The organism is Akkermansiaceae bacterium, from assembly GCA_024233115.1.
Lineage (GTDB): Bacteria > Verrucomicrobiota > Verrucomicrobiia > Verrucomicrobiales > Akkermansiaceae > Oceaniferula.
On the sequence record JACKQB010000006.1, the window covers coordinates 1 to 115,343 of the forward strand.

At 56.2% G+C, this 115,343-nt stretch carries 96 protein-coding genes, 2 tRNA genes and 1 other RNA gene (1 of these 99 running past the window's edge); 41 read left to right on the forward strand and 58 right to left on the reverse strand.

What is annotated here, in order from left to right:
• From H7A51_16145 to H7A51_16155, 3 genes are all read left to right on the forward strand, one after another.
• Positions 1–1,435 (forward strand): tyrosine-type recombinase/integrase (locus H7A51_16145; protein MCP5537751.1); only part of this gene is annotated, 1,435 nt, incomplete at its 5' end.
• A 13-nt stretch (positions 1,436–1,448) separates the two neighbouring features.
• Positions 1,449–1,973, forward strand: a complete 525-nt coding sequence (locus H7A51_16150; GenBank protein MCP5537752.1) for a hypothetical protein — start codon at positions 1,449–1,451, stop codon at positions 1,971–1,973.
• Between the two features lie 121 nt (positions 1,974–2,094).
• On the forward strand, positions 2,095–2,370 hold the full coding sequence (locus H7A51_16155; GenBank protein MCP5537753.1) for a hypothetical protein: 276 nt from the start codon (positions 2,095–2,097) through the stop codon (positions 2,368–2,370).
• A 64-nt stretch (positions 2,371–2,434) separates the two neighbouring features.
• On the opposite strand, the gene folP is transcribed toward H7A51_16155, so the two are convergent.
• Positions 2,435–3,268, reverse strand: coding sequence for a dihydropteroate synthase (gene folP / locus H7A51_16160; protein MCP5537754.1), 834 nt, complete (start codon positions 3,266–3,268; stop codon positions 2,435–2,437).
• Between the two features lie 53 nt (positions 3,269–3,321).
• Between folP and H7A51_16165 the strand changes: the two genes are divergently transcribed.
• Positions 3,322–3,978 carry a hypothetical protein gene (locus H7A51_16165; protein ID MCP5537755.1) on the forward strand — a complete coding sequence of 219 codons (657 nt, stop codon included), beginning with the start codon at positions 3,322–3,324 and terminating at the stop codon, positions 3,976–3,978.
• 18 nt (positions 3,979–3,996) lie between these two features.
• Here H7A51_16165 and H7A51_16170 read toward each other — a convergent pair whose 3' ends face one another.
• The 6 genes from H7A51_16170 to H7A51_16195 form a co-directional block, all read right to left on the reverse strand.
• Positions 3,997–6,390: a tetratricopeptide repeat protein gene (locus H7A51_16170; GenBank protein ID MCP5537756.1), complete on the reverse strand. Its 2,394-nt coding sequence runs from the start codon at positions 6,388–6,390 to the stop codon at positions 3,997–3,999.
• A gap of 99 nt (positions 6,391–6,489) precedes the next feature.
• Positions 6,490–6,960: a biopolymer transporter ExbD gene (locus H7A51_16175; protein ID MCP5537757.1), complete on the reverse strand. Its 471-nt coding sequence runs from the start codon at positions 6,958–6,960 to the stop codon at positions 6,490–6,492.
• A gap of 71 nt (positions 6,961–7,031) precedes the next feature.
• The gene (locus H7A51_16180; GenBank protein ID MCP5537758.1) at positions 7,032–7,451 is read right to left on the reverse strand and encodes a biopolymer transporter ExbD; all 420 of its coding nucleotides are present in this window, start codon (positions 7,449–7,451) and stop codon (positions 7,032–7,034) included.
• Positions 7,452–7,470: 19 nt separating this feature from the next.
• Entirely contained in the window at positions 7,471–8,391 is a 921-nt protein-coding gene (locus H7A51_16185) for a MotA/TolQ/ExbB proton channel family protein (protein MCP5537759.1), read from the reverse strand.
• Between the two features lie 99 nt (positions 8,392–8,490).
• Positions 8,491–10,902 carry a HEAT repeat domain-containing protein gene (locus H7A51_16190; protein ID MCP5537760.1) on the reverse strand — a complete coding sequence of 804 codons (2,412 nt, stop codon included), beginning with the start codon at positions 10,900–10,902 and terminating at the stop codon, positions 8,491–8,493.
• An 8-nt stretch (positions 10,903–10,910) separates the two neighbouring features.
• Entirely contained in the window at positions 10,911–12,164 is a 1,254-nt protein-coding gene (locus H7A51_16195) for a hypothetical protein (GenBank protein MCP5537761.1), read from the reverse strand.
• A gap of 93 nt (positions 12,165–12,257) precedes the next feature.
• Here H7A51_16195 and H7A51_16200 point away from each other — a divergent pair, with 93 nt between their 5' ends.
• Entirely contained in the window at positions 12,258–13,748 is a 1,491-nt protein-coding gene (locus H7A51_16200; GenBank protein MCP5537762.1) for an excinuclease ABC subunit UvrC, read from the forward strand.
• 30 nt (positions 13,749–13,778) lie between these two features.
• Positions 13,779–14,708, forward strand: coding sequence for an N-acetylmuramoyl-L-alanine amidase (locus H7A51_16205; GenBank protein ID MCP5537763.1), 930 nt, complete (start codon positions 13,779–13,781; stop codon positions 14,706–14,708).
• A gap of 89 nt (positions 14,709–14,797) precedes the next feature.
• Here H7A51_16205 and H7A51_16210 read toward each other — a convergent pair whose 3' ends face one another.
• The 4 genes from H7A51_16210 to bioA all read right to left on the reverse strand — a co-directional run bounded on the left by H7A51_16210 (position 14,798) and on the right by bioA (position 18,239).
• On the reverse strand, positions 14,798–15,211 hold the full coding sequence (locus H7A51_16210) for a SufE family protein (protein ID MCP5537764.1): 414 nt from the start codon (positions 15,209–15,211) through the stop codon (positions 14,798–14,800).
• Positions 15,212–15,219: 8 nt separating this feature from the next.
• Positions 15,220–15,531, reverse strand: a complete 312-nt coding sequence (locus H7A51_16215; protein MCP5537765.1) for an HU family DNA-binding protein — start codon at positions 15,529–15,531, stop codon at positions 15,220–15,222.
• 98 nt (positions 15,532–15,629) lie between these two features.
• The gene (locus tag H7A51_16220) at positions 15,630–16,580 is read right to left on the reverse strand and encodes a 2-dehydropantoate 2-reductase (GenBank protein ID MCP5537766.1); all 951 of its coding nucleotides are present in this window, start codon (positions 16,578–16,580) and stop codon (positions 15,630–15,632) included.
• A gap of 291 nt (positions 16,581–16,871) precedes the next feature.
• The gene (gene bioA, locus H7A51_16225; protein MCP5537767.1) at positions 16,872–18,239 is read right to left on the reverse strand and encodes an adenosylmethionine--8-amino-7-oxononanoate transaminase; all 1,368 of its coding nucleotides are present in this window, start codon (positions 18,237–18,239) and stop codon (positions 16,872–16,874) included.
• A gap of 70 nt (positions 18,240–18,309) precedes the next feature.
• Between bioA and H7A51_16230 the strand changes: the two genes are divergently transcribed.
• From H7A51_16230 to H7A51_16240, 3 genes are all read left to right on the forward strand, one after another.
• Entirely contained in the window at positions 18,310–19,671 is a 1,362-nt protein-coding gene (locus H7A51_16230; protein ID MCP5537768.1) for a transposase, read from the forward strand.
• Positions 19,672–19,957: 286 nt separating this feature from the next.
• Positions 19,958–20,269: a hypothetical protein gene (locus H7A51_16235; protein MCP5537769.1), complete on the forward strand. Its 312-nt coding sequence runs from the start codon at positions 19,958–19,960 to the stop codon at positions 20,267–20,269.
• A 127-nt stretch (positions 20,270–20,396) separates the two neighbouring features.
• Positions 20,397–21,083 carry a hypothetical protein gene (locus tag H7A51_16240; GenBank protein ID MCP5537770.1) on the forward strand — a complete coding sequence of 229 codons (687 nt, stop codon included), beginning with the start codon at positions 20,397–20,399 and terminating at the stop codon, positions 21,081–21,083.
• A gap of 12 nt (positions 21,084–21,095) precedes the next feature.
• Here H7A51_16240 and argS read toward each other — a convergent pair whose 3' ends face one another.
• Complete coding sequence (gene argS, locus H7A51_16245) at positions 21,096–22,811, reverse strand: arginine--tRNA ligase (GenBank protein MCP5537771.1); 1,716 nt, start codon at positions 22,809–22,811, stop codon at positions 21,096–21,098.
• 50 nt (positions 22,812–22,861) lie between these two features.
• Complete coding sequence (locus H7A51_16250; GenBank protein ID MCP5537772.1) at positions 22,862–23,341, reverse strand: PTS sugar transporter subunit IIA; 480 nt, start codon at positions 23,339–23,341, stop codon at positions 22,862–22,864.
• Between the two features lie 200 nt (positions 23,342–23,541).
• Between H7A51_16250 and H7A51_16255 the strand changes: the two genes are divergently transcribed.
• From H7A51_16255 to H7A51_16270, 4 genes are all read left to right on the forward strand, one after another.
• On the forward strand, positions 23,542–24,324 hold the full coding sequence (locus tag H7A51_16255; GenBank protein MCP5537773.1) for a hypothetical protein: 783 nt from the start codon (positions 23,542–23,544) through the stop codon (positions 24,322–24,324).
• 56 nt (positions 24,325–24,380) lie between these two features.
• Entirely contained in the window at positions 24,381–24,815 is a 435-nt protein-coding gene (gene mntR, locus H7A51_16260) for a transcriptional regulator MntR (protein MCP5537774.1), read from the forward strand.
• A 94-nt stretch (positions 24,816–24,909) separates the two neighbouring features.
• On the forward strand, positions 24,910–28,098 hold the full coding sequence (gene secA, locus H7A51_16265) for a preprotein translocase subunit SecA (protein ID MCP5537775.1): 3,189 nt from the start codon (positions 24,910–24,912) through the stop codon (positions 28,096–28,098).
• Between the two features lie 106 nt (positions 28,099–28,204).
• Entirely contained in the window at positions 28,205–29,011 is an 807-nt protein-coding gene (locus H7A51_16270) for a hypothetical protein (GenBank protein MCP5537776.1), read from the forward strand.
• 15 nt (positions 29,012–29,026) lie between these two features.
• Here the strand turns inward: H7A51_16270 and H7A51_16275 are convergent, their stop codons facing one another.
• On the reverse strand, positions 29,027–29,308 hold the full coding sequence (locus H7A51_16275) for a hypothetical protein (protein ID MCP5537777.1): 282 nt from the start codon (positions 29,306–29,308) through the stop codon (positions 29,027–29,029).
• A gap of 148 nt (positions 29,309–29,456) precedes the next feature.
• Here H7A51_16275 and serS point away from each other — a divergent pair, with 148 nt between their 5' ends.
• Complete coding sequence (gene serS, locus H7A51_16280; GenBank protein ID MCP5537778.1) at positions 29,457–30,731, forward strand: serine--tRNA ligase; 1,275 nt, start codon at positions 29,457–29,459, stop codon at positions 30,729–30,731.
• A 27-nt stretch (positions 30,732–30,758) separates the two neighbouring features.
• On the opposite strand, the gene H7A51_16285 is transcribed toward serS, so the two are convergent.
• Together H7A51_16285 and H7A51_16290 are read right to left on the reverse strand one after the other, a co-directional pair.
• Positions 30,759–31,016, reverse strand: a complete 258-nt coding sequence (locus H7A51_16285) for a GlsB/YeaQ/YmgE family stress response membrane protein (protein MCP5537779.1) — start codon at positions 31,014–31,016, stop codon at positions 30,759–30,761.
• A gap of 39 nt (positions 31,017–31,055) precedes the next feature.
• Positions 31,056–31,349, reverse strand: a complete 294-nt coding sequence (locus H7A51_16290) for a hypothetical protein (GenBank protein MCP5537780.1) — start codon at positions 31,347–31,349, stop codon at positions 31,056–31,058.
• 179 nt (positions 31,350–31,528) lie between these two features.
• Between H7A51_16290 and H7A51_16295 the strand changes: the two genes are divergently transcribed.
• On the forward strand, positions 31,529–32,569 hold the full coding sequence (locus tag H7A51_16295; protein ID MCP5537781.1) for an A/G-specific adenine glycosylase: 1,041 nt from the start codon (positions 31,529–31,531) through the stop codon (positions 32,567–32,569).
• An 80-nt stretch (positions 32,570–32,649) separates the two neighbouring features.
• On the opposite strand, the gene H7A51_16300 is transcribed toward H7A51_16295, so the two are convergent.
• Entirely contained in the window at positions 32,650–33,042 is a 393-nt protein-coding gene (locus H7A51_16300) for a PIN domain-containing protein (protein MCP5537782.1), read from the reverse strand.
• Between the two features lie 305 nt (positions 33,043–33,347).
• On the opposite strand from H7A51_16300, the gene H7A51_16305 reads away from it, so the two are divergent.
• The 6 genes from H7A51_16305 to H7A51_16330 all read left to right on the forward strand — a co-directional run bounded on the left by H7A51_16305 (position 33,348) and on the right by H7A51_16330 (position 39,473).
• Positions 33,348–34,223, forward strand: a complete 876-nt coding sequence (locus tag H7A51_16305) for an NTP transferase domain-containing protein (protein ID MCP5537783.1) — start codon at positions 33,348–33,350, stop codon at positions 34,221–34,223.
• A 59-nt stretch (positions 34,224–34,282) separates the two neighbouring features.
• Positions 34,283–35,248, forward strand: coding sequence for a phosphotransferase (locus tag H7A51_16310; GenBank protein ID MCP5537784.1), 966 nt, complete (start codon positions 34,283–34,285; stop codon positions 35,246–35,248).
• Entirely contained in the window at positions 35,245–36,573 is a 1,329-nt protein-coding gene (locus H7A51_16315; protein ID MCP5537785.1) for a hypothetical protein, read from the forward strand. Before H7A51_16310 ends, H7A51_16315 begins: the two co-directional genes overlap by 4 nt.
• A 72-nt stretch (positions 36,574–36,645) precedes the next feature.
• Entirely contained in the window at positions 36,646–37,524 is an 879-nt protein-coding gene (gene argB, locus H7A51_16320; protein MCP5537786.1) for an acetylglutamate kinase, read from the forward strand.
• Between the two features lie 215 nt (positions 37,525–37,739).
• Positions 37,740–38,741: a hypothetical protein gene (locus H7A51_16325; GenBank protein ID MCP5537787.1), complete on the forward strand. Its 1,002-nt coding sequence runs from the start codon at positions 37,740–37,742 to the stop codon at positions 38,739–38,741.
• 42 nt (positions 38,742–38,783) lie between these two features.
• Positions 38,784–39,473, forward strand: a complete 690-nt coding sequence (locus H7A51_16330) for a PEP-CTERM sorting domain-containing protein (GenBank protein MCP5537788.1) — start codon at positions 38,784–38,786, stop codon at positions 39,471–39,473.
• A gap of 154 nt (positions 39,474–39,627) precedes the next feature.
• Here the strand turns inward: H7A51_16330 and H7A51_16335 are convergent, their stop codons facing one another.
• Complete coding sequence (locus tag H7A51_16335) at positions 39,628–40,782, reverse strand: prepilin peptidase (protein MCP5537789.1); 1,155 nt, start codon at positions 40,780–40,782, stop codon at positions 39,628–39,630.
• A 158-nt stretch (positions 40,783–40,940) separates the two neighbouring features.
• On the opposite strand from H7A51_16335, the gene H7A51_16340 reads away from it, so the two are divergent.
• Entirely contained in the window at positions 40,941–42,260 is a 1,320-nt protein-coding gene (locus H7A51_16340; protein MCP5537790.1) for a CCA tRNA nucleotidyltransferase, read from the forward strand.
• A 62-nt stretch (positions 42,261–42,322) separates the two neighbouring features.
• Here H7A51_16340 and H7A51_16345 read toward each other — a convergent pair whose 3' ends face one another.
• Positions 42,323–42,775 carry a bifunctional nuclease family protein gene (locus H7A51_16345; GenBank protein ID MCP5537791.1) on the reverse strand — a complete coding sequence of 151 codons (453 nt, stop codon included), beginning with the start codon at positions 42,773–42,775 and terminating at the stop codon, positions 42,323–42,325.
• Between the two features lie 66 nt (positions 42,776–42,841).
• Positions 42,842–43,369 carry a gamma carbonic anhydrase family protein gene (locus tag H7A51_16350; protein ID MCP5537792.1) on the reverse strand — a complete coding sequence of 176 codons (528 nt, stop codon included), beginning with the start codon at positions 43,367–43,369 and terminating at the stop codon, positions 42,842–42,844.
• A gap of 152 nt (positions 43,370–43,521) precedes the next feature.
• On the opposite strand from H7A51_16350, the gene H7A51_16355 reads away from it, so the two are divergent.
• Positions 43,522–44,340, forward strand: coding sequence for a hypothetical protein (locus H7A51_16355; protein ID MCP5537793.1), 819 nt, complete (start codon positions 43,522–43,524; stop codon positions 44,338–44,340).
• A gap of 115 nt (positions 44,341–44,455) precedes the next feature.
• On the opposite strand, the gene glgP is transcribed toward H7A51_16355, so the two are convergent.
• On the reverse strand, positions 44,456–46,111 hold the full coding sequence (glgP, locus tag H7A51_16360; GenBank protein MCP5537794.1) for an alpha-glucan family phosphorylase: 1,656 nt from the start codon (positions 46,109–46,111) through the stop codon (positions 44,456–44,458).
• Between the two features lie 111 nt (positions 46,112–46,222).
• Here glgP and H7A51_16365 point away from each other — a divergent pair, with 111 nt between their 5' ends.
• On the forward strand, positions 46,223–47,116 hold the full coding sequence (locus H7A51_16365; protein MCP5537795.1) for an alpha/beta hydrolase: 894 nt from the start codon (positions 46,223–46,225) through the stop codon (positions 47,114–47,116).
• On the opposite strand, the gene H7A51_16370 is transcribed toward H7A51_16365, so the two are convergent.
• The gene (locus tag H7A51_16370; protein ID MCP5537796.1) at positions 47,113–47,571 is read right to left on the reverse strand and encodes an NUDIX domain-containing protein; all 459 of its coding nucleotides are present in this window, start codon (positions 47,569–47,571) and stop codon (positions 47,113–47,115) included. The genes H7A51_16365 and H7A51_16370 overlap by 4 nt on opposite strands.
• Before the next feature lie 94 nt (positions 47,572–47,665).
• On the opposite strand from H7A51_16370, the gene H7A51_16375 reads away from it, so the two are divergent.
• Positions 47,666–48,205: a hypothetical protein gene (locus H7A51_16375; protein ID MCP5537797.1), complete on the forward strand. Its 540-nt coding sequence runs from the start codon at positions 47,666–47,668 to the stop codon at positions 48,203–48,205.
• 20 nt (positions 48,206–48,225) lie between these two features.
• Here the strand turns inward: H7A51_16375 and H7A51_16380 are convergent, their stop codons facing one another.
• Positions 48,226–49,764 (reverse strand): hypothetical protein, encoded by a 1,539-nt coding sequence (locus tag H7A51_16380; GenBank protein MCP5537798.1) that lies wholly within the window; start codon positions 49,762–49,764, stop codon positions 48,226–48,228.
• Positions 49,765–49,871: 107 nt separating this feature from the next.
• Here H7A51_16380 and H7A51_16385 point away from each other — a divergent pair, with 107 nt between their 5' ends.
• From H7A51_16385 to H7A51_16405, 5 genes are all read left to right on the forward strand, one after another.
• Complete coding sequence (locus tag H7A51_16385; GenBank protein ID MCP5537799.1) at positions 49,872–51,686, forward strand: ATP-binding cassette domain-containing protein; 1,815 nt, start codon at positions 49,872–49,874, stop codon at positions 51,684–51,686.
• A 97-nt stretch (positions 51,687–51,783) separates the two neighbouring features.
• Positions 51,784–52,209: a hypothetical protein gene (locus H7A51_16390; GenBank protein ID MCP5537800.1), complete on the forward strand. Its 426-nt coding sequence runs from the start codon at positions 51,784–51,786 to the stop codon at positions 52,207–52,209.
• A gap of 60 nt (positions 52,210–52,269) precedes the next feature.
• Entirely contained in the window at positions 52,270–54,237 is a 1,968-nt protein-coding gene (locus tag H7A51_16395; GenBank protein ID MCP5537801.1) for a hypothetical protein, read from the forward strand.
• 273 nt (positions 54,238–54,510) lie between these two features.
• Positions 54,511–56,583, forward strand: a complete 2,073-nt coding sequence (locus H7A51_16400) for a sodium-translocating pyrophosphatase (GenBank protein ID MCP5537802.1) — start codon at positions 54,511–54,513, stop codon at positions 56,581–56,583.
• A gap of 81 nt (positions 56,584–56,664) precedes the next feature.
• Positions 56,665–57,165, forward strand: a complete 501-nt coding sequence (locus H7A51_16405) for a hypothetical protein (GenBank protein MCP5537803.1) — start codon at positions 56,665–56,667, stop codon at positions 57,163–57,165.
• A 200-nt stretch (positions 57,166–57,365) separates the two neighbouring features.
• Here the strand turns inward: H7A51_16405 and rpoC are convergent, their stop codons facing one another.
• From rpoC to H7A51_16470, 13 genes are all read right to left on the reverse strand, one after another.
• Positions 57,366–61,580 (reverse strand): DNA-directed RNA polymerase subunit beta', encoded by a 4,215-nt coding sequence (gene rpoC, locus H7A51_16410; protein ID MCP5537804.1) that lies wholly within the window; start codon positions 61,578–61,580, stop codon positions 57,366–57,368.
• 78 nt (positions 61,581–61,658) lie between these two features.
• Positions 61,659–65,531, reverse strand: coding sequence for a DNA-directed RNA polymerase subunit beta (rpoB, locus tag H7A51_16415; protein MCP5537805.1), 3,873 nt, complete (start codon positions 65,529–65,531; stop codon positions 61,659–61,661).
• A gap of 371 nt (positions 65,532–65,902) precedes the next feature.
• Positions 65,903–66,277: a 50S ribosomal protein L7/L12 gene (rplL, locus tag H7A51_16420; GenBank protein ID MCP5537806.1), complete on the reverse strand. Its 375-nt coding sequence runs from the start codon at positions 66,275–66,277 to the stop codon at positions 65,903–65,905.
• Positions 66,278–66,486: 209 nt separating this feature from the next.
• Positions 66,487–66,993, reverse strand: coding sequence for a 50S ribosomal protein L10 (gene rplJ, locus H7A51_16425; protein MCP5537807.1), 507 nt, complete (start codon positions 66,991–66,993; stop codon positions 66,487–66,489).
• Between the two features lie 21 nt (positions 66,994–67,014).
• Positions 67,015–67,713 (reverse strand): 50S ribosomal protein L1, encoded by a 699-nt coding sequence (locus tag H7A51_16430; GenBank protein ID MCP5537808.1) that lies wholly within the window; start codon positions 67,711–67,713, stop codon positions 67,015–67,017.
• A gap of 131 nt (positions 67,714–67,844) precedes the next feature.
• Complete coding sequence (rplK, locus tag H7A51_16435; GenBank protein MCP5537809.1) at positions 67,845–68,273, reverse strand: 50S ribosomal protein L11; 429 nt, start codon at positions 68,271–68,273, stop codon at positions 67,845–67,847.
• A 95-nt stretch (positions 68,274–68,368) separates the two neighbouring features.
• Positions 68,369–68,938 carry a transcription termination/antitermination factor NusG gene (gene nusG, locus H7A51_16440; protein MCP5537810.1) on the reverse strand — a complete coding sequence of 190 codons (570 nt, stop codon included), beginning with the start codon at positions 68,936–68,938 and terminating at the stop codon, positions 68,369–68,371.
• 75 nt (positions 68,939–69,013) lie between these two features.
• Positions 69,014–69,241, reverse strand: a complete 228-nt coding sequence (locus H7A51_16445; GenBank protein ID MCP5537811.1) for a preprotein translocase subunit SecE — start codon at positions 69,239–69,241, stop codon at positions 69,014–69,016.
• Positions 69,242–69,354: 113 nt separating this feature from the next.
• Positions 69,355–69,429: transfer RNA gene (locus H7A51_16450), tRNA-Trp, on the reverse strand.
• Between the two features lie 171 nt (positions 69,430–69,600).
• Complete coding sequence (tuf, locus tag H7A51_16455; protein MCP5537812.1) at positions 69,601–70,785, reverse strand: elongation factor Tu; 1,185 nt, start codon at positions 70,783–70,785, stop codon at positions 69,601–69,603.
• Positions 70,786–70,856: 71 nt separating this feature from the next.
• Positions 70,857–70,931, reverse strand: a tRNA-Thr gene (locus tag H7A51_16460).
• Positions 70,932–71,069: 138 nt separating this feature from the next.
• Complete coding sequence (locus tag H7A51_16465) at positions 71,070–71,231, reverse strand: hypothetical protein (protein MCP5537813.1); 162 nt, start codon at positions 71,229–71,231, stop codon at positions 71,070–71,072.
• 16 nt (positions 71,232–71,247) lie between these two features.
• Positions 71,248–73,641: an MMPL family transporter gene (locus H7A51_16470; GenBank protein MCP5537814.1), complete on the reverse strand. Its 2,394-nt coding sequence runs from the start codon at positions 73,639–73,641 to the stop codon at positions 71,248–71,250.
• Between the two features lie 148 nt (positions 73,642–73,789).
• Between H7A51_16470 and H7A51_16475 the strand changes: the two genes are divergently transcribed.
• Positions 73,790–74,182: a hypothetical protein gene (locus H7A51_16475; protein ID MCP5537815.1), complete on the forward strand. Its 393-nt coding sequence runs from the start codon at positions 73,790–73,792 to the stop codon at positions 74,180–74,182.
• Here H7A51_16475 and H7A51_16480 read toward each other — a convergent pair.
• Entirely contained in the window at positions 74,160–75,368 is a 1,209-nt protein-coding gene (locus H7A51_16480; protein ID MCP5537816.1) for a DNA cytosine methyltransferase, read from the reverse strand. The two genes, H7A51_16475 and H7A51_16480, sit on opposite strands and share 23 nt — an antisense overlap.
• Positions 75,365–76,000 carry an Eco29kI family restriction endonuclease gene (locus H7A51_16485; protein MCP5537817.1) on the reverse strand — a complete coding sequence of 212 codons (636 nt, stop codon included), beginning with the start codon at positions 75,998–76,000 and terminating at the stop codon, positions 75,365–75,367. Before H7A51_16485 ends, H7A51_16480 begins: the two co-directional genes overlap by 4 nt.
• A gap of 148 nt (positions 76,001–76,148) precedes the next feature.
• Here H7A51_16485 and H7A51_16490 point away from each other — a divergent pair, with 148 nt between their 5' ends.
• The gene (locus tag H7A51_16490) at positions 76,149–76,781 is read left to right on the forward strand and encodes a hypothetical protein (protein ID MCP5537818.1); all 633 of its coding nucleotides are present in this window, start codon (positions 76,149–76,151) and stop codon (positions 76,779–76,781) included.
• 186 nt (positions 76,782–76,967) lie between these two features.
• Here the strand turns inward: H7A51_16490 and H7A51_16495 are convergent, their stop codons facing one another.
• The gene (locus tag H7A51_16495) at positions 76,968–77,447 is read right to left on the reverse strand and encodes a transposase (protein MCP5537819.1); all 480 of its coding nucleotides are present in this window, start codon (positions 77,445–77,447) and stop codon (positions 76,968–76,970) included.
• A gap of 415 nt (positions 77,448–77,862) precedes the next feature.
• Between H7A51_16495 and H7A51_16500 the strand changes: the two genes are divergently transcribed.
• A complete protein-coding gene (locus H7A51_16500; GenBank protein MCP5537820.1) occupies positions 77,863–79,539 on the forward strand; it encodes a Na/Pi cotransporter family protein in 1,677 nt (558 codons plus the stop codon).
• 34 nt (positions 79,540–79,573) lie between these two features.
• Here H7A51_16500 and H7A51_16505 read toward each other — a convergent pair whose 3' ends face one another.
• The 4 genes from H7A51_16505 to H7A51_16520 form a co-directional block, all read right to left on the reverse strand.
• Positions 79,574–82,531 (reverse strand): discoidin domain-containing protein, encoded by a 2,958-nt coding sequence (locus H7A51_16505; GenBank protein MCP5537821.1) that lies wholly within the window; start codon positions 82,529–82,531, stop codon positions 79,574–79,576.
• Positions 82,532–82,680: 149 nt separating this feature from the next.
• Positions 82,681–83,364, reverse strand: a complete 684-nt coding sequence (locus H7A51_16510; GenBank protein ID MCP5537822.1) for a DedA family protein — start codon at positions 83,362–83,364, stop codon at positions 82,681–82,683.
• 18 nt (positions 83,365–83,382) lie between these two features.
• Complete coding sequence (sucB, locus tag H7A51_16515) at positions 83,383–84,846, reverse strand: dihydrolipoyllysine-residue succinyltransferase (GenBank protein MCP5537823.1); 1,464 nt, start codon at positions 84,844–84,846, stop codon at positions 83,383–83,385.
• Between the two features lie 33 nt (positions 84,847–84,879).
• A complete protein-coding gene (locus H7A51_16520; GenBank protein ID MCP5537824.1) occupies positions 84,880–87,720 on the reverse strand; it encodes a 2-oxoglutarate dehydrogenase E1 component in 2,841 nt (946 codons plus the stop codon).
• A 156-nt stretch (positions 87,721–87,876) separates the two neighbouring features.
• On the opposite strand from H7A51_16520, the gene H7A51_16525 reads away from it, so the two are divergent.
• Positions 87,877–88,809, forward strand: a complete 933-nt coding sequence (locus H7A51_16525; protein ID MCP5537825.1) for an ATP-binding cassette domain-containing protein — start codon at positions 87,877–87,879, stop codon at positions 88,807–88,809.
• A gap of 113 nt (positions 88,810–88,922) precedes the next feature.
• Here H7A51_16525 and H7A51_16530 read toward each other — a convergent pair whose 3' ends face one another.
• The 3 genes from H7A51_16530 to H7A51_16540 all read right to left on the reverse strand — a co-directional run bounded on the left by H7A51_16530 (position 88,923) and on the right by H7A51_16540 (position 93,305).
• On the reverse strand, positions 88,923–90,326 hold the full coding sequence (locus H7A51_16530; GenBank protein ID MCP5537826.1) for a Gfo/Idh/MocA family oxidoreductase: 1,404 nt from the start codon (positions 90,324–90,326) through the stop codon (positions 88,923–88,925).
• A 236-nt stretch (positions 90,327–90,562) separates the two neighbouring features.
• The gene (locus tag H7A51_16535; GenBank protein MCP5537827.1) at positions 90,563–90,964 is read right to left on the reverse strand and encodes a hypothetical protein; all 402 of its coding nucleotides are present in this window, start codon (positions 90,962–90,964) and stop codon (positions 90,563–90,565) included.
• A 139-nt stretch (positions 90,965–91,103) separates the two neighbouring features.
• Entirely contained in the window at positions 91,104–93,305 is a 2,202-nt protein-coding gene (locus H7A51_16540) for a glycosyltransferase (GenBank protein MCP5537828.1), read from the reverse strand.
• A 170-nt stretch (positions 93,306–93,475) separates the two neighbouring features.
• On the opposite strand from H7A51_16540, the gene queA reads away from it, so the two are divergent.
• Both queA and H7A51_16550 read left to right on the forward strand, forming a co-directional pair.
• Entirely contained in the window at positions 93,476–94,468 is a 993-nt protein-coding gene (gene queA, locus H7A51_16545; protein MCP5537829.1) for a tRNA preQ1(34) S-adenosylmethionine ribosyltransferase-isomerase QueA, read from the forward strand.
• 200 nt (positions 94,469–94,668) lie between these two features.
• Positions 94,669–95,673 (forward strand): PEP-CTERM sorting domain-containing protein, encoded by a 1,005-nt coding sequence (locus H7A51_16550; protein ID MCP5537830.1) that lies wholly within the window; start codon positions 94,669–94,671, stop codon positions 95,671–95,673.
• 434 nt (positions 95,674–96,107) lie between these two features.
• Here H7A51_16550 and H7A51_16555 read toward each other — a convergent pair whose 3' ends face one another.
• The gene (locus H7A51_16555; protein MCP5537831.1) at positions 96,108–96,578 is read right to left on the reverse strand and encodes a DUF4405 domain-containing protein; all 471 of its coding nucleotides are present in this window, start codon (positions 96,576–96,578) and stop codon (positions 96,108–96,110) included.
• Between the two features lie 132 nt (positions 96,579–96,710).
• Between H7A51_16555 and H7A51_16560 the strand changes: the two genes are divergently transcribed.
• The 4 genes from H7A51_16560 (at position 96,711) to H7A51_16575 (ending at position 99,095) form a co-directional block, all read left to right on the forward strand.
• Entirely contained in the window at positions 96,711–97,043 is a 333-nt protein-coding gene (locus H7A51_16560) for a hypothetical protein (protein ID MCP5537832.1), read from the forward strand.
• A gap of 45 nt (positions 97,044–97,088) precedes the next feature.
• Positions 97,089–97,181: signal recognition particle sRNA small type (ffs, locus tag H7A51_16565), an RNA gene on the forward strand.
• A gap of 63 nt (positions 97,182–97,244) precedes the next feature.
• Positions 97,245–97,811, forward strand: coding sequence for an orotate phosphoribosyltransferase (pyrE, locus tag H7A51_16570; protein ID MCP5537833.1), 567 nt, complete (start codon positions 97,245–97,247; stop codon positions 97,809–97,811).
• Positions 97,812–97,850: 39 nt separating this feature from the next.
• Positions 97,851–99,095 carry a competence/damage-inducible protein A gene (locus H7A51_16575; protein MCP5537834.1) on the forward strand — a complete coding sequence of 415 codons (1,245 nt, stop codon included), beginning with the start codon at positions 97,851–97,853 and terminating at the stop codon, positions 99,093–99,095.
• On the opposite strand, the gene H7A51_16580 is transcribed toward H7A51_16575, so the two are convergent.
• From H7A51_16580 to H7A51_16630, 11 genes are all read right to left on the reverse strand, one after another.
• A complete protein-coding gene (locus H7A51_16580; protein ID MCP5537835.1) occupies positions 99,088–100,020 on the reverse strand; it encodes an EamA family transporter in 933 nt (310 codons plus the stop codon). The genes H7A51_16575 and H7A51_16580 overlap by 8 nt on opposite strands.
• Before the next feature lie 15 nt (positions 100,021–100,035).
• On the reverse strand, positions 100,036–102,129 hold the full coding sequence (locus H7A51_16585; GenBank protein MCP5537836.1) for a TonB-dependent receptor: 2,094 nt from the start codon (positions 102,127–102,129) through the stop codon (positions 100,036–100,038).
• Positions 102,101–103,861, reverse strand: coding sequence for an iron hydrogenase small subunit (locus tag H7A51_16590; protein ID MCP5537837.1), 1,761 nt, complete (start codon positions 103,859–103,861; stop codon positions 102,101–102,103). Before H7A51_16590 ends, H7A51_16585 begins: the two co-directional genes overlap by 29 nt.
• 37 nt (positions 103,862–103,898) lie before the next feature.
• On the reverse strand, positions 103,899–105,719 hold the full coding sequence (locus H7A51_16595; GenBank protein ID MCP5537838.1) for an NADH-quinone oxidoreductase subunit F: 1,821 nt from the start codon (positions 105,717–105,719) through the stop codon (positions 103,899–103,901).
• Between the two features lie 139 nt (positions 105,720–105,858).
• The gene (locus tag H7A51_16600) at positions 105,859–106,374 is read right to left on the reverse strand and encodes an NAD(P)H-dependent oxidoreductase subunit E (protein MCP5537839.1); all 516 of its coding nucleotides are present in this window, start codon (positions 106,372–106,374) and stop codon (positions 105,859–105,861) included.
• Between the two features lie 220 nt (positions 106,375–106,594).
• Entirely contained in the window at positions 106,595–107,260 is a 666-nt protein-coding gene (locus H7A51_16605) for an SDR family oxidoreductase (protein ID MCP5537840.1), read from the reverse strand.
• Positions 107,261–107,281: 21 nt separating this feature from the next.
• Entirely contained in the window at positions 107,282–108,682 is a 1,401-nt protein-coding gene (locus H7A51_16610; GenBank protein MCP5537841.1) for a 2-oxo acid dehydrogenase subunit E2, read from the reverse strand.
• Positions 108,683–108,880: 198 nt separating this feature from the next.
• Positions 108,881–109,246 (reverse strand): hypothetical protein, encoded by a 366-nt coding sequence (locus tag H7A51_16615; GenBank protein ID MCP5537842.1) that lies wholly within the window; start codon positions 109,244–109,246, stop codon positions 108,881–108,883.
• Positions 109,247–109,390: 144 nt separating this feature from the next.
• Positions 109,391–111,895: a sulfatase-like hydrolase/transferase gene (locus H7A51_16620; GenBank protein ID MCP5537843.1), complete on the reverse strand. Its 2,505-nt coding sequence runs from the start codon at positions 111,893–111,895 to the stop codon at positions 109,391–109,393.
• On the reverse strand, positions 111,892–113,697 hold the full coding sequence (locus H7A51_16625; GenBank protein ID MCP5537844.1) for a hypothetical protein: 1,806 nt from the start codon (positions 113,695–113,697) through the stop codon (positions 111,892–111,894). Before H7A51_16625 ends, H7A51_16620 begins: the two co-directional genes overlap by 4 nt.
• Positions 113,694–114,263 (reverse strand): sigma-70 family RNA polymerase sigma factor, encoded by a 570-nt coding sequence (locus H7A51_16630; GenBank protein MCP5537845.1) that lies wholly within the window; start codon positions 114,261–114,263, stop codon positions 113,694–113,696. Before H7A51_16630 ends, H7A51_16625 begins: the two co-directional genes overlap by 4 nt.
• Positions 114,264–114,588: 325 nt before the next feature.
• Between H7A51_16630 and H7A51_16635 the strand changes: the two genes are divergently transcribed.
• A protein-coding gene (locus tag H7A51_16635; protein ID MCP5537846.1) for a PEP-CTERM sorting domain-containing protein crosses the window boundary here: on the forward strand, positions 114,589–115,343 show its 5' portion. Its footprint extends 58 nt past the window's final position; the window shows 755 of its 813 coding nt (coding positions 1–755); its start codon is at positions 114,589–114,591; the stop codon falls past the right edge of the window.

Below are 115,343 nucleotides of genomic sequence, written 5' to 3' on the forward strand. Positions count from 1 at the left end.
CGCCATGTTCCTGAGCGGTTACGGAACCCGGATCACACCCGCCTACCTCGGCACCTGGGTCGCCGCACAGATGAAACTCGCAGGGATCACCACCAAAGGCTCCTGTCACTTGTTCCGCCACTCCTGCGCCACCGCCATGCACATCGGCGGAGCCGACATCCGCTATGTGCAGGAAATGCTCGGTCACGCCCGTATGGAAACCACCCAGATCTACACCCATGTGCACATCGCCGCCCTTGCCGAAGTCCATGCCCGCTGCCACCCGCACGGGCGCATGCCCGCCACTGAAATAGCGGAGGAATCCACATCCGGGCCAATTTCTGCTTCCAATCATCCCTCCATTCCGGTAAGCGTGGACAAGGAAATGTTCAATGTGTGTCCAGCAAAGCCGACGGCCCGGGTAAAGCCGGCAAGCCATCCCGGCAAAGACGCCGGTGACGGTCAGGACGGGCCATCGGCCCCAGCTTGCCCCAAACCCGAAGTCACTCCCCCACCGTCAGGAAACGGGTCCGGTTTCTTAAACGAAAGTCCGTCAGAATCGTCATCTGATGGGGAAAACCCCGGCCATCTTAATTACTACGGATACCGTTACTACGACGCAGCCGTAGGCAGGTGGTTAAGCCGTGACCCCATTGGGGAAAGGGGGGGATACAATCTTTATGGGATGGTCAAAAATGACGCGATTAACAAAATTGATATTTTAGGACTTAAAAATAACATTGGAAGTTGGAAGCGTGCGACTGCGAAAAGTGAAGGAAATAATCACTATAGTTTAAAACTTGTTGGAAAATCTTATATTGGGCGAATAGGAGGTAATTTGTATCGAAAAGGTGAACGTCCGCCGTCTAATCACTGGGCGATTTTTTGGGCCGCTTTCAAAGCAGATTCTGATTACTCAGAAGATCCTCCAAATGATGACGCATCAGGAGGAGATTTCAGATTGTATACTGAGGCATCGGTACGATGGTGTTGTGAAGGAAACAAGGTAAAGAAAGCCCGCAGGTCTTCTACAAAAAGTGATTTTGGTAAAGAATATATCGAAATTGGCTATGGTGATGGATTGACTTACACAAAAGAATTAACAGCAGAGGGAGGATTGTTCGATGATTCAATTTACGCAGACGAAAGCTCAATTTATGGGCGCGTTGGTGTGTGGGGTAAACCGCATTGGGCCGCTAATACGTTCCTATGGATAACTGAACCAAGGTGGCAATCAAAAATTTGGCATACTACTGAATATGATATAAGATGCAGAGGTGGGAAACCTATTGTGAGTATTCGGTTGAGTGGATCAGAGTTCCCCTCGCATAGAGCTTGGGCTAACGGGAAATTGATTGATACAAGAGTTCAAGGACCATTCATATCTTTATTTGAATTGGAAGAACCACCGATGGGTGGGTTTAATCCTCATGTAGGTTCATCCTTCAATTTTTAAATTGATTACCATTATGAAGTTAGTTTATTACACAATTATACTGGTCGGCTGTTCTCTGGTTTTTGTTCCATCGTGCAAGGAAAAAAATCATGATGGAGTGGATATCAACAGAGCGAAAGAAAACCAAAGTGAATCATTGCAAAATGCTCGGCGCGCCGCCCTGAAAAAAATAAAAATTGATGAGAGTAATCTAAAAGGTCTAATTTTTTACGATAGTATATCATATTCATCGAAGAGGAAAGGAAATCCGAAATATATAATCAAGTTTTTGATACGGAAAAGCGTAGTTCTGATTGCCTATTATGATTTGGCAAAAGGTTTTGAGGATGGTTACTACGTTATTAGAGAGGTTGATTCTATCGAGAAAGATGTTGATGGCAACCCTACAGGTTATGGCTATGGATTACAGGAAGAAGTGAATGCTGGAATTTTTGGTGAAGTTTTGATAGACCCAATGCGCTTAGAAAACGTGGGGTCATTTAAAACTTTCAAAAAGAGAGGGGTAGTGTTGGGTTTGAAGGACTTGCCGAAAGTATAGAGAGAACAACCATAGTTTCAGCCAACAGAGAGGGGTCAGTTGGCATGAAAGGCGGTAGCGAAGAAGCCCGATAGCTGCGATAATGGTAGTGAAGGCTAACAATCCCTTCGCGACCAAAGCCATGAACCAACAAAACTACTACAGCATGGGCATTGACGCGCATAAGCGTTTTTGCCAAGTCCACGTCCTTGACCCGCACGGAGAAACCGTCTGGAAGGGACGCATCAACAACGAAGACTACGGAACATTCACCGATATTGTTAGAGGTCTTGACCTGCCCTGCAAGGCGGTGTTCGAGAGTTCGACGAACTGGCACGTCCTCTACGATTTACTCGGAGCCATCGAGGGCGTGGAAGAGGTAATGACCGCTTACAGCGATGTGGATTTACGTAGATAGAAAAACCTGGTTACCTGGTGGGTAGGCTGCTCCGGCAGCGTATTGCGGCGGACTCCTCCTTTGTTCAGCTCAACGCTTCAGCACACCTAAGGGCTTGCACGTTGGCGGGGACGTTGTGGACGCGGTGGAGCTTGATGCCGGCTTGATAGGCTAAGGCGGTGATCGTGGCGGTGGCGGTGTCGCGTTTTCCGGGATTGTCTTCGCCGGTGATGGTGCCGATGAAGGACTTGCGGGAAACTCCTAACAAGACAGGACGTTCTTGCTGAAGGTCGCCGAGGTGGCGGAGGAGTTCGAGGTTGTGATCCAGGGTCTTGCCGAAGCCGATACCGGGGTCGAAGCAGATGTAATCGGGGTCGATACCTTGTGATGTTAGAAAAGTCAGGCGTTCTTTAAAAAACGACTGCACAGCGGCCACAACGCCGCCTTTATCCTCATAATGAGGATTTTTCTGCATGGTGCGTGGCTCGCCCAGCATATGCATGATGCAGATGCCGACACCTGATTCGGCGCAAAGCGGGATCATCGCCTGGTCGCGTAAACCGGTGACATCGTTGACGATGTCGGCCCCAGCGTCGATGGCGGCGGCGGCGACTTCAGCTTTAGAAGTATCGATGGAAATCAGGACATCGGATGCGTTCCTGAGGGATCTGACCAGAGGCACCGTCCTTTTTATCTCTTGCTGGGCGGAAATTGTTTGGGCTCCGGGCCGGGTGGATTCACCTCCGATATCGATGATCCGGGCGCCATCCGCCACCATCTGGAGGGCGTGGTTCAGCGCCGCATTCCCTTGTGCATGCTTGCCTCCATCGGAAAACGAGTCGGGTGTGGCGTTCAGAATACCCATGACCACCCCCTCCTGGGTGAGATCGATCGAGTGGCGTCGTGTTTTCCAGATCATAATCTGATGGCTTGAAAAATGGGGATACGCAGGTAGAATCCACGGACACACCCATGAACACAACACTTAAAAACCTCATCCCGGGAACCATATCGAGGGTCGCCCTGGTAGTGATGGCACTTCCGCTGCTCGTCCCGGCGGCGCATTTGCACGCGCAGGCGCCTGAGAACCATGATACCCCGGATACTGCCAAAAACGTGCGTATCATGCGTAACGAGGACGGGTCCTACACCGAATTCCGCCGTAGTGCGGATGAACGCGTGATCGAGCGCCGCACTTATGGCGACCGGCCAGGCGGCAGTGGTGATCGCGTGCTGCGTATGAGTATCATTTACCGCAAAGACGTGTATGGAAAACTCCGCAGCGGGATTGTGTATGATGGCTCCGGGAAAAAACTCTACCGGGTGGTCTACGGATACCACAAGGATACAGGCGTGCTTGTTGCCGAGGACATGTTTGATGCGCGTGTCAAACGCACCACGACCATGACGGACCCCAAAACGGGACAGCCCTATGAAAAAGAATACCCGGTCAGATATCTCAGGCACCGGTATGATGCCCAGGGGCGACAACTAAAGCCGTTGGTTTACTGTATTCCCGAGGGTAAGTTGGCCGAGGATCTTTTTGGCAAAGAGGGATCGACCCATGCCGATCCCTGGGCCGAGAAAACAGGCCGGACGATCAACCCGAACGCACGGCCTACTCGTTAGACCGTTAGACAACCTGGATTACGAGTTCTCCGGTTCGCGTTTCTTCAGGTAGTCAGGGAACTCCTTGTTCAGGGTATCGAGGTAATACCTGGCCTCCTCCGCATCGCCTTTCTTCAGAAGGGCGTTGTAGGATTTGAAAAGAGCCTCCGGGCGTAGCTCCTTGTCGTCGATAAAGAGCTGGACCACCACCACATAATAAGCGGCTGCGGCTGCGTAGTCTTTATTGTTGTAGGAAATATCGCCAAGGATCATACGGAGATCGGCGTTAACGCGGCCTTTGGGCCTGAGTTGCAGGCCTTCCTCGGCACACTTTTTGGCCTCGTCGAGTTTTTCAAGGCCGAGATAGGCCTCGGAGCGGTCCAACAATGTTTCCGCCTTCCAGAATGGCTGTTCGACGACATCGAGGTAATTCTTGGTAGCCTCGAGTGCCTCCTTGTATTTCCCGGTTTCCACACATGCCTTGCCAAGCATTTTCCAGAACGTCTGGGGTGTCTCGCGGGGCTCTTGCAAGGTCACACCAAGGGTCAGGTACCGCTGGCATTCCTCCATCTCGCCGGCATTAAAACACTGCACTCCGAGCCATCTGAAAATAGGGGCGGGTATGTTGTTTTCCTTTTCCATCTTGCGGATGGAATCAATCGCCTTTTGCAAGCGATCCTTGTCCTTCATGGAATAGGCGCTGTAAACAATGAGCATCCCGCTATTGAATCCGTACTTGGCGGGATCCAAGGTGCTGGCCGCTTCCAGACCGGGAATGGCATCGGCGTATTTTTTCAACTGGTAGTTCCCCCAGCCGATCCAATAGCGTGCATTGGCGACGGTGTCCTTCTTCAAGTCAGGAAAGCCATCTAACATCGCCTCGTAACGTCGGATCATATCGTTGTAGTCCTGGTCGTCTTTCCTGATACGCGCGCTGTTCTGCCAGGCCAGGGCCGCCAGCTTATCCTTGGGGAAACGCTGGATCAGCAAGTCAAAGTCCTTGAGCGCAGACACCCGGTCGCCGAGCGACAAATAGGACTTCCCCCGTCGCGCAATGACACTCGGAGCGCGTTCATCCTCGGGGTAATTTTCCAGAAAATGGGTGAAGCTGCGGACGGCACCATTGTGATCACCGGACATCGATAAACACCATCCGCGTTTGTAAAAAAGGTTTGCTTTGTTAGAATCACCAACAAGAGCAGCATCGATCTGGTTATAGGCAGCGGCGGCCTCGCGTTGTTTACCCGCTTCAAAGAGAGTTTCGGCCTTCATCAGAAGTGCCTTATGAATCCGCTCGTGTTTCGGATATTGTTTCTGATAGATTTCCAGAAAAGCGTCCACCTGCATCGGGATGTTGGCACCTTTGATGTTGTAGAAGCAAAGCAGGCGGAAATACCCGGCTTCAAACGCCTCGGCGGACAAGGGCACCTGACGCTCGGCCTGGGCAAACAGCTTGATCGCCTCATGATAGAATTTCAGTTGATAGGCACTTCTACCGGCAATGGCGTATTTAATGGCTTCGGTGGCCGGTTTACCGGGGTAATTGCCACGTTTGATGACATCGAGCACCCCCTGGTAGTCTTTTGCGGTGTACATGCTGTTCATCAAGGCCGCCTGTGCGCTCGGCTTGAATTTTTCCTCGTTCGACATCAATACCGATTTGAAACAACGGTCGGCCGTTACGACATCCTGCTTCTTGAGTGAGAGCAGACCTACATTCAAGGTCGCCTCCATCCTGAGATTATCGGCTACGGCGGGCAACATCAATGACTCGAATTTTTCCAACGCCTTGGCGTCATCCTTTTTCGCCAGGTAGAGGTGCCCAAGCTTCAGCTTGGCATTCTCGCGATAATTTGGCGGTGCGTCCTGGGCACTTTCAATCGAGAGATAAGCCTGGATCGCCTTATCCGTCTGGCCGGAATAACGATAGCAGGAAGCCTCCTGGTAGCGGCCACGGTAACGTTCCTGGGCTGTCGATGCCATCGTGGCCACCCTGCCGAAGTGAATCGCGGCCTGCGCATACTGTTTCTGGGACACCGCATCGTAGCCAAGGCGGTTTGATGCCAGCGCCACGTAGCGGCCTTTCTGGTACCGGTTGATGACACCGTGAAGAATCCGTTTACCATCGTCCAACGAGCCTGAATGGTAATAACACTCGCCCAGGTAGTAGCTGGCGGCATCGGCGTTGGCGTGATTCGGAAAGCGTTCAAGGTAGGCGGTCAAACGTGGAATCACCCGTTGATAGGCCTGGGTCCTGAGTGTGGGGTCCTGGACATTGTTCGCCTGGCGGTAGAGTTGTTTGCAAAACTCGAATTGGTCCTGCCCCGGGTCGGCCACAAGGGGTGCATTCTGGGCCTCGGCCAAGGGGGCCGTCATGGTCACCCAGAGTGACGAACCAACAAAGAGAGCCGTGATGGAAAATAAAATACGCATGAGGGAAAGTGGGGAGGGTTAGGGTATGGACAGACCGAAGCACCGGCAAGTCACGATAAAAAAGCAACCATGGCCAGCGAGCGTGAAATGGGGTGTAGGTTACGGGGTTTCAGGCTTGGAGGTAAAGCTCACATGGTTCAGACCTGCGGCCTTACCCAGCTTCACCGCGCTGGCCACCATCTGGTGTGGTGTCAGAGCATCCGCCTTGATGACCAGTCGGCGTCCGGGCGTGGCCGTCGCCGCCGCCTTGAGTTCCTTGGCCAGCTGGGCTTCGGTGAGCTGTTTACCAGCCAACTGGTATGAGCCGTCGGAGTTCACCGTCAGCTCAAGTGGTGCGAGGGCTTCGGCTGCCTTTTGTGCCGGAACTGGCTGCACTGGCTGGCCCGGTATGACTGGGACCGGCCGGACCTTGGCCTGATCACGCACCGCCTCCGCCGCGCGGACTTCGACTTTTTCGGCGGCATTTTGCTCGACTCTCATACCGGTGAAAAAAAGTCCACCGATAACGATCGCCGCGATTTTAAGGGGTGCCGGCAAGGCAAAAAACAGGGACAAAGTGATGGAGCTCATGACGTGGGGGGGATGTTGTTGGGGAGATGAAATGGCCAGGCCGGCCAGATTGCTTTTCAGGCTACTTCAGGCTATTTTTGCTTACGCTGGACCTGTGTGGCAAACGAAATATTCGGAATACCGGCTTTCTGGCAGACATCGATCACCTCGACGATTTTCTGATAGGCCACTTTGCCATCGCCGCGGATACGGATTGCCTGGTTTTTATGCACTGCGGCGATGCGGGTCAATTTGGCGAAGAGCTGCTCCTGGGTCATCTCGCTATGGTCCACGACCACCCCTCCGTCTTCGCGCACATTGACGATGATTTCCCCCACCGTCTGCTTGGCATCCGCGCCTTCCTCGGCAACCGGGACAGAGACATTGAGCTCACGCTCGCTCTGGGAGAACTGCATGGTGGCGATAAAGAAAATGAGCAGCAGAAAAACGACGTCGATCATCGGAGCCAGCGGGAAGGCGGCTATATCAGGCTCTCTGGTTTGAAATTTCATGACGGGTCGTTGGATTGATTTACATCCCGTGGATCTCGGGACCATCATTCGATGGACGCGATACCGGGACCGGCATCATCCGGGAATCGCGCTCGTCGCGGTCGCGGTGGTGGCTTGAATGGCCGTCGTGGCCATGGCCATGGCCATGTCCGTGGCCCGAGTGTTCGCGGCCTCCCTGGTCATAGTCGTGTCCGTGGGTATCCCCTGAGTAGACGGGCTGGGGAGCCATGCCCCCGCGGCGGTTGTACTGGGCTGCCAACAATGCCATCAGGTGGGTGGCCGCCGCTTCGAGTTCGGCGATGTATTTCTGCACACGACCACGGAAAATGGAGTAGAAAATGACCGCCGTAATACCGATGACCAGACCACTGGCAGTAGTGACCAGTGCCTGGTAAACCCCCTCGGCGAGTTTGTTGGCGTGGACGCCCTCGTAGTTGCCGCTGGCGATTTCCATAAACGCCCGGATCATACCGATCACCGTGCCGAGCAGACCCGCCATCGGGGCGATGGTGCCCACGTCATTCAGATAACTGATCCGGTGGGTCAGGATGCCCGCCTGGCGCGAGCCCTCGGCCTGGGCGACCTCCCGCACCTCGTTAAAGGTGGTGCCTGTGTTCTTGGTCATGAAATCGAGCGTTTTCTCGGTGATTCGCGCCACGCTCTGGTTCTGGCGATTACAATGCGCCACCAGTCCGAGGTAATCACGTTTCCTGATCAAGGCCTCCGCAGCGTTCATGAATTTGTCACTGACAACCGCATTTCTCCGGATGGTGAAAAAATAGAGAAGGATAAGCACCAGGCAGATCACCGACAGCAAAGCCAGCGGATACATCATGAATCCGCCCATCCACAGGATTTCGAGGATGTCTTTGTTACCGGCGGATTCCGGAGCATCTGCCACGACGGGAGCGGCCAACGCGGTGAGTGAGGTGGCCAGCATCACGACAGACGACAGGGCCAGGGTAAGAATAGAGGAGTTCATAGAAATGGGTTGCGCGGCTATTGTAGCCTGATTTTCCACGGGCGCAAGCGTTGGAAATCAGCCATTGATCGACCGGAGCCTGGGGTTTTGCCTGGAGGTTTCGATCACTTTGATGGTTTTGTGGATCAAATCAATGGATTGCTGGATAGGTTTGGATACCTGTGGAGTCGCCAGCTTTTTTTCGAGCTCCCTGAGCCGTGGCAACATTGGCCGGGCCGCCCGTCCGTAAAGTTGCAGTGTTTTCAGGCACCTGTCGATTCTGCTTTTTTTACCCCACTTGTCGATGGCCATGACATCGAAGCACAACGGCATCCCTTCCTTGATGTGGTGTTTGGCAAGGACTTCCAGACCACTTAACTGAATGCCGCTGGCAAACATGATACCGCTGGGAGCTTGTTCCACCACCGCCGCATGGATGGCGGGTAACAAGGGTTCGATTTCCTCATAATCAAGATTCTTGAAAACCGAAGCCAGCGCACCCCGGGCCCGGCCATCCTCGTTGGCAAGGCCGGCTTTGACGGCAGCAAACAGCGCCTTCCGGTCAACGCCTTCCAGCGATCCACGCAGCAGGCCGGTTCTCTGGTCGAACAGGACAAACAACAAGTATCGTTGCTGCATCCCACGCGGGTCCCGCTGCACATCTTGCGCCGTCAGCATGGTCAGCAACTCCGGCACTGCGGGCATCGCCTGCTTGCCGATGGCAGCCAGTGCTTCAGCCGCCTTGACCCGTAGCCAGAGGTCCTCATCCTTGAGGGTTTTTCTGAGCAGAGGCAGGGCAGGGGCAGCCTTTCCTTTGAGTTGGGCCAATGCCTGGCAGGCTCCGAGACGGGTGTAGAGATCCCCCTCTTTGAGCAGCGTGATCAGAGTTGTCACCGGGATATCACCGCGCTTTCCAATGACCGTTGCCGAGCGTTCGCGGACAACCGGCGACCAGCTTTTCAAGCCAGCGAGCAGGGCTTCATCGCTGCGGTCGCGGTAAACCGTATGTTTGTCCTTCGTACTCCACCCCCGCCCGTCGGCGATGAGTCCGGCGGCGTCAGAGGCGGATAGCTGCGGGATGACACCCTGTTTTTTTCCGGTTAGGTAGATTTTCCGTAGTGGCTGGGCATAGGCTAACAAATAGGCGCCGGTACAATCCCAGTTTCGGTATTTATCCGGTTTGGCCGCAGGTGGCCCCTGGTGGAGATAGCTGCCATCCCATCGCCGCGCCAGATCATAATACCACCCGAACTCCTTCATCCACGCACCACTGGCATGCGGGCCCGACACGGCGACCCCCGGCATCGCCCACAGCATATTGAGAAAATTCCCTGTATGACCGTTGTCCCTTTCACCGCCATACGATGCCACACTCATCTTGGAAAAATAGCCAGCGGCCTCAGCATCGCCGAGAAGGTTGAACATAATCGCCGCGATATCATTTTTACCGTTATCGCTGTGCGTTTGAATCCAGGGACTGTGGTCACCGTAGGGCACACTGCCCTTTCCTACGTAAAAGCGGAGGACGCGTACGCTTTTTTCAATCGCCTTGTCCAGCGCCGGGTCCTTGACCCCGGCCGCGCGTGCGAGAATAAGCGAGGTGGTCAGTGGCAGCCCGGGGGCATTCATCATGCCGTAACCACTGAGCCGGCCATCCTCGCCGACAAACCGGTGCCCCCAGGAACCGATCACGCTTTGCCCACGGACAATTTCCATGGTGATACGCTTCATGTCCGGCAAAAATGTCCTGTCCCCGGTGGCCAGGGTGTACTCTGCCAGCAACATATTGACCGGCCCGTAAAACCACGCGTGAAGGCTCTCGCCCTCCGGATCGCTGTATTTTGCCGCCCAGGCCACTTGCTCACGGACCAGTGGCAGATACTCCGCTTTGCCGCTGGAGAGTAACGCAAGAGCATTAAGGCAGCGGGTGATACCGTTACCCTGGTTCGGGTTCGCCTTCATCCGTCGCGCCAGAACCTTGCAGCCTTGCTCGAAAATCCTCCCGGACTTGGCGCAATCGAAGGGGGCTGTCGGGCTGTAGGCACCGAGAGCCAGAAGCTTCAAGGCCACGTTGGTGGTCGCCCCGAGTCTCCACCGAATCAAGGTGAGCGTCCCGTCTGCCGCCTCTGCTGCGCCGATCGCCTTACCCATCGCGGTGCGGGGATCATCGCTGAATGGCTTCCCCGCGATTCCCAGGATCACATCACCCGCTTGCAGCAATCCGGCGGCTGGGGAACCGGCATCTACCTTGGTGATCGCGATCTGGCGGGCCTCGCTGGTTTCCATTTTATTCGAGTAAATCCACCCCCGTGCCCCTGTCGGACCGAGATTCCAATCGTGGGTGGCTCCATGCGGGATTTCATCCCCCTTGGTGAAGTCGGGGTTCGACATCGCCTGGCCTGGCGCGGCGGCATGCAGCACAACAACATTTCCACCCCAGAGAATCGCTGCCGCGAGGGAAGCTGTGAGCCATCGTTTTTTGTATTTCATCGAGTTTTTTAGTTAGGTTGTAAATCCGCCATGGCATCAGCGAAGCCCTTGCCGATCCGCGCCATGATTTTACTTGAGCCGAGATAGTGGTAGGCAGCATTCGAGACACCTTTTTCAAGTATTTCCAATTCCCGTTTTGAGAACTCCTTGTTGCGCAGCTCCTCGCGCAGTGCTTGCGCCGCTTTGCCGCTGAGTTTCCCGGTCGACTGGGCCTTTTTCACCTGCTGTTTGATTTTCGCGTCGCGGGCGACCAGGGCATCGAGCTCCATATCCCAGTAATTCTCGGTGAACACCGCCGCGACATTATCTTTGAACTCCGGCAAACCGGCTGGAGCAGCCATCGCCAGACGAAAATTCTGATGGGTCGATTTATAGCGCTGCTGGTTCGGCCCGTATTTTTCCACCGGCCCGCCAACCCCCAGCACACCGATGACAAAGGGGAGTTTAGGGGCTGAAAGATCCTTTCGGATATCCCGGATAAAATGCCCCATGACCATGCTGTAGTCATCATAACCACCCGGGCTGCCGCGGTCTGGATAAGTGCCACCGTCGACCATGTCATTCCATCCCTGGAACCAGACGCAACCGGCCAGTTTATAACCTTGGCTGGAGTCGTAGTCCGGGTAAGCCTGCTCGATGTTGGCCAGCACCGACTTCACGTGCTCGATGGTAAGCCGGTAATAACGCCCCGTGGCTTGCTGTTTTTCCGCTTTGATCAGCGCGATGTCCTTGCCCCGTTTCTTGAAGCCCAGCAACTGTTTTTCATTAAACCGGTAGGGGCCGGCACTGGGTGGCCGGAAATCGGTGTTCAGACTCTTACCGCCCCAGGCCACCTTGATGATCAGGATCGGCTCGCCGAGGTGTTTTTGCATGGTGATCCCAAATGTGAGCTCCGGACCGATCTTGCTGTCGTCGGCACCAAAACCGGCAGTCAACGCACCCTTTTTCACCAGATTGGTCGACAGATAGGAGATCCATACATCCTTGCAAACCCGGGGTGTGCCGTCTTTATTCTGTATCTCACCAAGCAGGGGTGCTGTTTCAGGGTCCATTCCAATGTGCGCAAAAGTCGAAATACGCGCATGCCCCTGCATATTCGACTGCCCGACGAGGATGAACACCTTGAGTGGCTTTTTGTCAGCCGCATCACAGCGGTTGGTAGAAATCGCCATACTCGCAGCCCATAACACCCATAACATGACCGGCAAACGAGCTAGAATAGAGGGAAAGAGGGTTCTCATATCACTTGCTTTACTGCCCATTCACCCCGATTCTTTCCAACCAATCACCTGATGAGAAAACCAGAGCTCCAGCAAAAACTCAGTCATACCCCGCACAAACCGGGAGTCTACCTGATGAAAGACCGCCTGGGGGGGGTCATCTACGTGGGCAAAGCCCGCGATTTACGCAAACGGGTCGGTAATTACTTCATGCCCTCCAGGAAAATGCGGGCTGATCTGAAAACACGGGCACTGATCGACAGCATCCACGATTTCGACATCCAGATTGTCCGGAACGAACAGGAAGCGCTGATACTCGAAAGCAAGCTGATCAAGGAATACCGGCCGCGCTATAATGTCAGCCTGCGCGACGACAAACGTTTCTACATGCTCAAGGTGCAGCTCGATGTGCCCTTTCCCCGCTTTGTGCTGACCCGGTTGAAGACAGACGACGGCGCGCGTTACTTCGGTCCCTTCGTGCATTCCACCGCGCTCAAGGCAACGCTCGAGTGGATCAACCGTGAGTTCGGACTACGGACCTGCCGACCCCAATTTCCGGGTGAAAAGGATTACCGCCACTGCCACGCCGATGTCATCAGGAAGTGCAGTGCGCCATGTGTCCTGAAGATTTCCGAGGAGGAATACCGCGCCCGGGTCGATGAAGTGATTGGCCTGCTCGAAGGGAAAGGAAGGCGTGACCGACTCCAAGGGCTCCGCGAGGACATGGCCAAAGCGGCAGAAAAACTTCAGTTTGAAAAAGCCGCCCGGCTTCGCGACATCATCGATAATCTGGAAAAGACCCTCAGTCCGGCACGCAGCTTTTCACGGGGGCGGGGCGGGGTGCCCAGCACCGTGAAACCGACCGAGGACTTGATCGAACTCCAGGATGCACTCGGCCTGGCCGACCCGCTCCACATCATGGAATGCTTTGATATTTCCAACGTATCAAGCAACCACATTGTTGCCTCCATGGTCCGGTTTGTGGATGGCTTGCCCGATAACCAGGGCTACCGGCGCTACCGGATCAAAACCGTCGATGGCCAGGACGACTTCGCCAGCATGGCGGAAGTTGTCAGGAGGCGATACTCCCGCATTCTCACCGAAAACAACGTCCCCGGCACCGAGGAAACGCAGGAGTCGCCGCTGGAGGCTCTCCGTCGGCTCGCGCGTGATGGGAAATCACCGCTGCACCTCCCCAATCTCGTCATTGTCGATGGCGGCAAAGGTCAACTGGGCATGGCGGTGAAAGAACTCCAACGGCTCGGTCTACACGATCTTCCCGTGGTAGGACTCGCCAAACAACGTGAGGAAATCTTCCGCCCCGGCATCAGTGCCCCACTCCTGCTCCCCCACGACACCGGTGCCCTCAAGCTGATGCAGCGCATCCGCGACGAGGCGCACCGTTTTGCTAACAACTATAACGAACTCCTGCTACGCCGCCGCGTCACCGAAAGCTTGTTAGACGACTGCCCGGGCATGTCGCCCAAACGCAAGGAGGCGCTGTTACGCCGATTCGGCAGCGTCAAACGCATCCGCAAAGCCACCGTCAAGGAGCTCGAGTCCGTGCCAGGCATCGGCAAGAAATCCGCCGAGGAAATTTTTCAATGGTTGCAGGCCAAGAAGTGAATCGGTATCATGTCCGTTGCTCCTTACTCTATGAAAGCCATATTCTTTCTCTTACTCTTCACCGGAGTCCTGTCCGCCCAGATAGCTCCCCCTGAAAACTTCAAATGGCTGCCCATTCAAATCGGCCAACATCAATACCTACCGCTGGATCAGGTGAAGAAGTTTTATGACTTCGGTAAAATGCAGGTTCAAGACGATGGGAAAACTTTGAGCCTAACAAACCGAACGGTTGAAGCGATTTTCCCCACCGAAAACCATGCTGCGTATTTTAACGGAGTGAAATTCTGGCTCGCCCATCCCATTGTCAAAAAAGACGACAGTTACTACGTTTCCCAGTTTGACCTAACAGCACTGATGGACCCCATCCTGCGTCCCAAGTTTATCAAGAACGCTGGCAAGTTCGATACCGTGGTACTCGATGCCGGACACGGAGGCAATGACCAAGGTTCTGCCAATGAGGAAGCTCAGCACACGCTGAAGCTGGCCAAGAAACTGAAACCGCTGTTAGAAGAGAAAGGTTACAAGGTCATCATGACACGTGAGGAAGACATCTTTGTTTCTCTGGGGGACAGGGTGCGGATGGCGAATGCTCACAAGAACGCCATCTTCGTATCACTCCATTTCAATTCTGGAAACAGGAACGCACAGGGCTTTGAAACCTACATCCTGAGTCGCCGTGTCCCTGGTAAAAACACCCATGCCGCCAGTGTCGCCCTCGCCACGGCCGTCCACTCACGGGCGATTCTCTCGCTGGGCAAGGGGCATATCAAAGACCGGGGAATACGCAGCGCTAAATTCAATGTGCTCAATGGCTGCAAGCACCCGTCGATACTGATTGAAGCTGGTTTTTTGACCCACAAAGAAGAAGCCGCGATGGTGACGGCAGATGATTTCCAGGAATTACTCATCAAGAGTATTGTGAAAGGCATCCATGAGTATCGGGCAGCGGTGACCAAGTAGGCTAGCTTTTCAAGCTGGCGACAACCTTGGTGAGTCAGGCTTACCAAGTTTGATGATTCCCAGGCTAGCCGACAGCTTGCAAAGCTGTCCTACTTTGCATGCTCAAGCGCGCGCTGCTTCATCTGGGTGGCCATCAGGTTCAGCGCATTGGCACGGGTCGGTGCAAGATGCTCCTTGAGTCCTGTCTGGTCAATAAAACCCATGTCTGCCAGCAGGACCGCCTCGGGCGTTTCACCATCGAGCACCCTGACAAAGAGGGCGATCATCCCCTTGGTGATCAGGGAATCGGAATCGGCGCGATATCGCATCACGCCGTCCTCGTAACTGGCATCCAGCCAGACCTGCGACTGGCAACCTTTGATCAGCCGGTCCTCGGTCTGTTTTTCAGCTGGCAAGGGCGCTAGTTTTTTTCCCAGCCCGATGACATACTCGTAGCGCTCGGTCCAGTCCTGGAAAAATCCAAGCTCTTCGAGTAACTCCTGCTGTTTTGCCTCAATGCCCATCGATTCGGTTAGCCTTGCTGGATCAGGGGCAGGATGCGGGCGACCCGCTCCTTCATTTCCTTGCCCGGTTTGAATTTAACCACGGCGCGTGGCGGGATTTTCATATCCTGGCCCGGGTTCTTCGGATTGCGGCCGACCTTGCCTTTCATCTCCCGCACCTGGAACGAGCCGAAATTGCGTATGACCACGGCATTCCCCTTGGCAAGTTCACCCGTGACGGTATCTAACATGGTCTCAAGAACGTTAAGAACCTCAGCCTGGCCGAGTCCGGTTTTGTTACTAAGCTTGGTGACGAGATCGCGTTTTGTTATCGTTTCCATGAGTATGAGAGAGTCAGTGGTTCAGCCTTGCTAGGAACTACGGCTGTGCGCGTTTGGGAAAACCATAGTACGGCGACATTGTCCCGTACAAAATGCTCTTAAATGCCCCTCTGATCCAGTCGGTCCTCGATTTCGGCCAGTAATCGCTCAATTTCAGGCACTTCGACGCCCAGTGCCCGCGCCCGCTTCAACGGCTGCCGCCAGATGGCGTCCACCTCGACCTCGCGACCGTCGACGTAATCGATCATGCTCGACGGACGGTAAGCCTTCATCGGTCGGGTCAGGGCGATCTGTTTTTCCAGAAAATCATCCCCAATCCTGTAGTCCATCGCGGCGGCCACAGCCTGCACTTCGCGCATGATCGCCCGGATCCGGTCCTCCATTCCCGGAGTGGCCAATAAAACGCCCGTGTCCACCCCCCCTTGCGCAATCGCCAGACCATTAAACGGAATATTCCACACCAGCTTCATCCACTGCGCCTGCTCCAGATTCGGAACCGCCTGACAAACCACCCCACCCTGCCTGAGCAGACCTACCAGATATCCAAGTCTATTTGATCCTGCTGTTGATCCGAGACCATCCTGAGCGCGGAACTCACCCACATGCACCATGCCGGAGGCGCTGTGGTCCAGCTCTCCCGGGCCGATACGGTTGATACATACAAAACAGAGTCCGCCAAAAATACGGTCGGCGCCAAAAAGACGTGCCAGCTCCTCCACATTCCCCAGGCCATTTTGCAGGGTCAGAATGACTGTCTCATCATGTAACAGCGGGGAAATCACCTTCCCATAGGATCGATTCGAAGTTGCCTTCCATGCGATGATCACCAGGTCGACCTTACCCATTTCCTCCGGACACCGCGCACACTGCACCGACGGCAAACGGATGTCGCCGGCAACGCTGGTCACCTTCCAACCGTGCGCAGCAATGTGGTCGTAATCACTTCTCAGCAGGAATGTCACATCCATTCCCGACTCCGCCAGGCGTGCCCCGTAATAGCCGCCGACGGCACCGGAACCCACTATCGCTACTCGTTTTACTGCTGTCATTATAGAAAAAACACCTTATATTATAGAAATTATACTTTAAAACGCTGTTTTTATGGAAAATAATCCTTTACTCGTTCTGATTGTCTGGTAACTTACGCCCGTGCGCAAGGGGGAATGGATCGCGCGCGACACACACACATATCCTTCCCCAGATCTGCCCTCCCCCATTGGAGGGCAGATCACTTTTAGGGGATCGCCTTCTTTCCTGGTCCCCTCCTTCCAGGGTTTGCCTTGAAGCCCGTCTGTCGTCATCTCAGGTTTTCCCGTCCGCAGGCAGCTCGCCGTGGCTCCCTACTGCGCATTGTTGAAGTAATCATCCATCGCGTGGGCCAGTGCCGCACACATGAGCCGGATTTCGTCAGCGGAAATACTCAGCGGCGGCATCACCACCAGTGTATCGCGAATAGGCCTTGTTAGCAGCTGGTGCTGTCGAGCTAACAGGGAGACCCTTTCGCCTACTTTGAGCGCCGGGTCAAATGGCTCACCGGTCTTTGTTCTCAATTCCACCCCGGCGACCAGTCCGCACTGCCGGATGTCATGGACCACAGGCCGGTCCGCCGCCAGCCCGGCAAGCAGTTGTCCCAACAGTTCTATTTTACCAGGGAGCTTCTCAAGGGTTTTTTCCTGCTCGAATACATCCAGGCTGGCCAGGGCGGCGGCACAACCGAGTTGATTGCCCGTGTAGCTATGGCCATAGTAAAACGCCCTGTCTGCGCCCCCGAGAAAAGCTCTGTAGATTTCGCCTTTGACCATCGTCGCCGCCATCGGCAGGTAGCCACCGGTGAGACCTTTGGCGAGGCAAAGAAAATCCGGGATGACATGCTCTTGCTGACAGGCAAACATCGTACCCGTTTTCCCAAATCCCGTCATCACCTCATCCAGGATCAGATGAATCCCATACCGGTCACACCACGCCCTCAGATCCGCCAACATTCCCGCTGGCCAAGGTCGGATCTGGTTCACACCCTGGACCAGCGGCTCGATGATCACGGCGGCAGTACGGTCGATTTTTTCCTGGTCCAGACCTGTGAGATCCTCGATCCCCCTAACATGGCTTACGGGGAAACCAAATTGCCTGAACCGGTCGAAAAAAGCCCCCACGCCACCCAGCGAGGCGGCTCCCATGGTATCACCATGGTAGCATTGGTCGAAGGCGATAAACCCGGTCCGCTGCTCCTGGCCGGTTTGAAGCCGGTACTGGATCGCCATTTTTACAGCACACTCAACCGCCGTTGATCCATCATCGGAAAAAAACACCCTTTCGAGGGTGTGGGGAGGGAAATAGCCACACAACCTCTCCGCCAGTTCGCTGGCACGCGGGTTGGCAAACCCGAGGTAGCTGGTGTGAGCCACCTTTCCGAGCTGGGCAACAACCGCGGCATTGATCACCGGGTGTTTGTGTCCATGCACATTGGTCCAGATCGAGGCATTGCCATCCATGTAGCGACGCCCCTCTGAGTCGGTCAGCCAGATACCATCGCCATCAACCAAAACGAGCGGTTCGACAGGCTCTCCCGCCACCCACTCATCCTGTCGGGTAAAGGGATGCCAGCAATGCGCCTTGTCCGCTGATATCCACTGCTCCGTGTTCACGGGTTGATACCGCCACAATCTCCCCTCATTGACAAGCCTGCGAATGGCCGGGGATGCCCTAATCATTAGCGACGCTGGGGATGATTCACCCTGAAGGTGATTTTGCAACTTTGACTGATATTGTGTATAAGGGGGCATGTCACGACACTACTCCCTGAAGCCGCGCAAGTTTGCAATGGAGCTAAGAACCTCGGAATCATGCTCGGTGCATGGAGGGCAACTGGCCATTGTCGGCTTGATCCGGCAAAGCGGACTAATGGGCTGGATCAGTGATTACCCGCAGCTCGAGCACCGCAAGAACCGCAACCGGGGCTTTGATCCCGAAGTCTACATCAGCACCTTTCTCTACAACTTCTGCACAGGAGGAAGCAGCCTGGCGGATGCGGAGGCTCTCAATGAAGACAAGGCACTGCTAAGGCTGTTAGGAATAAAAAAACTGCCCGACCAGAGCGCCCTGGGCGAATGGCTCCGGGCTCTGGACCCCGCGGGCCTTGATGCCCTCAAGGCGATCAACCGCCGGTTTTGCACATGGGTGCTCAAGACGGCTCCGGCCAATACATACAGCTACGGTGGCAACGAACTCGAATGGTTTTTCGATGATACCCAGATCGAAGTCAGCGGTAAAAAATTTGAAGGTGCCGCAATCAACTACAAGGGGGATGTATCGCTTGGTTGGCAGACGTTGTGGGCCGGGCCTCTCATCCTCGAATGCGAACTCGGGGGACAGCGCGGAGTAAGCGAGTGTTTCGGCAGGTTCTGCGCTAACAGCGGTAAGCTGCGTAAAAAAGGAAAACACTATCTCTACGCCGACAGCGGCAGCAGTGACGGGGAGGATCTTGAACACGCGGCCAAACACTTCACCCGCCACAGCATCAGCTACAACAAATGGACAAGTCCCCTGGAACGCATGGCCGGAGGACTTCCCGAGGAAAGTTGGGGCGAGTCCGAACTTACCCACTGGCGTGGAGGAATCAAACATCTCGTATCCTACAGCTGGGTAAGACACCAGCCCTCGGGCTGTAGGCAAGCGCATAACTTTGCGGCCCTGCGTCACAAACGGGAAGACGACATGTTCTGGAGCTACTGCTTCGTCGAAGTTGAAGAAGGACGGGGTCACACAGCGGCCCAATCCAGGGCAGCCTTTGAACGTCACCGGCTCAAGGGTGAGTGTGAACGCCGCTTTGGCGAAGTGCTCAGTGATCTAGGGCTTCACAGGCCGCCCTGCCACAGTCTCAGCGCCAACGACGGATGGTATAGCCTCGGGGCGTTGGCCTACAACATCCTCGGGGCCCTCAAGCTGTTGGTGTTGCCTGAAAAAGACCTGGCCAAGCGTCCGCGCACGGTGATGCAGCGGCTGTTGTTATTGCCCATGGAAATCAAGCGTCATGCCCGCCAACTCAAGGCGGTGGTTTACATCTGTCATGAGAGGATGAAAGCTTGGCGGCAGATCTTTGAGGAATGGATGCCGGATCACCGGCTGATGTATCCAAAGGCCTGAAGCCGCCTTGCGCAAAAAGTTCCGGTTGAAGACCTCCCGTGCCGGGGAGGAGGAAGGACAACGCCGTCGACTGGGAGTTGGGAGCAATCCAGCCTGAGAATGAGCAGGTAAAAACGCCAGAACATCGTTGCTCCATCACCGTAAGCGATCAACGCGATGGATTTACAACCCCTCAGCATGAATATCACACAAAAATTAATCCAGCCCAATCCTCGCTAACGATCAGGGCGGGGATGATGAAAAAATGATTTGCATTCGCCCCGGTTTCGACCGTCAATAAGGTGTCATGAAAGCTATTATACCTATCCTTGCTATCGCAGCACTTATGATGACATCCCTGCCATCCTGTGGCCCTGCTATCATCCCGCCACCCGTCCCCCATCCTCCGGGAGTGGGACTCCGGGTCCTGCCCTACGGATACCGCACCGTGTATGTGGGCGGCGTACCCTATTACTACAATGGCAGCCACTGGTACCGGCGCAGCCATGGTCGCTACATCAGCTGCCCCCGTCCTCGTGGCTATGTCCCGCGCGTACGCGGAATCCCGGCTCCACCAAGGCCCCCCGGATTACCCGGACTGCCACACATCCGGCTGTAAGGCACCGACCCTCATCCAACCACACCGTGAGCCTCACAGCCACGGTGTGGTTTTTTCCACAGGCATAAAAATGTGGTGGTTTGAAAATAAATATGAATTTTCCCCCTTGGTTGGCGTCTATAGAGTCATGAAGACCCCATTGCTCCTGCTGTCATTGAGTGCCGTTTCCCTCCTTCTGCTCTCATCCTGTGTTGATCCCAATTATTATGGAGGCAGTGCTTATTACGGTAGCTCAAGCTACAGTTCAAGTTACACAACCATGCCCTACGGCTACACCACGGTGCATGTCAGTGGTGTCCCCTACTATTATTACGGAAACAGCTGGTACCGCAGAAGTGGCAGCCGTTACATTTCCTGCGCGCGCCCACACGGATACAGCGGCTCGATCGGTCATTCCTCCCGCTACAGCAGTTATCGCAGGCCAGGCCCGAGCTACACCACCCGCGCACATAGTGGTGGCAGCTACAGCCCATCGTACCGCTCCATCAAACCAAGCACCCAGCACTACCGGCCAGGCCCGTCCTACCAGTCGGGCTCCCCACGCCACCCAAGCCCGTCCGGCACCTACCGGAAAGGAAGCCGGTCTGGAGGCCCCAGCATCCGTAGCGGCTCAAGCGGTAGAACCAGTTTCACACCGACGCATACACCTCGCATCCAATCGCCGCAGCCATCCGCTCCACGGATTTCTCCGGAAAATCACTCACCGAGAAGCATCAATCCACCCAGCGCACCCCGTGTTTCACCATCAGGTGGAGGGTCCCGGTCAGGAGGTGAAAACCGGCATCCGCTTTCCAAGCCGGTCAGACACCGCTAACGGAAAACAGATTCACATTCTCTCGGGAACCTCGATTCCTAACAACCCGAGCCCCTTTTGCAATACCCGGCTTGTCAGCTCACAGAGCACGAGTCGGGTATTCTGCGTTTCACCTTCTGACTTCAGCACCGGGCATGCCTCGAAAAACGAGTGGAATGCCCTGGCAAGCTCAAGAAGATAGTTGGCGAGAAGGTTGGGGCGGAAATCGTCGAGCAATGACGGCACAGTTTCACCGAAACGCACTAACATCCGTGCCAGATGAACTTCGGCATCGGCTTCGATTTTCATGTGCTTTCCATCCAGCCGGACGCCGTCATCGAGTTTCCGGAAAATCGACCTGACACGTACGTAACTGTATTGGAGATAGGGTGCCGTGTCGCCCTGCAGGGCTAACATCCGGTCCCAGCTGAAAACATAGTCGGTCATCCGATGCTGGGAAAGCTCGGCAAACTTCACCGAGCCAATCCCCACAATGGCGGCAACTCGCTTTTTCTCCTCCGGGTCCATGTCAGGATTTTTTTCTTCGATCGCCAGACCAGCGCGCTCGACGGCCTCATCCAACACGTCAACCAGTTGCACGTTGTCACCGCTGCGGGTTTTCATCAGCTTGCGATCCTCACCGAGAATCGAGCCGAAGGCGATATGGTGCATCCCGGGATTCAATCCGCGCCTGCGGGTGGCTTCGAATATCTGCTGGAAATGAAGTTGTTGGGGCGCCCCCACGACATACCAGATCTGGTCGGCATTCCATTCCTCCACCCGGAAGTCGATGGTTGCCAGGTCCGTGGTCGCGTAGAGGAATCCACCATCGGCCTTACGCACTACGGTCGGCTTGTCCTCCAGCTTGGGGTCGCCGTCGAAAAAGACACAGACAGCACCATCGCTGACGCGGGCGACCCCGGAGTCCAACATATCGTCGACAAGTGGCGCCAGCCGGTCGTTGTAAAAACTTTCACCATACCAGTAGTCAAAGCCGACATCAAGCCGGTCATAGATCCCCTGCAGCCCCTGTTTTGACAGCTCGACGCATTGTTCCCAAATCGCGAGGTTCTCGACATCGCCGCCCTGGAGTTTGACCAGCTCTTGTTTACAGGTCTCGCGCACTGATTCATCCTCGCCACATTGGGCGTTGACGGTACGATAGACCCGCAGCAACTCGGCCACCGGGTCCGCCTGCAGGTCGGCTTTGTCGAGCACCGTTTTCCAGCCGTGGATGATCATGCCGAACTGGGTTCCCCAGTCACCGATGTGGTTATCGGTAATCACCTTGTGACCAAGAAAACGGGCGATACGGGATAGACTGTCTCCAATGATGGTCGAGCGGATGTGGCCGACATGCATCGGCTTGGCGACGTTAGGAGCTGAGAAGTCGACGACGATGGTCTGGACGGTGCTGGCCAGGGGGACGCCGAGCCGGTCATCGGCTAACAGGCCAGCCACGCGTTGCCCCCATGCCCCGTTGTTGATGCGGAAGTTAATAAAACCGGGCCCGGCGATATCGGCTTCTGCAAGTCTACCAAGGTCAAGAGCTTCGATCAGCTTGGCGGCTAGCTCCCGTGGATTGGCACGTGCCTGTTTTGCAAGAACCATGGCGACATTGCTCTGGTAATCCCCAAATCGTAGGTCCGCGGACGATTCCACCCGCACTTGAAAGCCATGAGGCACTTCCACTACCCCGACCGCACCGAGTGCCGAAACCAATGCCTTTTCCAGTTCTTGAATAATCATTGTCAAAAAAATAGTAGTGCGGCAATCCGGCCACAACGATGAATAAGCGCCTACCGCTCAGTGTGGGTCCGCGATGGGCGGGATGCAAAAATATCGAGTACGTCCTCCACCGTTTCAGCCTCATGAAGCTGCTGCCGGACCTCACAGTTGTTAAACATCCTGGCGATCGCGGCAAGCGTTTGCAAATGGAGGTTATACTCCTTTTTAGGTACTATAAAGAGGATGACAAAATTGACCGGTGCATTGTCGATGGCTTCAAAATCAATCCCCTCCTTCGACCTGCCAAAGGCAGCGACCACTTGATCGATCGAATCAGAAAACGCATGGGGAATCGCAACCCCCGAGCCAATCCCGGTGCTGATTTGTTTTTCACGCTCCTTGAGGGATTCGATCACCTCGTCACGCAGCTCGGCTTTGAGTAAACCCCTCGCGATGAGATGGTCCACGATGTTCCCAATCGCCTCAACACACACCTCCCCCTTCAAATCGAGAATGACTTGCTTTGGGGTGAGTAAACTGGCTAGTTTCATCGTGCTGTATGGGTTACCCTCAGTGGGCAAACGCTGTGTTTTCGTCAGAATCATCCGCTGTGGGGTGAGGCAATTACCCCGAAGTCACCCGGCTTGCAAGCCTATTTGCTGGCAGCCCTGCACGTGCGCCCGCATGGCACCACACCACGGAATTTGATGATGGTGGTTGACGCAGCCAGCAGCCCGTCGATGATTGGCACATGTTGAAAACCTGCCACATCGCTTCAACTGGCATGCTGATAGCCTGCGGCATCCTGATCACCGCAAAAGCGGATGAACCAGGCGCATCCGGGGGGCATCCAGACAATAAATCGTCGACCCACAACCTGATCCGCCACCTGCTCGACCAGGATCTCGGGACACGTAAATTCCCGTTTCCCGACGTGGTTTTGGCCAGCAGCGGAAAAAAAGTCATCCCGGTCGACCCCAACAACCCCGCCCACGATCTCATTCTGGCGACCATTTCCAAAGCAGCCGATAAAGCCATCTCGACCCTCAATGCGCCGGATTCGCCCGTACGAAAACTCCGGCGTATCAACGAAGCCTCCCGGTTTTTTGAAGACAGCCTGCGCGCGAGCATCATGGCGCATCCGGCACTCACCTGCTCCGTCCCTAAAAACACCCAGGGCAACGAACAGCGGTCGGGCTACCCCGATCTCATCATCACCCACACCGACGCCAACGGCACTCTCACCCGGGCCTACCTCGACCCCAAGCTTTTCGAGCAAAAATCCCAGGCATCCTCACTACGCACGTTTTACTATGAGCCCCGCACCCGCACCCATAAAATCCAGTACGACGCCATGCACCTGCTGCTCGGTATCAGCCACGACGGCAAAGATGGCGCATGGACGTTTAGCCATTGGAAAATATGCGACCTCTCCCGCTTTCACGTCCGCTTGAAAGCCGAGTTCCAAGGCTCGAACCGCGACCTTTACCGCCCCCACATCATCATCCGCTCGTCCCCCGCAACTGACAAATAGCGCCATCCGACCTCAATTCTCTTGATTCCCTGCGGCTCCTTTCTATTTCTTTCCTTATGCCCGATACGTCCAGCGCGAGACATCGCACCAGCGGTTCCACAGCTCGCGATGATTACCTCGAACAAATTCTCCATTTAATCGAGGAAAAGGGATACGCCCGCCCGATCGATATCTCCAAACGACTGGAGATTTCGCAAGCAAGCGTCACCAACATGCTGCAGCGGCTGGATGCCGAAGGGCTGGTGACCCATATCAAGTACCGCGGCACGACCCTCACCGATGAGGGGCTGCGTATCGCCCGCGCCATCATTGACCGGCACAACACCCTGACCCGCTTCCTTGAACTCTTCGGTATTGATGAGGACACCATTTACCGCGATGTCGAAGGCATGGAACACCATATTTCCCGCGCCACTCTCGAGGCCATCCGCTCGGTCACGGACTACCTCCAAAACAGCCCCGAGACCCTCGCCGCCATCAGGAAAGCCTAATTGCACCAATACCCGAGCCTAATCCCTTGCCATCGCCTTCAAGCGGGTGTATGGAACCTCCCCGCGCGAAAAACAACCCGCGCCCATATTTCATATGCTTAAGTGGACTCTTCAAAAAATCGTCGGCAGTAAAAATCAACGTGAGGTGAAACGCCTCGCACCTGTCGTCGCCAAAATCAACGAAATCGAAGAAGCCTATCAACGCGATTCCGATGAGCAACTCCGCGAGAGGGTCGCCGCCTGGCAAAAACACCTCCACCGCTACCTGCCCCTGGAGTCAGCCACCATCCGTGAGCTTGAGCTCATGGATGCCGACCAGTTATCCGCCGCCGCCGCCAAGCTCAACGAACGCCTTGACGCCCTGCGCGACGAGTTTCCGATGCTTCCCAATGCCGAAGCAACCGTCGAATCCATCGAACAAGCCAAAGCCGCCTTCCGCGAGGTTGAGGATAATCACTTCGACGGCGCACGCGCCAAATACCTCGATCAAATCATGCCCGAGGCCTTCGCCGCGGTCAAGAACTCCGCCCGCAGGCTCTGCGGCCAGACCATCACCGTCTGCGACCAGCCACTGCTCTGGGAAATGGTCCACTTTGACGTCCAGCTCGTCGGCGGTATTGCCCTCCACCGTGGAATGATCGCAGAAATGCAGACCGGTGAAGGTAAAACCCTCGTCGCGACCCTCCCCGTTTTCCTCAATGGTCTCACCGGCCTGGGGGTTCACGTTGTCACCGTCAACGACTACCTGGCACGACGTGACTCCGAGTGGATGGGCGCTGTCTTTAAATTCCTCGGTCTCACGGTCGGCTGTATTCAGAACCAGCAACCCTCCCAGCTTCGGCGTGAGCAGTACGCATGCGACATTACCTACGGCACCAATGCCGAGTTTGGCTTCGACTACCTCCGCGACAACGGCATGTCATCCTCCAAGGAAGAACAAGTCCAGCGCGGGCATTATTTCGCGATTATTGACGAGGTCGACTCCATTCTGATCGATGAAGCCAGAACCCCCCTCATCATTTCCGGACCGTCCACCGTTTCCAATACCGAGCAATACGGTCGCTACCGCCCACTCATCGAACAACTGGTCAAACGCCAGAACATCCTCTGCAACGAACTTGCGGAGGAAGCCAAAAAAGCGCAGGAGGCCGGAGACGAGGTCGCAGCTGGCCGTGCCATGTTCAAAATCAAACTTGGCAATCCTAGGAACCGTCAGCTGATGCGCTTCATGGAGGACCCGGACACCCGCCGCCTCATTGAAAAAACCGAACTCTCGATGTACCAGGACGCCCAGAAGCGCGACCTGTTCGAGATCAAGGAAGAACTCTACTACACCATCGATGAGAAGGCCCACGACGCCGACCTCATGGAAATGGGGCGCGAATACCTCTCGCCCGATGACCCGGAAGCCTTCGTCCTTCCCGACCTCGGAAGCGCCTACGGCGAAATCGACGCCGATCTCTCGATGTCCGATGAAGATCGCGCCGCGAAAAAGGAAAAGCTGCAACAACGCCTCGATACCCAGGGCGAGAAGATGCACTCAATTTCCCAACTGCTCAAAGCCTACTGCCTCTACGAGAAAGACGTCGAATACGTGGTCGCCAATAACAAGGTCATCATCGTGGATGAAAACACCGGCCGTGAAATGCCCGGACGCCGCTGGTCGGACGGCCTCCACCAGGCGGTCGAAGCCAAGGAAGGTGTCGAGGTCGAAGAGGAAACCCAGACTTACGCCACCATTACCATCCAGAACTACTTCCGCCTCTACCAGAAACTGGCGGGGATGACCGGAACCGCCGAAACCGAGGCCGCGGAATTCCACGACATTTACAAACTCGATGTCCTGCCGATCCCAACCAACGTCCCTAACATCCGCATCGACCACAACGACCAGGTCTTCAAGACGCGCCGCGAAAAATACAATGCCGTTGTCGCCAAGATCCAGGAGGCCCACGACCGGGGCCAGCCGGTCCTCGTGGGAACCGCATCCGTGGACGCCTCCGAGCTGTTAGGCAAGATGCTCAAGCGCGCCAAGATCCCGTGCAACATCCTCAACGCGAAATACCACCGCCAGGAGGCTGAAATCATCGCCAATGCAGGTCAAAAGGGTGCCGTCACCGTATCCACCAACATGGCCGGCCGGGGCACCGACATTAAACTCGCACCCGGCGTCGCCGAGGTAGGAGGCCTCTTCGTCATCGCCACCGAGCGCTACGAGTCGCGCCGGATCGACCGCCAGCTGCGCGGCCGTTGCTCCCGCCAGGGCGACCCCGGTATGAGCCAGTTCTTCATCTCGTTTGAAGACGATCTGATGCGTAATTTCGCCGCCGCCGAACGCATGACCAACATGATGGAACGCTTCGGCATGGAAGACGGCGAAGCCCTCGAACACAAGTGGCTCAACAAATCCGTCGAAACCGCGCAAAAACGCGTGGAGCAACGCAACTACACCTGGCGTAAACGCGTGCTCGACTTCGATGATGTCATGAACAAGCAGCGGGAAGTCGTTTACGGCTACCGCAACGAGGTGATCAACTCGGAGAACCCACGCGAACTTGTTTACGAGGTCATCGAAAAAGCCATCCCCGATGCCGTCTACGGTTATATGGAGGAGCGCGATGAAGGAGCACCCGACTACGCAGAGCTCCTCAACTGGGTGAACACCACCTTCCCCATCCAGCTCACGATGCAAAACAGCGGCTTCCAGGACCGCGATGCAAAGGGCAACGCCGAGTTCCTCGTCGCCAAGGTCAAGCAAGCCTACGAGCTCAAAATGGCTCACGAGAACCCCGAGATGCTCGACATGTTAGAGCGTCACATCATCCTCACCGGGATTGATAAACTCTGGCAAGAACACCTCTACAACATGGACGCCCTGCGCGAGGGGGTGCATCTGCGCGCCCAAGGCCAGAAAGATCCACTCATCGAATACAAAAACGAGGCCTACGCCCTCTTCGAAACCCTGATGGCCAACATCGAAAGCGAGTCCCTCAACAACCTGTTCCGCTCCACCACCAACCTGGAGCAGTTTGAAAACTTCATGCGCGGCCTGCCCCAACAGCTGACCAGCGACGCCACTGCCCAGTCGGGCGCAGGTATCACCCATGCCAACATTGCCCAGACCGGCAATACCAGCAACCTCGCCATGACCCCATCCGACGACGGCAAGCAGATCAAGATCAACCTGCCCAAACGCCGCCCCACGGTCAAAGTCAACCGCAACGACGACTGCCCCTGCGGCTCCGGCAAAAAATTCAAAAAGTGCTGCGGCCGCGAGGCGTAGGTCGACCTTGCCAATTGGCATTGCGTCCTTGTATTGGGCCAATATCTAAGTTAGCCTTCAGTGCTTTCCACAAGTTTCTCAACTTGTGAGCTAGCGATATATCCCTATGAATTATCCCTATCTATCGTCCCAATTAGCCGCATCTAAAAGATTCAATCGCTGGATCTACCTGCCCTTGGTTTGCTTCCTTTTATTAGTGCTAAATCCTGCCGCCCAAATGCATGCACAAACAGAGCCAAGCCCACAGGCTGGCAAATTACCATCCGACAGCCAAAATCTAGTTGACCGACTCAAGGAATACGAAGACCGGGAAAAAACAAAGCTAGACAAGTTACTGAACAGAAAACGGTCAGAGGTCCTCGCCATCCTCAAAAAGCAATTTAAGTTTCGCACCCAAAAAGGTCAGCTTGATCAAGCCCTCGCCATCAGAAAAGAAATTGAGCGGATCGAGGATCTCCTTCCTCAAGCTGCTCCCAGCCGCCTCACCCCAACGAGAAAAAAGTTCGAATTAAACGGACAAATTCTACCAACTTCGAAAACACCTGCTTATTTCGAACTCGATATCGACGAACAAAAAGGAAAAATTTACTTGGAGTTTGAGCATTTAGAAATGGCCAGGTTGTTAGATAAATCTAAAAATGTCTATCTCGAACTCAAGATTGACAAACAAAACCCTGGGGCGGGATCCGTAAACTCAATCATCGTTAAACACGGTGTCAAAATCATTGGAGAACACAGCAAACCGAATCCGGGCGACGTAGTTAAAATCAAGTTAGACGCATGGAAAATCGCTCAAACCGGCAGAACCCTTACGCTGCTTATTGAAAATTCAGGCAAGGACAGGATCGGCATTAGAACAGACATCAAAGATGACTTTGCAGCATTACTATTCAGTGGAGAAAAGTTGAAGTAGTCTTACTCAAGCTCCTCACTCCATTTTCTCCCGTTCTTCCCTCACCACCGCTAACATATCATATACAGCGAGCAGGATCACCATCAGGCCGTAGAGCATCGAAGCCCCCCACCAGGTGAGGAAAAGCCAGACGTTGCTACCCAGCCAATCCGCCAGCGGCCAGGCACCGAGGCAGACAAGCGCCACCAGCACCAGCACCAGCTGAAACAGCATCTTGCGCCGCATCTCGCGCGTATGCAGAATCATCCGCGCCAATCCCACACAGACGGTCGCCCAGCTCGCTCTCTTTCCTGACATGCGGGCACTTTAAGTTTTAAGTTCCAAACGCCAAATACCAAATCACAATTTCTGTGTTTTCCGTGTATTCCGTGGTTGATGAAAAATTCGTCAGTTTCGCAAGATTCGTGGTTTAAAAATCGCAGTATTCCGCTATCACTCCCCCGCCATGCTTGATATCAAAGCCATTCGCGAAGATGCCGCCAGCATCAAGGAACGCCTCAGCACCCGGGGCGGTGATGCCCATTTGCTCATCGATGAAGTTCTCGCCTGCGATGATTCACGTCGAAAAGCCGAGACCGATAAACAGTTGCTCCAGTCCCAGCGCAAACAGCTCTCCAAGCAGATCGGCGCCCTGATGGGTCAAGGCAGGGCAGACGAGGCCGAAAGCATCAAAGAGGAGGTCCGCGTCCTCGGCGAACAGATCAGTGCCATCGACGAAGTCTCTGCAACCGCTGGCAGTCGCCAGACCGAACTCCTGATGAGCATCCCCAACCTTCCTCATGCGGATTGCCCCGTCGGTGCCGATGAGGATGCCAATCCGGTACTCCGTGTCTGGGGTGAAAAACCGGAGATCCCCCATCCCCTCGACCACGTGGCCCTGGCCGAAAAACACGGCCTGATCAGCTTCGACGACGGCATCCGCATCACCGGAGCCAACTACGTGGTTTACCGGGGACAGGGAGCCCGCCTCGAGCGTGCCCTGATCCAGTTTCTGCTCGATACCCAGACCGGGGAACACGGCTACGAGGAAGTCAACGTACCTCACATCATCAAACGCGAATGCATGGAAGGCACCGGCCAGCTACCCAAGTTCGAGGACGATATGTACGGTATCGAAAACAACTCCCTGTTCCTCGCTCCAACCGCAGAGGTTCCCGTCACCAACCTCTACCGTGACACCCTGCTCACAGAGGACCAGCTTCCCATCAAACTCACCGCCTACACCCCCTGCTTCCGCCGCGAAGCCGGTAGCGCGGGCCGCGACAACCGGGGCATCATCCGTATGCACCAGTTCGATAAAGTGGAACTCGTGCAAATCGTCCACCCCGATGACTCAAACAGGCTGTTAGAAGAACTCACCGGACATGCCGAGGCCATTTTACAAAAACTCGGGCTCCACTACCGTGTCATCGAGCTCTGCACCGGCGACATCGGCTTTTCCTCATCCAAGACCTACGACATCGAAGTATGGTCGCCGGGACAAAACAAATATCTCGAAGTGTCCTCCTGTTCGAATTTCGCCGACTACCAGGCACGCCGCATGCGGCTTCGGTTTAAGGACAGCGATGGAAAAAACCAGGTCTGCCACACCCTCAACGGGTCCGGCACCGCACTACCCCGACTCTATGTGGCGCTCATCGAGCAATACCAGCAGGCTGACGGCAGCATCAGGATACCAGACACCCTGGTCCCATACTTCCGATCGGAAAGCATTGGCTAGCTCGACAGCTGGCCGGGCAACACCGGTCTATCCAAAAACCTTGCGGTAAATGGCGAGCAACACGATGGCTCCCACGGTGGCGGTGAAGACACTACCGAGGCTTGGAATCATTCCGCCCGGGTCCTTGCTTGCAAGAAACGGGAGGAATTGGCTCAACCAGCCGCCGGCATAAGCTCCGGCGATACCAATGAGCATGGTGACAATCAACCCACCCGGGTCCTTTCCGGGCATAATGAATTTGGCGAGGGTGCCTGCGATGATTCCTAATAAAATCCAGCCTATCATGTCATTTTAGACGGGGTGCTTCGATGAATGGTCACAAGTTCAACTGTGTTTTCTCCATGGGTGGAGATACTGGTGCCTACCATGCCAATCGGGTAATTCATGCGCGGCCCAGGCCACTCCGAGAATATAAGCGATCGGCACAACAATAATGGCCAACCCGAAGGTCGCCAGGGATAGCAGTGCGGTGACAAGAATCATCAGTAGATTTCCACCGATGAGAATACCACCCCCTGCGAGATAGTGATGTTTATAGAGGTGCCCCGCTCCAGGGAGCACACTCAAGGCTGTCGCGATCAGGTCGCGGTCTTTTTTGCTCAGATGTACCTCTTCCATAATGGTCTCCTTCTTACTTCGCGCCTAATACACTACACCCGCTTGGATCAATCGCCAAGAAATAATCGCACCAAAACGGCCTGCCCAGCGACACCGGCGGGACCATCCAATTCCCAGTCCCACTTCAGTTTATGCAATTTGGTATTTGGAGTTTGGTATTTGGAGTTTACAAATCCGGTATGCCCCCACGCGCGTCATCCGGAGCCAAGGCAAACAAACACCCGCTGCAGAACAAGCGGGCGTTTCAAAACGCACTGGTCAGGTGGTTTGACAAGGAAGGCAAAAGCTACCCATGGCGCGACACCTCCGATCCCTGGGCCATTCTGGTTTCTGAAATCATGCTGCAGCAAACCCAAGTGGCCACCGTCCTGGGCAAGGGGCACTACCAGCGCTTCATGTCACTTTACCCCACGCCCCGCGCGATGGCAGAGGCATCCGGGCAGGAGATTTTAAAAGCATGGGAAGGCCTTGGCTACTACCGGCGGGCCAGAAACCTCCACACCGTAGCACGTGCCATTACCCGGAACCACAAGGGTTGTTTTCCCCGGAAATTCGAGCAACTGCGCGCCTTGCCGGGGATCGGCCCATACACGGCGGGAGCGGTGGCATCATTCGCCTACAACGAGCCCCGCCCGATTGTGGACGCGAATGTCGCCCGGGTGTTTTCCCGCTTGTTTGATTTCCAGGAACGCATCGATACCACCGCCGGCAACAAACAGCTCTGGCAATGGGCGGAAGAGCTGCTCCCTGGCAATGCACCAAGGACTTACAACTCCGCCCTGATGGAGCTGGGACAAACCCACTGTTCTAACAAATCACCCGACTGTGCCTGCTGCCCGGTCAGGCTATTCTGCCATTGTGCCGACCCCACAACTTTACCGGTCAAAAAATCGGCGGCTAAGATCACACGCATCGAAGAGTTCGCGCTCTTCAGCACCGATAGCCATGGTCGGATACTTCTCCAAAAACAGCAAGAGGGAAAACGCCGTGAAGGGATGTGGTCGCTGCCACGTCGTGAGCATGAAGCCACGCTGGACCTCGCCCTGGCTGTTAAAACAACGTATACCATCACGCGTTATCATGTCACCCTGCGGGTATACTCCAGTCATGCGGATCACACGGAACCACTGGAACACGAACAGTGGCACACCCTTGACGATCTTGAATCCATTCCCATGCCCAGCCCCGACAGACGGGTGCTGGAGAGCCTGCTCTTGTAGGGAGGGTGGACACTCTTGTCCACTGGCAACCTAAGCACACAACCCAAGCACGACGCAGTGGACAAGAGTGTCCACCCTCCCTAACAAATATACCGGAAACCTCCCGGCTGGCCATAGCGCTGATCAAAGGAGACTGCCGCCGGGATTTTCTGCCGCTGAATGAGTGCAAACGACATGGCATCCACAAACGACCATGCCTTGTCCTCGTATTCTGATAACCAAGTCAGGACTTGCTCGCGGTCGCGCCGATCGATGCTGTGCACCACCACGACCGGGTTTCCTAACAAGTCGCGCATGATCTGTAATCGTTTCGGCACAGACCTGGCAAAGTAGGCGTGGGTTTCGGCAAAAATATAATCGCTGATCGCCAGTTGCACCCGCGCCGCAAAAAACTCCCCCATCAACTCCCTGGCACGTTGATGATGGGTGTCGCGCTCATCGCGAAAGGCAATCCAGAATGAGCTGTCGACAATATCCCTCCTTGATTACGGCGGGATCGTCTTTGTCGCCCTCGTTCATACATCTATGTGTATATCATATACATAGAGATGCCAATATGTGACTTACCCCTCCCGTTTGCCCGTCGGCCAGAGAATACCCCGGGTCAGTAAATCGAGGAAGACGGGGTCGCCCAAGGTCGCATCGCAGTGGCTCACGACGGCGGGCACGCCGTTTTTATCTGCCTCGGTGATTTTGCGGATGCTGTCGGGGTTCGGGCTTCGCTTTCAAAAATCCCTTTAATCTTGAATCTTGCCTCTTAAATCCAGAGTCTTACCGCGTGATCCACAAGGCATTCATCCTCGGCGCCGGCCTCGGCACCCGACTCCGACCTCTGACCGATGTCTTACCCAAGCCACTGGTTCCCGTTTTCCATGAACCGATGGCAAACTACGCACTGAGACACTGCCAGTCGGCGGGTATCACCCAGTTCGCCATCAACACCCACCATATTCCCGAGGCGTGGCACGAGGCATACCCAGACGGCCATTTCAACGGCTCTCCCCTGCACTTTTTCCATGAGGAGGTTCTTCTGGAAACAGGGGGCGGCATTCGCAACATCGCTACGTTTATCGGCAATGACCCGCTGCTGGTCTACAATGGAGATATTCTCACGGATATTGATATCGGCGCTCTCATCGCAGCTCACGAGGCCTCGGCAAACATCGCGACCCTGGCACTGCGGTCGACAGGAGAAAACCGCAACGTCAATATTTCCGGCAACCACGTATCCGACATGCGCAATATCCTGGGAAACACCCCTGGCACCCACCAGTTCACAGGGATTTATTGTATCGAGCCGGAAATCATCCGTATGCTTCCCGATGAAAAAGTCGTTTCCATCGTGCCCGCATTCATCGAGCTCATCCAACAAGGAAAACTGGGTGCCGTGGTACTGGACGACGGCGATTGGTTCGATATCGGGAACCCGGACGCCTATCGGGCGGTGCATGACCACCTGCGTAAAAAAAGAAGGGACGCCATCCATCCCGGGGCACACATCCACCCCGATGCCGCCGTGAATACCGAGACATGCATCATCGGCCCCGGTGCCACCGTGGAATGTGGCGCCCGGCTCGACAACACCATCGTCTGGCCCGGTGTCACCGTAGCAAAACACAACACCCACCACGGAGACATCCTCACTTCAGGGTAAAAGCGCAAATCCTGCATCTTAAATCTTGAATCTTCCCTCTTAAATCATAAACCCGCCCCATGCCTGCCGATACCCTTCTCACCGCAGTCCGCAACTACCTTGAGCTTGGCCCCACACACACGTGTATCATGGAGCCCATCACCAAGGGGGCGTCCGGTCGGACCATCATCCGCTTGAAACCCGAGGGCTTCCCAACCTACATCGGTATCCACTACACGTTGGACCGGAAGGACAACGCCAACTACCTGCCGGTTTCACGCTTTCTAAGCGAGGCTGGTTTCAACGTGCCGGAAGTCATCTACGACAACCCGGGACGGCGCGTGGCACTGGTCGAGGACCTCGGTGATGTCGACCTGCTCAGCATGAAGGGCGAGCCATGGGAAAAACGGGAACCTATCTACAGGTCAGCCTTCGAGCAGTTGGATAAACTTTTCTACACCCGCCCCCCCAAGGACCTCGAATTCCAACCCGAGTTCGATGAAACCATGTACCGATGGGAACAGGACTATTTCTACGACCAGGTCGCCGATGAATACCTCCAGATGAACCCAGCCGTGGTCGATGAACTCTCCGGGCATCCCGCGCTGGCTCAAATGGCCAAAGACCTCGGCGCCTCGTCACGCAACCTCGTTCACCGCGATTTCCAAAGCCAGAACATCATCGCCCACGAGGGCAAGGCCTGGTTGATCGATTTCCAGGGTATGCGCCGCGGCCGACAGGAATACGACCTCGCATCCCTGGTCTACGATCCCTACATGGACCACTCCGCCGAGGACCGGCAACGACTGTTAGAGCTGTGGGAAGAGGTGTCCGAGGAAGAGCCCATCGCACCCATCCTGCAGAAGTGTGCCACCCAGCGGCTGATGCAGGCCATGGGTGCCTTTGCAAAAATCGGCCGCCAGCCACAGCAAGAGTGGTATCTCCAGCACATTCCGACAGCAGCCAGGATTCTGCGTGAGGTCATCGCAGGTTCCGACCTTGAAGAACCCCTGCTGCCTGTGCTAGATGAGATCGATTCACTTTGAACAAGTCCCAGCTCAAATCCAGTCTCCTGACCGCCACCGTCGCCACGGGAGCGGGTGTGGCTGTGCTTCTGTTTGGGAAATGGATACCTTGGATTGCTCCGTTTGATAGCGCTTGTATCCAGTCGTCCGCAGACACCGAGAACCAGATCTACGATACCGACCCCGGCTCTAACACCATTCTCGTGCGGACACTACTCCCCCAGCCGGACAAGGGGCGGGATATCCAGATCATCCAGGTCACGGATGACCCTGGACAGATTTTCGAACAATGCCCGCCTTCACCACTCGACTATGCCATCATCCTCGAGTCGCTGAAAAACCGCGGCTACCGCCACGTGGTCCTGGCCACCCGCATGACCTGGGACCAGGAGCCAGGCCTCGAAGCCGAGGGGCTGGGTAGTCGGCTCGCCCGGTTTGACCGCTCCGTCATCGCCATACCCGTCACCCGCGGAGCCACCGCCCAACCCATTCCCGCCGCACTGCAACGCGCCCTTATCCGCGACGATCAAGTCCATGGCAGCCATCAGCTCATCCCCATCGTCAACCAGGTCGCCCTACCCGCCCACACCGATGGCGGCGTGAACACACTCGCCGGTTTCCAACGGATCGAAAGCGCGCCCGCCCCCGCCGGAAACACCCCCCTGTTAGCCTACTGGGAAGGTGAGGGGCTTATCCCGTCACTCGACCTGCTCACCGTGATGGCCGCCCACGATACGCGGCCGGCGGATCTGGTCATCCACTGCGGCCAATCCATCCGATTGGGAAAAAACGGCCCCGTGATACCCCTCGACGATTACGGCCAGACCAGGACGCCCACCACACCGGTGACAACATCCCTGCCCCCATTGAAAATCGACGATCTGATCACCCAGCAGCCGTCGACCCCAATGTCCAGTCAATCCCAGCTTTGTGTGATCCATGCCGTGGGAGAAAAAACCTCCACCACCAACGTCCTCCCTGATGACCGACTGACCAGTCTGCTCGCACTTTCCAAAAACTCCCTGGTTCCCGGAAACGCCACCCGTTTACACAGGCTGCCGCTGGCGGCAAGCATCGTCATCCTGGTGGATATCGCCCTGCTCGCATGCTGGTTCGCAGGCTTCAGCCGATGGAGCCGACACCTCGCCTTCGCCCTGACAGCTTCCTTTCTCTTCCCCCTGCTGCTGGCGCTCATCGACCTCACGCAGCATTGGTTCGGCCTGTCCGCACCGCTCGCCACATTGATCGTGGCATGGCTGTGGCCGCCACCATGCCACCATCGAAAACAGACTTCCCCCATGAACCACTACCGCACCACCGATCCCAAACCGAGCCTACGCGTCTAGTCCCAGTTTTCAGAGCTTGGTTTTTTAGAATTTGGTATTTGGATTTTGGAGTTTGGAGTTTAAATAACAACCATGTCCCTGGACGCCACCATCAACAAGGCCTCGGTCCTGATCGAAGCCCTCCCCTATCTCCAATCGTTTCGCGGCCAAACCTTCCTGGTTAAAATGGGCGGTGCAGCCATGGAAGACCCCAATCTGGTGCGCAAGGTAATGCGCGACATCGTGTTTCTCGAAGTCGCCGGCATCAAACCGGTCATCGTCCACGGCGGCGGCAAAGCGATCTCAGCCGCCATGCAGGAGGCCGGACTCGAGGCCCGGTTCATCGGCGGATTCCGCGTTACCACACCCGAGGCCATCAAGATCGTCGACCAGACCCTGCACGGCATCGTGAACGCCGGTCTGGTGGCTACCATCAATGATTACGGCGGCAAAGCCACCTCCATCCACGGCTCATCCATCTTTGCCGCCGAAAAACTCCCGGCCAGGGACGACCAGGGCAATCCCGTCGATATCGGCCAGGTCGGCCAGGTCACCCAGTGCCATACCGAAGACATCCTCTACGCGCTCAGCACCAACATCGTGCCCGTGGTGTCGCCGCTCGGACAAGAACCCGAAACGCGTAACCTGCTCAACATCAACGCCGACCTCGCCGCCGCCGCCCTCGCCTGCGCAATCAAACCGGCCAAGCTGGTCTACCTTTCCGACGTCCCCGGTATCCTTTCGGACCCAAAGGACGAAAACACTCTGATCCACTCGATCAACCGCTCCGAAGCCGCCGAGCTGATTGGCAACGGCACCATCTCCGGCGGTATGCTGCCCAAGATCAATTCCGCCCTCGACGCCCTCTCCAATGGCGTCGGCAAGGTCCACTTCATCGACGGCAGAACACCCCACTCGCTGCTGTTGGAAATCTTCACCCGCTCAGGCATCGGCACCGAGATAGTGTCGTAACACCCATTGACCCATCGGTCGCAACCCCCTGAAAACCAAGGGAATAATCACCCCCCACTTGTGGATTTAGCCCCCCCTGATGGTGGATTTTATGGTTGTCAGCCCACCGGATCCAACCTAGTTTCCCGACAACAAGGCAGCCGATACGAATCATCGCATCACATGCGACCGCACTGCCCTGCCCGCGCCTCGTACACCCCAGACCACCTAACACCATGGCAAAAACATCACTCAAACCCATTGGACTCCTCGTTCTCCCACTACTTTTCAGTGCGTCCCTCCAAGCCCAGACGGTCACCGATCCAGTGGGGGTGGTTAAGATCACGATTGCCGGGGCACCTTCAGTCGGGCAATCCAAGTTAACGGCGATTTCCGCCACACTCAGAGGAGCCATTGAACATCAAGGGACCGCAACTTCTGTTGGAAGCTTTGCTACTAACTCGCAACCCCTGAACACGGGAGTGACCACATGGACCGCAGCCCAGTGGACCACCGTCCCTCACCTCTGTTACATTGAAAACGCAGCCGGAGCAGAAGAAGCCTATCTGATTACAGGTATGGACGAGACGACTGGTGTTTTAACACTGTCAACCACCTTTGACTTCACTGCGCGCTATACTTCGACTCCAACATACCGGATCTGCAAGGCTCAGACACTAGCCGGTATTTTTTCCAATCTAACTATTAATGGCTCACCAGGTAATTTCCATGGGGATGATCGTATTTTTCTATGGGATGGCTCAAGCTGGAATTCCTACTCCTATGATGGGTCGCAATGGGTTAATGTGCTTGATCCATTCACGAGTGCTAATGACACTGTTGTTTTCCCAAGCGAAGGTATTTTCGTTAAGAGAACACAAACTGCAAATATCACAATAACAGTTAACGGCAGCGTTCCTACCACTCCCCAAGTATCTACAATACCAGGACCAGGACTCACGTTCATAAGCTCTAATTATCCAGTTGGCACTACATTTTCCACCATGGCACTGCAAAACACCAATGCTTGGGGTGGAGATGACCGCATGTTTATATGGAATGGCTCAAGTTGGGACAGCTTCTTGTATGACGGATCAAATTGGGTCAATGTCCTCGACCCATTTACCCCTGTTGACAACAACCCAATCGCGCCAGATAGCGCAATATTCGTCAAACGAAACTCTACTTCTACAAAGGTAGATTCCGCTGCTTCGAATCCACTTCCATACACGCCGTAAACATAACTTTCAAACTCCTTCTCTCTCATAGAAATTTAGCTCATGAACAATAAATTATTAATACCACTCTTATCACTAGCATTTTCATTTTCTGTTAATGCCGCTACATACGTAATTAGTGCATCATCAACAACACGCTGGAAAGACTCTGGAGGCAGCGATCTTACTAGAGGAGATGCAGGGATTGATGGTGACGGGGCTGTTATACAGATTGGCTATTTTATGGGGGTATCTTCAACAAAAAACCCTCTAACATACAACTCATCTGACTGGGCTGCATTCACCCCTATTACAGGGCTTGGTTCTCTGAACTCAGGAGCATTTGACACAACTATTGGTGACAATGTTGCAAACCCAGGAACTAATGCTCCCGATGGCATGTATTCTCTTGGTATAACCTATGATGATCAGGCTCATAACGGACTGGCCACACCTATTCCACCAGCGGTAAGGCTAGGTATCCGTGTATATGAATCTACATCTGACACAACTGGCAAATACAATACAGTTACGCGAGCAAACGATGCGTGGGTATTAAGCAAGGTTCATGATGATTTTGCCCCAGGTGACGATCCCCAATTAGTCATCAATGGACTCACTCCAACCAACGAACTATCTTGGGAAGATTCTGCTAATTCATTCAAAACTACCATCGTCCCCGTCCCCGAGCCGTCCTCCTTCGCTTTACTCGGCCTTGGAGCTTTGGCCCTGACCTTCCGACGCAGGAAGTAATTCCAGCCACGGCCAAACATCATTCTTCCAGCGGACGTCACCACGTGGCGTCCGTTTTTTCGTCCACCGTCCACCGTCCACCGTCCACCGTCCACCGTCCACCGTCCACCGTCCACCGTCCACCGTCCACCGTCCACCGTCCACCGTCCACCGTTCACCGCCCACCGTTCACCGCCATCAGGGAGAAATACCAGCCCCACACTGGCCATCCCCAGAAAATCCAGCAGGCGGCACCAAAGGCGAGGCTGGGGCCGAAGGGAAGGCGTTGGCCGAATCCCATCCGGCCGAGAATGGCGAGAAAGATGCTGAACAAACAGGCCGCAAAGATAGTGAACAGCACCGACTGCCACCCGAGACAGGCACCGAGCATCCCCATCAGATAAACATCCCCCATCCCCATGGCTTCTCGTGGGATGGTGACCTTGCTGGCTTTCCCATCAAGCGATTTCATTTCCTCGATCATCAGGGTCTTGCCCTTCAGCTCAACCCTGTCGCCTTTAATCGTCAGGGTCTTAGCCTTGACCTTTTTCCCATCGACCCGGAATCCGCTACCCTCGATCATCAACCGGTCACTCTCGCGGTAGAAAAGGTCCGACCACCCGTGGGCTTCACCATCGATGACAAAACAAAGCTCTTGCTCGGGATCGTTTTCGTCCTCGGGTTCACGCAGCATCCACTCGACGGGCTGGTCAAAAACCATGTTCTTTTTGCCAAAAGCCATCTTGCCCAACAGCACCACCGCCCACAGCCCACCAAAACCGGCCAGGAAGCCTTTGACCGATGCCCACAGACCGTCGAGCCAGCCATGGCTTTGCCCATCGAGGTAAAGATGCTGTTGCACCAACACCGCTGCCAGCACACCAAGGCCGGTTCCTATCCACGTCACCTGCAAGGGGATCACCATCAGCTCGGCATCGACAAATACCACCACCACTAACAGAGCCATCAGGATCATATAGAACAAGGCAAGGCCCGGACTCGATGGAAATGATACCCACATCAGCAAAAACAACAAAGCCGTGAGCAGCTCGACGGCAAAGTAGCGAAATGGTATCCTGCACTGGCACTCGGCGCATTTCCCACCCTGGGCGAGCCAGGTAAACAGCGGGATATTCCGGTACCACGGAATGTCTTTGTTACAGGTCGGACAGAACGATCGTTTGGGTTTGTTGACCGACAAGCCACGTGGCAGCCGGTAAATCGCGACATTGAGAAACGAGCCGACACAGGCGCCCAGAATAAATGCGGAGACAACAAGGATCGGGTGCTGCCAGTTCACAGCCTGCATGGATTCAAGGAAGGTGGGCATGGCTGTGTTTTAAACTCCAAACGTCCAAATACCAAATACCAAAGTAGGACAAGTTTGCAACTTGTCGGCAAGCCTGGGTAATTCCAACCCATGCACGATGCGTTCACATATCCTGCCGACAGCTTGCAAAGCTGTCCTACTCTGTCTAAAAACCAGGCATGCCCGACCTCAAGACATCCGCCCAAGCGACCGCCATGCGTCTTATCGATGCCGGGCATACCGCGTACTTTGCGGGCGGATGTGTCAGGGATACCCTTCTTGGCATCACCCCCAAGGACTATGACATCGCCACATCCGCCACCCCGGACGAGGTCCAGGCACTTTTTTCAAAATCCGATGCCATCGGCGCCCACTTCGGGGTGATCCTTGTCAGGGAAAATGGCATCCCTTTTGAAATCGCCACCTTCCGCCACGATGGCTCCTACAAAGACGGGAGACACCCGGAGTCGGTCACATTCTCCACCCCGGAGGAAGATGCAAGCCGACGCGACTTCACGGTCAACGGACTCTTCCAGGACCCCCGCAGCGGAGAAGTCATCGATTTTGTCTCAGGCCAACAAGACCTGAAGGCCAGGCTGCTCAGGGCGATTGGCCAAGCTGCGGACCGTTTCCAGGAGGACGCCCTGAGACTGGTGCGCGCCGTCCGGTTTGCCACCGTACTGCAGTTTGAGATCGAGCCGACTACCTGGTCGGCTATCTGCGACAACGCCGGCCTGTTAGCAAAAATAAGCGCCGAGCGCATTCGGGATGAATTCATCCGCATCCTGGTTTGCCCGCATCGTGCGCGCGGCTTTGAGCTGCTGACGGAAAGCGGGCTGATGCGTTACATCGTGCCGGAAGTCTACGACCTCATCGGCTGTGAACAACCGCCACAGTGGCACCCGGAGGGAGACGTCTACACACATACACGGATCATGCTGGAGATGCTCAAGGACGACCCGTCACCTGAACTCTCGCTGGCTGTGCTACTCCACGATATTGGAAAACCTGCCACTTTTACTTATGATGAAACGGACGACCGTATCCGCTTTAACGGTCATGACCGTGTTGGCGCGGAAATGGCGGACCTTATTCTGCGGAGGCTCAAATGCTCTAACAAAACAACAGAGGACGTCTGCGCGATGGTGGCCAACCACATGAACTTCATGAACGTGCAAAAAATGCGCACGGCGAAAGTGAAACGATTGATGGCCAGGCCGACATTCGAGGATGAAATGGAGCTGCACCGGGTCGACTGCGCCAGCAGCAACGGCTTTACCGACAACTATGATTTCCTACGAGCCAAAGAGGAAGAGTTCGCCGCCGAACCACTGATTCCAGAGCCACTGGTGACAGGCAAGGATCTGATCGGGCTCGGACTGAAGCCCGGCCCCCGGTTTAAGGACATCCTTGACCAAGTGCAGACCGAACAGCTGGAAGGAAAGCTTATCGACCGGGAAGGCGCCCTTGCTTTTGTTAGAAGCCTTATCGAAAAGTAGGATAGCTTTGCAAGCTGTCGGCAACCCATGCACATATCCTGCCGACAGCTTGCAAAGCTGTCCTACTCTGACCCGCCCGCCTTGTCCTTCAGCTCGGCGAGCACATCGGACATATCACGCAATTCCTCCCAAACCTCCTGGCGCACATACATCGGCGCGCCTTGCCTGACAGCCAGGGCCAGGCAGTCGCTGGGGCGGGCGTCAATCTCCACTACCTTGCGCTCCATGATTTCATTTTCCGCGGTCACAAAGAGCCGGGCGTAAAACACCTCACCCTCGACTTTGATGATCACCGCCCGGTCGACCTTGGCACCAAAGGCGTCGAGCATCTGGGAAAACAAATCGTGGGTCAGTGGACGAGGCGGTTTCACCCCTGACATCACCGCATTGATCGATGCCCCGATCGCCGGCTCGATGTAAAAGACGATCACCTTCTGGCCGTCGCCGAGAAAGACAGCACAACCGGCGGGGGTTGGCATCAAGGCAACGGGTTCAACTCTAACGTGATCTTTCATGGATAGGATTTTTTAAGTCAGGATTTATGAATCGGCATTTGGAGTTTGGAGTTTAAAATTTAGAACTTAAACCCTCCCCCCATTCGGCCTTGCCCGGAAATTACGGGAAACCTTGACGTATTTTAACGCCCACTTTTTGATCCCCTCCTGCTGTTTTTTATCGAGCGTCCTGACCACCCGGGCCGGGCTTCCCAGCACGAGTGAGCCTGGTGGGATCTCCGTGCCACCCGTGACAAGTGCGTGTGCGCCGATGATCGACCTCTCGCCGATGACTGCACCATCGAGGATACAGGCGCCCATGCCGACCAGCACTTCATCCTTCACTGTGCAGGCGTGGATGATGGCGCTGTGGCCGACCGTTACCAACTCGCCGATGTAGGCACCGTAGTCGTCGGCCAGATGCACACAGCAGTTGTCCTGGATGTTCGACTTGGGGCCGACCACGATCTCGTTGATATCTCCGCGTAGCGTGGTGTTGTACCAGACGCTGGCGTCTTCTTCGATTTTCACCCGACCAATCAGATCCGCGCTTGCCGCGACAAACGCACTTTCATGGATATCGGGACAAATTCCTTGGTATGTCTCTATCGCCATGCCGACAACATATCCGGAGACGGTATTTTCACAAGTTGCAATCCTTGCGGGATGGTGGCATATTCCCTCCCGAGATTACCCGGCAATTAGAAGATCACAGATCTTCTCCAGCTCTATTGCATTTTCCCACCTGATTCTTTTACGACTTTCCCATGAAGGAAATCTACACCGTCATCGCCATCATCATCTTTGCTTACGCCCTGCGCTCATGCAAGACCGCCAGATTACGCAAACTGGGGGCACTAGTCATGCTGGTCGCCTCCGGGCTGTGTTTTTATTTTTTAACCGGGTCGGTATTAGCGGGAATCATTGCCATGGCCGCGTGGTTTTTCCTCCCGTGGGTCGAGTTGCTGACGCGTATCCGCAAGCTGCGTATGCCCATTGAAAACAAACTCCAGCAACGTTTTTCATCGAGCCTTGAGGGGTTTCCCAACGCAGAAAAACACATTCACACCCTGGAGCTGGCCGGTTTCGAGCATATCCGCGACTGCGGCTGGACACTCGGGGGCATGGACCAGCTCTACCAGCTCTACTGGAATGCGGAAACCAGGTCGGTGGCGTCACTCTGTCTCTGCGAGCAGTCCAACGTCACCTTTTCCTACCTGACCATCACCTCGCGCGACATCACCGATGGCGTCTGGCGCACCACCAACTTTCCTTTTTCACCGACATTAAAACCCACACCCAGCGTCCATTGGAACCAGATCAGCTGTGTCAACGAGTGTGTGGTCAAACTCCTTGAGCACCATTGCGACTTCCTCGAAAAACAAGGTTTCATCGACGACGACCTGAGTATCCCCGACCCTGACCATCTGGAAGAGGAACTTGAACACGAATTACGCCGGCAAATTGACCACAACCTCAAGCAAGGCATCATCCGGCTCGCCGATGACGGTCACTTCCGCTACACGGTCCGCGGCTTGTTGTATCTCTGGAAACAATTTGTCCGCGATATGATCAGGCTCTGTTGAGCCGTTGCACTGAAGGGGCAAGCCCCCAGGCTGGAGAGTCATTAAAAAAAAGAACCCGGACGCCACATGGATGCCCGGGTTCTTCTGTTTTGTATCTTGAGGTTTTGTAACTCTATTACGAGTAAATCTTGGCGTAATACTCGTCAGCCATACGGTCGGAATCGAAGAAAGGCACAACATCGTTCATGCTGTTGAGCACAATCTCCCACCAACCGTCCGGATTGTCGTAATAGGTGGGAAGGATCTTGGTTTCAAGTATCTGGTAAAACCCGAGCATGTCGTGTTGGTCACGCGCCTCGTCGGACAGGGACCGGTCCGCCTCGGGAATGATGAAGGAGTTGTGTCCATCCTTGGCGAACTCACACACCCAGCCATCGTAGGTCGAGAAATTCACACTGCCGTTCATGGCGGCGGTCATTCCGGATGTGCCGGATGCCTCGCGGGTCACGATGGGGTTGTTCAACCAGATGTCCGAGCCGTCTTTCAGCAGTTTGGAGAGAGAAAGCTCGTAGCCCACCAGCACGGCGGCATTCGAGTATTTCTCAGTCAGGTGAATCAGGCGGTTAAAGGTATCGATGGCACCGTAGTCCTTGGGATATGGCTTACCGGCCCAGATGATCTGGACAGGACGATCTTCATTGCTGAGCATCGCCTCGAAGCGTTCGATATCACGGGTGATGAGATCGGCGCGCTTGTAACCGGCAAAACGACGCGCCCACACGATGGTGAGGTAGTCCGGGTCAAAAAGCCTGCCGGTCTGGTCCGCAACCTCCTTGAACAACAGCTTCTTGAGTTCGCGTTTCCGCTTGGCGAGTGCCTGCTTGTCATTGGCCTCACGGGCGGCCTCAAGCAGGGGCCCCACCCAGTATTTTTTATTCTGGGCATTGGTGACGTGATCGATTTCACAGATGCCTTCGTAGCCTTTCCACATCTCACGGGATACTTCACCGTGAAGTTTGGAAACGGCATTCGCCTTGTGGCTTAATCGCAGGGCTGCCAGTGAGTGGTTGAACTCATCGCCTTCAACACCGCAAATCTCGCGAGCCTCGTCCTGGCTGAGACCATTGAAAAAGGTAAACCTATGCAGCAGGTCGAAACTCGATTTCTCGTTTCCCGCCTCCACCGGTGTGTGGGTGGTAAACACAAAACGTTTTTTCACCTCCTCGATCGATCCGTGTTTTCCATAGACATGGAAAGCGGCGGAAAGCGCGTGCGCCTCATTCATGTGCCAGACGTCAGGATCGACACCGAGCTTGTCAAGCAGTGTGGCACCCCCGATACCTAACAGGATATACTGGGCTGTCCGGGTCAGGAAATCGGAGTCGTAAAGACGGTGGGAAATCGTCTGCGACATGACATCGTTTTCTTCGATATCAGTGGTCATAAGGAACATCGGCGCTGAGCCGAAAACGTCCGCGGGGAGATACATCACCTTCACCCACACATCGTGGTCGTGGATCTTGATGGTGAACTTGATATCGGTCTCCTTGAGGAAATGATACTTCTTACGGCGCTGCTGGATGGCCATCTCACGCTTTTCCCCACGGGTCTGGTTGTAATATCCATACGACCACAGAATGCCGATACCGATGAGGTTCTGCTTGAGATCATAGGCGCTGCGCATGTGGGAGCCCGCCAGGAACCCGAGGCCGCCGGAGTAAATTTTCAAGGTTTGATCAATGGCAAACTCGGAGCTGAAATAAGCCACGCTTTTCTTGTACTTGGGATTGATCTCGAAGGGATGTTTGTAGGGTTCGGGTAAAAAACTCATAGTATTAGGTATATCAGGTAAGTCAGGTAAGTCAGGTATGTCTTCGGGCGGGGGTGGCAGTCAGATACTCTCTCCTTTTCGTTTAGCCAAGCAGGATCTGTACCTTTTTCCGTGCTTGCATTACCCCGGTATAACCGCGAGGTTACGCACGAAATGGGTCAGTGGAAAAAATATCTCATCGGCGAGTGGAATTGGATGCGACCGGTCAAATCGATTGCATTCATCTACCTGGCTCTTCTGGTGGTGGCCCTCGGCTTTGCCGACCAACTCATCCACCGACCACCCACCGCTGGTTATTCAGAGGCATCCCACCCGGTCCGCAGCATTGAAAAATCGGATGGCCGGAAAATCGCCCTGATCCACCTACCCGCAGCCCCCGGGATGCCCACGCTGCTTTGGTCGCACGGCAACGCCGAGGACATCGGCTACCTGGCAGAAAGACACCAGGATTTCCATGCCCGTGGATACGGCATCCTCGCCTATGACTATCCTGGATACGGCCTCAGCGAAGGCCGCCCGGATGAAGACGGATGTTATGATGCCTGCCAATCGGCGTGGAACCACCTGACGGAAACACTCGGCGTCCCCGCCGACCAGATCATCATCTACGGCCAATCCGTCGGAAGCGGCCCGTCGGTCTGGCTCGCCGAGCACCAGTCCTGTGCCGGGCTGATGCTGGTCACCCCCTTTATCTCGGCGTTCAGAACCGTCACCCGGGTGCCTGTTTTCCCGGGCGACCGGTTCAACAATATCGATCGAATCGCATCCATCACCACGCCATTACTCGTCGTCCACGGAGATCAAGACCAGGTGATCGGACAATGGCACGGAAAAAAACTCCATGACCTGCACCCGGGTCCAAAAACCTTTCTCAGTATCGAGGGCGCCGGACACAATGACATCTATCTGCTGGCCACGGACGAGATTCTCGACGCGCTGGATGTCTTCTGGAAAACGACAAGGCCCGGGGAGACCGACCACCAAGGCCTGAAGCCCAAATCCTAAAGTCTGACCTCAAAAAAATCGAGCATCACGGCGCGGTAGACCTGCCTTTTGAACTCGGGCAGCCACTTCAGCTTGAATTTCTCAGGGCGGATCCACTTGTAGCGGCCGAATTCGGGATTCCTCTGGGTATGCAGATCAATGTCCGGTGCCCCTTTTTTCAACTTGCAAAGATAATACGTCTGCACCTGGCCATCGAAGCGCATCTTCTGTTTCTTGACCTGGTCCGAGTAGAGGTAGGTGTAACCGCCCCGTTTTTCCAGCACCTTGTAGCCACTCCTCGGCAAGCCGATCTCCTCCTCCACTTCACGGGCCAGCGCGTGGATCATTTTTTCCTTCTTGTCCACGCCTCCCTGCGGGAACTGCCAGGCACCTTTTTTGTTGATGCGCTCGCAGACCAGTAATTTACCTTCACGATTCAACAACAGCAACGCTACATTGGGTCGATAACTCGCCATAACGAATGCTTAATGAACTTACCGAATTTTTACAATCAAGGTTTTGACGAAACTTTGTTTCTGATGGATAGTTAAAACCCAAACCACATATCCCATGAAAAAAGCCTACACCTACATCGCCACGACTCTTCTCGCCCTCTCTGTCCTGCCCACCTCAGTGAGTGCACAAACAGACGACAGCACTTCGGATGGAAACACCTCGGAAACCACCGGACCCCGCCGGTTCTGGCAAGCCAGCGTTCCCGGTGGAAACTACGTGGTTGCCCTGGACCGTATTTCCTCCGTCAGCAAGCACACCTACATCATCGATGGCAACCTCAGCGTTACTGAAGTGGTTGTCGATACCAACGGCAATTCATTGGTCCGCTTCTACTACATCGAGCCGGTGGGTTCAGACGCATCGAATGTGGGTGCCAGGGTCAAGGCCCGCAGCCAGGAAATCCTTGAACGCGCCGGCCAGCGCACTGGTGTGGATGTGAATTCCGCGGTGATGAAACAATACCCCACCACGACCCACGCCAAAACCGTGGAGTTCCGTGTCTCCGATGCGGGTGATCTCGATAAGCTTTACGGCAGCGTGCTCAATGCATGGGTCAAGGGAACCGGTAGAAAGTTCACCATCAAGATCCAGTGAACCGGCGCCTGCCGCTCACCTCACTTGTCCTTGCTGGACGAGCCGGGGATAAGGTCCAGAACTCCGCCCACCCCCTCGCGGATGATGTCGGTGCCCTCTTTGATGGCACCGCCACCTTCACCCAGTATCCCGGTGCCCGCATCAATGGCGGTCCCGGGTAGCTCCGTGGCCGTCTCGTGAGCAAACTTCAGTGCCATCTTACCCGTTTCAGGAACCAGCTCGAACATCCGTTCACCGGCGGCGGCAATCATCCGGTTGCTTAGATCCTCCTGCGGGTTGTCAATCGTACCGGTGATGCGCAGGGGCGACCATAACAAACCCTTCTCGCCCCGGACAAAAACCTTGGTCTCGGCTCCGGGAATGTGTGCCAGGGTCCCGGGCATGATCCCTACCCGGAACCGCCCATCCAGTCGACCATCCACCACACTGAGGTCTCCCACCACGCGCACCAGCCCCTCGCTAGCCATCACAATATCGGTGAGGTCCAGTCGGTTTCCCTCCTTCGAAAACGTCAACGTGGCTTCAGACAGATTGAGCCGACGAAATCTCTGGGTATTGGCATAGGCTGCAATCCTGTCCAACACCGGAAGAGCCGTCAGCACGCCCTTTTTCAGCTCCAGCTCACCCCGGGTGTGGGTGCCTTGCCCGGTTGACCTCACTTTGAACCTGGCACTCAGGTCGCCAGTGATGCGCTTCTGCCAATCCTCGGGCACCATCTCCTCCGCACGGACATCGGTCAGCGTGCCGTAAAACGCGTATTTTCCATCATCCACCTCCCCTTTCAAGGTGAGCAGACCACGGTCATAGACCCCCGACTTCGATTCCGTTAGAAAGATATGACCATCCTTGTACTTGCCTCTCGCCGATTGCAAGTCCAGCGGTGAACCGAACCATGAGGTGTCTATCACACCACCTGATAGATTGACATCATAAACCTGGCTCGCCTTATCCGTGTCGATTTTCATCGCGACATCGGTCGCCTTCAGATCACCACCGGATGTATTCAGCTTCAAGTTAAAGCTCGTGATCTCTACCGATGAAAGCTCGGCGTGGTCGGGCAGCAGGCTTTCGAGAAATCCCGGCTCGGTGGCGGCTTGCTCCGGCACGGGCTCCTGTTCATCCTCATCTTGATCAACCACGGCAGGCTCTCGGAAAGTGGTATCAAGCACCACATCAAGCCGGTTGGCTCGAACGTCCGATATTTCCCAGGCACCACGGCGAACCCCTGCCAGGCTAAGCGTCGCCTGCACCCCCTCGGCGCGCATCTGCCGGATCACGCCGCCGTTTTCAGCGGAAAACCCCGCCGTGCGCGCATTCATACCTTGCCACTCAAACAGCTCGAACCGGGCGTCCGCACCCATCACCGAACCCACGGTATCATTCATGAAGACGCGGAAATCATCACTGTGCAAGTACGTCTTCATCCAGGAATACAGACCAAATCCTGCAAGAATGATGGCCAACGCGAGTATGCCTAGGATACGAAGCAACCATTTCCCGACGTTACCCCGGACCTTTCCTGACCTGACTGCCTTTCTCCTCTGTGCGCGTCTCGACATAGGGGAAGATTAACCTTACTCCATAAATCCACAAGTTTTCTTCTCGCCTCCGGGCTTGTCTTTCACTAGTTAATTTAGTCGACCAACCTAATCCACCCGATCCTACCGTGCTTGAACTCAAAGACGTCTGCTTCACCATTCAAAAAGAGGGTGAACCCATCAACCTCATTGACAAAGTATCCCTGAAGGTTCCGCGTGGGCACTTCATGGCTATCGTCGGCCCCTCCGGCTGCGGTAAGACCACCTTGTTAAAAACCATCGCCGGCCTCAACCACGAGTCGGGCGGCGACCTCATCTGGGATGGTCGCAATCTCGCCAAGGAAAAGGATTTTGATCCTGCGGAAATCGGCTACGTGCCGCAGTTCTCCATCGCCTATGATCAACTCACCGTGGACGAGTCGATCGAGTCAGCCACACGGCTCAGGGTGAAAATCAAAAACTACTCCGAACTCGATAACCGCATCGACCGCATTCTCGAAGAGACCGGCCTGGCCGCGTTGGCTGACCGACCGGTGAAGGTCCTTTCCGGTGGACAAAAACGTCGGCTCGGACTCGCCATGGAGCTGGTCACCGGACCTCACCTCCTCCTCTGTGACGAAGTCACCTCGGGGCTCGACCCCCGCTCGGAGCGCGACATCGTCCGCCTGCTGCACCAGCTTTCCCGCACTGACGGGCGCACGGTCATATCCGTCACCCACTCGCTCGCCCACCTGGAGCTTTATGATTCCATTCTGGTGCTGCACGAGGGCCGTGTGGCCTACCACGGACCGCCGGAAGGACTGACCCACTATTTCTCCGTGGACGACACCGAGGAAGTCTACCCGCAGCTCGCCAAGCAACGCTCGGAGAAGTGGCAGCAGTCGTGGAGCAAACACAGTGACGCCTATTACGGCAAACTCGAAAAACGACGCAAGCAGCTGATCGAGAAAGGGGAACTCTCGGTGCCTACTGAAATCCCCCCCGCTACTGCCAAGTCGGGTAGAATAAAATCCGACACCGCCCCCCTGGAAGACCCCGCCGACTCGGACAAGATCATCCGCGAGGCTTCCGAGCTGGTCAAGACCCCTGGAATCGCCAGCCAGTTCACCACCCTGTTAGGACGCAGGTGGAAAATCTTCTTCCGCGACCGCGGGCAGGTCTTCCTGCAGCTCGCCATCCTGATCTGCTTCCCTATTCTGGTCGCCCTGTTCAGTGAACGCGGCAACGAGAACATCAAACGTTTCTCCGACCGCTATGAGGGGACGCTGCATGAAATCCAGGAGCATACCATGGTGGAAAAAAGCTACCTCAGCGTCGGCTCGGCCGTGTCCGGCATCGTGATGTTCCAGGTGGTCCTGCTCTCCCTGATGGGTTCTAACAACTCAGCCCGTGAAGTCGCCGGCGAACGTCTCATTTTCGAAAAAGAAAAGTTCGGTGGTATCCGGCCTACTGCCTACCTTGCCAGCAAAGTCGCGTTTCTTGGCAGTCTGATCCTGATCCAGTCGCTGTGGATGGCGATCTTCGTCCAGCAGTTCTGGAAATTCCCGGATGGCAGCGAGGCCGGCTTCCTGGATCACACCGTCTTCCTGATCCTGGTCAATGCCGCCATGACATTCATCTGCCTCGGAATCTCCTCATTGATGAAAACGGCTGAGCAATCGTCCCTGCTCTCCATCTATCTGGTCGGTTTCCAGCTCCCTCTGTCGGGCGCCGTGCTGGCACTGCCTGAAAGCATTGAATCGATCACCCGGCCCTTTATTTCCGCCTACTGGGCGTGGTCGGGCAGTATTGATTCGATGAACCCGAGCTATCGAAACGCCATAGACGCGGTGACGGAAACATCGTTCTTAACATCCAGTGCATGCCACTACCTGCTGGCTATACACATCGCCATCGGACTGATAGCCTCATACATCGGGCTGAAACGCCACCAATGGGATTAGTTTTCCCTTTTGACGGCCTTTACATAATCTTAACAAGATTGTGTTCGATTTTCCCATAGCCTTCCCTTATTTTCACATACTCCACTTCAACATACCCATGTCCCGCAGATCACGATCCAATACCAAAAGCAAAAACGCCAGCGGTATCATTATCGCCATCATTGTCGGCATCGCCGTCATCGGCGGCCTCATTGTCGGTTTCATCATGATCAAAAACAGATCACAACCATTCCCCCACCTCAGCGAGCTTCCGATCACCGATATGAAAAACGGCGCCACCAGCCTGAGTGGCAACAAATACCGCGTCACCGGCAAGATCTCTGAAAAGCTGAAATGGACCTCTGACCAGGGTCAAATGATCAGCGTCTCTGTCGATCAGGGCGAACAAGGCAAGGGCACCATCCCCATCAAGATTCCCTCCGGGGTCGACAAGGTCAACCTGGAGCGCGGCCACAGCTACACCTTTATGGTCGAGATCAACCTTGAGGGTTTACCCGTTGCATTGGATGTAAAAGCACAGTAGTTTACCAGACCCTCCGGGGACCAACACACCACCTACCAACCCTACGAAACCCTACAAGCTATGAAAAACCACACCTTCATTTTACTGGCGACCATTCCCAGCCTCGTGCTGCCGGTTGGCGCGCAAGTGTACAACCCCGGTACTGGCGGCGGCAACCAACCGGCACCATCGAACAACGGCGGAGGTGACACCACGATCGTGCGTGAGAACAAGAAGTCCGAGTCCCCCTACGGAAACGAAGTTCCCTTCATCGATCCCACACAGGAAACCATCACCCTGATGGGCCATACTTTCAACCTGGGCGACAACCGGCTCGGAGGACAGTTCGAAGCCTACCTCGCCGATGTTCCCAACGCCTCGCCTGCCGCCAAGGAATACCGCGAGACCATCGACGCCATTTTGACCGCCGTGTCACCACACACCAAGGGGATTTCCATCTCGCAAAAGCTGCGCAATGGTTTTGAACTCCTGCCACGCGCTGCCTCCTATCCAGGTGACGGGCGTATCTGTGACTCGCTCTCCAATGCCATCTATGCGGCCATGCTTTCGAAGGGCGCCGTCTCCAACTCCAAGGATTATATCGAGAACCTGGAAAAAGAGAAAAAGCGCATTATCTACAACGCCGACATCGTCGCCAAGAAAAAGGACCTGATCGATGGGGCGGATACCAAACAAAAAACCGGTACCCAGAAAAGCGGCCAGAAATCCACTGTCGAAAAAGCCGCCCAGTCCTTCGAGCTTCAGGAGATGCAAAAACGCATCATTGAGATCGAAGCACTGAAAAAAATGCACCAGGCCAAGGACGAGGTGAACATCATCCAAGCCAAGATCCAGTACCAGGCCCTGCTCGCCCAGCTCTTTGTGCAACGCCGTTTCGAACACGTCGTCATCGGCACCCGCTTCTATAATCTGATCTTCCGCGACGGCGATAGCCGGATGCGACTGAAAAAGGGCTCCGATGTCTCCAAGTTCTTTGGTGAAGGACTGGGGGTCGACCCCACGGTCACCGGACTCGACTCTGCCGCTAACGAAGCCATGCGCAAGGTCACCACCTTTGTGGCTGCCTTTAACAACCACGTTAGTCACAACGAGCTGCACAGCGCGTCGAAGCGTCTCACCGAAGCCTTTGCCATCGGTGAATTCCTTCCCGCCGTGCAGACCGTACCTGGCGACCAACGTCGGAAAATCCTCGAATACGTCCGTGATGGCAATGCCCTGGTCAAGGCCATGGATGTACACGACTACGCGCAGGCCAAGGTCCTTCTTGAAGCATTGAAAAAACGTTCCAAGGATTTTGATTCAACCAAGGCCGAGGGTGCCATCGCGGCTTACACCCGCGTCTCGGACGGACACATCCGCTCCGCGCAGATCGCGATGATGAAAGGTGACGAGGCCAAGTTTGAACAGGAACTCAAGAATGCCACCGCAGTCTGGCCGACCAATCCAAGGCTCAAGGAAATCGACAAACGCCTCGACAACATGCTCGACAAGGGGGATGTCGCTAAAAAACTGCTCGACGATTTTGACCGCTTGCTCAGCGAGGATAACTTCCGTGAAATCTTCAAGCGGCAGTATGAGTTTGTTCCCGTGGTCAAGGATGACGCTGTCCGCAAGGACGCGGTCGAGCAGATCGTCCGCAACATCCAGCGCATCGATATCTCCATCCTCCAGGCCAGTGAGTTTTCCAAACTCGGCAACGACTATGCTGCCTGGGAGTCGCTCGCCACCTTGCGTAACGAATTCCCGAAAGACCCGGAACTCCTCCAGCAGCTTGAGAAGCTGTCATCGAAAGTCGCCAACTTCACGGTTGCCCTGACCCGTGGCAAAGAGTTTGAGGAAAACGATCTCAACCCACAAACAGGATCCGCCCTGACGTGGTATCTGGAGGCCAAAAGTATTTACCCCGACAGCAAACATGCCCAGGAGGGCATCGACCGCCTCGTCAACCGCTCGCTGCCCGATCAGGGGGCGCCTTCCAGCAGTCCTGCCGCCACCGGTCCGATCGACGACGATGTGTCGCTGGACTAATATCATCCACCGACCCGGACAATCACCTCATCGCCCTTTGCCCTCGTTCGGGCAAAGGGCTTTTTGCTTTCTCTTTTTGCTTTCTTTTACCTGGTTCTTGCCACGGGGGGATGGAGCAAGCCATCAGGTGTTTTTCATCTATCTTTTTCTTGCTACTGTGTGCGCAATTCCTATGCTCATCGCCTCTACACCAGCGGGGCCAGGTCCCCCGCTTTTTATTTTATACCAGCTCCCCCGTCAGCAACCCATCCAAACACACACGCACTCCTCCCCATGAATCCCATCGTCACTCCCATCGCAGGCATCGCAGGCCTTGTCATCGCATTCCTGATTCTATCTAACATCCTCAAACGCCCGGGCGGCGAGGGCAAGGTGAAGGAAATCGCCGACCAGATTCACAAGGGCGCCATGGTCTTCATGAAACGCGAGTTCGTCCTCATATCCTTTTTCGCAATCATCATTGCCCTGCTGCTCTTCTTTTTCCAAAAAGAGGACTACGGCAAACAACAATCCCTGGCCTTTGTCCTAGGCTGCCTCGCCTCGTCGTTCGCCGGATTCGTAGGTATGTTCACCGCTACCCGCGCCAATGTTAGAACCACGCTGGCCGCACGCGACAATGGACAGGCCGACGCGCTCGGGGTTGCCTTCTTCGGCGGCTCGGTGATGGGCCTCACCGTTGCTTCGATGGGACTCATCGGACTGGGTGGGCTGTTTTACTTTTACAAGGAAAACGAGCACGTTGCGGAAATCATGGAGGGATTTGCCATGGGGGCATCACTGGTGGCACTCTTCTATCGGGTTGGTGGTGGCATTTTCACCAAAGCCGCCGATGTCGGTGCTGACCTGGTGGGTAAAGTGGAGGCAGGCATCCCCGAGGACGACCCCCGTAATCCTGGCGTGATCGCTGATAACGTCGGTGACAACGTCGGTGACGTCGCCGGTATGGGCTCTGATATTTTTGAATCCTACTGCGGTGCCCAGATTGCCACAGTGGCCATTGCCGGAGCGATTGCTGCCGATACGGCCAAGAACTCCGCGCTGCTGGAGAAGCTCGGCACCACGGCGGAAAAGGCTGATGAATTGATGTTTCTCCCGTTGGCGCTCACCACGGTCGGGCTGCTTTGCTCGGTCCTCGGTATCCTGCTGGTAAAAATGATGTCAGCCAAAAACCCCGCCAGCGCATTACGTATTGGAACCATTGGCGCCGCCATCATCTTTATTATTGCTTCATTCGGTTACACCAGCATGCTGGGGCTGAGTGGCAATGCTGCGCTCGCCGTTCTCTGCGGTGCCGTCGGCGGTATCATCATCGGCCTGATCACCGAGTATTATACAGGAGGAAAACCCATCCGTGACATCGCCAAGTCGGGTGAAACCGGCGTCGCAACGGTGATGATCAGCGGCTTGTCGGTAGGGCTCAAATCCGTCGCCGTGCCACTCCTGACACTAGCCGCCACCATCTATGTTTCCTACGAATTCGCAGGTCTCTTCGGAGTAGGCCTGGCCGCCGTGGGGATGTTGGGAACGGTGGGTATCACCATGGCCATCGATGCCTACGGACCGGTTGCCGACAACGCAGGTGGTATCGCTGAAATGAGTGCCATGGGACCGGAAACCCGCAAGATCACCGACGGACTCGACGCTGTGGGCAACACCACCGCCGCCATAGGCAAGGGCTTCGCCATCGGTGCCGCTGGATTGGCTGCCCTCGCCCTGATCACCGCCTTCATCAAAAAATCCGGCGTGGGTGAAGGCTTCAACTTTGCTGACGAAGCGGTATTACGCACCTTTTTCGTCGGTCTCTTTATCGGGGGGATCGTTCCCTTTTTAAACGGAGCCATCACCATGGATGCCGTGGGTAGCGCCGCCTTCGAAATGATCAACGAGATCCGCCGCCAGTTCCGCGAAATCCCGGGCCTCCTGGAGGGCACCGGAGAGCCGGATTCTGCAAAATGCGTCGATATCGCCACCCAGGCCGCCACCAAACGCATGATCCTCCCCGCTTTACTCGCCGTTGGAACCCCGATCACTGTCGGCTTTGGATTCAACGCCATCGGGGGCACCGGTATCGGTGCCATCGCGCTCACCGGGACACTGTGCGGCGCCCTGCTTGGCTGTATCCTGATGGCTCTTTTTATGTCGAACGCAGGTGGCGCATGGGACAATGCCAAGAAGTATGTCGAGGACGGCCATTACGGTGGCAAGAATTCCGAAACCCACAAGGGTTGTGTCGTTGGTGATACCGTCGGTGATCCGTTCAAGGATACCTCCGGTCCGTCGATGAACATCCTCATTAACGTGATGGCCATTGTCAGCCTCGTCATTGCCCCGCTATTGTGCCGCTAACGAGGCCCCGAGGGGGCTCGATAAATTGTTAGTCTTGTCATTGCTTCATTTTTGTAGGATATTTACACACGTTAAGTATCCATGCCCTCAGCTGTCCAGACATCCGGCAACGCACGCGAGACCCGCCAAAAGCTATCACTCGAGCAGCGCTCACGCTCCATCCCCTACAAAAGGCCTTTTGTAGTGGCCGTCCTGGCGACACTGCTCTTCTACCTGGGCCTGATTGCTTTTTGCACCAGTGTCGTGACTTTTTTTCTCGCACCGATCGAGCTGAGACGTGGTGCCGCTTATACACTGGTTACCTTGCTTCCCATCTGTGGCTTCCTCTGGACGGTTGCCTATTTTAAACGGCGGAAAGCCACATGCCCCCTGTGCAAATGCACCCCGTTTCTTGATAATCTGGCACACAAACACCAGAAGTCATTCAGGGTCAGACCCCTGAACTATGGGACCACAGCTGTGCTGAACGTCATGATCAGCCAACGCTGGCGCTGCATGTACTGCGGCACTCCCTTTGATATCCTCAAAACAAAAAAAGGTCACGGTTACGTAGCCGACCAGGATAATCAAACGAAGGAATAATAAGAAAAAAATCGAGCAGGCGGCGGGTCACCCCCGCCACATCTACAGCAACACCCTCTGTGTAGATATTGGACTTTGAATCTTTCGGTCTTCTTATCAGCAGTGTCAGAAGCTTCCAGTAGTCTGCCAGCCTATTGATCGTAAAAAGCCCGGCGTCACGCGTGGTGAGGCCGGGCTTGGGAATGATTGGTGGTCAGCGATTAAGCGGACTCCTCTTCCGAGGAAATGGGAGTAGCTTGCAGGGATGGCTCCTCTTCAGAAGTGCTGGTATCCTCGTCACCCTCAAGACCAGCTTCGGGCTCCACTTTCTTCGGCTCCGGCTCATCGACGGTGAATTCAATTTCCGTGTCGCGGTGCTCGTGGAATCCGGTGCCGGCGGGAATCAGGTGACCCATGATCACGTTCTCCTTGAAGCCGCGGAGGTAATCGATACGACCAACCGTTGACGCATCGGTGAGAACACGTGTCGTGTCCTGGAAGGATGCAGCGGAGATGAAGGATTCCGTCTCGAGGGATGCCTTGGTGATACCTAGCAGCACGGGCTCGGACTCGGCTGGTGCACCACCGTTGGCGACGACCTCTTCGTTCGCTTTCTTGAATGTGGTACGATCAATCTGGTCGCCCCAGAGGAATTCCGTGTCGCCTGGCTCGGTGATCTTCACCTTGCGCAGCATCTGGCGGATGACGATCTCAATGTGCTTGTCATTGATTTCCACACCCTGGAGACGGTAAACGCGCTGGACCTCGTTGGTAAGGTGTTCCTGCAGGGCCTGCGCACCACATGCCTCGAGCAGATCGTCGGGGGAAACAGGTCCCTCGGTGATCTGGTCACCACGGTGGAGGAAGTCGCCTTCACCGACGATGATGTGTTTACCCATCGGCACGAGATGGTCGGCGCTTTCGCCGGTGTCCATATCGGTGACAATAACCTTCTTCTTGCCGCGGACGTTGGAACCAAAGGATACCTCACCATCGATCTTGGCGATGGTGCAGGCCTCTTTCGGACGACGGGCTTCGAAGAGCTCGGCGATACGTGGCAGACCACCGGTGATATCACCCGTCTTGGCGATCTTACGTGGTGTCCGCGCAAGCTGGGCACCTCCTTTGACGAGCGTCCCCTCCTTGACGGAAAGGTGGGCACCGACGGGGATGGAACAGCTGTAGATCACTTCGGAAGTATCTTTGTCAACGATGACAACCTGCGGGTGAAGGTCCTCTTTGTGCTCGGTGACCACCATACCCTTCTTGCCGGTTTCCTTGTCGGTCTCGGACTGGACGGTGATGCCTTTGATCATGTCGCGGAACTCAACCTTACCTGCCTTCTCGGTGAGGATAGGCACGTTATAGGGGTCCCAGGTGACGAAGGTGGCACCCTTCTTGACCGTTTCACCATCAGGAACCGAAATAGCCGATCCCATCACAAGGTTGTAGGACTCAAGCTCGAGACCGTCCTTGTCGCGGATGGCAATGGATCCTTTTTTGTTGAGGGCAACGAAGTTCCCATCGGCGTCCTTCACAGCACGCACGTCCTTGTAGACGACGATACCACCGTGTTTGGCTTTGATGATAGGCTGTTTGAACGACGATGATGCCACACCACCGACGTGGAAGGTACGCATGGTCAGCTGGGTTCCGGGCTCACCGATCGACTGGGCGGCGATGATACCCACCGCTTCGCCGATTTTAGCGACCTCACCGGAGGCGAGGTTCAGGCCGTAACACTTCTGACAGCAACCACGGTCACTTTCACAAGTGAGGGTGGAGCGGATCTTGAGGCGTTCGAAGCCGAGGTTCTCGATCTGGGAGGCCTCTTTTTCACCGATGAGTTGTCCTACCTTGAGAATCACCTTGCCACTGACGGGGTCGGTGACTTTTTCACCGGAAACACGACCGTAGATACGGGATGACAGCGATGCCGCCTCCTCGTCGTTTTCGATGATCGGCTCGGCAGTGATCCCGTTGACGGTGCCGCAGTCCTCTTCAAAGACGATGACGTCCTGGGAAACATCGACCAGTTTACGGGTCATGTAACCGGAGTCAGCGGTCTTGAGCGCGGTATCGGCAAGTCCCTTACGGGCACCGTGGGTGGAGATGAAGTATTCCAGCACCGAGAGGCCCTCGCGGAAGTTGGAGGTAATCGGACGCTCGATAATGTCGCCGGACGGCTTGGCCATCAGACCGCGCATACCGGAGAGCTGCTTGATCTGCTGCTTGTTACCCCGGGCACCGGAGTCAACCATGAGGAAGAGCGGGTTCACGATCTTATCGCCCTCGTTGTGCTCCAGCTTGCGGTAGAGAGCGTCAGCGATGTTGTCGGACGCATGGGTCCAGATATCGATCACCTGCTGGTAGCGCTCGTTGTCAGTGATGACACCGTTGCGGTACTGCTTGGTGACTTTCTCAACCTCCGCGTAGGCTTTTTCAAGCTCAGGCTTCTTCTCCTCGGGCACAACCATGTCGATGATACCGATGGAGATACCGGAACGGGTGGCTTCCTTGAAACCAAGTGACTTCAGCTCGTCGAGCACCTCGACCGTACCGGTCTGGCCAGCACACTGGTAACAGCGCCAGATAATGTCGCCGATTTGCTTTTTACCCACGTTGAAGTTGATGAAGCCGAGGCCGGATGGCCAGATCTCGTTGAAGCGGACACGACCGGGGGTGGTAACGATGATTTTATGCTCAGGGTCACCGTAGTGCTTGTCTTTCGAACCATAGTCCGGGTTGCGCAGGCGGATCCAGTCGTGGTACTTGACCTTGCGGCTGGCGATGGCGAACTCGACCTCGGTGGTGTTTTCAAACAAGGGCAGGTGGACACCCTCACGTGCCTTTTTCTCCTTGGCCGTGAGTTCACGGGCATAGGTGAGGTAGTAGGAGCCGAGAATAATATCCTGGGAAGGAACGGTGATCGGCTTACCACTGGCGGGTGAGAAGATGTTGTTAGGCGCAAGCATCAGCTGGCGCGCCTCCATCTGTGCCTCTACCGAGAGTGGCACGTGCACAGCCATCTGGTCACCGTCGAAGTCCGCGTTGTAGGCGGTACAGACGAGTGGGTGCACACGCAGCGCGGAGCCCTCAATGAGGACTGGCTCGAAGGCCTGGATGGACAGACGGTGCAGGGTAGGTGCGCGGTTCAGCATGACCGGGTGTCCCTTGGTCACCTCTTCGAGGATGTCCCAGACTTCCGTTGTCTTGCGGTCGATCATCTTCTTGGCACTACGCACGGTGTGGCAGTAGCCAAGCTCCTTGAGTCGGCGGATGATGAAGGGTTCAAACAAGGTGAGCGCCATTTTCTTAGGCAAACCACACTGGTTGAGCTTCAGCTCTGGTCCGATCACGATGACGGAACGGCCGGAGTAGTCGACCCGCTTACCGAGAAGGTTCTGGCGGAAACGTCCCCCCTTACCCTTGAGCATGTCGGAGAGTGACTTGAGGGCGCGGTTGCCGGCACCGGTGACGGCACGGCCGTGGCGACCGTTGTCAAACAGGGCGTCGACAGCCTCCTGGAGCATACGCTTCTCGTTCCGGATGATGACATCCGGGGTCTTGAGCTTGAGCAGGTTCTTGAGACGGTTGTTGCGGTTGATGACACGACGGTAGAGGTCGTTGAGGTCGGAGGTAGCAAAGCGGCCACCTTCCAGGGGAACCAGCGGACGAAGGTCCGGCGGGATCACAGGAAGCACGTTCATGATCATCCACTCGGGGCGGGTCTTGGACTGGGCGAAACCACGGGCCAGCTTGATCCGCTTGGCGAGTTTCTTCTTGGTCTGCTTGGAACGTGTGTTCAGCATTTCCTCCTCCAACTGCGCGGTCAGGTCGGCCAGGTTGACACCGGATAGCAGGGACTGGAGTGCCTCGGCACCCATCTCTGCTTTGAAGTTCCCCTCGCCGTAGGCGTCCTCGGCATCGAAGTATTCACTCTCGCTGAGCAGCTGACCCAGCTGGAGCTCGGACGAGCCCACATCGGTGACAACAAAGTCCTCGTAGTAAATGATACGCTCAAGCTGGCGGGCGGCGAGGTCGAGGACCAGACCGATCCGGCTTGGCATACACTTGTAGAACCAGATGTGTGAAACGGGAACGGCAAGCTCGATGTGGCCCATCCGCTCACGACGGACGCGGGAGAGGGTCACCTCCACACCGCAGCGGTCACAGACAACGCCTTTGTGCTTGATACGCTTGTATTTTCCGCAGGCACATTCCCAGTCGCGGGTAGGACCGAAGATGCGCTCACAGAAAAGACCTCCTTTTTCTGGTTTGAAAGTACGGTAATTGATCGTCTCCGGGTTCAGCACTTCGCCGCTGGACCAGGAACGGATGATTTCAGGGGATGCCACGGTGATGGCAACATGATCGAACTGTTCGGGCTTTTCATTGACTCCGAAGAGTTCACGCAGGTTATTTTCAACGCTCATAAAGTAGTTATCAGTTATTGGTTATCAGTTATTAGGATGCACCGCCGCTGGGGCGGCGGGTTGTTGTTTTTTCTGCGGTTAGAGTGTGAGGTCATCGAGCGAGAAATCAGCACCGCCCTTCTTCGGCCTGCCGCCGGTTCCAGGCCGGACATCCAGGCAGAGGGACTGCATTTCCTTCATCAGGACGTTAAAGGATTCCGGTGTGCCGGCCTCAAGGGTGTTATCCCCCTTGACGATGGCTTCGTAGATCCTGGTGCGGCCCTGCACGTCATCAGACTTCACGGTGAGAATTTCCTGAAGGGTATAGGCGGCACCGTATGCCTTCAGTGCCCACACCTCCATCTCACCGAATCGCTGGCCACCGTACTGGGCCTTACCACCGAGCGGCTGCTGGGTAACAAGACTGTATGGACCAACGGCGCGGGCGTGAATCTTATCGGCCACCAGGTGACCCAGTTTCAGCATGTAGATCATACCGACCACGACCGGGTTCTGGAAGGCTTCACCGGTGCGACCATCGTAGAGGGTCGACTTACCGGCGGTGGTGCCGTCCTTACCGTCGCCAATCCAGGTGTATCCTTCCACCTTCTTGGCTTCGCTCATGAACTTCCAGATCTCGGACTCGGGGATACCGTCGAAAATCGGGGTGGCCACGGTGAACCCGAGAGCCTTGGCGGCAACTCCGAGGTGGGTTTCAAGAACCTGTCCGACGTTCATCCGGGATGGCACACCGAGTGGGTTCAGGCAGATCTCGACGGGGGTGCCGTCGGAAAGGAAGGGCATGTCCTCCTCGGGCACGATGGTAGCGACCACCCCCTTGTTACCGTGGCGTCCGGCCATCTTGTCACCGACGCTCAGCTTACGCTTGGCGGCGACGAAGACCTTGACTTCCTTGATGGCACCCGGGTCGATTTCCTCACCGCTCTCAAGCTGGTCGAGACGACGCTCACGATCGGTGTCGAGCTCGCCGAAGCGGCCTTCGAAGGTGGAGATGATCTCGAGGATCTTGTTACGGATCGGTGATGGATCGATTTCAATGTGATCGTAGATCGCCGCGAGCTTGCGGAGCAGCGTCTTGGTGATCTTGCGGTTGGCCGGGATGATGATCTCGCCGGTCTGGGCGTTGACCACATCGAGAGGGATCTTCTCGCCAAGGAGGATGTCCGAGAGCTTCTCAGTCAACTGCTCGGTGAGCTGGTCCTTTTTCTTTTTGTAGTCGTCGTTGATCTTCTTGACCTGCTTCTTGAGTTTGGAGGGGTCCAGCTCGTTCTCGCGCTTGCGGGCGAGACCGTGGGTGACCACGCGGATGTCCTGGACGATACCGGTGCAGCCGGAGGGCACACGCAGTGAAGTGTCCTTCACGTCAGCGGCCTTCTCGCCGAAGATCGCGCGCAGGAGGCGTTCCTCCGGGGCGAGTTCGGTTTCGGACTTCGGCGTGATCTTACCGACGAGGATGTCGCCGGGCTTGACCTCGGCACCGATGCGGATGATGCCGTCGTGGTCGAGGTTCTTGAGAGCCTCGTCACCGACGTTCGGGATATCACGGGTAATTTCCTCGGGTCCCAGCTTGGTGTCGCGGGCGGCGCACTCAAACTCGGAGATGTGGATGGAGGTATAGATATCCTCTTTGACCACTTTCTCGGAAATGACGATGGCGTCCTCGAAGTTATATCCGTTCCACGGCATGAATGCCACGAGGATATTGCGGCCGAGGGCGAGTTCGCCTTTGTCCGTGTTAGGTCCGTCTGCGAGCACATCGCCGACCTTCACCTTGTCGCCGCGGTTGCAGATCGGCTTCTGGTTGAGGCAGGTGCCGGCGTTGGAACGCATGAACTTGCGCAGAGGGTAGGCAAAGATACCTTTGGCAGGATTGCTTTTCACAGCGGTCATATCACTGAGGAACTTCTCGTCGGAAACGGGAAGCTCACCGTCTTTGGTGGTGATGATGACCTCTGCGGTGGCGGCGGCGACAATACCGTCGGCCTCCGCGGTGATCACAGCGCGGGAATCCTGGGCGGCCTTGGCCTCGAGTCCGGTGCCCACGAGCGGGGCGTCGGAGATCAGGAGTGGCACACCCTGGCGTTGCATGTTCGCACCCATGAGCGCCCGGTTGGCGTCATCGTGCTCAAGGAAGGGGATGATACCGGCAGCCACTGAAACGAGTTGTTTCGGTGACACGTCCATGTATTGCACCGTCTTGGGATCGACCTCGATGAATTCGCCGCTTTCGCGGGCGGTGATTTTTTCGGTGAGGAAGTTGCCTTTTTTATCGATGGGATTGTTGGCCTGGGCGATGAGGAATTCCTCTTCCTGGTCGGCGGTGACGTATTCGATCTGGTTGGTCACCTTACCGTTTTTCACAAGGCGGTAGGGGGTCTCGATGAATCCGAACTCGTTGATCCGGGCATAGGTGCAGAGCGAGTTGATCAGACCGATGTTAGGACCCTCGGGGGTTTCAATCGGGCAGATACGGCCGTAGTGGGAGGTGTGCACGTCCCGGACTTCGAAGCCTGCGCGGTCGCGGTTGAGACCACCGGGTCCGAGAGCGGAGAGGCGGCGCTTGTGGGTCAGCTCGGCCAGTGGGTTGGTCTGGTCCATGAACTGGGAAAGCTGGGAACGACCGAAGAAGTCGCGGATAACCGCACTGAGAGCCTTCGGGTTGATGAGTTTCTGTGGTGTCATCCCCTCGAGGTTGACATCGAAGAGAGTCATGCGCTCCTTGACGAGGCGCTCGGTCCGGGCGAGACCAACGCGGCACTGGTTGCCGAGAAGTTCGCCGACGGCTCTAACACGGCGGCTGCCGAGGTGATCGATATCGTCGAGCACACCCTCGCCTTTTTTCAGCTTGAGCAGGTACTTGACTGCACCGAGGAAGTCATCGGGCACCATGACGCGTGCCTTGGGATCGACCTTGAGCTTGAGCTTCTGGTTGATCTTGTAACGACCGACGCGGGTGAGGTCGTAGCGTTTTTCGTCGAAGAACAGCCGGTCGAGCAGCGCCTTGGAGTTGGTGACGGTGGGTGGGTCACCGGGGCGGAGCTTGCGGTAGATGTCCTTGAGTGCGGACTCCTCGTCGTGTGCCGGGTCTTTTTTCAGGGATTTGAGGAGGATCTCGTCTTCGCGGGAATCGATGACGTCCACGGACTTGTGGCCCAGCTCGATGAGCTGGTTGACGTTGCCGATGGTCATCGGCTCGAATGCTTTGACGATGACCACTTCACCGTCGAGGATGTCCTCGAAGGTGACTTTCTGGGCGAGTTCCTCTTCGTCGTTGTCCTTGACAACCTTCTTCAGGTTAAGCTGCTCGATGTTGTAGAATTGCTCGCAGAGGTCACGGTTCGTAGGCCAGCCCATGGCACGGAGGAATGTGGTGGCGAGGAACTTCCGGCGACGGCGGCGGCGGTCGAGGTAGACGTAGAGAAGGTCGTTGGTATCAAACTGGGTCTCCAACCATGAGCCGCGGTCGGGGATGATGCGGAAGGAGTGGAGCAGCTTACCATTGAGGTGGGTGGAGGTCTCGAAGCAGATACCGGGTGAACGGTGGAGCTGGGAAACGATGACACGCTCGGCGCCGTTGATGACGAAGGTGCCACGGCGGGTCATCATCGGCATTTCACCCATGTAAACGCGCTCTTTTTTGGTGCCGCTTTCGTCCTTCAGCTTGAAGGTGACGTAGAGGGCGGCACTGAAGGTCTCGCCGGTCTGGAGGGACTCGAGGGCGGTAGCCTTGGGGTCTTCGATATCGAAGGAAATAAATTCCAAGGTGATCGCCTCATCATAGCTCTTGATGGGGAAAATTTCGCGAAATACGGCCTGGAGGCCGGAGTCATCGCGCTGGGATGCGGGTATGTCCTTTTGGAGAAAATCCTCATAGGATTTGCTTTGAACCTCGATCAAATTCGGTGGTTCGATGACTTCCTCAATCGTTCCGTAGTAGCGTCGTTCTGCCATGATAAGTAGTGGTTATGAGCTTGGGTAAGCTGGATGCTGGATGGGCTGTTAGTTCAACTGGAAGCGGCTGCCATGCACACGAACCGCCGGGGCGATTTTATAGCTCTACCGGAGGCAGAGGTGCCCGCACTGTTGCCAGTCCGGGCGTTGGGTGATACACGAAGTGCTGCGAGTTGTGGTGGGTGGATGAATTTCCAAGGAACGTCTTCCCTGGCGATTCGGGGTGTTTTTTGATTTGAAAAAAGAAGTTGGATCTTCTTGTTGGTGGGATGACTGACTTGTGTGTGGTGCGTGCGGGGCAGAGGCACCACACACAAAGAAAGTCTAAGGTGCGTAGAACATGGGGGTTCTACCGAAACTCGAGCAGGTGACTACTTGAGTTCAACCTTGGCACCAGCTTCTTCAAGCTTGGCCTTGGCTGCTTCTGCGTCGTCCTTGGATGCGCCTTCAAGTACGGGAACGGGAGCGCTCTCGACAAGTTTTTTGGCATCAGCAAGACCGAGACCGCTGGCAACTTCGCGCACTGCCTTAATGACAGCGATCTTGTTTCCACCGGCTTCAGCGAGCACGACGTCGAATTCAGTTTTTTCCTCGGCAGCTTCAGCGGCGGCAACAGGTGCAGCGGCGGCGGCGGCAGGAGCGGCGGCGGAAACGCCCCACTCTTCTTCGAGGGATTTTACAAGCTCAGCGGCTTCAAGCACGGTGAGTTTGCCCAGTTCTTCAGCTATTTTTTTTAAGTCAGCCATTTTGTTTTTCTCCTTTTGTTGGTTACGTCGCGCCCGGAGCTTCCGGACATTTCAGCTCTTATGCCTAAGATCCGACGTGGGAACCTTATTTTTTATCAGGCACATCCCTGGAGGGGGATACGCCATCCGTTCAGATTTTTCGGTAGTTGGTGGATAGTGGACAGTAGTCAGTGGTTAGGCTGCTTGCGCAGCCCGCCAGTGATACTGACTTACCCTTCGTATTTTGCTTTGATGACCCGGGCCAGTGAGGCGGCGGGTTCGTTGATGGTGCGGACGAGCTGTGAGGCAGGTGCGTTGATGGTGCCGAGAAGTGTTGCCAGCAGAACCTCGCGGGATGGGAGGTCGGCAAGGGCATTGATCTGGGCAGCGTCGAGGATGTCGCCGTCGAGGATACCGGTCTTTACTTCTGGTTTCTTGAACTCCTTGACGAAGTTCTTGATGGTCTTGGCAGCGCCACAGACATCGGAATCGCCGGTGACAAATGCGGTCTGACCGAGAAGGTGTTCGCTGATGTCCGGCAGTTCCGCGTTTTCAAGGGCCTTACGCATGTAGGTGTTCTTGGCGACGTGGCACTCGGAGCCGTTGTCGAGGAGGCGGTTACGGAGTTCATTGAACTCAGGAACGGTCATACCCGTGTAATCAACTACCAGGACAAATGGGGACGAGTTGACGCGCTCGTAGAGTTCGTCGATGATGTATTTCTTATCAGGATTCATGGTCTTTTCTCCTTGGGTTGATTAGTTAGTGGTGTAGAGGGAGGATTCGAGGGCGACACCGGGGCACATGCTGGCGGCCAGGGTGACGTTCTGGATGTAGTTTCCCTTGGCGGTAGCCGGCTTCGCCTTGGCGACGCTCTCAAGAAGGGCGGTGGCGTTGGCGAGCAGTTGCTCGTTGGTAAAGGATGCTTTACCGATGGCGGCGGAGACGTTGCCGTTTTTATCGAGTTTGTAGTCGATACGGCCAGCCTTGACCGCGTTGACGGCGGCGGCGGTGTCTTCGGTCACAGTGCCGGTCTTGGGGTTGGGCATGAGGCCACGTGGTCCGAGGACACGTGCGATCTTACGGACCTCGAGCATGGCGTCGGGAGTGGCGATGGCGGCATCGAAATCGGTGAAGCCGTCGAGGACCTTTTTGATCAGGTCTTCCATACCTACTTCGTCGGCACCCGCGGCTTGGGCGGCCTTGGCGGCATCACCCGTGGCGAATACAACAACACGGACATTTTTACCAGTGCCGTGGGGAAGTGCGACCGAGCCGCGGACCATTTGGTCGCTTTTACGCGGGTCGACTCCGAGTTTGAATGAAAGAGTGACCGTGGGGTCAAACTTGGGTGCGGGGAACTTTTTAATCAGTCCCACTGCGTCTTCGATGCCGTATTGCTTGCTTGAATCGACAAGTTCGGCGGCTTTTTGGTAGCGTTTGCTTCTTTTGCTCATTGTTTTGGTTGCAGTGCGGGCGAGTCGTGGATTTCAGCGACTCTCCTGCGGGTTGGTCAGGCTGGGCCTGAGGTGGTCAGTGTGCAGTCGGCAGTGATCGGTGTGATTTGCGTGCTGCGCACGGAGAGTGGTTACATACCTGTGATTTCGAGGCCCATCTGGCGGGCGGTGCCGGCGAGGATCTTGGCGGCTTGCTCGGGGTCGTCGGTATTGAGGTCGGAAATCTTCATGTTGACGACTTCCATCAGCTGGGCTTTGGTGATTTTTCCGCAGCTCACCCTGTTGGGTTCACCGGAGCCGGAGGCGATTTTAGCGGCCTTTTTGAGAAGGACGGCAGCCGGTGGGTTTTTGGTGATGAAGGTGAAGGAGGCGTCCTTGTAGACGGTGATGACGGTAGGCAGGAGATCACCGGTTTGCTTTTGGGTAGCTGCGTTGAAGTCCTTGCAGAACTGCATGATGTTGACGCCGGCCTGACCGAGGGCGGGGCCTACGGGGGGGGACGGGTTGGCTTGACCTGCTTGGATTTGCAGTTTGAGGATTTGTTTGACTTCCTTGGCCATGGTGGTAGTTGGTTGCTATTTGGTTGTTATGGTTAAATGATTCCGTTATTCACGGCGACATTAAGAAATGGGACAGTTTCAGGTAGTTTCGCTGGTCAGGCGGTTTCGACTTGCCAGGCTTCAAGTTCGACCGGGGTGGCACGGCCGAAGATGGTGACGGAAACGAGCAGTTTGCCGGTTTCGTGGTCGATTTCCTCGATGATACCGGTCTGGCCTTCGAAGGGGCCGTCGCCGACCTTGACGGAGTCGCCTGTTTCGAAGCTGATGGCGGGGCGGACGTTTTCCTCACGCTCCTTGATCTGTCCAAGCATGCCCTCGACCTCACGCTGGCGCATGGGGATGGGTTTGTCCTTGGTGCCGGCGAAGCCGATGACTCCGTCCATTTCCTTGATGAAATACCATGTCTTGTCGACGAGGTTCTGGGCTTCATCAAAGAGCTTCATGTTGACGATGATGTATCCTGGGAAGAATTTACGTTTGGTTTCGATTTTCTTGCCCTTGCGGTTTTCCTCGACGCGTTCCTGGGGAACGAGGACCTCGTAGATGACATCGCCCATTTCCTCGGACTCCACGAGGCGATTGATCCGGTCGCGGACTTTCTGCTCCTGGCCGGAGAGAACGTGGACGACGTACCATTGCTTGCTTGGTTCTGGAATGTTGGGCATGGCTGAGGTGATGGGTAGGAAAGAGTGAGTAAAAGTGGTGGCGCCCTTGGGCAGCGGGTGGGAGTGCGGGGCGAATTACTGCCCGAGGCTGGTAATGAGACCGAGAACCTTGGTGGCGACAACGTCAAAGAGGGAAACGAATCCCGCGAGCAGTATCATGGCGACGAGTACTACCAGAGTGGAGTCGACAAGTTCCTTGTATTTTTTGAAGCCTTTGACTTTGGGGTCGTTATCCCACGGCCATGATGCCTTGCGGAGCTCGGCTTTGACTTCGTGGATAAAGGTGGCGATTTTCCTGAACATGCTGTTGTGTATGTAAAAAAGCTATTGGGAAAGCTTGTGATGGAGGACGAGGCGGAGGGACGGAGGAGCGGCGGGGCCTGGAGGCGGAAGTGGATGTGCGGTGCTTGAAAAGCTGGCAGGGAAGACAGGACTCGAACCTGCAACTTTCGGTTTTGGAAACCGACGCTCTACCATTGAACTACTTCCCTGTGATGTGAATGCTTTTCGATCTGCCTTGTTGCGACCATCCGGAGACGGTGCTTGGGGCCCTGCTATTTCTAGAGGCGACTGAGGGGCACCCCGGAAAATTGACCGAAGTGCCCCAAAAAACCAGCCTAGTGGCAATCCCCGCAGAGGAGACCACCAGACCTAAGTCAGACTTAGGCGATAATCTCACCTACACGACCTGCACCAACGGTGCGGCCACCTTCGCGGATAGCGAAGCGCATGGTTTTTTCCATGGCGATAGGTGTGATGAGAGTAACTTCAAGCTCGACGTTGTCGCCAGGCATGACCATCTCAACACCGTCGGGAAGCTTGATGCTGCCGGTAACGTCAGTCGTACGGAAGTAGAACTGGGGACGGTAGTTGCTGAAGAATGGAGTGTGACGTCCACCCTCGTCTTTGCTGAGGACGTAGATTTCACCTTTGAAGACGGTGTGAGGAGTCACGCTGCCTTTCTTGGCGATCACCTGGCCACGCTCGAGGTCGTCCTTCTTGAGACCACGCATGAGGAGGCCGACGTTGTCGCCTGCGCGACCTTCGTCAAGGAGCTTACGGAACATTTCGATGTCCGTGACGGTAGTCGTCTGTGTGTCGCGGATGCCGACGATCTCGACTTCCTGCATTTTCTTGACGATACCGCGCTCGATACGGCCGGTGGCAACAGTGCCACGACCCTCGATGGAGAACACGTCCTCAATAGGCATGAGGAAGTCAAGGTCCACTGGGCGCTCAGGCTCAGGGATGTATGTGTCAACGGCCTCCATGAGCTTGAGGATGTTGGCCTTTTGATCGGCGTCACCTTCGAGAGCCTTGAGGGCGGAGCCGGAGATCACAGGGATGTCGTCACCGGGGAATTCGTAGGCGCTGAGAAGTTCACGGATTTCCATTTCGACGAGCTCGAGGAGTTCCGCGTCGTCAACCTGGTCCGTTTTGTTCATGAAAACAACGAGGGCAGGAACGCCGACCTGACGGGCAAGCAGGATGTGCTCACGGGTCTGGGGCATTGGGCCGTCCGCTGCGGATACCACGAGGATACCACCGTCCATCTGGGCAGCACCGGTGATCATGTTTTTCACATAGTCAGCGTGACCTGGGCAGTCAACGTGTGCGTAGTGACGGTTTGGGGTCTCATACTCAACGTGTGCCGTGGAGATGGTGATACCGCGCTCGCGCTCCTCGGGAGCTGCGTCAATATCAGCATATGCCTTAGCCACACCGCCGCCTTGCTCTGCAAGGACGCTGGTGATTGCTGCTGTGAGAGTTGTCTTGCCGTGGTCAACGTGGCCGATTGTGCCGACGTTGACGTGTGGCTTGTTCCTTTCGAATGCTTCTTTAGCCATGATGTAATGTATTGTTGGTTGCCCGGTTGAAGGGGCTGCTGGTTTTTCTTAGTGGTTTGCTTACTCTGAACTGGAGCTCTTGGCCGGAATTGAACCGGCGACCTCGTCCTTACCAAGGACGCGCTCTACCCCTGAGCTACAAGAGCGTTTGCCCTGAGTTCTTTCCTTTGAATTCTCAAGAGATTCACCGGTTTAACACCTGTGTATTACAGGCATTGCAACGACGCGTCTGCTTGGGTTTCCGCGGGAAAGCGGGCGGCAAGCTAGCAGAGAGTAGACGACTGTCAAAAAAAATCTCTCCTATTTCCATCTTTTTTGATATAGGGCGTGTTTTCGGCGACTTTCGTCGGTTTCTTTAAGAAAATCTGATAATCCACCAAGCCTTGTTTTTCATCAAACGAAAGGATCGCGGTTTCGCGCCCACATGCCGTGAATCGCGCAGCCATTACGGTATGGCTCCGACTAGGCGCGATGGATAACACGCCAGGCACCGGGCATGATAAAGACGGAGCAAACCATGGTGAGTAGAATACCGGCGGCACAGAGCGTGCCCATCCCGGCCAGGGCTTCATTTGATGCCGTTGCGAGCGAGCCAAAACCAATCGCGGTGGATGCGCCGCAAAACATCAGCGCCTTTCCTATTCCATGCCAAACCTTGTCCGGTTGATCGGCGTGGCGCCGGAGCGCCATCACCATATGGATGCCGTAATCCATTCCCATACCGAGCAGCAGAGGAATAGCCACGATGTTGAGCATATCCCAATCGACCTCCAGCATTCTCATGCAGGCGATCACCAGCAGCATGGGAGTCGCCAAACAGCAGGAAACAAGCACCACATCACGGGCGTCGCGGAAAACGATTATCAGCATCAGCAGAAGGATCGCCCCCATCGGCACAAAAATATGGGTCACATCCCGGTGGATCATCGGTAATACGGCTGGACTCAACAGCGCCCATCCGGACGTGTAGGAACCTTCTCCATTTAATTCCCGCAGCACCTCAAGGTCCTCTTTACCGGGCTTCTCAGCCACATCGGTAACAATCCGCCCTTTGGCCAGCCCCCCACCCTCCGGACTACGCCACAGATAGCCTTGCAGGATCTCCAGCGCCGCCTCACTCCGGGGGTAGATGATTCCATCTTGCCGACTAAATTTTTCCAACGCGTCCAATACCGAAAGCGACAGCGACATTCCGTCGTCGGAAAATCCAGCGTCGTGGGCTTCTCTCTCCAGTCGTTTACGGGAAGCGAGCAACTGACCCAGCTTGGTGCGGTTTCCCTGCTGCCGCTCGAAATCCGGCCACAACCCAACGGGCATGGCGCCACTGGTGATCGCGTTCCGCCGAACCGAGGCATCAACCCGGCCCTGGGCGTCGCGGAGGCGCCGCAGCATGTCCTGGTCATTGTCTGCCTCGACCACCACTTGGATCCCCAGCGAGTTCCACGTCGGCATACGGTCTTTGATCTTGCCCATCGCCTCCATACCCGGGGAATAGCTCGGCTGCATGACGGAAAAATCGAAGGTTATTTTGGGCAGTCCCCGCACACCGATCAGGAGCACCGACAGAAGCATGGCCGACAACAGTATCACGGTGGATAGCTTCGGCGAAAGAAACCCAACCCTGGGATGGGCGCCACTAACAGAGCCTGTTTCTTCATCCAAGGCAATAGGATTGATCTTCATGCGACTGACCATCGGCACATAAAGCACCAGCATCACCACCGCACCCGCCAGGATGCCGATCGCCACCAACACACCAAGCTGCCTGACCCCTGGCAAACTACTGAAGCACAGTGCGGCAAACACCGCCGAGGTGGTGATCGCCGCCCACACAATGCCCTTGGTGACCGCCCGGCGCAACCCGGCAACGTCCTGGCCCGACACCCGGGCTTCCTGGCAAATCACCATACCGTAGTCGACCGCCAACCCGATCAGGATCGAGGCAAATCCAACGCTCAGCATGCTCAGCTTTCCGTAAACCAGGCTGGCTGTCCCGAGTGTCACCATAAAGATCAGTACCAGCATCCCGGTGAGCGCCGCGAGCAGTTTCAGGTTTTTCTGCATCCACCAGAACAACAGCCCCACTAACAGCAAGGTCAGCCCCACCGTCCCACGGACATCCTTCTCCATGCCATCCCCCACTTCCGAGGTGAAGACCGGCCCCCCGGTGTAGGCGATCTCCACCCAGGCATGGTCGCCGCTTTGCTTCCAGTCGTCGGCCGTCGACTGGACCAAGCCGATCCAGTCCTTGGTCACCTTATATCCGGTAATCGGCTCGGCGGGTCGCGCAAATACCAGATGCATCCGTCCATCGTTACTCGCGTAGCCGCCGTCTTCGGACTCACTGTCCTCGAACACCCTCGCGGAGTCGTGGCTGAAAAAGTCAAACGGGTCGCGCGCCGAGAGCTGCATCGCCGACATGTCCATCACCGTGCCAAGCCGCTTTAACGCCTGCTCGAGCCGGGGTTTGGATTCCCCCTCACCGAGCCCCCGGATCAAGTCATCCCATTGCCGCTGGTCCCCATTGAGCCAGAGGTAGGCGATCAACTCCCCCAGGCCGTCAGGGTCCTCTTCAAACACCGGACGCCAGCGCGCCTCACTGACGATCCCCTTTTCCTTGAGGTAGCCGGCAAGCGACATCGCTTCATCCTCCAGCAGCCCGGCATCCTCCTCACCACATTCAAGGGTGATGATCAGCGCCCCTCCCCGCTCCAGTATGTCCCGGTGGGCTTTGAGTCCGTGGACCTCCGGAACCTCCTCGGGCAGCATCACCAGTATATCCGTATCAAAACCGAGACGCACGAGTCCGACAACCGAAACCAGGGTGAGTAAAATGACGACGATGATCTTCCGCACGGCCCGACACTAGGCCGCGTGCCGCTGGATGTCTAGTTTGTAGCTGAATATGTCAGCGGGTGGATGATCGGGTGGACGGCAACGTCCCCCCCAGTCATTCATGGCAAAAAACCTTCCCCTCTAACCGCATTTCCGCTTGTATCCCAGCATGCCGACCGATCACCCAGCCGCGCCTGCCCCGTCAGCTGATGCTCTCGATGCGTATATCAGCCGCTGGTCCGCGTCAGGCGCCGCCGAGCGGTCGAACTACGCTCTTTTTCTCTCCGAGCTTTGCGCGCTGCTTGGCGTTGATCCGCCCGACCCCGCACAGGAGAAAAACGAGCTCAACGACTACGTCATCGACCGCGCCTTCCCCAAGCTCGACAAGGACGGCCACAGCACCACCGTCTATCTCGATCTCTACAAACGCGGCCACTTCGTCTTGGAAACCAAACAAGGCTCGTCCGGCGACGGCGACAAGTCAGGCCACGGCAAACGCGGCAGCAAAACCTGGGACAAGGCGCTCGAAAAGGCAACATTCAAGTTGACTCACATGTGGTAGCACGTTGAGTCCAACGCTTGGTTGGGCATTTATGCTTTGACCATACAGACTCAATCACGGATTTTGAAACAACTCTACCAAGGCGCACTGGAACAGCGTTACCAATCTGTCGCATGCTTTCCGTCCATGAACCCAAAATACGATAGTCACGCGGGAAAGTCTGTATTCTTTTAGCTTCGTAGGTGGTCAAATAGCGGAGTGAACCATCGTGAAATTTTATCATGTTTTCTCCGCCGGGGACTCCATGGTCCCCTGCTTTAAGAGTTTTACTTGGGAGATCTATAAAGCTCCCAGTATGGCCGGGATAACTCTTGGCTCCATATCTAATTTGATGTTCAGGATGGAAAGAACCTTGATCGTCAGGTTCTGGAAGTTCGGCCAACTGATCACGAATAGTCCGCCACGCCTTAAGTTCGGGGGAGAAAAACCCTGCCTCTTTTTCAGTGCGATGGATCGAGTCCAAGATTCTTTTATCGTAGCAATGCCTTGCGGGGCGTTTCACACCATGACGTTCCCAATAATCCCCACTCACATATTGATCCCAAAGTAGAGATTCCAAAGAATGTGTAGGATTTGGAAACGACCATTCAGCATTCAAATCTTCGCGTATCCCTACGATGATTACACGCTCTCTCCTCTGAGGAACGCCATAGTCAGCTGCATCAACGAGCCTAAAGAGAACTTTGTAACACAACCCTGATTTACTTCCCGATGTGTGATGACGCTCCAATCGAGACAAATGCCCCTCCCACTCTTCACCACTTCGGATGATGACCTCAGGATAGGAAAGCCTGAGTAGAATATACTCAAAATATGAAGAAAAAGACTTTCTTAACAGCCCCTTGACGTTCTCAAAAATAAATGCCTTGGGACGGCATTCTGAAATTGCGCGAGCCGCATGAGGAAACATGTCTCTGGAATCCATCGACCCCTTGTGTTTACCTGCGAGTGAGAAGGGTTGGCAAGGTGGGCCGCCTGCAACGAGGTCTATAACTCCAAATTGTTTGAAATCCATTTCACTAACATCCTCATTCCAGACCCGATCCCTATCATGATTATGCCGCAATGTTGCGCAGGCGTCACTATTCCACTCGACAAAGCCGGCATGCTCAACACCACATTCTCCCAAGCCAGTTGCCAAACCGCCCGCACCGGAGAATAATTCCAAGCTTTTTATTGCTTTCATGATTTCCTAGCATTCTCCATGAACTGCCTGATTGAAGCAAGCAACGAATTTTTCGGGGTTGGTTTCCCTTGGCATTTTTCAGCCCACGCCCGTCCGGGATGACACACATCCCAGTCTGATTTGGCCTGTTGATAGCGCCCGCTCCCTGGATCATGATTTCCAAATCCATCCAAAAGCGTATTCCAGATCGGCTGATACTTGCGAATAAGGGCAGCCTCCACCGTACCAATTAAATCGGTTTCTTTACTTTCTAAAATCATGAAACGACAATGAAAATCAGAAATTTGTAGAGCATCCCCAGACTCGATCGAGCGACCATGCTCTCTTATTCTATTGTACAATTCATAACACATCGAATCACTATTGCCGATTCGGCCTTGCCTCCACCCTGTGGGCACAGCTTTCCCAACATAAATGGGAACATCAAAAGATGTTCGGTTGATTTCATGAAAATCTTTGTAAACTCCTGATTTTGCTACACAATAGATGGCATAAACGCCTGTGCCATAGAATCGTTCGGGAGCAGGTACCGCGTATACAGGTGTACCATTGAAGAACCGTATCGTATCTTTGACGATTTCTTCAAAATCTGGACTAGTGTATACATGTTCTTGCCTATTAAATTTAGCCATTTTTGTTTTTTGATGCCTCTGGTCACAGTATCTTGCCGCATTATGTCTAAATGTCTATTGCCGAATTTTTTGCCCAACACGCGGTGCCCAACACGCGGTATAACAATGATATTACCAGGCCGAGTAACCGGATCTCACGCTCACCGGCATGTATAACGTCCTGGAAAAACTCCGCAGCGGCGAGCCCCTGACAGCCAAGGAAAAAACCATTCACGACGACGGCCTGGTCACCCTGCTCAAGCAGATCCACGATGATATTGACCGCACCGTGTTCGAGGCCTACGGCTGGCAAGACATCTGGCAGTGGCAGCAAGATGCCATGAGAGGTTCCTGTTATGACCCGGAGACCGATCTCGTCAGCCGGTTGGAAATCGAATCCGCCAGCCTAACCGAAGCCATCGCCCCCTTCCTTGAGAAATACCAGCAAGTGCTACTGCAGCGCCTTGTCGATCTCAACCACCAGCGCGCCGCCGAGGAAGCGCAGGGGAGAATCCGATACCTCCGTCCCGATTTCCAGAATCCGGATGGAACCGCCCCGGAGCGGTCGCCGGAACTCATCGCCGCCCCCGCCGTCATTCAGACGGTCGCCACATCAGGAAAAGCCGGCAAGCTCAAGTGGCCGAAGGAGCTCAGCGATCGCGTCACCGTGCTCCGCCCCCTCCTAACAACCGCCCTCCCGGACGCCGCCGCCCTTTCCCAACTCTTCGGCCGCAAGTCCCCCAAACGCGAAAAGGAGATCCAGGACATCCTCAACATCCTCCAAACCCTCGGCCATCTGTAGCGCGTATCTGGAGTGCTGAGGCTTGCCTCCGCTTTCTCCTGAGTCGGCTTGCCGACTTTCCTTTCAGCGCTAGCTGCACTTCATCTTCATTGCCAGCACGACGTATTGCCAGCACAATGAAACCCCGCCACAGGAAGCAAGCTTCCCAGCCGCAAAGCGGAGGCAAGCCGTCCGCACTCCATAGAACTAAAATTCGTCTTTGACGTTAATACGGTCGGTTTTAAAATTGTAGATTGTTTTTACGGTTGCCGGGTCGGCATTCTGTTCGAACCAATGTGCGCTGCACCATGGGTAGAGATTGGCTACGGGGACCAGCCCATGTTTCACCGCATTCTGATGCACGTAATTTAAACGTGCATAGTAGCTGGCTTCAAACGTGATCTGACTCTCCCAATAATTATGCCAGACTTTACGTCCCGTCACGCCATCCTGCTTGTTAAGCCAGCGGGCGGACCGACTATGTAACTCGCGGATAAAACCCTTTAAATTTTCTGCTCCTGCATCCGGAGAGGTTGCTACGAAGTGGTAATGGTTAGAAAACACCGCCCAGGCTTGTAATCGCCATTGGTGCTTTTGAGCATACTTGTGTAGACCTCCACACAAAGAATCAATTTTGTCATCAGTATCAAACCAATGAGCTTTCTGATAAGTCCCCGCTGTTACCATAAACGCGCCATGCCCACCCAGCCGATGCTCAGGCGCATGGGGCCAATCAGAAAAATCACTCACAGTTGCACAATGCCAATCTATTTCATTTCCCTCAAGCAGAAATCTGGAGTGCTGAGGCTTGCCTCCGCTTTCTCCTGAGTCGGCTTGCCGACTTTACCCCGGTGATAGCCGCACTTCATCTTCATTCCCAGCACGACGTATTCCCAGCACGATGAAACCCCGCCACAGGAAGCAAGCTTCCCAACCCACAAAGCGGAGGCGAGCCTCAGCACTCCAAATCCTGTCGAAAAAAACGCCGGCTCCAATCACACAGCGACATTGCCCAGCAGGTGGTTTTCTGTAAACTGGCAGCGTGTTTGCAACAGTTACAAATATCACCTCGACCACCCACCTGGATTTCGGCCCTATCATCATGGGGCTGATCGGAGGATTGGCGTTGTTTCTTTTTGGTATGGACCAGATGGCCTCCGCGCTCAAGCTGATCGCGGGTGACGGACTGCGCAAGATCCTTTCCAGGCTCACCACCAATCGTTTTACGGGTGCCGCCGCCGGCGCGGTGGTCACGTCCATCATCCAGTCGTCCTCGGTGACCACCGTCCTGGTGGTTGGCTTCATCTCCGCCGGACTGATGAACCTTTCGCAGTCGATCGGCATCATCATGGGAGCCAACATCGGCACCACCATGACCGCGCAGATCATCGCCTTCAAGGTCACCCATTACGCCCTGTTGCTCATCGGCGCCGGGTTCTCGCTTTCGTTTTTCCTCAAGAACCAACGCATCCAACACTACGGGAAAATGATCATGGGGCTCGGGCTTGTATTTTTCGGTATGCAGCTGATGAGCGACGGCACTGCGCCACTGCAATCGTATGAGCCGTTTATCGAGTTCATGAAAAACATGCACTCGCCGCTGTTAGGCATTGCCTTTGGCGCGCTGTTCACCGCGCTGGTGCAGAGTTCATCCGCCACCACCGGTATTGTCATCGTGCTCGCCAGCCAGGGTTTCCTCCCCCTCCCCGCTGGTATTGCGCTTATCTTTGGCGCCAACATCGGAACCTGTTTTACCGCCTGGCTTGCCTCGTTGGGAAAATCGTTGGAAGCCAAACGCGCTGTCACCGTACATGTGTTATTCAACGTCGCGGGCGTGCTGCTGTGGTTCTTTTTCATCCCGCAGCTTGCAGAATGGGTGAGGATCCTATCCCCACAGGCCGCCGATCTCGAAGGCACCCAGAGGCTGGCCTCGGAAACACCGCGCCAGATCGCCAATGCCCACACCGTTTTCAATGTCACCAACACCCTGATATTCATCTGGTTCGTCGGACCCATCGGCAAACTCGTGGTCCGACTGCTGCCCGACCACCCCTCGCCCAGTGACGACAAAGCCAAAGCGAGGTATCTCAACCCATTATTGTTAGAAACCCCGGTCATCGCGCTGGACGCGGTCAGGCTCGAACTCAGCCGGATGGGTGAATCGGTGATCGATATCACCGGAGGGGCGCTCGAAACGGTGATCAGCGGTGATGCCCAGGCCATCAGGGAGCTTTGGAAAATGGACAACGACATCGACGAGCTACACGCCTCCATCCTCGACTACCTTGGCGAACTCACCAGGCACAAACTGACAGAAGCGCAATCGGGCGTCATGCGCCGCTACCTGTCGGTGGCCAACTACTTGGAAAACGTCGCCGACATGGTGGAAACCAATCTGGTCGAGGCAGGGCATGACCGGCTGGAGGCCAACCTCGTCATCAGTCAGTCCACGCGCGAGGTGCTTACTCATTTTCATGAGGAGGTCCGGCTGCAAATGACCAGAGCCATGAACGCCATCGTTACCAACGATCATGTCGCGGCCGCAGACGTGATCGGTGCCATGCCCCGCATCAACGAGCTGGCCAGCAAGGCCGAGGAACACCTGTCGCACCGACTGGTCGCCAATGAACCACACCGCATGATCGCCTTCCACCTCGAGTCCGAACTCATCGAGCACCTCAAGAGGATGTATTACGTCGCCAAGCGTATCGCCATGCTCGTCAGGGAGAACCCGTCGAGCCAGGAAATGCAGGCACCGGCGGGTGCGGGAGATGCGTAGGATAGTGAGACGTGGGCAAGTGCCTTGTCAGGGGTTATTCCGAGGCTTCGATGATGTCGATTTCGGCGACGGCGACGTAAGTGCTTTCGATGACGTGTTTGGCGACAAATTTAATGTAGCGGGCTTTGACGGGTTTGAAGTAAACGCTCTGCTCTTCTGATTGCGCCGTCATGCCTTCGATTTTTTGGTCGATGGCCAGGGTCCATTCCTTGCCGTCCAGGGAGGTGTAGAAGGCGAACGCATCGACCATGCCGTGGAGGTGTTTCCGTGGGGTGTATTTGAACCCCTTGAGTAATTTCACCTCGGCCAGGTCAATGCTGATATCCTGGGGCGTCCCGGTTTTTCCCACGGTGTGCCAGCTGGTGCCGGGGTTGGCATCGATGATAAAATTCCCGTAGCCGCGTTGATGGTGCTTTTTCCCAGCGCCCGACTGATAGGACATCGCCACCACCTTCCAGCTGAGTTTTCTAAATACCAGTTGATACCCCTGATAGGCTGCGTTGTCACCGATGGCACCAATCGCCCTGTTGAGAAAATGACTCCGCACTGAGATATCCTTGATCTGGGGTGCCACGACCCTTACCTCGTTGAGTGCCAGCCGGGTCTGATACATCACCTCCTTCTGCTCGGCGAGCAACTCCTTACCCGCCTTCGGCGCTTGTTTGTTAGCCTCGGCAACCTTCTCATTCATCGCGAGGTCAGCCTTCAGTCGGGCTCTTGTGTTAGACAGCAGTGTTTTACAGAGTGAGATGACCTGGTCCTCAACGGGAGGGAGTTTGACGCCGGACAATTGAGCCGCCTCGGTGGCCGTGGCATCCGTTGTCAGGATGTTTTTATTACCGATGAGCATCTCCCTGCCCCTGAATTTCTTCAAACACTTCTCCGCCCACCACTGCTTCTTTTTGGCATCGGTGATCTGCGCGGCGCTGGCTCTGAATTGCCCCAGCATCGCGGACATGGTGGCGTGATTCCTTTGGGATTCCAGATACGCATCGAGCGCGGCCTCGGTTTCCTTCAGGATGACCGCCAAACCCTCGACGGCGACGCGGTAGCGGGTAGTGGCGGTGAGATGAAAACCTTTTTGTTTCCTGATGTAGTCGTAAATCTCCTTGAGTTCCCCGCTGCTTTCCGGAAGTGGCAGCCTCGCCATGGCGTTGATGAAGTTGCCGTGCAGTCGGTTGATACTGTAGCCGGTGCGGGGGCAGCCTGGTTTTGCCGCCGCTTTTTCCAGGGCGGTTTCGAGAGCCGTCCAGACACGGAAATGTTCCACCGCGGTTTTCGCCCGCGCCTGTGCCGTTTCAAGGAGCGGCAGCGCGTAGGGATTGGTGGCGATGGCGTCCGCCGTCAACGTCATCACCGCCGCGGAGGGCGTTTCCCTGGGCAGCTCGATAAGCAGGTTGTGGATGAGCATGGCATCGACATACGATTGCAAACCGTGGTTCACGGCAAAGGCCAGAGTCTCGTGGTCGCCCATAAAGCGGGTGCCGCCCCCGCCGTTGAAAATCCACTTGGCATGGGGACGCGTCACCCTGGCCGTACCGGTGACAAACTGCTCGCCGGAGAGTCCGTAGGTCTTGTTTCCCCCGTTGTACCGGAAACGAACCAGCGCGCAGTGGCCGGGCTGGCTTGCGGTGCTGGAGGGGATGCCAAGTGCCAGTTTGTTGCCTTTGGAAATACCCGCCATGGTGCCGCAGACACCGCCATCCTTCAGGGCCATCTGCACCGAGCCGTAGCCATAGTCAAAGGGCGCAAGGGACCTCGTCTGAAGTAAATATCCGTCCTGGGCGACACTGCCGACGTAGTTTCCATAGGTGTAAATCTTGCCCCGGCTGACATAGGTCTGCCACATTTGCTCCGCCTCACGGAGTGGTGTGCGCTCCAGTGCGAGGAAGGTGGTGACAGGCCACGGGGCGTTCAGCGGAAAGAGCGGCCAGGCGCGTTTGACACCGGCGGGGAATCTGAACTGATCGTTGCGGATCAGGTAGGCGCAACACTCCGCAAGCGATGGCCTCGGGTCACGCCGGGCAGGCAGCAGGCCTTTTTCGATGTAGGCTTTTTTGAAGACATTAAAAACCCCCATCAGGTAGTTACGCGCTTTGGCGTCCCGGATCAGGCTGTTGCGGCGCGGCGAGACACAGTCGTTGATCCTGTATTCCTCCCCCTTCGACTCCATGTATTGGTTGAACTTCTCTTGCAGCTCCTTGCTTGCCATCACCTGCCACGCCACCAGCGGACGCTTGCGTTTTTCGATTTTCACCGGGGCATCCGGATCGGGCACCTCCTTCATCAGCGGTTTGCCAGGGTCGCTGGCATTGTCCACCTTCACCATCTTGGTTGGCTGGATTTTCACCTCATACTCGCTGCCGTTCTCGATCATGAAGTTGATGATGTGGTCGTTCAGATCGAGTTCCCTGTTAGGGTCCCGGGTATCGACCCCCTTCAGGGGGTTGGGGGGAATGACGAGCTTCAGGGGCGGACGGGCTTCGAGATTGGCGGTCTTCCCTAAATGCGATTCCGCGACCGACATACTCAGTGCCAACTGGGTGTATTTTTTACGCACTGTCTCCGGGCCGAGATCGAGGTCGAGCGACCGCAGGTTACACAAGATGTCGGCCGCCGGCTGCCTGGAGCCGTAAACGGTGGACGCCACCACAGGGTCGGAATCAACCCAATCCAGAAACTCGTCGGGGATATGCTGTTGCCGTTCCTGAAGAACCTTCATCGCCTTGGCTTTGGCAAATGTTAGATAAGCGCGTTTAACTTGATCCGTGAAATGGTGGTTTTCCTTTTTCAAAAGCTCCAACACAGTCCGCCCCTCGTCCATCGCCTCTATGGCCGCCGGTGTCGGGGCAGCGGGCTTGGCAGCAGGTGCCGCCTCGATAAATGTTGTTAGAACCGTGACGGAGACAGCCAGTGCCGCACACCAGGAGCTGCGGGAGACGAAACATACACCGGACCGCACATCCTTAGGCTGGGGCAATTGAATACACATTACATGATCCAACCTGTCCATTTTCACCCCGTTGTCAATGGGCTACGGAGAAAAGACAAGGGGTCTGTGCCGTCATGGCACCCGTGAACCGTTTAGCCTGCCCTCCAATCCTCATCGGTCGCCAGGGCAGAGAAAGGGAGCAACACCGTTTACGCTTCCCGCTCTGGTCCTGACTCGGTTTTGGTATCGGTCAGACGCATGGCAACGAAATAGAGGATACACACGGCCAGGATGGCGATAATGATCCAGAGTGCCTCGGCCTTGACGGCATGAATGAGGTGGTGGAGATCCACCCCCTCACCACGTTGGAGAGCGGCCATTTGCCCAGGCTCGAGTTTTTCGCCAACGCGCATGCCAAGCACGGCCAGCACCCAGCACCAGAGGGCGGAGCCGATGACGGTCAGGGCACTGAACTTGGCGAAGTTCATTTCCACGATACCAGCCGGGATCGAGATCAGGTGACGGATCACGGGCAGCAAACGGGCAAAAAAGATTCCCCCGCCTTCGTAGCGGCGCATGAAGCGTTCCGCGCGCAGGACTTTTTCCGGCGGCATAAAAAAGTATTTTCCAAACTTCATCACCACGGGGCGACCCACCCAGCGCGAGATCCAATAAGTAATCGCGGAGCCGAGCCATGAGCCGACGGTTCCCGCGACAACCACACCCGTCACCGTCATGGCGCCACCGTGGGCTGCGAGAATGGCAGCCGGGGGCACCACCAGCTCACTGGGAACGGGGAAAATGGAACTCTCCATCGCCATCAGGACAATCACACCTCCATACCCCCACTGGTGCACCCAGTGAAACCACATTTCTATTAAAGACTCCATCATGACGGTTGATAATGCGACCTACATCTCTAACATCAACCGACCAGGATTCTCCAGGCAGTCCTTGATCCGGATCAGAAAAGTAACCGCCTCCTTGCCGTCGACGAGACGGTGGTCGTAGCTCAGGGCGAGATACATCATCGGCAGGATGACCACTTCCCCATCGACCGCCATCGGGCGCTGCTGGATGGTGTGCATACCGAGGATGCCGCTCTGTGGCGGGTTCAGGATTGGCGTGCTGAGCAGCGAGCCGTAGACACCACCGTTAGAGATGGTGAAGACCCCGCCCTGAAGATCGGCGAGCTCCATCCTTCCCTCCTTCGCCTTGGTGGCGTAATCGAGGATATCCTGTTCGATTTCCGCGAAGCCTTTTTGATCACAGTCGCGCAGCACGGGAACCACGAGACCTTTGTCGGTGCCGATGGCAACGCCGACATCGTAGAAATTGTTTTGGACGATATCGGTTCCATCGATGCGGGCGTTGATGCCGGGCACGTCCTTGAGTGCCTGCACCGTCGCTTTGACAAAAAACGACATAAAGCCGAGCTTACAGCCGTGTTTTTTAATGAAGTCCTCCTGCACCTCCTTGCGCAGCTTCATGATCGCACTCATATCCACCTCGTTAAAGGTGGTGAGGATGGCGGCGGTCTGCTGGGCATTGACAAGGTGGCTGGCGATCTTACGGCGCAGCATACTCATCTTGCGGCGGGTGGTCCGACCGTTATCATTGCTTTCCGCCGCGCCAGCCTGCTCCGGCTTGCCGGGCTGCACGGATAGGTCCGGCTTGACAAGATCCACAGGAGCTGGCTTTCCGGTTGCCGGTTTCTGGCTTCCGGCTTCTTTCAATACTGGTGTTGATACCGGTGTCGATATTGGAGTTGCTGGCTCCACCTTGGGACTTTGCTCCTGGGTCTGCGGCGATACCGCTCCAACAGCAAGCGTGGCGATCACTGTCCCGATAGGCACTTCCTCACCTTCGGGAACCAGGATGGTGATCACGCCGCCTTCCTCGGCCTCAAGTTCGGTTGAAACCTTGTCGGTGTCCAAAGTAACCAGCGCATCATCTTTGGCCACTGTGCTTCCGTTAGAAACAAGCCAGCGACCCACACTCGCGGAGGTAATCGACTCCCCGGCGGCGGGCACCTTGATATCAATCACCTTGCCATTCCCGGTAGGCAGCACTGCCAGGGTAGGCGCCGGAGCAGCAACCGACGGTTTCTCGCTCCCTGCCTCCGGCATCTTGTCCACTGCGCCATCCTCGATGGTTCCCACCACGGTTCCAATGGCAACCTCCTCGCCCTCTTGGACGAGGATCTTCAGGACACCCGCGGAAAGGGCCTCCAGATCATTGGAAACCTTGTCGGTCTCGATCGTAAGAACCGTTTCACCTTTGGCAACGGCATCACCGTCGTGTTTGTGCCAGCGTGCGACATTCGCGGAGGTGATCGACTCTCCGACATTGGGGATTTTGACTTCAGTAGCCATGGAAATAGTGGATGTTAGGTTGGATTGGGGAAATTAGACTTCGAATGCCTGCTCCACGAGCATTTTCTGCTCGCGAAGGTGTTGCGCTTTGGAGCCAGCGGCGGGGCTGGAGGATGACTTGCGACCTGCGTACCGGATCCGGGCACGGAGAATAGCCTCAAGACGCGGTGTGATGTAGGAACGGGCACCCATATTCCGTGGCTCCTCCTGGGCCCAGACCCATTTACGCGCCTGCGGATACTGGCTGATAATCAATTCCAGCATCTCGGAATTAAAGGGATAGAGCTGCTCGATACGGATGATCGCGGTATTGCCGATTCCTTGTTTAGCACGGTATTCGACAAGATCGTAGAACACCTGACCGCTGCAGAAAACGACCCGTTCGACATCACCCGGCTTTTCAAAATCCTTGGTATCAGGAAGAATCTCCTGGAAGCAGGCGCCCTCGAGGAAGTCCTCCTCCGAGGAAACGGCTTCCGGATGGGACAGCAGGCTCTTCGGCGTCATCAGGACCAGGGGCTTGCGGAAACCGCGCTTCTTCTGTCGGCGCAAGGCATGGAAATACTGCGCCGGCGTGGTGAGGTTTCCGACCTGGATGTTTTTCTCAGCGCAGAGCTGGAGGAACCTTTCGAGTCGGGCACTGGAGTGCTCCGGCCCCATCCCGGAATATCCGTGGGGAAGAAGCATCACCAGGCTGCTGGGCGTCTGCCACTTCGACTCGGCCGATGAGATAAACTGGTCAATGATCACCTGCGCGCCATTGGCAAAGTCGCCAAACTGGGCTTCCCACATGATCAGCATGTTAGGGCTGCCGAGTGAATACCCGTAATCAAAACCTAACACCGCAGCCTCGGAGAGCAGGGAGTTGTAAACACAGAACTTCGCCTGGTCATCCGAGAGCACTTTCAGAGGAATGAACTGGTCCTCTGTTTCCGTATCCGTGAAAACCGCGTGACGCTGGCTGAAGGTGCCGCGACGCACATCCTGGCCGGACAGTCTGACCGGATGCCCCTCCATCAGCAGCGAACCCCATGCCAGGGACTCGGCAAAAGCCCAGTCGAATGGCCCCTTGTTCTGAAGGGCCTCCAGCCTGCGCGGAATAAAGCGCTGGGCCAGTGTTTTGTGAAGATTGAAACCCTCGGGCACCGTGGTGAGCACCTTGCCGATGTGTTGCAGGGTATCCCGTGATATGCCGGTGGGAACTGGCGCGTGCGAGTAGGCCGGCTGGGCTTCGGCCGTAGAACCGCTGTAGACGGTGCGGTCGCCGGCCTCCATGGCCTCCACCATGCGCTCATAGCCCTCGTCGAGACTCTGCATCACAGCATTTTCAATCCCGTCGGCCTCCGCTTGCGTCAGTAAACCCTCGGCGACGATGCGCTCTTTGTAGAGATGACCAATCGGTTTGCGGGCATCGACTTTTTTGTAGATATGCGGCTGTGTGAAGGCGGCCTGGTCAGCTTCGTTGTGGCCGTGACGCCGGTAGCAATACATGTCGAGAACGATGTCCCTGCCAAAGGTCTGGCGGAACTCGAGAGCGAGCATGGCGGCCCACACCAGATCGTCAGGCTGCTCGCCGTTGACGTGAATGACGGGTGCCTCGATCATTTTCGCCACGTCCGTCGCGTAGTGGGACGAGCGTGCGTCTTCGGGCATGGTGGTGAAACCAATCTGGTTATTGATGATAATGTGGATGGTGCCTCCGGTGCGGTACCCGGGGAGCTGGGAGAGGTTCAAGACCTCGGCAACCGAGCCCTGTCCGGCAAAGGCGGCATCACCGTGGATCAGGATCGGCAGGACTTTCCGACGGTGTTCTTCGGTGACCGTCCGCTCGGACTCCAGAATATCATCGCCCCCGATAAGGCGCTGGCGCGCACGGGCCTTGCCTTCCACCACCGCATTCACCGCTTCAAGGTGACTCGGGTTGGCCGCCAGGGCAACACGCACCTCGCCGTCCGGAAGCGTCCGTGTGCCCTCGTAGCCGAGGTGGTATTTCACATCACCATCCCCGGCAACCAGATCGGGCACGTAGTTCGGTGTGAACTCGTAGAGCAGTGTGGTCAGCGACTTTTGCAGGAAATTGCGCAATACATTGAGTCGACCGCGGTGGGCCATCCCCATTTCGATTTCGCGGATGTCATTCGCCGGGCATTGCTCAAGGATCGTGTTGAGCAGCACCATCGTCGCTTCACCCCCTTCCAGGGAAAAGCGTTTTTCGCCGAGAAACTTCTTGGCCAGGAATGATTCGAACAGCTGGGATTCAAGCAACCACTTGAGCACCTTGCCTTCCTCGCCTTTGAGCGCGTTGAGCTGCTCATCGCGATGCTCGACACGGCTGCGGATCCAATTCCGGATCTCCGTGTTGAAAATGTGCATAAACTCGACACCCAGATACCCACAGTAGGTATCTTCGAGCATGGCGATCATTTCGCGCAGCTTCATTTTCTGCCCGTGACGGAAATACTGGGTGGAGACCACGCGGTCGAGATCACTTTCCTCCAGACCAAATGAGGCCAGCTCCAGCCGGGGGTTACGCACCGCTCCCTCGTCCAGTGGGTTGAGATGCGCCTGCGTGTGACCCAGGGTGCGGTAGTTATAGAGCAGGCTGACCACCTTGCCCCGGAAGTTCAGGTAATGTTCGTCATCCGATTGAATCTCCACATTTTCAGTAGGCACGGAAGTTGCGGCGGCGGGGGCAACAGCCGGAGCCGCGACCTGCTGCGCGCCGTCACGCTGCTTCAGCTGGGCAACCCCCAGCTCAAAACCTTCAAAAAAGGCACACCAATCGGATTCCACCGATTGCGGATCCTTACACCACTGGTCGTATTTCTGCTCCAGAAGATCCGCGTTGAAGCGGGCTGATACCGATGATTTCATAGGGGAAAAATGTGAATTTACAGACGCCAGGTGCTTTTATTGCTTGGTGCGCGCTGAATCTTGGGTGTAATTACTGGCACGCCCCCCGGGAGTCAACGCACAAGCTGACCATTTTTGCTATTTCTTTTTAATCCTACTTTCCACGCACATCCTTTCATGATCGACGTCAAAAACCTCACCAAGCGATACGGCAGGCACGCCGCTGTCAGCGATATTAGCTTCCAAGTGGGCCATGGCAAAATCGTCGGCTTCCTCGGCCCCAATGGCGCCGGCAAGACAACCACCCTGCGCATGCTGACCGGCTACCTGCCGCCCAGCTCAGGCAGCGCCGAGGTGGCGGGCTATGACATTTTCCGCCAGTCACTCAAGGCGAGACGCAAAATCGGCTACATGCCCGAGAATGTGCCCCTCTACGATGAAATGCGCGTCCGCGAGTACCTCCGCTATCGCGCCCAGCTCAAGGGACTCAGGGGCAAGGAGGCCCGACAGCACATCGGCGAGGCCATGGACCTCTGCGGACTGTCCGATGTGCGCCGGAAAATGATCAAAACCCTCTCCAAGGGATACCGTCAACGCGTCGGCCTCGCCGATGCCCTGGTGCACAAACCCGATCTCCTCATCCTCGACGAGCCGACCAATGGTCTCGACCCCAACCAAATCCGGTCGATCCGTAACCTGATCAGGCGGCTCGGTGAAACCCATACCATCATGGTTTCCACCCACATCCTCAGCGAGGTGGAGATGACCTGCGACCATGTCATCATCATCGATGAAGGAAAGATCAAGGCCACCGGCTCGCCCACGGAACTGGTCAGCCAGATGCGGGCGGCAGGAAAAATCACCGTCGAGCTTTACGCCGATCCGGAAACGTCAGCAGGCGCACTGGCCCGGCTCGAACATGTCAAAAAAGTGATCGAAGAGGAATCCGGCGACGACTGGACACGCTTTTCGATCCTGGTCGATTCCGGAACCGATACCCGCGAACGCATCGCCAACCTCGCCGCGCAATACGGCTGGCCGATCCGCACCCTGCACCGTCACCAGGCGACGCTGGAGGATGTTTTTGTCGAACTGACACGCAAGGACTAGGCGGCACGGAAGGCGGCGGCACAGGTGGCACACTGGATGGAAAGCCAAAAACCAGCTGGACGGAGCCAGCTGGTTTGGAACTGTCGGGCCTGCATCTTGTCCTACTCGCTGTTCTACAACTTGTAGTACTGCTCCCAGCCTTTGCGTGGGGCGGGGTCCAGCAGGGCATTGGCCGCGGCGTTGTTGGTGATTTGTTTTTTCTCGCGGTCGAATTTGATTTCGCCGCCGAATCGCTGGCAGAGCACACCGATGTTAAACACCTGGGTCAGCACGCCGGAGACGGCAAAGGGGGAACGCGCTTCCTCCTCACCCTTGGCGGCGAGCAGGAAATTGGCGTAGTGATCCGAGTTCCTCTGTGGGAACTTGGGCAACTTGTCGCGCATCTCGATGTATTTTTCCCGCGGCACAATGGTCAGAGGGGACCCGTGTGAACCACCCTGGAAGGCGATGTCTTTACCGTAAAGCACCTTGCCCGGATTGCCGAGCACCTTGTCCTTGCCGTCGCTGGTGTATTTCCCCTCGAGCCTGGGTTTGTTGTTCACCCCGTCGAACCAGTTGACCGTACAGGCGGGAAGCCCCGGTCCACGCTCGGGAAACTCAAAACGGATGCTCGTGGACGCCGGGTAGACCAGGTCGCTTTTGTTGACACCATCACGCATATCCGCCACGACGGTTTCGGGCAGCCCGAGCTGGAGGAAGCGATGCGGGGTATCGAAGACGTGTGGACCCCAGTCGCCGAAACAGCCGCTGCCGTAGTCATACCACGACCTCCATTCCTGGGGGTGGAGGCGTTTGCTGAACGGGTGCACGTGGTTGGCGCTGTCGATCCACTGGTCCCAGTTGATGCCGTCCGGCATGGCGTCCTGCGGGTATTTCGAGACGGTTTCCCCCCAGCCGTGCCAGCGGCGCGGGTTGTTCATGTGGGCGGTGATCCGGGTGATGTCCTTGATGACACCGGCTTCATACCAGGCCTTGAACTGGAAATAATTCGCCCCCGAGTGCCCCTGGTTCCCCATCTGCGTGACCAGCTTGGGATTTTTTGCCGCCATCCGAATCAGACGCTCGGCCTGGCCGAAGGTGTGGGTGAGCGGTTTTTCGACGTAGACGTGTTTACCCAGCGACATGGCCAGCATCGTCGCCGCGAAGTGGGCGTGGTCAGGTGTGGCAATCAGCACGGCGTCAATCTGATCCGCCATGGCATCAAACATTTTACGGAAATCGGTAAAGGTCTTTGCCTTGCCGAACTGCTTGAGTGAGCGCTGGGTGTGCTTGCCCTTGAGGTCGATATCACAGAGCGCAACGACGTTGCAGTGGCCCGACTTGTGCAGCATGTGCAAGTCGCTGCCCCCCTGGTTACCGATGCCAATGGCAGCGAGATTGACTTTATCACCCGGCGCCCTGCCCTTGGAGGAATTCTGACCGAGGACCAGATTGGAGGGAAGGATGGTCAAGCCACCGAAAATCGCAGACTTCTTGATGAAGCTGCGCCGGGAAAACTGGGTATTTTTTGAACTCATTGTAGTGGGTTCTACCCTACACAAACCGACTTTCTTTCACAACCCAAGAATTTGCCAATCCCAATTTCAGGATGCAACCTGCCCCGCTCCATCAAATCACCCCGACCGCCGTAATGTCACCAGCGTGACACCTAACACCCCAGACAGCCGGATTCCAAAAGACTCCGCGCCCCCCGAGGAATCCAGCTACACTGGTAAAACGGACACTATGGACAAGTTGCCACCTGGCCGGGGCATCAGGCCGGAGCCGGAAGATCGAGGCTTGCTCCATCGTCCGTGGTCGGTTCGGCTGTGGCAGGGTTCACCTTCGACCTGACCTTGTCGGCAGCACTGCGCCCGGCGGCCGCACCCTTGGCGACTCCTTTTTCGACCGCTTCCTTAACCGATTGCGGGACAAACTCGTTGGCAAAAGCACCGGCAAACACCGCACCATAGGTGGCGCCATAGGCAACGTCAAAAATGGCGTCAGCAATCGCGGCCTTGAGCTTGGGGGCCGCCTCGCGGGCCTTGGCCTTGGCATCGTCCGCCCCCGCCTTAAAGGCCTCGGCGCAGGATTCAAAGTGGCGTTTTTCCTCAGAACCACCCTTTGACCGGCATGAGTCCTGACACATATCTTCATGATTGTTTTCTGTTTCCATAATCTTGTTAGTTGTTGTGGGAACCGGAGATTCCCAGTTCGTTACGTTGGATTAGACCACAGATTGATCCAATCCACCGTTACAATCGCCCCTCTTGATTATAACGCCAATGGAAAATCACTTTTTCCGGTAAAAATCCTCAAACCCTCACCAGCCCGAGCCCCTCAAGCCTCCTCACAAAGTCGGCAGGCAAACGCCCCTTGTTCCTGGAATCCATCTCCATCCGCGTCAGCACCAACGATCCCGACTCGTGGGGTTCACACGCAATGACCAGGCGCAACCCGAACCGGTCACAATCCCAGTCGCTGTCGTTTTCCAGCGCCAGCCAGCCGTCTTCCAGAATGGCCTCTAACACCTCCTCGCGGGCAATCCCTCCTTCCGCCCACCAGCGGGCTTCGTACTCATCATAGTCACGCATGCAATCGACAAGGACATAGCCCCGTTTTTTAGGCACCCGCTCCACAGCACCCCGCCAGCGGAGGCTGTGCCACCACCTCGACCAGGCGCGTACACGCGGTTGGATCGCCATCGCGAGAAACAGCTTGATCTTCGACTCCATACACACGAATTCCTCCGGCATCGGTCGCTGCGGCTGCATTGTCAGGGCTAGTTGCTGGTAGGGCGCCATCCCCATCGAGCCATGATAGATCACACTGCCTGCATCCACCGTCATCGCCCCGCCGCAATACACCTGCCCTTGCCACAAGGCTCCACTGCCACGACGGAACCGCTCCGGATGATCCCGCATCAACAGGGCCTCCGCCTTGCCGTAACCATACTGCTGTTTAATATACCGCCATAACGAGGTACGCCTGCGATGCCAGACAAAAGCCGCACCACAGAACCCCAGCCGGAATCCCGCCTCACGCAGTCGCCAACAAAAATCCACATCATCCCCTGCGACACGATAAGCAACGCCAAACCCACCTAGCGACAGCATGACATCCTTCCTAACAACAAGATTACACCCCGGAAGGTGCTCTGCCTCACCATCTTCTAACAACACATGGGACGGCGCACCCGGTGCAGCGGCCACGACCGCTTCATCCATGGGGCTTACTCCAGCGCGGCCATTGTTTTCAGGTATTGGCCTCGGGGGCAAATTAGGACCACCGCATGCGTCCCAACCACCTTTGGCAAAGGCATACGCAAGCCACTTCAGCCATGCTGCATCCGGCTCGCAATCGTCATCGGTAAAGGCGATGATCTCCCCCCTGGCCACCTCGGCCCCACGGTTTCTAGCAGCACTCAGCCCCGCGTGCCGAAGCTGAATCAAACGAACCCCATCAAATTTCCCGACCACCTCAGCCGTAGGGTCGGTGGAGCCATCATCGACCACCACCACCTCATAGTCCGGATAATCCAAAGCCAACAGCGCGGACAAACACGCTTCCATCCGGTGCGCGCCATTGTGGGTGCAGACCACCACCGAAATGACCGGGTATTCTGTGAGTTCAATTCCATGTTCGGGATTGGTCACGCCGGGAAGCAGTCCAGCCAAAGCCATCAGTGCCGGTTTCTCCCTCCCCTCGCGATCGGTCAGGCCAAAACACCAGTCGTCCATCACCACTCCCCGGTTGAGCCAATGGTCACTCCAAGCGTAAACCGTCAGCCCGGCCATACCAGCCGACAGGGACTCCCGCACCCCCCAAAGCATCGCATCCCGCTGGGCCGCCTCACCATTTCTCCGGGTATCCAGGCCAAACTCACTGAGCAATACCGGACGGTCACCCGCCACATTGTGCAAGCGGGGGAGATAACCGGCAAAGTCCTCCTTTTTCTCCAGGTAGACATTCATCGCCGTAAAGTCGGCATTGGCCGGCTCAAGGTATTCCGTGGTCGGGAAATTGGCGTAGCCATACAGCAGCCCGGGACATTCCAAGCGACCAAGCGCGATCAGCTCCTCCAGCGCCCGGCGCACCTTCATCACACCCATCCACCGCACCATGTCCGATGGAATTTCATTCGCCACCAGCACCCCCGCCACCGCCGGATGCCGCCCCCACGATTTCAACCCGTCAGCCAGTGCCACCTGGGCCGAGCCATACAACGACGGCTTGCTGATAAAATCCCTCATGTATTCCCAGTTCAGCCCGACAAATACCCACAACCCGGCATCCTGCGCCGCATCCAGCAGGCCATCATCAGGTTCTTCATAAATACGGACTGCATTGAATCCCGCCCTGGCAATGCCTGCCATCTGCTCCCGGTCATCGGCCACCGCAGCAGGGCGCGGGATTGGAAACGGCCCATAGGTCACCATTTTCAAAAACACGCGCTCACCACCAGCACGGAAAAATTTCCCGTCCACTTTGAGCTGATGCATTTGTTTCCGCTGCACGACAGAGGTTTTAAACTCCAATTTTCAAATACCAAATACCAAATGGATTAAGTTCCAAAAACCAAACTCCAAATACCAAGTAAAGCACAGACGTAGTAACGTGGGGCGAAGCCCGATTAAATTGGTTTTTGGAGTTTGGATTTTGAAGCTTAGAGCTTATGAATACATGTATGCTCAAAACCACCGACTTCGACTACCACCTGCCCGGGGAACTCATCGCCAGCCGACCGCTGGACGACCGCGCAGCCTCGCGCATGATGGTGATTCACCGCGGCACTGGAAATATCGAACACCGGATGTTTGCGGATTTCCCCGGCTTCCTGCTTCCTGACGATCTCGTCGTCCTCAACAACACCAAGGTGACCCCGGCACGGTTTTTCTCCAACGATGGAAACATCGAACTCGTCTGCACCCACAAACTGTCCGCGCTCGAGTGGGAATGCCTCGTTCGCCCCGGTAAGAAAATGAAACCTGGACGCACGGTCGAAATAGGCGAATCCACCGGCACGGTTGCAGCCGTGCTGGAAAACGGTAACCGCATCATCCGCTGGGACCGTGCCGTCGATGAGGAAACCCACGGACGACTCGCCCTGCCCCACTACATGAACCGCGAAAGCGACGTCGCCGACCGCGACCGCTACCAGACCACCTTCGCCCGCGAGGAAGGCGCCATCGCCGCACCCACCGCCGGACTGCACTTCACGCCTGAGATCCTTTCAAAAATCAACCACGCCTTCCTTACCCTCCACGTCGGCGTCGGCACCTTCAGGCCGGTCAAAGCCGAATACATCAAGGACCACCAGATGCACGCGGAGCGCTACCACCTGAGCCAGGAAACAGCCGACCGCATCAACGCGGCCAAACAATCGGGTCGGGTCATCGCGACCGGCACCACCTGCACCCGGGTGCTCGAAAGCCTCGCACACGATACGTTCAAACTCCAATTAAGCGCCGCCTCCGGCGAGACGGATATCTTTATCAGCCCTCCCTACGATTTCAAAGTGGTCGACTGTCTGCTGACCAATTTCCACCTACCGCAAAGCACTCTGATCATGCTCGTGTCCGCCCTGGCAGGCAGAGAGCTGATCCTTGAGGCGTATGCCAAGGCGGTAGAGGAAAAATACAGATTCTTCTCGTACGGCGACTGCATGCTGATTGCCTGACACCGGCAAACGCGCTTTATAAATAGTAGACAGGTGACCACATTAGACTTGCAATTTCGAGTCTATAAAGTCATTCATTCCACCACAAAACCTCCCAATCGGGATGCTTGAACCACGCTGGAAAATGAGCCCCTGAAAAACACAGGCCTCAAGGATCTAACAAATACCTCAAACCATTACCAGTCCCAACAAAAATCAACATGAAACCTAACCAACTCACAGTGAGTTTGCTCTCATTGTCCCTCGGTCTTGCCGCATCCGGAATCGCGTTTTCGGGTGTATCCTTCACTTATAATTATCTCGATGACCCCGGTGTCGGCTTCAATTTCGCCGGCCAGACGGGTATCGACCGCAGAGCTAGCCTTGAGCAGGCCGGCAACTACATTTCCTCCCTGTTCGGTGCCTACGACGCCAACATCGAGCTCGACATCATCGGCAGCGAGACCGACGATAATACGCTCGCTTCCGCCGGAACCAACTGGAACGCATCCTACCCCGGCACAGGCTTCGGTGACCGGGGTGATGTCATGCTCAAGATCCTCGGTGGCAATGCCGCCGACCCGGATTCAAATGCCGCTGATGGGGTGGTCTATTGGAATTTTGAGGACCACGAATGGTTTACGGGCAACACCCCCGAAGCCGGTAAGTTTGACCTTGTCTCCACCGCAATTCATGAACTCACCCACGCCCTCGGCTTTGCTTCTGCCATCAACGACGATGGAACCGATGGCTGGAGCTCCCCGTTAGGCGACCCTTCAACCTGGGCCCCCTTCGATGAATTTGTGGCCGACAGCACGGGTCCGCTGATTAATGCATCCTTTGAGATAGACAGCAGCCGCTGGACAACCGCCTCTGTTGGAGGAACCGGTGCCTCAGGCCTTATCTTCCTCGGCCCCAATGCCATGGCGGCCAACGGAGGCAACCCCGTCTACCTCTACTCCCCGATATCATGGGACGGCGGAAGCTCCGGCTCACACCTGGACACCGACTACTACGACCCCGCCATCAGCGGACGGATTGAAAACATGATGAACCATGCGTCCTCCTTCGGCCCTGGCGAACTCGATATCCGTGAATTCACCGCCATCGAAATCGGCATGCTCAAGGATATCGGCTACGTCAACATCGTCCCCGAACCCTCGGTGATCCTGATGGGCTTTGCCGGCTCCGCATTCCTCGTCATGCGCCGCAAACGCACTGCCTGACACCCGGGTTTTTTCCGTTTCCAAGCCATCCAGCGCATCCGCCTGGGTGGCTTTTTGCTGTCGGCGGACCAGGACTCCATCGGCTTACACGAAGACAACAGCAAGCGTGGATATCTGAACTACCTACACACGTTTTTTGCCAACGAGGCTTTTGATTCCTACAGGTAAAGATCCGCCACCCTGCCGGTGTATGCAATGGCTGCGAGTGAACTCTGCACAGAAGCCCAGTCCCCAAAGACACTTGGGCTGGTCTGCTGGCGTAGCGGTAAATAAACCACACCATAAACCTATGGTAAGAATCCATTACCGCCCGGCAATGGTATTCCACATGAACCCGAGATTAACGCCGCCTGATGCCATGTGAAGGTCCGTGTTTTTCGGTCGACTGGTTTTTGTGGGCTTTCTCGGATTCCACTGATTGCCCATCGCCGGATTCAGCCTTTTTTGTTGCCACCCGATAACCGGCCTGCGGAGTCCCCGCGGCCGCGGTGTTTTCTCTCCATGTCATCGCCGCGATGTCCCCGGCCGTTAGCGCCGCATTCGCTGCAGCGCTCGCCGTCGCCATGGCTGTCGGGTGGATTGGCCAGTGGCGTGACGGCCAGCACCCCGATTAGCAGGATGGGGGCGAGTAGGCCGGCAAGCAGCCTGATGGAGTGTTTTTGACAGGCGACGTTCATTATCCATCTTCTGTGCAGCCATAGGTGCCAGACGACAAGCACAACGATGAGGATGCCGCCCCACAGGTGAACATCTCTCCATTCGTGCCGGTCCAGACCCCAGAGGCTGGTAGTACGACCTTCCGGTCCGTGCGGGATTTTCCACTTGATCAGAAAACCAGAACCCGCGATCAGGATGCCGCTGGTATACAGGATATAATTCAATATGCGTGGTAATATCTTTTTCATTGCACTGTTTTAAACAATGTATGAACCGAAAGGTTTCGGGACTTCGGGAAATTGGCCCGCATTTCAATTTCACACAAATTTCATGGTTGCTGCATCAAACATTCACCGACGGCTGCCATGTTCCGCAGCGTTATGAACGAACAAACCACATCCACCAATGACCATCCCGTCATCGATCAATGTGCCACCCAGGCCAAAAAAGCAGCCACCCGCGTCAAGGGCTGGGGTGGCCCCGCCATCTCCATCATCAGCTACGGCCTGATTATCGGCTTTGCCCTCAGTGGCCTCGGCATGATGATGCTCAGCGCCCTCGCCTGGCTCCTGTTTGGCGTCGGCTCGTTTAGCGGGTTCGGCCTGCTCACCGGAGGGATTTTCCTCTCCGCCGCCACCGCCATTTTCCTCGGCAAACTCGCCAAGGCCGGTGATGCCCTTCATCAAAATCGGAGGAATCGGGCCACCGTCTAGGAAAACAGCTTGCAATCCTCCTCCCAGGCATTAAGAAAACCGCGCTGTCAGGGCTGTGGAGTGTCGGCAGATGAAATTGGTCAGGACCGAAAGGTAGCAGCCACAGTTTGTCCGTCATTGCCGCAGTTCCTGGCAGTATTTTTTACCCCGTCGGGGAGTATTCAGTTGGAAGTATTCAGTATTCAGTGCTAACGAAGGCGCATGTCCAACGATGATACCCGCGCTGCCCTGAAGGCGCTCTTGCTTGAAAAATCCGTCCGTACCGGCGAGTTCACCCTCGCATCCGGTAAAACATCCGATCTCTACATCGACTGCCGGGTTACCGCCATGGACCCGCATGGTGCCAACCTGATCGGAAAACTCGGCTGGCAAACCGTCAAACAGGAAATCGCCGACCGCGGCCTCGATGTGCAGGCCATTGGCGGTATGACCCTCGGTGCCGACCCCATTTCACTTGCTGTCGGTATGACTTCCGCCGCCGATGAAAAACCGCTCCAGGTCTTCACCGTCCGCAAGGAGCCCAAGGGCCACGGCAAGGGCAAACAGATCGAGGGGAATTTCAAGGACGGCGACACCATCGTGATCGTCGATGACGTCATCACCACCGGCGGCTCCACGCTCAAAGCCGCCGACGTCCTGGAAGCCTCCGGTGCGAAAATCGCCTTTGCCCTGGTGCTGGTCGACCGCGAGGAAGGCGGCCGCGAAGCCATCGAAGCACGCGGCATCCCGGTGGTCTCCCTGTTCTCCAGAAGCACGCTTTTGGATTAAACACCAAAGATCCGTCTGATCCGACCGATCCATGGTTCCATGAACATCGAAATCATCAACACCGGCAGCGAGCTTCTGCTAGGCACCACCCTCAACACCCATGGTGCCTGGATCGGCGGTGAGTTACTCAAGCTCGGGCTGCGGGTGCAGCGCCAAACGACTGTGCCGGACGGTAATGCCATTACCGAGGCCATGGCTGAGGCGATGGAGCGCAGTGACGCGGTCATCGTTACCGGCGGTATTGGCCCGACCAGTGATGATCTCACACGCGAGGCGGCAGCAGAGGTGTTAGGTGTCGATCTCATCACCGACGAGGCCGCTCTGCGGTCGCTTGAAGCGTTTTTCTCCAGTCGAAACCGGGTGATGGCAGAAGCTAACAAAAAGCAGGCACTGAACCCGGTGGGAGCCACTATTTTACCCAACCCCCACGGCACCGCGCCCGGTATCTACGCGCCCCCGCGCATGAGCGGTGACCGCCTCTGCGCCCTCTTTCTTCTCCCCGGCCCGCCTGGCGAGATGAAACCGATGTTTCTAAATGAAGTCGTGCCCATACTCCGCTCCCTGGCGGATGTCCGGGATGACCAGCAAGTGCATACACTCAGCTTCACCGGCGTTGGCGAAAGCGATTTTCATGCGGCTCTCCATGACGCATTCCTCGCCATCCCGAACCTGGAAATTGGCTATTGCGCACGCCCGTCCGAAGTGGATTTGCGACTGATCGGCCCCATCGACAGCATTGTGCGCGCAGCTGACCTGGCCATCAGCACCTTTTCCAATGAATGTTTCAGCCACACAGGGGAAAGCCTCGAGGAAGTCGTGGTCAAACTGCTTCTCCAACGAGGCAAGAAACTCAGTCTCGCAGAAAGCTGCACAGGTGGCCGCATTGCCAGTCGAATCACCGATGTCCCAGGTGCGTCGGAGGTTTTCACCCATGGTTTTGTCACCTATTCCAACCTCGCCAAACAACAACTGCTCGGCGTCAACGAAACCACCCTGGAAACCCACGGGGCGGTGAGCAAAGAAGTCGCCGTCGCCATGGCCGAAGGTGCTCTGGCGAGGTCCCGCGCCAACATCGCAGTGTCAGTCACCGGTATCGCCGGACCAGGCGGCGGCAGCGAATACAAACCGGTCGGCACCGTCTGGATCGGCCTCGCTACTCCAACAACACGCATGGCCATCCGTAAATACCACCCCCAGGGGCGTGAGCATTTCAAACAAGCTACCAGCCAGAATGCACTCGACTTGATACGGCGCGCCCTCGAACCCGCCTTGAATATCAGCTGAGCAAAAGCCCGGCAATACCGCCAAGCGCCAGCAGGCAACCGAGGTAATAGGAAAGCCCCGGACGCGAGGACTCCAACCGACGGGCAAAGGGCACCGTCAGCAGTGTGGCACTGGCTGCAACCGCCTGCACCAGACCCGGGTTGGCCACCAGGCTGATCGCCCAAAGCATACATGTAACCCCCAGCACAGGCCCGAACAAGGCATTGAGCGTCACCCACACCGGAGCAGGTAGCGGCGATTCCGGAAACGTGGACGTGATACCGGGCTTCCCCGGGCGGAAACGGCGGACACACACCGTGACGGCATAGAGGAACAGCGCAACCAAAAACCCTCCAAGCAGTCGTTGGTAGGCCGCATCAAGTGGCTTGATCGACGCACCACTGGTTTCTAACAAGGAAAAGGCATGGCGGGAGAGGTTGAAACTCACAGCTTGCAAAAGAGCGGCAGCGGTCGCCAAGGCCGTACCTGTTAGAATAACCCTGCGCCGGGGTCTGACCGCGCTCCTGGCATCAACCACGGACAAGCCCGGAGCCAAGCCCATGACCACTCCGGCAAGGATCAGAACAACCAAGGCGATTTCCCCAATTTGCAGTGAGGCCCCGAGAAATATCCAGCCGATCGCAGTCGCAAAAAGTGCCGCAGAGCACTCGACAATAAGCAGGGTGAGCGTGGAGCCGATCCGGCGCAGCGACTGGAACACACACCAGCCACCGAGACCAAAACCAATCCCGCCGGCACACATGAACCAGCGCAGCACGCCGCCACCAAGTCCGGAACCGAAGCCGTGCGCCCAAACACCGAGCACCGCCAACGCGATCACCAGCCGCCAGGCATTGGCACGACCAGCACCAAGCAGGCTTGATGCCTGCGCAGCACAAACCCCTGTTAGTGCAAACAGCAGGGCGGTGAGAAGGGCGGCGTACATGAACAGTCGGTAGGGTTACCACGTGTATTCAACCCTAAGCTCCACCGTACGTCCAGCGGCGGGCAAGAAAATCGCGGGGTCACTACCAACGGCATTGTCGAGCACACCCGCCGTGCTCGCAATGGCATCGCTGTCGAACAGGTTGTAAACCCCCAGGGTCACAGCCCAGCCATCGGGGTGTCTGCGGCCCAGCTCCAGCGAGCAAATCCCGGAGCCTCCGTAGCTTGAGCCGTGGGCATGGTCGCCATAGGTGTCCCCTGCCCTCCACTGGAAGGCCGGAGCAATAAACCACCCGCCGGCGGAGGTCGCCCGCAAACCGATGGCGCCGGTATGCGGCGGGATGCCTCCCAGTCGTTTGTCACCGTAAACCGGATCGTTGTCGAACCGGGCATCGGTATAGCTGTAGGTCGCCCAGGCACTCAGTCCGCTCTTGGACCCAGGCAGCAGATCCCATTCCACCGCACCCTCAAAGCCGGAGTGGATGGTATCACCGGCATTAACCGTGCCCCGGGGTGAGCCACCGGCGTCCACCAGACGTAAAAACTCGTTTTCCCATGGCGCATAATAAATGGAAGCCGACCACGCAAGCCGGTCGTATCGTCCGTGCGCGCCAATCTCAAAAGAGTTCGCCGTCTGCCACTCCAGCGGGGAACTGCGCAACTCGCGGGCATTCATCGGGCCGGTCATATGGAAGAGGTCGTTGTAGCTGGGTGGCTCATACGACCGGGACCACGATGCGGTGAGGGTGGTGTACTCCAACGGCGACCACGACCACGCCGCGCGGGGGGCCAGTCGGCTGCCGGATGATGACAAATCGACCGGAGTCAGTCCAGCTGCGGTGCCGAGTCGATCATGGATATCCCTGTCAGCCGACAGCAGGGAGGCTCCCACTTCCAATTTCTGGTTGCCGGTAAGATCCCAGCGATGGTCGAGCGCGGCGGTTAGCGTGACGGGTTCGAGCCGCTGGTGACCGATCAGCGCGCCCATTTCACCACCGACGGACCGGTAGCGGTGGACATCCCACCATCCGGCGTGAAGCAGGGAGGCAAAACGGGTCTGTTGTGCGCCGGAGTTCCAGTTTTTCTCCGCCTTGAAGGTGATGTAGGCTTCCTGCTCCCTGGAGCTGCTGATTCCGTTAGGGAGTAGTTGATAGAAGGTATCCCGATTGGAAACAGCGCCGATACCGAGCGAGGCGCGGGTATCGGTCCAGCGTTTGTCAACACGCGCATAGAGCTGGCCGTATTCGGTTTCCCGGCGCGGGCGGTCCAGAACCACTCGTTTGAGGTTGCTCTCCGGATGGTGCAGGGCGTCGTGGTAGCTCAGCGGTCCAGGCACCTCATAGGATGGCCGGGAGCCGAAAAACCGGATGGTCAGCTCCGTATCATCGGCCAGTGCCGAGCGGAGGGCGGCAAGGAAGCTTGTGCGTTCCTGCCAGGAGTGCGGACGCCAGCCATCCGTGCGGCTGAAGACAGCGCGGGCAGCCAGATCGAGCCCATTGACCTGTTGCGCCCCGCCTGCGGACAGGGTGAGGGTGTTGTCACTGCCATACGATGCCCCGGCTGACCACCGGAGATCAAAGAGGTCCGAGTCACTACCGAGTGTTAGAGAGCCACCGAGCGATGGCACACCTGCCGCCGGCCCCCGGGTCAAGCTGGCAGACTGCATCCATGAGCTTTCCAGCAGGGAGAGGTTGAACGAGCCGTCCGCGGCATTCAGCGGCATATCAAAAAACGAGATCAAAAGCCCCCTGCTGGTAGGGGCACTCTGGACGCCCGATCCCCGCACGGCAAGACGTGGCGGGTCAAATCCACCAAAACTGTCCTGGGCCGTCAGTCCGGGCACACGTTGGAAAACCGCAGAGAGGCGCTCGCCGGATGGCTCAAGCGGGGTTTCCGTCGCCAAGGCCAGGATACCACTACCTACCGACGACAGAGCCTGCCCGGCCTGGATGACCGATGGCGGCAGCCTGTCATCTGTATCCGTTATTGCTGCGGCAGCGTGGCCTGATAGAATAACAGCTGACAACAGACCGCAGGCCGCAACAGGCTTGATGACCTTGTTTCGGGAAATTGTATCCCTGTTAACGTTTGTAGGCAGCTCTCGGGGCATAGTGGGCGTGTAGCAGGCTGTGGGCTTTTTCGCCCAACGGCTCCCCGAGAAACTCGTCGTAGACCTTTTTGATCTCCGGGTTTTCATGGGAGAAGCGAAGTTTCATGCCATCGTCACAATCAAAGAGTCCCTTGGTGCGGATGGCACGTAGTTGATCAGTCACGTTGTAGGGCTGGCCACCACCACCGATACATCCGCCCGGGCAGGCCATGACCTCGATGAAGTGATAAGGGGTCGGCTCGCCCGTTTCGCGGGCTTTTCTCACCTCCTGCATCAGTCGGTCCACATTGCCGAGGCCGTGCGCCACAGCCACGCGAACCTCCGTGCCCTCGATGTTGATGGTGGCACTGCGTATCCCGTCCATCCCCCGGACGGCGGCAATGTTGATGGCGTCATGCTCGAGGTTCCTGCCCGTGATCCCATGGTAGGCGGTGCGCAGGGCGGCCTCCATCACCCCGCCGGTAGCCCCGAAAATCAGACCCGCACCGGAGTAAGTGCCGAGAATCGAATCGGCCTCGCCATCCGGAAGCTCATCCAACATAATCCCCGACTGCTTGATCAACCTGACCAGCTCCCTGGTGGTGATCACCAGGTCAACGTCAGCGTGTCCGGAGGCGTGCATCTCTTCGGTGCGCTCGATTTCGTATTTCTTCGCGGTGCACGGCATCACGGAAACCTGATAGATGGATGCGGGGTCGAGACTCGATTTCTCTGCAAAATAGGTTTTTGCCAACACCCCGAGCATTTGCTGGGGGGATTTCGCCGTGGAGAAGTTAGGCACAAAGTCGCTGAAGCGCTTTTCCATGAAATCGACCCAGGCGGGGCAACATGAGGTGATGAGTGGGAGTTCGCCACCCGTTGTAAACCGCTGCACAAACTCAGCGGCCTCCTCGATAATGGTCAGATCCGCCGAGAAGTTCGTATCAAACACCGCCTTGAAACCAAGTCGACGCATTGCCGAATAGATTTTCCTGGTCAGGTCTGTGCCCGGAGGGTAGCCAAAGGCCTCACCCAGGGCAACCCTGACGGACGGCGCAATCTGGACGGTGCAGTATTTCGCCGGATCACGCAGGGCTTTCCAAACGGCGGGGACTTCATCGTTTTCAACAATCGCACCCGTCGGGCAGTGGGCTGAGCACTGGCCGCAACGGACGCAGGGAGACTCGGCTAACAGAATATCCCCTGCGGGCGCCATGCGGGTGTTAATCCCGCGCTCAAGGAAGGACAAGGCCCAGACATCTTGCTGCTGCTGGCAGACCTGGATACAGCGCCCGCACTTGATGCACTTGGTGAAGTCAATGATGATCGAGCCGGTAGAACAGTCGGGCTCCAGTTCGCGCACATAGCGCGGGATGCAGTCCTGACGGATACCAAACTCACCGGCAAGGGTTTGCAACTCACAGCTACCGTTACGCCCACACGTGAGGCAGGCGTTCGGGTGGTTGGAAATGATAAGCTCCAGCGTGGAGCAGCGCACAGCGGTAAGTTCCGGGTCATGGGTGGTGATGTCCATGCCTTCCTCGACAGCCGTGGCGCAGGCGCGGGGCATCTTGTTAGAACCGGCGATCTTGACGATACACAGACCACAGGCCGAGGTGGGCAATAGGTCCGGGTGCTTGCACAGCGTTGGTATTTTGATCTGCACGGAGCGGGCGGCATCGAGGATGGAAGTGCCGACCGGCACCTCGACATCGAGACCGTTGATACGGGCATTGACAGTGGTGATGGTCATTACGGGTTGGGGTAAATGTTAGAATGATGTGATTATGTTAGACGACATCCTTGAGGTTACGGCCCTCCGCCCGGGCCTTTTTCAATTTGCGGGCGTAGCTCGTCCCGCCCTCGATGTAGGCGAGGAACTCATCCTCGAAGAATCGTAGTGATGAGAGCACGGGGTTGGGTGCGGTCTGGCCCAAGCCGCATAGCGATGCGCATTGCATGGCTTTACAGATGCGGCGAATCAGATCGAGATCCCCCGGCTCCCCCCGGCCCTTGGCAATTTTTTGCAGGAGTTGCAGCATTTGGTATCCACCGGCTCGACACGGGGCGCATTTGCCACAGGATTCATCGACGCAGAATTTCAGATAAAACGCCGCGACATCCACCATACAATCATTTTCATTCATCACCAGCATCCCGCCCGAGCCCATGATCGACCCCAGCTCGGAGAGATTCTCATAGGTGATCGGGGTGTCGAGGTAGGGTTCCGGGATAATTCCTCCGGAGGGGCCTCCGGTCTGCACCCCCTTGATAGGCACCGCATCCTGGGCGCCTCCACAAATGCCGAAGATGATATCCCTGACACTTGTCCCCATGGGGACTTCCACCAACTGCGCGTTGAGAACCTTGCCTGTGACGGCAAACACCTTGGTGCCCTTTGATTTTTCGGTTCCAAAGCGGGCGTAGGCCTCGCCGCCTTTGGCGACAATCCACGGCACGGCGGCCAGGGTTTCGACGTTGTTGATACTCGTCGGCTTGCCCCAGAGCCCCTGGACAGACGGGTAAGGCGGGCGGGGTTCCGGACTACCGCGCCGCCCCTCGATGGAGGCGATCAGGGCGGTTTCCTCACCACAGACGAAGGCACCGGCACCAAGCCGTATGGCGGCATCGAAGCTCCATCCCGAACCGAGAATGTTCTCGCCCAGGAGACCTCGCTCGCGTGTCTGGTCGATGGCTTTCTGGATGCGTTTGACCGCCAACGGATACTCCGCACGGATGTAGAAATAACCCTTGCAAGCCCCGATGGCAAAAGCGGCCAGCATGAGACCCTCCAGGACGGCATGGGGATCGCCTTCGAGGACGGAGCGATCCATGAAGGCTCCCGGATCACCTTCGTCGGCGTTACAAATAACGAATTTCCGGTCCGCTTCCGGTTTGCGGGTCAACTCCCACTTGACCCCTGTCGGGAATCCCGCGCCACCGCGTCCGCGCAGACCGCTGGTTTTCACCGTATCGATGACTTGCTCCGGGCTCTGTTCGGTGAGCGCCCGCACGAACCCCTTGTAGGAATCATGGCGCAGGGCGTCATCCAGGCTTTCCGGGTCAATGATACCGCAGTTGCGCAGCACAATACGTTCCTGCAAATCAGGGCTGGAATACAACAGGTGGTCCAACACCTCTTGTTTTTGAACCGATTCGGTGACAAGGCGGGTAATATCACGACTGAGCACGTTGGTGTAGGTCACGCCTGATGGCAGCAGCTGGACGGTCAGTCCTTCATCATAAATTCCAAGGTCAAGCGCGCTGACCACCTGCACGGTATCGGCAAGACCGTGCTCGGTTAATTCCGCATGGATCGACTCCTTGAAGAATTCCGTCTTGTCCCCCTCATCCCGTGAGCTGTCCCTGACCAAAATGGCAGTGACCGGGCCGTCGATTGTTTTCCCCCGCTGACGAGAGCCGATGATGTGTCCGTCGAGCAGTTTTCCCTGGCCAACGTGCTGGTAAACAATCGCGGCAGCGGCTTCCTCGTCGACCAGTCCGTAAAGGATCGTTGGCGCCCCTGCTGTTTTCACTTCCACCAAGGGATCAGCGAAGGCGTAACCATACGAGCCGACGCGGCGTATGGGGATCTGGCATTTGGCAGCCATGGCTTGGGCGGCCAGTTGATCAAAGAGGCGCCTGGCTCCGGCAGCGATACCTCCGGAGTCCATGCCGACACGAATCCAGGCATCCTCTGGAGTGGTATTGATACCCTGGCGTAGGGTTTCCCAGGTTTGTGCAAAGTTCCTATTCATTGGTTTCTTCTTGGATATGTATTTTTTCGATGATTCCCGCGATATCGGTTGTGGCTACCTTGCCGACGGTGGTGCCGTCCACGACCACAGCCGGCGCCATCCCGCAGCAGCCGATACAGCGAACGGTTTCGAGGTGAAACAAGCGATCATCCGTGGTTTCCCCCTCCTTGATTTCGAGTCGGTTTTCAAGCTCGCTGAGCAAGCGCGCGGAGCCCTTCAAATAGCAGGCTGTGCCGTTGCACACGGTGATCTGGTGTTTCCCCTGCGGAACCAGCCGGAAGTAGTGGTAAAACGTGAGCACCTCATAAATCCGGGCGAGCGGAACACCGGTTTTTTCCGCTAGAAGCAAACTAGCTTCACGTGGCACATAGCCGTGGTGGTTTTGGATCTCGTGAAGGATCATGATGAGGTTTCCCTCCTGATCGCTCCAGCGTTCCACGCATTCATCAATCTCTTGCTGGACCTCAGGCTCAAGGTCGCGCAATGGCGGCAGGACGGTGTTATTCATAGCTATTTATGGTTAGACGACTCAAGGATGACACGCATGCCGGACTGACAGCCGTCAATACAGCGATGTCCTCAATATCACACATAGCACACAGAGCTTTTTTGGCTCTGCGGCACACGCCCCAAACTGCGCATATCCTGCTTTACCGCAAATCAGAGACCGATCATCCCAATCGGGCAACAACGCCGCCATCGCCCGAACCCGGACGCGCGGTAGAGGTTTATCGCCAGGAAAGAATCCGGCTGTCCAGATTGAACACCTGGCCGGAGGTGTGAGGCAGCTGCCGGTGCAGGAATGTGATGAACCCTGCCACCGACTCCGGTGTGTTAAACCGGCCGAGGGTATGTCTGTCGAGGTTTGCCTGTTTGAGCTCATCGGACAGACCATGGGTCATCCTGGTTTCCAAAAATCCAGGCAGGATGGCATTCACCCGTATATTGCGCGGACCCAGCTCGCGTGCCATGGATTTCATCGCACCTAACAAACCGGCTTTGGCCGCCGCGTAATTGGCCTGTCCGGCGGGTGCGTGAACTGCTGAGAAACTGGAGATAAACACCATGTTTCCAGACCGGCGTTTCATCATGCCGCGCGATGTTTCTCGGGCACAGAGGAAGGCTCCCTTGAGATTCACGTCCACCACGTCCGACCAATCCTTTTCGGTCATACGGGCCAGTGGTTTATCAATTGTTAGACCAGCATTACATACTAACAAATCAACCTGCCCGGCGGCTGCCAAATAGGACTTGATGGAATTTGGCGACGTGACATCCAGCTCATCTCTCCCGGGAGCCAGTACCGCTAGCCCGGCTGACCTGAGACTGGAAGCAATCGCCTGCCCGAGTCCGCCTGCGGCACCCGTGATGATGGCTCTTTCCCGGTCATCCATCTGTCATGCACTGCCCCTTGCCTAAACCAGCATCAGGGCGGGGTTTTCAATGAGCTTTTTCACCTCGTTGAGGAACCTGGCACCGACAGCGCCATCGACCACCCGGTGATCGCAGCTGAGGCCGATGTTCATACGCATGCCGGGAACAATCTGGCCGTCCTTGACGACCGGTTTTTCCACAATGGCACCGACACTGAGAATGGCAGCCTGGGGAGGGTTGATGATGGCGTCAAAACTTTCTATGCCCCACGCACCGAGATTGGAAACGGTGACCGTCCCTCCATCGAACTCGTTGGGAAGCAGTTTTTTATCACGTGCGCGCACAGCCAGGTCCTTGACCTCCTTGGAAATCTGGAGCATCGACTTGTTAGCGGCGTCCTTGATAACCGGGGTGACCAGGCCATCATCGACAGCCACGGCGATGGATACTCCGATCTTGGCAAACTGGACAATGCTGTCACCATGAAACGAAGCATTCACCTCGGGAACCGCCTGCGCGGCGTTAATCACGGCTTTGAGCACAAAGTCATTGATACTGTATTTGTTGCCATGCGTTTGCTCGGCCTGGGCGTTGACCTGCTTGCGCAAGGTCATCAGCGGTGCCGTATCCGCCTCCACATGAAGGTAGAAGTGGGGGATGGTGGTCTTGGAGGTAAGCAGTCGGTCCGCGATGATACGGCGCATCGAGCTAAGCTCAACGGTCTTGTCTTCCGCCGTCACCACAGGATTGATCGCCACGGGGGCTGGTGAGCTTGTACGCGCGCTAGTTGCAGGTGAGGCCGAGGACTGGGCCGCCTGGGACTTGGCGGAGGCGGCGAGGGCGGTGGCAGCGGAAGCGAGCGGTGACACTGCGGCAGCCGCCGGCGTCCCGACGACGCTTGGAGATGGGGCTGGGGATGGAACTGGGGTCGCGGCCGGTGCTGGAGCGGCGGAAAAGCTTTCGACATCCGACTTCAAAATCCTGCCACCAGGGCCAGAGCCTTGGATGGCATGGATGTCCAGGCCTTTGGCCGCGGCAATCTTGCGTGCCAAGGGAGAGGCTTTGACGCGCTCGCCGGTATTGGGGTTGGCCTGGGCGGGAGCCACGGGTGGGGCAGGATGGGGAGCCGCTGCTGGGGCGGCGGGGGCGGGGGTGTCTGTTGATACTGCGCCGGTCGTGGCAGGTGCTGTGCTGGCCTCCTCGCCGTCTTCCAACAGCACCCCGAGAGCGGCACCCACTGCGGCTTTTTCACCTTCCTGGACAAGGATGGCGGTAAGGGTACCCTCATCGAACGCCTCCATTTCCATGGTGGCTTTATCTGTTTCCACCTCGGCGATGACGTCCCCGATTTCAATGGTATCACCGACTTGCTTGTTCCATTTCACGAGGGTTCCTTCCGTCATCGTGTCGGAAAGCTTGGGCATTTCAATATTGATAGGCATGGGAAAAGTCTGGGTATCTGCGCGGAATACATCGTTGAAACGGAGCCAATGGGCAAGCTGATTATGCCAAAATCCATGACTGCAAGGTTCGAAAACCGCCTTACGCCGATGAGACGGGGCCTCCGAGCCGCGCGATGACAGCAAAAAGGCCACGACTTCTTGAGCCATGGCCTTTTTAAAAGGTGATGATCGGAGGGTTTAGTTCGCGTCCGGGGCGAGAGTCTTCATGGTGGGGATCAGGCCGATATGCGGCTCACCGGTTCCACCTTGGGCGGTGGCGCGGGCAAGGACCTTGGGGCTGATGATACCACAGCACTGGGGCTTGGGGCAGAAGCTGGAGCCACACTTGTTGCAGCATGTGGAAACACGCTCGGTCGTGGTTACTGGAACGCGGTCGGTAACCACGTAGGATGTCTTGTCACCATAGACGGTGCGTTGGCTTTCCTGATAGGTTGTCACTTCCTTTTCAGCGGAAAGTGAACCCCCGCAAGGCAGAAGGCCACAGCATGATGAGAAAGCGAGAGAGAGAACGGCGAGCGCGAGGAGTTGGAACGTAGTTTTCATGGTTGGTGGCCACTCTAAAAGGTCAAGGCCACGGCTGGCAATGAAAAAGGAGGGAAAAATAAGCCTTTTGCATTTCCCCTGCCCCTGCCCATGTCCCGTCAACTGGAGTGGCTGGCAGCCCGGCCATCTGGTTATCCTCGGTGACTACTGTTCCAGAAAGACGCGGACAAAGAGGCGGTTTTCTGATTCCAGGGTGCCGTCGGTTGCCACCGTCAGTTGTTCGAACCGGCTGTTATCCAGCGAAACGGTGGGCCCTGTGGCTGTTACCGTAAACGGCAATGACCAGTCCACCATGTCGCGGGAAACCTGCACGGTGTAGGAAATCGAATGGGTGCCATCGATCCGCTTGGGGAATGTGACCTCCAGCTTCCTGGTTGCGGGATTGAGCGTTGCCTGGTGCACAGTCGCTCCGGCCGTCTGCACCTTGGGATCCAATCCGAACGCATACTCAAACAGGTTGCTTTTAAAATCCATATCCTGGTCCGCCGTCCAATCAAATGTCCGGGGGGCGCCGAAGTGTTGCAGCACCCATGCGCTCTCACTGTTCTTCTGCTCGGCATACTGGAACACAATGTCTGCCGGGGCCAACGCCTCATGGGTCACGCGAAACTCGTCGATCACACCTTGGAACGGCGGGATCACCGAACCGGGCGCTGATGCGGAAGTTGCAATTTGAGGACCTCCAACAGTCAACCCGGACGCTGATGTGTTGATGGCTACACCGGACACCTGCGACAGCACCTCTAACTGACCGTCAACATACATCCTGGTATCTGACAAATCGGGAGACAGGTCTTTTTCCCAGCTAGCAGCAACGTGATGCCACGCTCCATCGTTAATCGTTGAGGATGTGGTCAGCATCCCGCCACCGCCATCGAGGCTAAGTTTACCAGCGTCATTGATGTATAAACTCCACCCCTGGCCAGCTGACTGTGCGTTACCCCAGTGGCATATCAGTCCGTTTTGCGTGGTTTTTATCCAGGCCGAGACTGTCCTGTTACTGGTGCCGCCAGGAGGAGTGAAACGGGAGACATCGACCTGTTGCGCCCCGCTGAACAGGCAGGCCCGGTTATGCCTGCCCGGCACCCACTGCGCCACACTCCCGGCGAAATTGACCAGGTTCCCGCGGTTCTCACCATTCGCGTCCATGGCCTCCGTGCTATCACCCTCATTGAATGGCAACCAGAGGCTATGGTCATCCCGATGTCCGTTGACCGACTCGATTTTCGCGACCATCTGTTGTTTGAACCATGCCAGTGTGGTTGCATAGGCAGGATCAGAAGCCACATTGGTGAGCTGTAGCGGATCACTGGCCATATCGTAGAGTTCGTATCCGCCGGACCCGCTGGCATTGTATTGAATAAACGCATACTGGTCGCTGCGCAGATAGTAGTAATTGTTTGATTCAAAAATACTGAAAGCCGTGTCCCGGACCGTTGCCGCCGGGTCATCCAATGTCGCCGCGAGACTCTTGCCTTGCAGGCGTGTGGGAACCTCCAAGCCACATAACTCCGCCGTCGTTGGATAGAGGTCGATCAACTCCGCCAGGGAGTGGCACACAGCCGGCGCCTTCCCCGGAACCTTGATAATCAGCGGCACCTTGGAAGACTCCTCGTGGACGTATTGTTTTGACCAGAAGTCATGCTCTCCGAGGAAAAATCCATGGTCGCTGGTAAAGACGACTATGGTCTGATCCTCAAGCCCCTCGTCCTTGAGCTTCTGCAAGACCTTGCCCACCTGGTCGTCCATGAATGAGACGGTGGCGTAGTACGCGGCGATCGCCTTCTTTTTCTCCTCGGTATTGAACTTGAGGCTCGATGTGGTGACCTTGCGGGCGATGATATCCGACTGGTCTCCGGCTGGGACGACGGGTGGGACGATGCCCTGCCATGGATACATATCGAAGTATTTTTGGGGTGCCACGTGCGGGATGTGCGGTCGCACGAACCCGACCGCTAAAAAGAAGCGCTCGTTTTTATGAAGTTCTATCAGCTCGCATGCCTTGGCGGCAGACTTGGGATCGGACTGGGCCGTATCATCATTGGCCACGATCACATACTCATAGGTATTGCCACCGATGATTTGGTTCACCCCGCTGCTCCCTTCGTCAATGCCCTGCAGGCGTTCAGCGGTAGGGTTGCCACCATTGAGCGCCGGGTCCAACGGAACCGCATCCTCGGCCTCCGCTCCTTGTGCATTAAACCGCTCGGTCCATGACAGACTGTCATCCGCCCCGTTGCCTCCGGATCGAATTCCGTTAGGAACCCCCATGTGGAAAATCTTGCTACACCTGGCGGAATAATATCCGCGGTTTTTAAAGAACTGCGACCACGTTTCCCTGGAGCCATTCTGACTACGACCGCTGACATAACCAAACACGCCCGTGGTATGTGGATAATACCCGAACATCAACGACGACCGCGACGGACCACACACGGGATACTGGCAATAGGCACGGGTATAGCGGGTCCCTTCCGATGCCAGGTTATCGATATGAGGTGTCTTGCATACCGTGTTGCCATAGCACCCTAAAGCGGTGGACGTAAGGTCGTCCGAGATAATGAACAGGACATTGTATTGGGCGCCTGCATCCGAGGCGAGTGGCCATGCAACGACCATGGCCAGCGCCAGGTGGAGGTACCTTTTCATTCAGCAGCTGCGGTGGGTTCATTGGTCTGCATGAGTGCATTGATCACATCCGGGCTGATGGCCCCCTCGAAAATATAGACTTCATCGAGGCTGGCATTCGCTGTTTTGATAGGCAGCCCGGAAATGGCCCTCACTTTGAAAAAATGATCCATGTCGCCGAAATCATGCTCGTAGGAGTTCAAACTCAACCCGAGGGTCACGGGAAAATACTTCCCGTCGCTCGGCACGGTATTGATGGCCTGGGATTTGGCACCGCTCACGGCTTCGAGCCTGCCATCGATGTAATGCAAGACGTGGGTGGATACATCCGGGTCCCCCCCACCGACCATGACGCTGGCGACGTGGTGCCATTTTCCGTCCCTCAAATCAGTCGAGCCGATGACAAAGCCGTAGGAACACTCGGTGCGGACAGCCCCTAACGGCCCGTCTTTGATGTTTTCATTCACCCGGACAATCCATTTGGCACCACGATTCAGAGAACCCCAGCCTACGGCAACATCGATGGATTCGTCCTCCTTGTCTTCAGGGACGCGTATCCAGAACACCACACTCCGTGGGTTTTTGCCCTCCACGCCACGGTAATCGGTGGAGATGAACTTCTCCCTGCCGGAGAAATTGACGCCGTTGCCATACCTGCCCTCGACCAGCCAGGCCTCGGCATGGGTGACTTCTCCCTCCTTGTAGACCAAGGCTGCGGCGTTCCTGTTGCCAACCTTGAGCGACCCGCGTTCCAGCATGTAGATGGCATCCCTGACACGACTGTCATTTCTCTGGTCGGGCACAACGGAAACATCGAGATTGGACCAGTCATGCATTTTGCCCGTGTAGCACTTGCCACCCCTGGACGGGTGGAACTCCAGCGGGGAGACGGTGTCACACGACCAATGCTGGTAGTCGGGTGTTTTAACCACCGCGTCGAAACGGGGTTCGGCAAATCGATCACCACGATGGACAATCACCCGCCCCACGGTGTCGTCCTTGCTCCACGCCATCGCCATCCCTGCGCTGCACGTCTCCTCCCGTTTGACATCAGGCGTCCCTATTTCCAGCGTCCCGCGCATCACGTGCACCTCGCTTGTCCCATCGTGATCGACACGGATTCCGGCCACCATGTCATCACCGGAAAACGACTTGGTTGCTGTGGACACCGTGTGGGGAAGGGCATAGGCCGGAACCTTGAGCTTGATGCTGCCGGAGGCTAAAAATCCATTCGTTTCGTTTTCAACATGATAGTCACAGGGCGACATCACGGTCACTTTCGCTCCGCTCGAGTAGGTGAGCTCAAGGCTGCCTTGCTGAAGCACCAGGTGACCCGCCGACAACCACTGCCCGAGCGCCATCCGCCCGTCTGAACGCACACCGGACAGGGCGGAAATACGCACCAGCGGCTTGCCGTTGGGATTTGCGTGGAAGGTGGATATTTTTACCGGTTCGGCGACCTGCCCGGGTTGCGATTCCGGCGACCGGGGTAAAAAGGCAACCGCACAAAGGATCAAGGCGGTCACCGCTGCCACGGCTGCCAGGACATAACGAGTGAGGCGGACCGATGTTTTGGCTGGTGCGGGGGGGGCACTGCCGGCGAGTACCGGCCCAGGCTGGCCTGCCTCGAATGGTTGACCGGGTCCGTAGACCCATGACAACCAACCGTGTATCTGCATCTGGTCGATGTAATAGGCCCTGGCCTCCACGTCCGCATCCATTACGTCCATCAGCCGCGCGTAATCAGCATCGGTGATGTCTCCCGTCATCAACTCCTGCACCCACTGGATGAGCTTGGGGTCTGGTGAAAAATCGTCTTTCATATGTCTCCCATCTCCAAATGGTTCAAGCCGCCAATCCGGTCGTCCCCCCTCATCTCAATACACTCCTTGAGATTGCCGCGGATTCTGGAGAGGGCGTATTTCAGTCGGCCTATCGACTGCTGGGTGGCCTTGGCGTATTCAGCAAGCTGTCCCCGTTTTTTGTAGTGATGGTCAACCAGCTCCCTGTCCCCGGGTTCAAGCTTGGCGAGGCAGTGCTCAAGATTCCGCAAACGTTGCTGGTCAGAGCTGCGATACAGGTATTCATCGGCTATTTTTTCCAGGACCGAGTTCTCCACAGCCGTCATCTTGCTGCGTTTTTTCTTCTTCAGGTGCGCCATCGACTGGAAATAAGCGATTTTAAACGCCCAGCCCTTGAAATCGGTGCCCATCACAAACTCATGCCGTTTTTTCCACAGCACGATGTTGCTCTCCTGCAAAACATCACTTTTCCCATCCACCTGGGGGATCAGGGAGATAATATACCCCAGCATCGCCCCCTGGTGCTCAGTCATTAACTGAACATACTCAGCGCTTTCGCCAGAATCGTTTTCGCTTCCCTGGATCATACGGTGGATAACGGGGTCGTCTTGAAACAATGGTTGCCATCGTCCTTGCTAACGCATGGTAACTCACGGTAAAAATAGCGCAACTCGTAGAATCGGCTGAAAAATCCGGCATAAAACCTGCTGCATCCGATACGCACCATACGCACCATATGCACCATTTTCCAATAAAGCGGATTTTTTCAGCCGATCCCCGCCTATCCGCTATTTGTCTTGGTAAGACCGCGCATAGAGTGCCACACCATGCCTTGCCTTATGTAACACAACAGTAACACAACACGGGCCGAACAATACCATATACGAGCCTTATCAAACACATACCAACAACATGAAAACAACCAAACCCATGCTGGCCTCTTTTGCTGTGTCAGCTCTTACCATTGCAGGGGGCTACGGGGCCGCCAGCGTCGTCAACTACTGGGACTTCGAAGGTGGATATACCGATAAAGCTGGTACTGCGCACGGCACGGCCGGAGCAAATGTTTCCACCACGGCAGGCCACACCGGCAGCCCGACCGCAGCCGTATTCCCCGCATCCCAGGCAGGTGGCTTCACCTCCGCCAGCTATGTCGACCTCCCCGCTGGCAATGTCCACAACTCGGGCTCCGATGCATTCTCCATGAGCTTCTGGTTCAACATCTCCAACGCCACCACCAACCGTGGCATATTGGACTTCAGCGGTAATGGTGGTGAAGGGCCCCAGTCGCTCTACCTCTCTGCCACGAACACCCTTGCATTCCGTGTAGATGGCGCTGGCGGCGGCGGTGCCGCGCTCTACGACAGTACGGCGTCTCCACTCGACGATGGCAATTGGCACTTTGTCGCAGCCACCTACGATCCCGTCACCGGCATTGAAGTTCACATCGATGGCTACGGTGTCGATGCATCTGCCGGAGGCTTCGGGGCTGTCAACTGGAACACCGATCAGTACCTCGGTGCGTTCAACGTCTTCGGTACTACTGCCGATCGCGGACTCGGTGGCTCGCTCGACGATGTTGCCATTTACTCAGGCATCCTCAGCGAAGCACAAATCACCGGCCTTGCCAGTGGCGCTCTGACACCCCTCGAGGTTCCCGAACCGTC

Bases quoted from the DNA above. Each gene is read 5' to 3' on its own strand.
- H7A51_16150 (MCP5537752.1), top strand. From the start codon at position 1,449: ATGAAGTTAGTTTATTACACAATTATACTGGTCGGCTGTTCTCTGGTT.
- H7A51_16155 (MCP5537753.1), top strand. From the start codon at position 2,095: ATGAACCAACAAAACTACTACAGCATGGGCATTGACGCGCATAAGCGT.
- folP (MCP5537754.1), bottom strand. From the start codon at position 3,268: ATGATCTGGAAAACACGACGCCACTCGATCGATCTCACCCAGGAGGGG.
- H7A51_16165 (MCP5537755.1), top strand. From the start codon at position 3,322: ATGAACACAACACTTAAAAACCTCATCCCGGGAACCATATCGAGGGTC.
- H7A51_16170 (MCP5537756.1), bottom strand. From the start codon at position 6,390: ATGCGTATTTTATTTTCCATCACGGCTCTCTTTGTTGGTTCGTCACTC.
- H7A51_16175 (MCP5537757.1), bottom strand. From the start codon at position 6,960: ATGAGCTCCATCACTTTGTCCCTGTTTTTTGCCTTGCCGGCACCCCTT.
- H7A51_16180 (MCP5537758.1), bottom strand. From the start codon at position 7,451: ATGAAATTTCAAACCAGAGAGCCTGATATAGCCGCCTTCCCGCTGGCT.
- H7A51_16185 (MCP5537759.1), bottom strand. From the start codon at position 8,391: ATGCTGGCCACCTCACTCACCGCGTTGGCCGCTCCCGTCGTGGCAGAT.
- H7A51_16190 (MCP5537760.1), bottom strand. From the start codon at position 10,902: ATGAAATACAAAAAACGATGGCTCACAGCTTCCCTCGCGGCAGCGATT.
- H7A51_16195 (MCP5537761.1), bottom strand. From the start codon at position 12,164: ATGGGCAGTAAAGCAAGTGATATGAGAACCCTCTTTCCCTCTATTCTA.
- H7A51_16200 (MCP5537762.1), top strand. From the start codon at position 12,258: ATGAAAGACCGCCTGGGGGGGGTCATCTACGTGGGCAAAGCCCGCGAT.
- H7A51_16205 (MCP5537763.1), top strand. From the start codon at position 13,779: ATGAAAGCCATATTCTTTCTCTTACTCTTCACCGGAGTCCTGTCCGCC.
- H7A51_16210 (MCP5537764.1), bottom strand. From the start codon at position 15,211: ATGGGCATTGAGGCAAAACAGCAGGAGTTACTCGAAGAGCTTGGATTT.
- H7A51_16215 (MCP5537765.1), bottom strand. From the start codon at position 15,531: ATGGAAACGATAACAAAACGCGATCTCGTCACCAAGCTTAGTAACAAA.
- H7A51_16220 (MCP5537766.1), bottom strand. From the start codon at position 16,580: ATGACAGCAGTAAAACGAGTAGCGATAGTGGGTTCCGGTGCCGTCGGC.
- bioA (MCP5537767.1), bottom strand. From the start codon at position 18,239: ATGATTAGGGCATCCCCGGCCATTCGCAGGCTTGTCAATGAGGGGAGA.
- H7A51_16230 (MCP5537768.1), top strand. From the start codon at position 18,310: ATGTCACGACACTACTCCCTGAAGCCGCGCAAGTTTGCAATGGAGCTA.
- H7A51_16235 (MCP5537769.1), top strand. From the start codon at position 19,958: ATGAAAGCTATTATACCTATCCTTGCTATCGCAGCACTTATGATGACA.
- H7A51_16240 (MCP5537770.1), top strand. From the start codon at position 20,397: ATGAAGACCCCATTGCTCCTGCTGTCATTGAGTGCCGTTTCCCTCCTT.
- argS (MCP5537771.1), bottom strand. From the start codon at position 22,811: ATGATTATTCAAGAACTGGAAAAGGCATTGGTTTCGGCACTCGGTGCG.
- H7A51_16250 (MCP5537772.1), bottom strand. From the start codon at position 23,341: ATGAAACTAGCCAGTTTACTCACCCCAAAGCAAGTCATTCTCGATTTG.
- H7A51_16255 (MCP5537773.1), top strand. From the start codon at position 23,542: ATGTTGAAAACCTGCCACATCGCTTCAACTGGCATGCTGATAGCCTGC.
- mntR (MCP5537774.1), top strand. From the start codon at position 24,381: ATGCCCGATACGTCCAGCGCGAGACATCGCACCAGCGGTTCCACAGCT.
- secA (MCP5537775.1), top strand. From the start codon at position 24,910: ATGCTTAAGTGGACTCTTCAAAAAATCGTCGGCAGTAAAAATCAACGT.
- H7A51_16270 (MCP5537776.1), top strand. From the start codon at position 28,205: ATGAATTATCCCTATCTATCGTCCCAATTAGCCGCATCTAAAAGATTC.
- H7A51_16275 (MCP5537777.1), bottom strand. From the start codon at position 29,308: ATGTCAGGAAAGAGAGCGAGCTGGGCGACCGTCTGTGTGGGATTGGCG.
- serS (MCP5537778.1), top strand. From the start codon at position 29,457: ATGCTTGATATCAAAGCCATTCGCGAAGATGCCGCCAGCATCAAGGAA.
- H7A51_16285 (MCP5537779.1), bottom strand. From the start codon at position 31,016: ATGATAGGCTGGATTTTATTAGGAATCATCGCAGGCACCCTCGCCAAA.
- H7A51_16290 (MCP5537780.1), bottom strand. From the start codon at position 31,349: ATGGAAGAGGTACATCTGAGCAAAAAAGACCGCGACCTGATCGCGACA.
- H7A51_16295 (MCP5537781.1), top strand. From the start codon at position 31,529: ATGCCCCCACGCGCGTCATCCGGAGCCAAGGCAAACAAACACCCGCTG.
- H7A51_16310 (MCP5537784.1), top strand. From the start codon at position 34,283: ATGCCTGCCGATACCCTTCTCACCGCAGTCCGCAACTACCTTGAGCTT.
- argB (MCP5537786.1), top strand. From the start codon at position 36,646: ATGTCCCTGGACGCCACCATCAACAAGGCCTCGGTCCTGATCGAAGCC.
- H7A51_16325 (MCP5537787.1), top strand. From the start codon at position 37,740: ATGGCAAAAACATCACTCAAACCCATTGGACTCCTCGTTCTCCCACTA.
- H7A51_16330 (MCP5537788.1), top strand. From the start codon at position 38,784: ATGAACAATAAATTATTAATACCACTCTTATCACTAGCATTTTCATTT.
- H7A51_16335 (MCP5537789.1), bottom strand. From the start codon at position 40,782: ATGCCCACCTTCCTTGAATCCATGCAGGCTGTGAACTGGCAGCACCCG.
- H7A51_16340 (MCP5537790.1), top strand. From the start codon at position 40,941: ATGCCCGACCTCAAGACATCCGCCCAAGCGACCGCCATGCGTCTTATC.
- H7A51_16345 (MCP5537791.1), bottom strand. From the start codon at position 42,775: ATGAAAGATCACGTTAGAGTTGAACCCGTTGCCTTGATGCCAACCCCC.
- H7A51_16350 (MCP5537792.1), bottom strand. From the start codon at position 43,369: ATGGCGATAGAGACATACCAAGGAATTTGTCCCGATATCCATGAAAGT.
- H7A51_16355 (MCP5537793.1), top strand. From the start codon at position 43,522: ATGAAGGAAATCTACACCGTCATCGCCATCATCATCTTTGCTTACGCC.
- glgP (MCP5537794.1), bottom strand. From the start codon at position 46,111: ATGAGTTTTTTACCCGAACCCTACAAACATCCCTTCGAGATCAATCCC.
- H7A51_16370 (MCP5537796.1), bottom strand. From the start codon at position 47,571: ATGGCGAGTTATCGACCCAATGTAGCGTTGCTGTTGTTGAATCGTGAA.
- H7A51_16375 (MCP5537797.1), top strand. From the start codon at position 47,666: ATGAAAAAAGCCTACACCTACATCGCCACGACTCTTCTCGCCCTCTCT.
- H7A51_16380 (MCP5537798.1), bottom strand. From the start codon at position 49,764: ATGTCGAGACGCGCACAGAGGAGAAAGGCAGTCAGGTCAGGAAAGGTC.
- H7A51_16390 (MCP5537800.1), top strand. From the start codon at position 51,784: ATGTCCCGCAGATCACGATCCAATACCAAAAGCAAAAACGCCAGCGGT.
- H7A51_16395 (MCP5537801.1), top strand. From the start codon at position 52,270: ATGAAAAACCACACCTTCATTTTACTGGCGACCATTCCCAGCCTCGTG.
- H7A51_16400 (MCP5537802.1), top strand. From the start codon at position 54,511: ATGAATCCCATCGTCACTCCCATCGCAGGCATCGCAGGCCTTGTCATC.
- H7A51_16405 (MCP5537803.1), top strand. From the start codon at position 56,665: ATGCCCTCAGCTGTCCAGACATCCGGCAACGCACGCGAGACCCGCCAA.
- rpoC (MCP5537804.1), bottom strand. From the start codon at position 61,580: ATGAGCGTTGAAAATAACCTGCGTGAACTCTTCGGAGTCAATGAAAAG.
- rpoB (MCP5537805.1), bottom strand. From the start codon at position 65,531: ATGGCAGAACGACGCTACTACGGAACGATTGAGGAAGTCATCGAACCA.
- rplL (MCP5537806.1), bottom strand. From the start codon at position 66,277: ATGGCTGACTTAAAAAAAATAGCTGAAGAACTGGGCAAACTCACCGTG.
- rplJ (MCP5537807.1), bottom strand. From the start codon at position 66,993: ATGAATCCTGATAAGAAATACATCATCGACGAACTCTACGAGCGCGTC.
- H7A51_16430 (MCP5537808.1), bottom strand. From the start codon at position 67,713: ATGAGCAAAAGAAGCAAACGCTACCAAAAAGCCGCCGAACTTGTCGAT.
- rplK (MCP5537809.1), bottom strand. From the start codon at position 68,273: ATGGCCAAGGAAGTCAAACAAATCCTCAAACTGCAAATCCAAGCAGGT.
- nusG (MCP5537810.1), bottom strand. From the start codon at position 68,938: ATGCCCAACATTCCAGAACCAAGCAAGCAATGGTACGTCGTCCACGTT.
- H7A51_16445 (MCP5537811.1), bottom strand. From the start codon at position 69,241: ATGTTCAGGAAAATCGCCACCTTTATCCACGAAGTCAAAGCCGAGCTC.
- tuf (MCP5537812.1), bottom strand. From the start codon at position 70,785: ATGGCTAAAGAAGCATTCGAAAGGAACAAGCCACACGTCAACGTCGGC.
- H7A51_16465 (MCP5537813.1), bottom strand. From the start codon at position 71,231: ATGGCTGCGCGATTCACGGCATGTGGGCGCGAAACCGCGATCCTTTCG.
- H7A51_16475 (MCP5537815.1), top strand. From the start codon at position 73,790: ATGCCGACCGATCACCCAGCCGCGCCTGCCCCGTCAGCTGATGCTCTC.
- H7A51_16480 (MCP5537816.1), bottom strand. From the start codon at position 75,368: ATGAAAGCAATAAAAAGCTTGGAATTATTCTCCGGTGCGGGCGGTTTG.
- H7A51_16485 (MCP5537817.1), bottom strand. From the start codon at position 76,000: ATGGCTAAATTTAATAGGCAAGAACATGTATACACTAGTCCAGATTTT.
- H7A51_16490 (MCP5537818.1), top strand. From the start codon at position 76,149: ATGTATAACGTCCTGGAAAAACTCCGCAGCGGCGAGCCCCTGACAGCC.
- H7A51_16495 (MCP5537819.1), bottom strand. From the start codon at position 77,447: ATGGTAACAGCGGGGACTTATCAGAAAGCTCATTGGTTTGATACTGAT.
- H7A51_16500 (MCP5537820.1), top strand. From the start codon at position 77,863: ATGGGGCTGATCGGAGGATTGGCGTTGTTTCTTTTTGGTATGGACCAG.
- H7A51_16505 (MCP5537821.1), bottom strand. From the start codon at position 82,531: ATGTGTATTCAATTGCCCCAGCCTAAGGATGTGCGGTCCGGTGTATGT.
- H7A51_16510 (MCP5537822.1), bottom strand. From the start codon at position 83,364: ATGATGGAGTCTTTAATAGAAATGTGGTTTCACTGGGTGCACCAGTGG.
- sucB (MCP5537823.1), bottom strand. From the start codon at position 84,846: ATGGCTACTGAAGTCAAAATCCCCAATGTCGGAGAGTCGATCACCTCC.
- H7A51_16520 (MCP5537824.1), bottom strand. From the start codon at position 87,720: ATGAAATCATCGGTATCAGCCCGCTTCAACGCGGATCTTCTGGAGCAG.
- H7A51_16525 (MCP5537825.1), top strand. From the start codon at position 87,877: ATGATCGACGTCAAAAACCTCACCAAGCGATACGGCAGGCACGCCGCT.
- H7A51_16530 (MCP5537826.1), bottom strand. From the start codon at position 90,326: ATGAGTTCAAAAAATACCCAGTTTTCCCGGCGCAGCTTCATCAAGAAG.
- H7A51_16535 (MCP5537827.1), bottom strand. From the start codon at position 90,964: ATGGAAACAGAAAACAATCATGAAGATATGTGTCAGGACTCATGCCGG.
- queA (MCP5537829.1), top strand. From the start codon at position 93,476: ATGCTCAAAACCACCGACTTCGACTACCACCTGCCCGGGGAACTCATC.
- H7A51_16550 (MCP5537830.1), top strand. From the start codon at position 94,669: ATGAAACCTAACCAACTCACAGTGAGTTTGCTCTCATTGTCCCTCGGT.
- H7A51_16555 (MCP5537831.1), bottom strand. From the start codon at position 96,578: ATGAAAAAGATATTACCACGCATATTGAATTATATCCTGTATACCAGC.
- H7A51_16560 (MCP5537832.1), top strand. From the start codon at position 96,711: ATGAACGAACAAACCACATCCACCAATGACCATCCCGTCATCGATCAA.
- pyrE (MCP5537833.1), top strand. From the start codon at position 97,245: ATGTCCAACGATGATACCCGCGCTGCCCTGAAGGCGCTCTTGCTTGAA.
- H7A51_16575 (MCP5537834.1), top strand. From the start codon at position 97,851: ATGAACATCGAAATCATCAACACCGGCAGCGAGCTTCTGCTAGGCACC.
- H7A51_16580 (MCP5537835.1), bottom strand. From the start codon at position 100,020: ATGTACGCCGCCCTTCTCACCGCCCTGCTGTTTGCACTAACAGGGGTT.
- H7A51_16585 (MCP5537836.1), bottom strand. From the start codon at position 102,129: ATGCCCCGAGAGCTGCCTACAAACGTTAACAGGGATACAATTTCCCGA.
- H7A51_16590 (MCP5537837.1), bottom strand. From the start codon at position 103,861: ATGACCATCACCACTGTCAATGCCCGTATCAACGGTCTCGATGTCGAG.
- H7A51_16595 (MCP5537838.1), bottom strand. From the start codon at position 105,719: ATGGCTGCCAAATGCCAGATCCCCATACGCCGCGTCGGCTCGTATGGT.
- H7A51_16600 (MCP5537839.1), bottom strand. From the start codon at position 106,374: ATGAATAACACCGTCCTGCCGCCATTGCGCGACCTTGAGCCTGAGGTC.
- H7A51_16605 (MCP5537840.1), bottom strand. From the start codon at position 107,260: ATGGATGACCGGGAAAGAGCCATCATCACGGGTGCCGCAGGCGGACTC.
- H7A51_16610 (MCP5537841.1), bottom strand. From the start codon at position 108,682: ATGCCTATCAATATTGAAATGCCCAAGCTTTCCGACACGATGACGGAA.
- H7A51_16615 (MCP5537842.1), bottom strand. From the start codon at position 109,246: ATGAAAACTACGTTCCAACTCCTCGCGCTCGCCGTTCTCTCTCTCGCT.
- H7A51_16620 (MCP5537843.1), bottom strand. From the start codon at position 111,895: ATGAAAAGGTACCTCCACCTGGCGCTGGCCATGGTCGTTGCATGGCCA.
- H7A51_16625 (MCP5537844.1), bottom strand. From the start codon at position 113,697: ATGAAAGACGATTTTTCACCAGACCCCAAGCTCATCCAGTGGGTGCAG.
- H7A51_16630 (MCP5537845.1), bottom strand. From the start codon at position 114,263: ATGATCCAGGGAAGCGAAAACGATTCTGGCGAAAGCGCTGAGTATGTT.